This is a genomic window from Microbacterium sp., from assembly GCF_052099035.1.
In the GTDB taxonomy this organism is placed as follows: domain Bacteria; phylum Actinomycetota; class Actinomycetes; order Actinomycetales; family Microbacteriaceae; genus Microbacterium.
Window position 1 is genome coordinate 1 of sequence record NZ_JBQDSX010000011.1, and the last position, 83346, is coordinate 83346.

Genomic DNA, 83346 nt, shown 5'->3' on the forward strand with positions numbered 1-83346 from the left:
CGATAGTTCGACGCTCAGAACCCGGGAAACTACACCAGCCCAGGGGACGTCACCCGCCGAAACCACAACATGGCACGCCCGATGGTGACGCGATCCTGGCGATTCAGAAACTTTGTACTCAAGGGAGGAGCGCAGCTGGCGGCCTTCGCCGCACGCCGTCCTACCAAAGACATCGATCCCCAAGCCGCCGGGCTGTCCAACGATCATTGAGATAGCTTGTCACTATGGTTCGAGAGGAGATGGGAGCAGCGCGAGGCATCACCTTGCAGCAGCTGAGATATTTCGTCGAGGTCGCCGCAGAAGGCTCGATCAGCGCTGCTGCTGACCTGTTGTATGTGTCACAGCCGACGATGTCCGCCGCGTTGAGGGAGATCGAGAACCGCACCGGCTGCACGCTCTTCATCCGCTCCACCCGCGGCGTGATGCTCACCGAGGACGGTACTGAGTTCCTCGGGTATGCGCGCCAAGTGGTTGAGCAGTCAGAGCTCCTGGAACAGCGCTACCTCGGCCGCCCGCCGTCGCGACGGCTTCTTGCCGTGTCCACGCAGCACTACTCATTCGTGGTCGACGCCTTCGTGCGGATGGTGAAGGCGTCCGACGCGGACGAGTATGCCTTCAGCCTTCGTGAGACCCGTACATGGGAGATCATCGAAGACGTCCGCACGCTGCGAAGCGAGCTGGGTGTGCTCTATCGGAACGACTTCAACCGAAATGTCATCGATAAGTTGCTCCGCGACTCCGGGCTCGCGTTCACCCCGTTGTTCCTCGCCACTCCGCACATCTTCATCGCCCGGACGAACCCGCTTGCCGAGCGCGCACGCGTCACTCTCGCCGATCTCGAGGAACTTCCCCGCCTCACGTTCGATCAGGGAGCGAACAACTCGTTCTACTTCGCTGAGGAGATCCTCTCCACCCGCTCGTCGAAGCAGGACATCCGGGTAAGCGACCGGGCGACCATCTTCAACCTCATGATCGGTCTCGGTGGATATACGATTTCCACCGGCATCATCTCCGACGACCTCGATCCGTCGATCATCGCCGTTCCGCTCGACGTCGACGAGCGCATCGAGATCGGCTGGATCGGACAGACCTCCATCTCGTTGACGGCCCAGGCGCAGAGTTTCGTCGCAGAGATGCGCGACGTGGTGGCGGATTTCGGGGTAGAGCTTCTGGCATAGGGAAAAGCTCTGACTACGTATTGTGACAACTGATGGGGCTATGGCCGGTAGGTGTACTTACACTGAGGTCTCGACACGTGAATCCATGATTTTCCGCGGATCCCGAGACCTTGAGGCATCACACCACCATGACGCATCACACCACCGTGACGAACGAATGTGCTTTCCGCATCAGCACAACGCGCTTCGATGAGGACTACGCCCCGTCGTCCAACTCTCGGAGTACCACCAACTTCGCGAATCTGGCTCGGGGTGAGAATCGTCAGCAGAACCTTCGCAATGCTCTGACAATGATTGACAACCGCTTCAACGAGCTGGCGCACTGGGACAACCCGCGCCGCAATCGCTACGCTGTCGAGCTCGACATCGTGTCGGTCGACCTGCAGATCGACGCTGCTGGCGACGACGTCGCATTTCCGCTGATCGAAGTCCTCGACGTGCAGATCCTCGACACGCAGACCGGCACGCGCATCGACGGGATCGTGGGCAACAACTTCTCGTCGTACGTCCGCGACTACGACTTCAGCGTGCGGCTGCCGGCGCACGCGGCGAGCACGTCCGGAGGCGGCATCCCGAGCGACTTCGGAGAACTCCACGGCAAGCTCTTCGAGCGCTTCCTGGAGTCGGATGCCTATCAGGAGCGATTCTCGCAACTGCCGGTCATCTGCATCAGTGTGTCGACGTCGCGCACGTATCGTCAGCTCGCGAACCAGCATCCGATCCTCGGGGTCGAATACCAGCAGGACGAGTACTCCCTGACCGATCAGTACTTCGGGAAGATGGGGCTGAAGGTCCGCTACTTCATGCCTCCCGGCGCCGTCGCGCCGCTGGCGTTCTATCACCGCGGCGACCTGCTCAACGACTACACTCCGCTGGCCCTCGCCGGGACGATCGCCACGATGGAGACGTTCCAAAAGATCTACCGCCCGGAGATCTACAACGCGAACGCCACGGCCGCCGAGGTCTATCAGCCGAGCCTTGAGAACCACGGGCACTCACTGACGCAGGTCTCCTACGATCGTGACGAGCGCAGTCAGCTCGCCGTCACGCAAGGCAGATTCACCGACGTGAGCCTGATGGAACCCTACGGCGACATTCTTGAGCGGTGGGCTGCTCGAGAGCCCGTCTGACTGCACGCTACGCAAGGAATCACCGATGAATGCACTGCTGCCCACCTCGATCGTCGGGAGCCTCCCGAAACCGTCCTGGCTCTCAGAGCCGGAGAAGCTCTGGTCGCCGTGGAGGCTTCACGGCGACGAACTGCGGGAAGGTGCGCTCGACGCGCAGGCGCTGGCGGCAGACGAGCAGCGCCGCGCAGGTCTGGACATCATCAGTGACGGCGAACAGACTCGCCAGCATTTCGTCACCACCTTTATCGAGCACCTCAGCGGGGTCGACTTCGAGCGACGCGAGACGGTCCGCATCCGCAACCGCTACGACGCGAGCGTCCCCACTGTCGTCGATGCAGTACGCCGTGAGAAGTCCGTGTTCGCGGACGATGCGAAGCGTCTCCGCGCCCTGACGGATCAGCCCATCAAGTGGGCGCTGCCCGGCCCGATGACGATGATCGACACGCTGTACGATGCCCACTACAACAGCCGCGAGAAGCTCGCGTGGGAGTTCGCGACCATCCTCAACCAGGAAGCACGAGAGCTCGAGGCCGTAGGCGTCGACATCATCCAGTTCGACGAGCCCGCCTTCAACGTCTTCTTCGACGAGGTGAACGACTGGGGCATAGCCGCGCTCGAGCGAGCCACGGAGGGCTTGCGATGCGAGACAGCCGTGCACATCTGTTACGGGTATGGCATCGAGGCGAACAACGAGTGGAAGGCGACGCTGGGCGAGGAATGGCGCCAGTACGAGCAGTCATTCCCGCTCCTTCAGCAGTCCTCGATCGACATCGTCTCGCTGGAGAGCCACAATTCTCACGTGCCGCTCGAGCTGATGGAGCTCCTTCGCGGCAAGAAGGTGATGATCGGGGCGATCGACGTCGCGAGCAACACCGTCGAGGCGCCGGGAGACGTCGCCGCTACGCTCCGGAGCGCTCTTGCTTTCGTCGATGCTGACAAGCTCTACCCGAGCACCAACTGCGGCATGGCACCGTTGCCGCGACACGTTGCGCGCGACAAGATGATCGCGCTCGTCGCTGGAGCCGAGATCGTCCGCGCCGAACAGGCAGGCTGAGCACGCTCTCGCAGGAGTAGGCGGATCTCGAGAGGATCACCCCCGCGCCCGCGCCACGATGATCCCGCGCTGCGATTCCCAGAACCCGTCGAGCATGCTTCGCAGCTGAGTGGCATCCACGTCGGCACCGAACGCCTCCGCTCCTGGCTCCAGCATGATGCCGTTGGCGAGCGGGCCCGCCGACACGGGGTCGAACCCCAGATCGTTCACGAGCGAGGCGACAGTGGCGACAGCATCCGCATCATCACCGGCAATCGCGATCGCCTTGCGATCGGGGGATGCCGTCGGGCGAGCTTCATCCTCGAGATCTTGATATCCCATGTGACTGAGCGCTTTCACGACGCGCGCGCCCGACAGATGCGCCTGCACGAGTTCGCTGGTGGACGTGCGCGGGTCGGCGAGATCGTCGCGGATGCCGTCGGACGCCCACCAGTAGTTCATCGCATCGATCACGAGCCTTCCGCGCAGTGCTTCTGCCGGTAGCATCCGGTACTCGCCGAGAGGAAGCGCGAGGATGACGGCATCCGATTCGGCGATGACTGTCGCCATTGACGCTGCGGTGGCTCCGATCGCCGCCATCCGCGGTGCGATCAGGGCCGGGTCGCCGGAGCTAGCGACGAGCACGCGCATACCGACCGACGTCGCGAGCCGAGCGAGGACGGTGCCGAGCCTGCCTGCCCCCAGAATGCCGAGGGTCTCTACGCTGCGCGGAGTCACACCGCCATCGTAGAGCCGCACCTTCGACGACCGCCTGCGAGGCAGGGGTGAGATGAGGTGATGACGCGGGGTGATGGGCCTGGTTACACACCGGGTGAAGAATGGCGCCGATCGCGCCGCCGTGCTGATCACGCTCCCTAGTATGTGAGCGTCTGGGACAAGTCGACTCGGGATGGCCGAGAAGGTGAACAAGAGAACGGATGTGTTAACGGATTATGTGCACACGAGTGGTATGGCCTGACGCCAACGGTTCAGTCATCGTCGGTCGCAATATGGATTTCCACATGGACCTCCTGACGAACCTCTGGAAGTTCCCGCGGGGTATCGAGCGCACCGACGGCGTGAACGGCGACCTCACCTGGAAGGCGAAGTACGGCAGCATCGTTGCCACGGCTTTCGACCTGATCGCCACCGATGGCATGAACGAGGAAGGATTCGCCGGTCACATTCTGTGGCTCGCTGAGTCCGAGTACGGCAAGCCGAAGGACAGCGACACGCAGTTGAGCCAGGCGATCTGGCTGCAGTACTACCTCGACAACTTCGCCACGGTCGCGGAAGCAGTGGAGTGGACGAACTCGTCTCAGGTCAAGATCTCACAGCTCTTCGACCCGACCGGCCACCTGGTGCCCACGTTGCACCTGGCGATCAATGACGCCTCGGGCGACTCGGCGATCATCGAGTACACCGATGGCAACGCGAAGGTCTATCACAGCCGTGACTACCAGGTCATGACCAACTCCCCGACGTTCGACAAGCAGCTCGAGCTCGTGAAGCAGATCGATGGTCTCGGCGGCAAGGATCACCTCCCCGGCTCGACGCTCGCGAGCGACCGCTTTGCCCGTGCGTCCTACTACGTGGCTCACCAGGTGCAGCCGAAGACGCAGATCGAAGCGATCGCGGCGATGTTCAGCATCATCCGCAACGCCGCTCAGCCGTTCCGTACACCGGAGCCCGGCAAGCCCGACGCGTCGCAGACGATCTGGCAGGTCGTGCTCGACCTCACCAACAAGCGCTACGTCTTCAGCTCCACCACGCGCCCGAACCTCATCTGGGTCGACCTCGACGAGGTCAGCTTCGCCGAGGGCACCAAGACGCTGAAGCTCGAGCTCGTCACCCGTGACGCGCTCGAAACGGGCTTCGCAGGCAACGTGAGCCACCAGTTCAAAGACCCGGGTGAGCTGGCGCTCGGAGCCGTGGACACGGGAGTCAAGGCACTGGAATTCGTCGCGAAGAAGCAGGATGAGTTCGCTGCCGTCTCGAAGGTCGTCCAGTCGCTGGTCGGCAAGAAGGACAAGAAGAAGTCGTAGTTCTCGTCTCAGAGGAGGAGCCATTCGGTGCACAGGCCGAATGGCTCCTCCTCTTTGCAGTGTCGAGCTCTTTGCGGTGTCGGGCCCGCCCCGGCGCCTCGACATTCCTCGGGGGAGATCGTAGAGTTCAGCCATGGCAGACATCGATGTGGACATGCTGGTCATCGGTTGGGGGAAGGGCGGAAAGACGCTCGCCGGAGCCCTGGGCAGGCAAGGCCGCTCGGTGGCGCTCGTGGAGCAGTCGGCCGCGATGTACGGCGGCAGCTGCATCAACATCGCATGCATCCCCACGAAGGACCTCGTCGACAGCGCCTCGAAGCGGCGTCCGGGTGATGACGCGGGAGCCTGGTTCACGGATGCCGTCGCCGGACGCGATGCGCTCACCGACAAGCTGCGGGCCCGAAACCACGAGATGCTCGCCGAGGTCGATACCGTCACCCTGGTGGACGGTAGCGCCCGGTTCACCGGCACGAACGACGTCGAGGTGACGGCGGGCACCGATGTTCTCCGCATTCACGCCGAGAAGATCGTGATCAATACGGGAACGGAACCTGCAGCACCGAAGTTCTCCGTCGACAGCACGCGGGTGTTCGATTCCACGACGATTCAGCATGTCGATCCGCTCCCGGAGCGGCTCGCCATCGTCGGCGGCGGTTACGTCGGTGTGGAGTTCGCGGGCATGTTCTCGAAGTTCGGTTCGCGCGTGACGCTCATCGACCACGGTCAGACCTTCATGAAGAACGAGGATCGCGACGTGGCGGATGCTGCCCGCAGCCTGCTCAAGGAATCAGGCGTGGAGATTGTCCTCGGTGGGGACGTGCGCGGCATCCGCGATGAGGAAGGCACGGCAGTCATCGACCTCACGATCGGAGGGGAACCCCGAGAACTCGTGGTGGATGCCGTGCTGGTGGCTGTCGGCCGACAGCCGTTGACCGATGATCTCGGGCTCGAGAACGCCGGCGTCTCGGTCGACGAGCGCGGCTACGTCACGGTGGACGAGCACCTGCGCACGTCTGCGTCGCACATCTTCGCCGTCGGCGATGTCAACGGCGGGCCCCAGTTCACCTACATCTCGCTCGATGACAACCGGATCGTCATGGATCAGCTCGGTGGCTCCGGCAAGCGTTCGACCGAAGATCGTGTCGCCGTGCCGTACACGGTCTTCCTCACGCCGCCGCTCGCCCGTGTCGGGATGAACGAGGCGGAGGCGCGGGAGAGCGGTCGGAGCGTGCTGGTCGCATCGAAAGCGATCGCCGACATCGCCGCGATGCCCCGCCCGAAGATCGTCGGCGAGACGCACGGACTGATCACGGTGCTCATCGACGCCGACACCGACCTGGTCCTCGGGGCCACCGTGTTCGGGATCGACGCGCAGGAAGTGATCAATCTGCTCGCGCTCGCGATGCGTCAGGGCGTCACGGCGAGCGAACTGCGCGACAGCATCTGGACGCATCCGTCGAGTACCGAGGCGCTCAACGAGGTGCTCGCCTCGACGAAGCCCCTGCGGGTCTGAGGTCAGTCGGCGGCGACGGATGCTCTGTTTCGGCGCATCTGCCGCACGCGCAGGAAGATCCACACGACGACCGCGACGATCACGAGAGCGATGACGATCTTCTGGAAGACGCCTGCGTACTGCTCAATGATGTGCCAGTTGGCTCCGAGGTAGAAGCCCGCGAGCACGAAGATCGTGTTCCAGATCGCGCTGCCGGCCAGCGTCAGCAGCGTGAAGCGCACCAACGGCATCCGCTCGATGCCCGCAGGGATCGAGATCAGACTGCGGAAGATCGGGATCATCCGGCCGAAGAACACCGCCTTCGAGCCGTGCCTATCGAACCACGCTTCGGTGCGCTCGACATCTTCGGTCTTGATCAGCGGCAGCCGTTCGGCGATCGCATACATGCGGCGCCGCCCGAGCCAGGCGCCGACCCCGTACAGAGCCAGCGCGCCCACGACCGAACCGACAGTCGTCCAGATCAGGACCTCGACGAGGCCGAGCGTCCCCTTTGCCGCGGTGAACCCGGCAAGAGGCAGGATGATCTCACTCGGCAGCGGCGGGAACAGGTTCTCCAGGGCGATGGCGACGCCGGCACCGAATCCACCCAGGGTCTCCATGAGGGAGACAGCCCACGCAGCGATCGCATTGAGGTTCTCGGCTCCGGCATCCATGGACTCCAGCGTAGGGAAGCGTACCTGTGGATCCCCGTAGAGCTCGCCGCCGTCCGCGGCGGAATGGGTACCCGGGTGAGCGCCCGAGTTCGTAGGCTGTAGCCATGGACAGAACGATCATCATCGGGGTTCCGGCAGCGATTGCGCACGGGCATCGCGTCGAGGTGGTCGAACGCGCGGACGAGAACGGCGAGCGCGTGGTCCTCGTGGTCACGGACCTGGAGACCCGCGTCCGGTATCAGCACGGCGCCGCGGTCATGGGAACGGCGACCTGGGTCGGGCGGGTGCTGGAGTGCACGATCAACACCAGCCGGGCGGGGATCAGCACGACCCTGCTGGTGGATCCCGTCGGGCCCGGCGCTGCTGAAGCCGACATCGCGTTGCGCGGAGCGGATGCTGCGGCATCCGCCGTTACGGATGAAGCGCTGCGCTGGGGTGGCAGCGACCGCAAGCCCGAACCAGAACCGCCACGCTTCTGGTGAGCTGCTTTTCTGGCGAGCGCTCATCGTGACTGCAACGCCGCGAGGATGACATCTGAGACCGCCTCTGGGGCATCTAGCGGTGCGATGTGACCGGCGCCCGGGATGACGCTTTCGACGATGCTTTCGGCAGCGGCCCACCGCGGCATGGCGGTCGCGATATTGCCGGTGCGGTCTTCCGCGCCGCGGATGAGCGTCAGCGGAACGGGTGAACGATACGTCGGATCAGGGCCGACCAGCGCGAGCGTGGCGCGCCAGACATCGAGGAACACATGCTTGGGCATGCGCGCGAAGCAGTCCCTCGCATAGTCGATCGCGCCGGGCGTGGTGGCGGATGCTGTCGCCATGAGGTTCGGTAGTCGGGAGGACGGGATCATGGCCAACGAGGGTGCCGCGATTCGGAGTGCGAATCGCTCCGGCCCAGTGAGGGGGCCGGCGTTCCAGGTCGAGTCGACCACCACCAGCCGGCCGGCGCGGTTCGGGTGACGTCTGGCGAGTTCCTGTACGAGATTGCCGCCCAGCGAGTGACCCACGAGTATTGGTGATGGCACTGCCAGATGATCGAGAAGTGCGGAGAGATCGTCGAGGGCATCCTCGCCGCGGAAGCGGATGCCGCTGTCGAGAAGCGAATCGCCGTGACCGCGCAGATCCCAGTTGATGACCCGGAATCCGGCGTTCCTCACAGCGGTGGACTGTGCCTCGAACATCGCGTTGTCGACGCCCGCGCCGTGGGTGAAGACGACAGCGTCACCGGAACCGCCGCTGTCGCTGTAGCGGAGAGCGGCACCGGGGCGCGGCAATATCTCGGTCAACTGCGCCATGCGTCGAGCGTAGCAAGTGGCATCAGCGGAAGTCGCGGGAGCGGTGCTCCATTCCGGTGCGCAGATCCTGGAAGGCATCCGCAAGCACGTTGACCACTCCTTCGGGGGACCGCTCGAGGATGCCCCGCACGATGAGCGCGGGAGAATCTCGAGCGATGCGACGGTAACGGTTCCACACCCCGGTCGAGCAGACCACGTTGACCAGCCCGTGCTCGTCCTCGAGGTTGAGGAAAGTGACCCCGGCGGCCGTCGCCGGACGCTGTCGGTGGGTGACCAGGCCCGCCACCTCGATGCGCCGGCCGACCTCGTGCGCACGCAGCTGATCGGCTGTGAGGACGCCGCGATCGTTCAGCGCCGTGCGGAAGTGCGTCATGGGGTGATCGTCGATGGAGACGCCGGTCGTCGACAGGTCTGAGGCGAGGAGCTCATAGCTGGTCTGATCCGCGAACAGCGGCGGCTGCACGGACACCGTCGTGCCGGGAAGGTAGCGGGCCCGGTCTTCGGCGGCGGCTCCGGCGAGCCACACCGCCTCGCGGCGGCTGAGACCCAGGCAATCGAAGGCCCCCGCTGTCGCCAGCGCCTCCACCTGAGCGGCTGTGGCATCCGTGCGTCGCACCAGATCAGGCAGATCGCGGTAGGGGCCGTTCGCGTCGCGTTCGGCGGCGATGCGCTCTGCCATCGGCACACCGATGCCGCGGACGCTTGCGAGCCCCAGTCGCACGGCGAACGCACCATCGCGGCGATGCGCTGCTGACTGATCGGGTGCATCCCGATCGAACTCGCCCGGTGTCGGCTGCTCGTAGACGGCGCAGGAATCCTGACCGGTCGCACCGGCAGCATCTCCGACGCGCTCGAGCGTCGTCGAGGCGGCCGAAGCCTGCAGATCCGGGCGTCGTACCTGTACGCCGTGCCGCCGGGCATCGGAGGTGAGCGTGGCCGCAGAGTAGAACCCCATCGGCTGCGCGTTCAGAAGACCAGCCAGAAACGCAGCCGGATAGTGCAGTTTCACCCATGAGCTGGCATAGACCAGCAGCGCGAACGATAGCGAGTGCGATTCGGCGAACCCGAAGTTCGAGAACGCCTGAATCTGCTCGTAGATGCGATCGGACTGTTCGGGCGAGAGACCATGGCGCGCCATGCCGGCGTACAGCTTGTCTCGGATGCTGTCGATCCTCTCCAGCCCGCGCTTGGAGCCCATCGCACGCCGGAGGGTATCTGCCTCATCGGCCGTGCAATCGCCGATGGTCGTCGCCATCTGGATGAGCTGCTCCTGGAACACCGGAATCCCCATGGTGCGCTCCAGCACCGGTTTCAGCGCAGGATGCGGGTACGTGACCTTGTCGGTGCCCATCTTGCGGCGCACGAACGGATGCACGGCCCCGCCCTGAATGGGGCCGGGGCGGATGAGCGCGATCTGAATGGCGAGATCGTAGAAGCGTCGCGGCTGCAGCCGGGGGAGCAGACCGATCTGCGCGCGGGACTCCACCTGGAACACGCCGATCGAGTCGGCACGGCACAGCATGTCGTAGACCGCTGCTTCCTCTTTGGGGATCGTCTCCAGCATCCATCTCTCACCGGTAGATGCCGAGATGAGATCGAAGCAGTTCTGCAGAGCTGCGAGCATGCCGAGCCCGAGCAGATCGAACTTCACCAGCCCCATCCACGCCGCGTCGTCCTTGTCCCACTGGATGACGGTGCGATTCTCCATGCGCGCATGCTCGACGGGCACGACCTCGCCGACCGGGCGCGCGGTGAGCACCATCCCGCCGGAATGGATGCCGAGATGCCGCGGAGCCTTCAACACCTCACCGGCATACTCCAGCACCGTCTCGGGGATGTCATGGCCGTCGACGGCTTCGAGACCCGACCCCCAGCCGTCGACCTGGCGGGACCACGCATCCTGCTGGCCGGGGGAATATCCCAGCGCCCTCGCCATATCGCGCACGGCATTCTTCGGACGGTACTGGATGACGTTCGCCACCTGAGCTGCGCACTCGCGCCCGTACTGCTCGTAGACCCACTGGATAATCTCCTCGCGGCGACCCGAGTCGAAATCCACGTCGATGTCGGGCTCCTCCTCACGGGTGCTCGCGAGGAACCGCTCGAACGGCAGCCCGTACAGGATCGGATCGACAGCGGTGATCCCCAGCAGATAGCAGACCGCGCTCGCCGCCGCCGACCCACGCCCCTGGCAGAGGATGCCGCGGCGCTTGGCCTCGGTCACGATGCCGTGCACGATGAGGAAGTATCCGGGAAAGTCCTTCTCAGCGATCACGTTCAACTCGCGTTCGATCCGGGCGCGCCCGGCATCGTCGAGGCGCGGATACCGGGCGGGTACGGCATCCCACACCAGGTGCCGCAGCCAGCTCATCGGCGTGTGTCCGTCCGGCACCTTCTGCTGCGGCAGAGCGGGGCGCGCTCGCCGCAGCTCGAACGCCGACTCCTCAGCGATACGCAGCCCGTGCGAGATCGCACCGGGGTAGCGGCGGAACCGTTCGGTCATCTCCGCACCGCTGCGCAGGTGTGCCGCCCCGTGAGACGGCATCCACCCATCGAGCTCATCCATGCTGCGCACCGCCCGCACCGCCGCGACGGCCTCGGCGAGTCCCGCGCGGTGGGGCGCGGCGTAGTGCACGTTGTTCGTCGCCACCAGGGGGAGCCGATGTGCCCGCGCGAGGTCGGCAAGAGCATCGTTGCGACGCGAGTCCTGCGGGTCGCCATGGTCGAACAGCTCGACGGCCACACTGTCCTGCCCGAACAGGTCGACAAGGCGCCGCAGGGGAGTCTCGGCATCGCCTCGGGCAAGGCCCTGTCGGACACCGCCCTTGCGGCAGCCGGTGAGGATCGTCCACTGCCCCTCCGCGCTCGCCGCGAGGTCGTCGAGATCGTAGACCGGGCGGCCTTTCTCACCACCGCGCAGCTGCGCACGGGTGATCACACCGGAAAGCCGGTGGTACCCCTCCATGCCGCGAGCGAGCACGAGCAGATGCTCGCCGACGGGATCAGGGACACCGCCCTGCGGGGCGGGAAGATCCAGCGACAGCTCAGCGCCGAAGACGGTCTGCAGCGGAGACTTCATAAGGTCTGCCGATTCGGCGAACCGTGCTGCGCCGTAGAACCCGTCGTGGTCGGTGATCGCGAGGGCGGTGAGGCCGAGCCGGGTGGCTTCGGCGAGCAGTTCCTCTGGCGGGGAGGCGCCATCGAGAAACGAGTAGGAGGTATGCGCGTGCAGTTCGGCATAGGGGACGGCGTTCTCAGGAGGCTCGACCGGCGGCGGAGGCGCGGCCTTGCGTCGCCGTCTGACCGGCCCGGGGTCGGCTCTGGTCATCGGCGGTTCTGCAGAGCCGTGACCGCTGAGGGTCTTCTCGAGCTCCTTCCACGACATCGCCGGGTTGTGAAAGCCCATCAGCGATACCGCCCCTCGGCCCACCAGGAGCCGTCCTCCCAGAGCACGAGCCATGCACGCTGGGACTCATCGACGATCTGGAAACGCTGTGCCGTTCGTGCCTGCACGGCATCCCACGCCCGCTCGCGCAAGGGCCAGGGGCCCGCCCAACTGAGCACCGGCACGTCTTCGATCCGGGCAGGAGGGGCCGACAGCGCCCCGCGCTCATCGACGGATGGAGCGCTGCCGTCGGCACTTGTCACACGGGTAGGCACCGGGGGCGTGAAGACTTCAGACGGGAGCGGGGCCGGGAGGCTTCCCGGCCAGGGGAGCGCAGTGCTCCGCTCGTGCGGTGTCTTGTCGCCCCAGGGCTGGAGCAGTTGCCGTTCGGCGAGTCGGCGTCCACCCGTGACCTGCGGTGTGATGACGCCGCGATGCCCGAGCAGGGCCTGAACGCGCGACACGGCGTGGTGCAGGCGCTGCTCAGGGCCCTGCCCGAACAGCCCCGGCTGATGATGCGCGCTGTCGTCGACGCGCGTCGGCGTGATCCGCACCTCGAGGATGCCAGCGCCGACTCGTTCCGTGTCGGCGAGCGCCCCTGCCATCCACTCCAGTTGCCACCGCACGCGGTCGACGAGATCGCTCGCCTCGAACGAGGTCGGATGCATCCAGACCCGAGAAGAAACGCCTCCGTCATCGTCGGTCAGATCGATGCGCACTTCGGTGCACACCTGCGAGAGCTCCGCGAGGCCGGCGGTGACGGCATCCGCTGTCTGGCGCACGGCAAAGGCCACCTGCTCTGCCTGTGCCAGCGGGCCGTCGAACACGATCTCGCGTGCGAGCTGCGGCTCAGGAGCCTGGGGCTGCAGCGGTCGCGAGTCGGATCCCACCGCCAGATCATGCAGGCGCACTCCTCTCTCGCCGAGCCGGTCGCGGACATCGCCGACCTGGAGGGCAGCGAAATCGGCGAGCGTGCGTACGCCGAGTTTCGTCAGCAGCGTCGTGATCTGCTCATCGCCCAGCACCTGGACGGGCAGAGGGGCGAGGAACCCGCGTGCATCCCCCTGTTCGACCACGTGCACCGGCTCTGCCATGCGCGCCGCCTGCTCGGCGGTGAACAGACCGTCCGCGACGCCCGCTCGCGTGCCGGGGTGAGCGTGTGCCTCGAGCGCTTCGATGAGATGCCGAGCTGCCTGCTCCTCACCGCCGTAGAAACGGGCGGCTCCGCGCGCGCGCAACGCGACGAGTCCTGGTCGCAGCGGCTGCACGCCCGGCACCAGCTCTTCGAGCAGCCGCAGCACGGGCAGGAACATCCGCTGCTCCTGCAGGGGATCGGCGGGGAGGATCCGCAGGCCGGGCGAGCGGGTCTGCGCTTGTCTGCGGCGCTGGCCGCGGCGCACTCCCTGCGCACGAGCGGATGCTGAGCAAGCGATGACAGCGTTCGCCTGGATGACGGCGACGGGCTCGTCTCCTGGTGGTGCGCCGAGCGCCGCGCGCACCGGCCAGTCCGGCAGCCACAGCACGAGATGGCGAGGAGGGGCGCTCATCCGGCCACCGCCAGACGGTCAGGAGCGTGCAACGGGGCCACCGGGCGCAGAGGAGCGGGCACGGCGCCCACCCGACCGAGCGAGGTCGGCATCTGCACGCGCACGTGGCGACCGGACTCGAATCGTCGACCCGACGCGTGCAGCGTCACGGTGCGATCGGAGAGCAGACCCCATCCGGTGCCCAGTCCGTGCCATTCGCCCTCCTCCACACGGATCGTCGCTTCGCTCTGCGGCCAGCGCGCAGTGACCAGCAGAGTGCAGCCGCGATCGCGCAGGCGAGCGTTCAGCCGGGCGATGTCGGCATCTGCGACACGACTGCGCGGGTGCACGGCGATGATCGGGATCACTTCGGAGAGAGCAGTGGCGACGGTGAGCCAGCGGGGACCGGGGTCGGGCACGAGGATCAGCCGTTCGAGATCGACACCGAGATCGCCCATCGCCTCGACACCGATCGTGGGCATGCCGATGATCGCGCACCACGATCCCTTCTGCGAGGGGGCGGCGAGGAGAGCACCGAGCAGGCTCGGGGAGGGGGAGATCGAATAGGACGATCCGACGCGCAGCCCGGGATCGGGCAGTAGCCCCTCGAGCGCCGGATCGAGTGGAAGAAAAGGCACGTCGCTGCGACGCCGCTGCATGCGAGAGATCTCGCTGCGCAGTCGATGCACCTCCTGTGCGCGGAGGGCGGTGCTCCCAGTGCCCATATATCCATCCTCGAAGATAAGTACGAATAAAACAAGCTGTTCTCTGATAGTAATTCGCACATCAGACATCGGGGTTATCCACAGGCCCGATCCGCGGCATCCGCATTTCTCGTAACCTTCCGGCATGCCCTTCGTCTTCGTGCACGACGTCTCCGCGTACGACATCGTCGTCATCGCCGTGCACCTGGGGTTGGCGGGAATCGGCATCTGGCTACTGGCGATCGACGCGCGCACGCACCGGCTGCCCAACCGCATCGTGCTGCCGACCCTCGCAGCATCGCTCGTACTGACTGCTGCCGACGCCCTGGTGACGCAGAGCACCGGTGCGCTGATCGGTGCGCTTGCGGGGATGCTGATCCTCGGCGGCTTCTACGCGTTGCTCCGCGGCATCAGCCAGGGAGGCATCGGCGGGGGAGACGTGAAGCTCGCAGCCCTCATCGGCCTGGTGCTGGGCTGGAACGGCTGGCAGGTGCTGGTGATCGGGGCGGCATCCGCATTCGTCCTCGGAGCCTGCTACGCCCTGACGTTGATGGCGCTTCGACGGGCGAACAGATCCACGCGAATCGCATTCGGACCATGGATGATCATCGGCGCCGTTCTGGGCATCGCGATCGGGTGAGGACTATGGTGTGCTCATGGCAATCGCACGGCTTCACGGCGGCCCGCTGGACGGGCAGATCATTCCTCTCAACAACGACGCTGACGACAAGCTGATCGTCCCGTACAGCGAGACACAGGTGGTTTATCACCGCAAGGGCGAAGCGCAGAACACCGGAGCCAGCGACGGAGCCACCGAGATCGACTACTGGTACGACGAGGCCCTTGAGGATCTCACACTCAACGATGACTGAGGCGGCGTCCTCGCACTGGCAGAAAGTCACCGGACGCGACGAGCGCACGGCGCGCATCGCCGCGGCGGCAACCCGAGTGGTAACTCGGCGGGCTGCGGCTGGGGTGCGCTCCGCAGCCCCGTCCCAGACGGATGCCGGTGAGCTCTGGATCTGTGAAGACCCCGCTCTCGCGATTTGGCTGTTCCCCGGGGACCCGCGGATGATTCTTGCCGACGTCGACGACGAAAGCATCGACCCGCAGCGTCTGCTGTCCGCGCTTTCGGATCTGCTGGACCAGAGCGGCTCGCCGCGCGTGATGGACTTCAGCGAATACACCGGTGATGCCGTCGCCGCAGGTCTGGCGGAAGCATCCGGGGCGCGCCGTACGGCCACGAAGATGCAGATCGACGTCGCCCGCGCGCCCGAGGCAGCCGGCATCAGCCTTCGTCCGATGGAAGACGCCGAGTTCACGGCGTACCAGGACACCGCCCGGCACGCGTTCGCCCAGGACTGGCTAGACAGCGGGCTGGCTGCCGACCTCGACGAAGCACTGCGCGTCGCCGACGAGCAGATGGGCGAGCTGCTGCCGGACGGACTGCACACGGCAGGAAACAAGCTGTTCACCGTGAGGGTGGAGCTGGGCGAGCGCGTCGGGGTTCTGTGGTTGCATATCGACGACCACCGCGCCTTCATCTACGACATCGAGATGGAGCCATTCGCACGAGGCCGCGGATACGGCACCCAGACGCTGCGGGCCGCTGCCGCCGAGACACGGGCCGCCGGTGGCGAGGTGCTGGCATTGAACGTGTTCGGCAGCAATGAGGCCGCTCGACGCCTGTACACCCGTGAGGGCTATCGCACTACGGAGATCCTCTGGTCCGCGGAGATCCCGGTCGCACCATCGCAGACGTTCGAGATCGAGCGCAAGTACGACGTCGACGTCGACACCGCCCTGCCGGTGTGGGCGGAGATCCCGGGCGTGACAGCGGTCACCGATGGCGAGCTCCGCGTGCTGGACGCGCGCTACTTCGATACGGCGGATGCTGCGCTGTCGAAAGCGGGCGTTGCGGTGCGCCGCCGTACCGGCGGGCCAGATGCCGGCTGGCATATCAAGGGCCCCCGCGAAGGCGATGGCCGGATCGAGATGGGCTGGCCGCTCGATGCGGACGACACGATTCCGGATGCTGTCACCGAAGCTCTGACGCGGTGGACGACCGCACAGCTCATGCCTCTCGCCCGCATCGAGAATGATCGCACCGCCTACCTGCTCACCGGAGAGGACGGTATCGTCGCGGAGTTCGTCGACGACCACGTGCGCGCCACGGACCTGCGTCAGGGAGCGGAACGGGAATGGCGCGAGTGGGAGGTCGAGCTGGGCCCTGCCGCTCCGGCGGATGAAGCCGGACGAGACGCGTTGTTCACAGCGGTCGAAGTCGTCGTCTTCGCCGCTGGTGCTCGCCCCGCGGCGACGGATTCGAAGCTGGCCCGCGCGCTCGGATACTGACGCCGACGGGTTTCTGACAGAACCCCCTTCTGCGAAGGGGCGCGGCGTGCTTGAGTGACCTCATGAGCCGCCGCGCCGTACTCCGCTCCCTTCAGACGATCGTTCCGAACACGACCCTGCGGCAGGAGGAGGTCCGACGCGCAGACGCAGCAGTTCTTCGATCGTGAGACGGGTACGCTGCTGTCGCCGAGCACGAAGGTGCGCAACCAGATCTACGTGCGCGAAGCGTGGAAGCTCTATGTCGAGGCCGCCCGCCGTGCTCTCGATGCCGACCCTGACATCACCGCAGCCGACATCACCCACGTCATCACGGTCTCGTGCACCGGATACTATGCGCCCGGCCCGGACTATGAGATCGTCCGCTCCCTGGGGCTGCCCGACAGTGTGCAGCGCTATCACTTCGGGTTCATGGGCTGCTACGCGTCGATGCCAGCGCTGAGGGCGGCGAATCAGTTCTGCACGGCGGATCCAGACGCCGTCGTCCTCGTCGTCAGCGTCGAGCTGTGCACACTGCATCTGCGCTCATCGGAGGATCCGGACATGATCGTGGCCACCTCCCTGTTCGCCGATGGTGCCGCAGCCGGGCTCGTCACCGCGCGGGAGTTCGACTCCGCAGTGCCGGGCTTCGTACTGGACCGCTTCCACACCGGGATCATTCCGGAGGGGAAGAAGGACATGGCGTGGATGATCGGCGATGAGGGCTTCGAGATGATCCTGTCCACCGCGGTGCCGAAGCTCATCGGTGAGAACATCTTCGGAACTCTCCGCCCGCTCTACGCGGACGAGCCCGAGATGGCCGCGGGCTTCGACGACGGGACGATCGGTTCGCAGGTGGCGCACTGGGCGATTCATCCCGGTGGGCGCAGCATCCTGGATCAGGTGGAGGAACGGCTGAGCCTCTCCGAACAGCAGCTTCACCCCGCGCGTGAGGTACTGCGGCAGTACGGCAACATGTCCAGCGCCACCGTGCTGTTCGTGCTGCGGCGCATCCTCGAAGAAGAGGGCGCCCGTGATGGCGAGCGGGTCGCGGCAATGGCATTCGGGCCGGGCCTGACGGCCGAGACCGCGCTCATGACCGTCGTCGCGCCGACCTGATGGTCGATCTCTCCTCCCGAGCCGTCGACGCACGGGAGCTGATGGATGCGCCAGATGCCGATATCGGGATGCTGGAGCGCACCTACGAGCGGTTCCCGCTCGTGAACGCTGTCGTGTCACGATGGAAAACCGTGTACCGGCGCGACATCCGACCTCGTGCGCAGAAGAAGTCCATCCGACTGCTCGACGTCGGCTCGGGCGGAGGCGATGTGTCACGAGCGCTCGCCGCGTGGGCACGCCGCGACGGCGTCGATGTCTCGGTGACGGCTCTGGATGCTGATGAACGGGCGATCCGATGGGCGAGCGAGCGCGGCGGGGGTGTGGAGTACCGATGCGCGCACACGAGAGAGCTGGTCGCGGCCGGAGAACGTTTCGACATCGTGGTGTCCAACCACCTGCTGCATCACCTGACGGGTGAAGAACTGCCGGCACTGTTGGCAGATTCGATCGTGCTCTCAGAAGACGATGGACTGGTGCTGCATCGTGACATCGCCCGAAGTCGCTTCGCGTACGGGAGCTTCGCCGCCGCAACCGCACCGTTCCAGCGGAATCTGCTCGCGCACTCGTTTATCCGCGTGGACGGGCTCACCAGCATCCGCCGCGCATACACGCCCCGCGAGATCGCGGAGGTCGTGCCCGACGGGTGGCAGGTGCGACGGGCATTTCCTGCACGACTCGAGCTGCGATGGGAGGCGTGGGATGCCCGACCATGACGTCGCCATCGTGGGGGCTGGACCGGTGGGACTGCTTCTGGCCTGTCTGCTGGCGCAGCGGGGGATCGATGTCGCGGTGTTCGAGGCGCGGGGCGCTGCGGATGATCGATCGCGCGCCATTGGCATCCACCCGCCCGGCAGCGCCACCCTCGATGCGGCCGGGGTCGGCGCGCAGGTGCGGGCCGAGGCGCTCGCGCTCGATGGCGGCGACGTGATCTGCGCCAGCCGCACCCTCGCGTCGCTCACATTCACAGCGGCGCAGCGGGTCCTGATCCTCCCGCAGCACCGGACCGATGCTTTCCTGCGCGCACGGCTGTCGCAGGTGCAGGACGGGGCGCTGCATCTCGGATGCACCGTCACCGGAGTATGGAACGAGGATGCCGTCGCCCGACTGTCCTTCGCCGAACGGCCTGATATCACTGCGTCGTTCGTCGTCGCAGCCGACGGCGTGCGCAGCGGTATCCGGCGTCAGCTCGGCATCGCGTGGCGAGAGCGCCCGGGCAGCGGGTGGTATTCGATGGCCGACATCCCTGATTCGTCCGATGCGTCCCTCGGCACGCGGGCTCAGTTGCACTGCGAACGGGAAGGACTGGTCGAGTCGTTTCCGCTCCCTGGGGCCAGAAGACGATGGGTCGCCGGTGATCCGGATCGTGTTCTCGGTGATGCGGCAGCATTCACACACGCGATCGAGCGGCGCACCGGCATCCGTCTCGAACTTCCCGGCGGACTGAAGCCGACGGTATTCCAGGCCAGGCAGCACCTCGCGGCCCGGCTGGTACACGGGCGGGTCGTGCTTGTCGGCGACGCCGCGCATGAAACGAGCCCGATCGGTGGGCAGGGCATGAATATCGGGTGGATGGCGTCGCAGCATCTCGCTTCGGCGATCGAGCGCTCGCTGCGTGCGGGGCGCGTCGAGGTCGAGGAGTACGAGCGCCGCACGCTGCGGGCTGCCGCACGCGCGCAGCGACGATCGTCTTTCTACATGACGATGGGGCGACCGGCGCGCGGACCCGCTCTTCTCCTGCGCAATACCGCGATCCGGATGCTGGGCACCGTGCCGTTGCGCGGGAGGACGGCAGACATGATCACGATGCAAGGGTGATGAGCGGTCAACCTATACTTAATAGGTGACCGACATCGACGCCGTGCCACGTGCCCGCATGCGTATTGGGCGCCGTATCGGCATCGCCGTTGCCGCGCTCGTCGCCGCCGCTCTCATCTTCGGTGGGGTCTTCATCGCCGCCAAGATGCCGAGGCCATCCACCGCCCTCTCCGACCCGCCTCGCGGTGAGCTGATCGTGGACGATGCGGAAGGCGAGTGGCAGGTCGGCGGGTTTACCGTGCGTCTGGATAACGCCCTGCACGTGACCCACCCGGATGCCGCCGCTGCGGTCTGGGAGACCGTGCCCGGCGAAGCGTTTCTCACCGCCGCGGAGGCGGATGCGCATTTTATCGACGACCTCGGCCTCGTGCGCGTGAGCGATCACCGCGATCACGCATGGGCGACGCAGCACATCGTGTCGGCCCAGCTGGGGGCGGACGGTGCTCTCGTCCTCGCCGGCACGCTCGACGACTCGGACTCCCTCGCGTGGGAGATGCGTCTGAGCGAGGGTGCTGACGGGCTGCTAGATGCTGCGGTCTCCGTCGACCCCGCAGCGAACCGCCTGTATCTCTCCGCCGCATTGGATGCCGACGAAGGCATACACGGTTTCGGTGCGCAGTCAGCCGGATGGGACCTGCGCGGTGATCGCATCCCGCTCATTCCGCGCGAACAGGGCATCGGTCGAGGAGAACAGCCGCTGTCGTTCCTCGTCGACCTGGCAGCATCCTCGGCGGGTGGCCAGGACACCACGTACCTGCCGAGTGCTGTCAACGTCACGGATCTCTCGCGCAGCGTCGTCTACCGGGGAGAGGCGATCTCCTCCGTCGACCTGCGCCCGGACGACCGCATGATCTGGGAAGTCTGGAGCAACCAGGCGGACTTCGCGCTCGCCGCAGCATCGACGCCGACGCAGGCGGTCGCCATCCAATCAGGCTGGACCGGGGTGGCCGCAGCGCCCCCTGCGTGGACTCAGGTCGGAATGATCGTCGGAATCCAAGGTGGCGCCGATGAGGTGCGCGCGAAGATCGCGACGCTGCAGAAGGCCGATGTGCCGCTTGTTGCCGTGTGGTTGCAGGACTGGGTGGGGCGGCGCACCACGGACTTCGGCGAGCGACTGCAGTGGAACTGGAGTCTCGACGAGGATCAATACCCCGGCTGGGATGAGCTGGTCGCCGACCTCGAAGGTCAAGGCATCCGCGTGCTCACCTATGTCAACCCGTCACTCTCCGTCGACAGCGGTGCGGCATCCGCGGCGCGCGGCGATCGTGATCTCTATGCCGAGGCGGCAGCCGCCGGATACCTCGCTCTGGACGCCGATGGCGCTGTGTTCGACGCGGATCAGCACGGGTTCACCGCCGCGACCGTCGACCTGACGAACCCGGATGCGCGGGAGTGGTTCGCGCAGGTCATCGCTGACGAGGTCGCAGGAGCCGGAGCATCCGGATGGATGGCGGACTTCGCGGAGGGGCCGCAGCCGGAGGCCGTGCTCGCGGGCGGCTCGGGCGCGGACTGGCGCGTGCAGTGGCCGGTGCTGTGGCAGCAGGTCAATCAGCGTGCTCTCGAGCTTGCCGGCCTCACCGACGATGGTTTCGTGTGGCACCGCAGCGGCGGCACGGTCTCCTCGGGCGCAGCAGACGCATTGTGGCTGGGGGACCAGGCCCAGGACTGGTCGCAGACCGACGGGCTGGCCTCGACCGTCACGCTCACGCAGTCGTTGTCGGCGAGCGGGATGGCGCAGGTGCACGGAGACATCGGCGGATACACGAGCGTCGACCTGCCGGTGATCCCCGATGTCGTCCGCGATGATGAGCTCGTCGTGCGGTGGGCGGAGGCGTCTCTCCTCCAGCCGGTGTTCCGCACGCACGAGGGCAATCGTCCGGCATTCTCCGCGCAGCCCGCGGAAGAGGCAGACCTTGCCACACAGCTCGGTGCTCTCACCCGCGTGTTCGTCGCGTTGGCACCCGAACGCGAGCGCTTGGCCGCACAGGGCGGGCTTGCGGATGCCGCTCAGCATCCGTGGATGCTGGACCCAACGGCATCCGGCCTGAATGGCGCAGCGAATGAAGAACTCCAGCTCGGGCCAGACGTGCTGCTCGCGCCGGTGCTTTCCGCTGGTGCGACGACGGTCGATGTTGCGTTCCCGCCGGGGCAGTGGCAGAACATCTGGACCGGAGAAGTCTTCGGCGATGCGAAGGCCGTGACCACAGTGACGGTCGATGCCCCACTGGGTCAGCCGGCGCTGTTCGTCCGCGAGGGCTCGGCGGTCGCCGCAGAGCTTGCGCCCTTTGAAGCGGAGTGAGCTCCGCTCACTACGGCAGCAGGACGCTGAGTGCTCCGGGAACGACGCCGATCCGCACGCTGTCGGTGCCGATCCGCTCACCGTCGGCGTAGACGATGAGGCCGGGCGCCGAGACCTCGACCTCTGAGCCGCGCATCGATGTCACCTGGGGCAGCTCGACGTGAGTGCCCTTCAGCAGACGTGGGAACAGCCTGATCAGTCGGAACCGCCCTACCGGCGCGATGTGGACGACATCGAACAGGCCGTCATGCGGGTCGGCATCCGGGCAGATCGGCATCCCTCCGCCGTAGCTGCGCGTGTTGCCGACCGCGACGAGGATGCCGTCCGACACGGGGCTGTCCACGCCGTCGATGCGGAGCCGGAACGGCATCGGGGCGAGGCGCAGCAATTCGATCACCAGCGCCAGGTAGTAACGCGCCCGACCACGTGGCCAACGCAGCGTATTGGTGCGTTCGCTCACCTTCGCATCGAAGCCGATTGCTGCGATCGTGAGGAAGCGTGCTGTCCCATCCGGGCAGGTCGCCTCGCCGACGTCGAGGGATCGAGGAGTCCCGTCGATGGCCGCATCGGCGGCGCTGGCGGCAGCCTGGTCCGATCCGAACGGGATGTCGAGGGAGCGGGCGAGATCGTTGCCGGTCCCGGCGGGCACGAGAACGAGCGGGATGCCGGTGCCCGCCAGCACATCGACCACGGTCGCCAGCGTCCCATCGCCGCCGACGATGACCAGCGCGTCCGGCTTCGCCGCGACTGCTGCGGCGACGAGGCGCCGAGAGTCCGCGGCTGACGATCCGGCGTGGATGGTGGGATCGATTCCGCGTTCGCGCAGCCGGGCGATCGCGGCATCCGCTCTGGATACACCCCGCCCCCGTCCCGCATCCGGGTTGACGAGGACATGGATGTTCGGCACGTCAGTCCGCCTGCGGAGCCGCGATGAGTGCTCCGGGGTTCATGATGCCTGCAGGGTCCAGCTCGGTCTTCAGCGCTCGGAGGATCCGGATGCCGCCCTCGCCGATCTCTTTCGCCAGCCACGGCGCGTGATCGCGGCCGATACCGTGGTGATGGCTGATCGTTCCGCCGTTCTCGAGGATCGCATCGTTCACACGGGACTTGATCGCATCCCACTGCGCCAGAACGTCACCCTTCAGATTTCCGATGATCGTGAAGTACAGCGCAGCGCCGGTCGGATAGATATGCGAGATGTGGCACATGACGAGCGACTTGGAGTCCTGGGCGGTGAATCCCGCGCTCAGCGCCGTGGTGACTGCGGCCTTCAGCGGTGCGACGTCTGCCCAGACGGCGGCGGTCTCGAGCGTTTCGCAGAACACGCCGTGGTCCAGCAGTGCGTCGCGCAGATACGGCGCGCCGAACCGGCCCTTCGCCCAGTCCTCAGCGGGGTCCGCACCGGTCGAGCGCCCGCCGGCTGCGGTGAGCACGCTCTCGGTGAGAGCGTGACGGGCGGCGGCGACCTCCGGCTCGCCCTCGAATACGGTGACCGCGCTGCACCCCTTCGAGAGCGCCTTTCCGATCTTGCCGTGCTGTGCGAGTCCGATCCCGGTCTCGGCCTCGTCGGAGAGACGGATCACCGTCGGGCCTGTGCCGAGCTGCACCACGCGTCGCAGTGCATCGACGCCGGTCGCGAAATCGGGGAAGGTCCAGCCCTGCGAGATGCGCGTCGCGGGCAGACGGTGCACGCGCAGGGTGAGTTCGGTGATGACCCCGAGGATCCCCTCCGCACCGAGGAACACGCGCATGAGGTCGGGGCCGGCCGCCGTGCCGGGCGCACCGCCGAGCGAGACGTCACCGGTCGGGGTGGCGACGCGCACAGCGGTGACCATCGCGTCGAACCGGCCGTTTCCCGCCGAGTTCTGTCCGGAGGAGCGCGCTGACGCAAAGCCGCCGAGAGTGGCGTACAGGAAACTCTGCGGGTAGTGACCGAGCTCGAAGCCCCGTTCGGCGAGCAGGTTCTCGGCCTCGGGTCCGGTGGTACCGGCGAGGAACCGCGCCTCACCGCTGACCTCGTCCAGGTGCAGCAGACCACTCAGCCGACGCAGATCCAGCGCGATCACGGCGCGGTGGGCACCGCGTTCCGGGTCCAGCGCACCGACGACGCTGGTTCCCCCGCCGAACGGGACGACGGCGATCGAGTGATCGGCGGCGCAACGCAGGGCCGCAAGAACCTCATCGTGATCTCCGGGGGAGACGACGGCATCCGGAGCATCCTGATCAGCAGTCCGGCGGTGCACGAGGTCGATCGTCGACCGACCGCCCGCATGGCGGATTCGCGTCTCATCATCCGTGTGGACCTGTGCGTCACCGACGATGGCGGTGAACGCTGCGCGATCGTCTGCCGTCAGCGCAGACGGGGCCACGCGAACATCGTCGAGTGCGACGGCCGGCTCCGGGCGCTGGACCCGACCGATGACCGTGGGCAGGAGAGCTCGTACCGCGAGGGGGAGATCTTTCGCGAGAGCCGGGTCGCCCCATCCGTTCCAGCGCATCGTCGCCGCAGGTGTCGTTTCCGTCGTCATGCGTTACAGTGTGACACATTATGGAAGATCGTCAAGCAATCATGATGTCGTCCGTCGACCCGGAAATGCCGGACTGGGATGATACCGACGCGCAGATCCTCGAACGGGCCGCCGCGCTCGTCGCCGCGCGGGGAACATCGCGGCTCACGATCGCCGAGCTCGCCCGCGAGGCGCAGGTCAGCCGCCCGACGATCTACCGGCGCTGGTCGAGCACCGATGAGGTCGTGCGAGCGGCGCTCCTTCGTCAGACGGTTCTCATCCTGCGCAGGCTCGAGCCCGAGGTGCACACTCGCGAGGAGCTCGTGGCCGAAGCGCTGCGTTTCGCAGATCTGTTTCGCGAAGACCCCGTGTTCGGGCGCCTGCTCTCCACGGAACCCGACGCTTTCACCCAGTACAGTCTGGAGCGGGTTGGATCGAGCCAGCGCGTCATGCTGCGGTGGCTGGCCGATGCCATCGCTCATGCCCAGAACGGTGGGACCGTGCGCGCGGGCGATCCGGGGGACATGTCGGTGATGCTGCTGCTCATCGTGCAGTCCGCCGTACTCTCCCACAACGCCGTCGCCTCGCTCATCGGGGCCGCCGAGTGGCATGCCGAACTCACCCGCGCGGTGGACGGATACCTGCGGCCATGACGGGGGACACAGGCGTTCGTGCGTCCGCGATGCTGAATGCGGCGCGACGCTCTCGCGAGCTCGATGCGCTCGCGGGCGCAGATGAGGTCGACCTCCTGGTGATCGGCGGAGGCGTCACCGGGGCAGGCGTCGCACTGGATGCTGCGAGCCGAGGACTCTCCGTCGTGCTCGTCGAAGCGCACGACCTCGCCTTCGGCACGAGCAGGTGGAGTTCGAAGCTCGTCCATGGCGGCCTGCGGTATCTTGCCTCCGGTGATGTGGCCGTGGCGCGCGAGAGCGCGGTCGAGCGGCATTTGCTCATGACGCGCATCGCTCCGCACCTCACCCGACCTCTGCCGCAGCTGCTGCCATTCGTCGATGGCGTATCGATGACCCAGCGCACCGTTGGCAGCATCGGCTTCTGGCTGGGCGATGGACTGCGCCGCATCGCCGGAACGCCCGGAAGCATCCTGCCCCGCCCACGCCGTGCGTCCGTCGGGCAGACGGTTGCGATGTTCCCTGCGGTGAGCAGACGCGGCCTCCGCGGGGGAATGGTGGGCACCGATGGCCAGCTCATCGACGACGCGCGGCTCGTGACGGCGATTGCACGGACCGCCGCCGCACACGGGGCGAAGATCCTCACCCGGATGCGCGTGACGGACGTTTCCGGAGCGGGCGCGACCGTGGAGGATCAGCTCGGTGGGGGCTCGGTGCGCGTGCGCGCTCGTGCTGTCGTCAACGCCGCGGGAGTATGGGCAGGCGGGCTCGATCGCGATATCCGCCTGCGCCCGAGTCGCGGAACGCACATCGTTCTGGATGCCGTAGCCCTCGGCAATCCGACCGCAGCACTCACCGTGCCGCAGCCGGGTTCGATCAGCCGCTTCGTGTTCGCCCTGCCCACTCAGCTCGGACGCGTCATCGTCGGTCTCACCGATGTTGATGCGCCCGGCCCCATCCCCGACGAACCGTCGCCGACCGAGGACGAGATCGAGTTTCTCCTCACCGTCCTCTCCAGCGCCATGAACCGGACGCTGACCCGGGACGACGTCCGCGGATCGTTCGCAGGGCTCCGCCCGCTCATCGAGTCCGGCACGGGGGAGTCCACGGCAGACATCTCCCGCCGGCACCACGTCGAGGTATCATCGAACGGCTCGATCGGCATCCTGGGCGGAAAACTCACGACGTACCGGGCGATGGCGAAGGATGCCGTCGACCTCGCAGCCCGGCATGCCGGGCTGCCCGATCCGGGATGCCGGACGGACCGTCTCCCGCTCGTCGGAGCGCCCTGGTCACCGGTTCCGGTCACCGGCACGGATGCTGCGCGTCCGTCTTCGGCCACGCTGCGCGCACGCTACGGATCGGAGGCGGCGTCCGTCCTCGCATCCGGAGGGTCCCGCGGCGCCGAGCGCGTGGCCGAGGGGATCGACGTCATCCGTGCCGAGGTGGCATTCGCGGTGCGCGCGGAAGGTGCGCTCGACGCCGATGACGTGCTCGATCGGCGCACCCGCATCGGACTCGTCCCCGACGACAGGGCACTGGCGGCTCCTGTTGTCTCGGAAGTGGTGTCGGAGACGCTCGCGGAGTTCGGCTCCTGAGCCAGGAAAGAAGAAAAACCCGGCCGAGGTGGAACTCGAAGCCGGGTTTTTCTTCTTCGCTGAGGGTTGTGACCTCGCGTCAGAAGTTGATCATGTGGCCCGCGAGGCCGTGGAAGCCCTCCTGCAGAGCCTCCGACAGCGTCGGGTGCGTGTGCACATTGCGCGCGAGCTCGAGAGCGGTGAGGTCCCACTTCTGCGCGAGCGTGAGCTCGGGGAGCAGCTCGGAGACATCCGGACCGATCATGTGGGCGCCGAGAAGCTCGAGGTGCTCGGTGTCCGCGATCATCTTGACGAAGCCGACGGGCTCGCCGAGGCCATGAGCCTTGCCGTTGGCCATGAACGGGAATGTGACGACCTTGATGTCGTGACCCTCGTCCTTGGCCTGCTGCTCGGTCAGGCCGAACGACGCGACCTGCGGTGAGCAGAACGTGGCACGCGGCATCATGCGGTAGTCGCCCAGCGTCTGCGTCTCGGCTCCGCCGATGGTCTCGGCGGCCACGACGCCCTGCGCCTCTGCGACGTGCGCGAGCTGCAGCTTGGCGGTGACGTCGCCGATCGCGTAGATGCCGTCGACGTTCGTCTTCATGTGATCGTCGATGTCGATCGCGCCGCGCTCGGTGAGCTTCACGCCCGTCTTGTCGAGACCGTAGCCCTCGACGTTTGGTGCGAAGCCGACCGACATGAGCACCTTGCCGGCCTCGATGGACGCCTGGTTGCCGTCCTTGCCGGTGTAGGTGACCGTGACGGACGAGCCGTTGTCGACGATCGTCTCGACCTTGGTCGAGGTGAGGATGTCGACACCGAGGTTCTTGTACTGCTTGGCGATCTCCTTGGAGACATCGGCATCCTCATTGGGAAGCGCACGATCGAGGAACTCGATAATCGTGACCTTCACGCCGTAGTTCGTCAGGACGTACGCGAACTCCATGCCGATGGCTCCGGCGCCGACGATGACGATCGACTCCGGCAGATCACGGGTCATGATCTGCTCTTCGAAGGTGACGACGTTCTCGCTGAGCTCGACACCGGGAAGCAGGCGAACCTTCGAGCCGGTCGCGATGATCACGTTGTCGAAGGTGACTTCTTCGGTGGAGCCGTCGGTCTTCGCGACCGAGATCGCCTTCGGACCGGTGAAGGTGCCGCGACCGTTGTACTCGGTCACCTTGTTCTTCTTCATCAGGAAGTGGATGCCCTTGACGCGGCCATCAGCGACCTCGCGAGAGCGGTCGAATGCCTTGCCGAAGTCGATCGTGAAGTCACCCGAGATGCCGAAGAAATCTGCTTTGTGGTTCAGGGTGTGAGCGAGTTCGGCGTTCTTGAGCAGCGCCTTGGAGGGGATGCAGCCGACGTTGAGGCACACACCGCCCCAGTACTTCTCTTCGATGATCGCGACGGAAAGACCGAGCTGTGCACTGCGGACCGCGGCGACGTACCCGCCGGGGCCCGCGCCGAGGATGACGACGTCGTAGTGGGGCATGCCTCAAGCTTATCGCTCTGCGGGAGTGTCCGATCCGGGTTCTGCGGGCTTGCGTCGACGCAGCAGGACGATCAGCAGGAACACGACGATCAGGAGTACGACAGCCCCGGCGATGAGCCACCCTGGCGAGAAGGACGCACCCGACTCCATGTTCGGATCCTCAGCGGGGACAGCCGTCGCCGTCTCAGCCGGTGCGGGGGCCGTGGTCTCGTCCGCCGTTGGGCTGGCCTGGGGTTCGGGGGAGGACAGCGTGCTCGTCGTCACGGTGAAGCCGAACTCGCCGGACGTCGGATGCCCGTCGCTGGAGACGACCTTCCACAGCACGTGATACTCGCCGGCGTCAGCTTCAGACGCGAGCGGCTGCGTTACCGTGGCCCCATCGACGACGGCGGGGCCGTCGGTGACGGAGGCTCCTGCGGCATCGGTCACCGCGATCTCGGTCGAACCGTCCCCGTCGATCAGCGCTGCGCTGAATGTGAGCGTGAGCTCGGTGGGCAGGGTCTGGACGCTCGAGTCGGCAGCAGGATTGGATTCGACGAGCGAATCATGTGCGGATGCCGGCTGCGGCCAGGCGAAGAGGAAAATGAAGGCCGCCAGCAGCGTCACGGCCAGGGCGAGCGGGGCTGTCGGGCGTCGAGATGAGAGTGTGCGCACAGCTCTACCTTAGGAAACGAGGATGTGTGCCGTCTGACTCGCACAGGCCCTCGCTCGGGGGGCGCTCGATCAGTTAGTCTGGATCGGAAGGAGGGCCACCGTGACAGATTTTGAAAGCCAGTCGTCTCGCGACGCCGCTATCCACCGCGGCGGAGAGCAGCGGCGCGATGCCACACAGACGTTCGGACACGATTCTGATCTGTCTTTCGTCCCCTTCGGCGCCGAACTCACAGAGGTCGAGCAGACCGCGATCGCAGCGCTTCCCTCGGGGGCAGCGCTGCTGCTCGTTCGCTCCGGTGCGCTGGCAGGAGCACGATATCTGCTCGACACCGGCGTCACCACGATCGGCCGTCACCCGGAGGCCGACATCTTCTTCGACGATGTCACCGTCTCCCGCAGGCATGCCGAGATCACGCGTTCGGACAAGAACGAATTCGAGATCATCGATCAGCGCTCCCTCAATGGCACCTACGTCAATGGCGAGCGTGTCGATCGCAGCGTCCTGGCCAATGGTTTCGAGCTGCGCGTCGGTAAATTCCGGCTGAACTTCTTTCTCTCGCCAGCAGATCTCACCGCGGCGACTGAGTAATGGCGGCACTTCACGCCCGCGATCGCTCTGCGTCCGCGGGGCTTTTGAGTATCGGTCAGGTGCTCGCGCGACTCACGCCCGAATTCCCGGATCTCACCTCCAGCAAGTTGCGTTTCCTCGAGGTCCAGGGCATCGTCAGCCCGTCACGCACGGACTCCGGCTACCGCAAGTTCTCGCAGTCCGACATCGACCGCCTTCGGCTGGGACTCACCCTGCAGCGTGATCATTACCTTCCGCTGAGCGTGATTCGCGAGCAGCTGGATGAGGCAGAGAGCAATGGCGAGGCGGGTTCGGTGCTTGCTCCACCGCCGTCGATCGCACCCGCTCCACGCAGGTACCGCCGCGATGAGCTTCTCTCCGCAGCCGGGGCTGGGCCTCAGATCCTCAACGACGCCATCAGCACCGGGATCATCGCGGCCGCTGAAACCTATCCTGAGTCGACCGTCACGCTGCTGCGGGGACTGGTTGCCCTTGACCGTCACGGCATCGAGCCGCGACATCTGCGTACGCTTCGACAGAGCGCAGAGCGCGAGGTCTCGCTCATCGAATCGGCGATGTCGGCGCTCTTGCGCAGAACGGATGCTGCATCCCGAGGCAAGGCTCGCGAGATGGCGCCGGAACTGGCAACGAAAATCGGCGATGTACGCGCCGCGTTCGTCAAAGAAGCGCTTTCGCGGGTGCTTTCGTAACGAACGGGTTGCGACACACCTTCGTCCCCACGCGGATGTCGTTGCCCGGGGTCGGGCACTGCTCTAGCGTGGAGGTAGTCCACGAGAGAGGAAGTCATATGAGTGCGGATGAGCGTGCATGCGACCCGCAGTTCGTGACCGAGCTCCTCTTCACGGACGGTCTTCCGGCCATGGATGACGAGGTCGGCTATCGCGGTGCAGTCGCTGCGCGAGCTGCTGGCATCACCTATCGTCAGCTCGACTACTGGGCACGCACCGAGCTGGTCGTGCCGACTGTTCGTGGCGCGAGCGGGTCCGGTTCGCAGCGCATGTACGGCTTCCGAGACATTCTCGTCCTCAAGCTCGTCAAGCGACTCCTGGACACCGGCATCTCCCTGCAGCAGATCCGGGTGGCCGTCGATCAGCTGCGTGCCGCCGGTATTCGTGATCTTGCCGGAACCACACTCATGAGCGATGGCGCATCGGTTTATCTGTGCACGTCGAACGATGAGGTCATCGACCTCGTCAGCCGCGGCCAGGGTGTCTTCGGTATCGCGGTCGGCAAGGTTCTGCGCGAGGTCGAATCGACGCTCGTCGAGTTCGACCCGACTGTGCCCGATCCGGTCGATGAGCTCAGCGCGCGTCGCGCCAAGCGCACCGCCTGAGTCCAGGCTTCGACTCGCTGGCGCTCGCTCAGCCCGTTTCGTCTCGCTTCGCTCGCTCAACGACCCGCGGGTGAGCGATGCTCAGGACTGGGCGCCGGTCTCCGGTACGGGGACCCGGCCTGCGCGGACGATGCGGTCCAGCAGCGAGTCGAAATCGGCGGCGAGCTCCTGCGCGGAGTCTCCCGGCCAGATGTGCAGCGGCTTCGCGGCGCCCTGCGCCTGCTGCAGCGACGTGCGCTCGGGCAGCTGCGGTGACAGCACCAGCGGGCCGAACATGTCGCGCAGCTCCTTGATGCGGAACTGGTGCTCGATCGACTGGGGCCGCACGCGGTTGACCACGATGCCGAGCGGCTGAAGACGAGGGGACAACCCACGACGGATCTCTTCGATCGCACGCAGCGCACGGTCGGCGGCGGCCACGGAGAACAGCCCGGGCTCGGTGACGACCATCACACGGTCGCTCGCAGCCCACGCCGTTCGCGTGAGGGCGTTCAGCGACGGTGCGCAATCGATGAGCACGAGGTCGTAGTCGCTTTCGACCGCGGCCAATGCTTCTTCGAGCTTCCACACATCGCGGACGCTCGGGTGCGGGCCGTCGAAGTTGATCGCAGATGGGCTGCCGATGAGGACATCGATAGTGCCCGGGTGCACCTTGGCCCAGCCGCTGGACGTGATCGCCTGACGGACGACCTTCTCCTTCGGATTCGCCAGAACATCGGCGATGTTGAGGCGTCCGGCGACCTGGATATCCATTCCCGTGGACACATCGGACTGCGGATCGAGGTCGACGACGAGAGTACGGACACCACGGGCGAAGGCCGCCGAGGCCAGGCCGAGGGTCACGGTCGTCTTTCCGACACCGCCTTTGAGAGAGCTGACGCTGAGTACGTGCACGGAGACCACGTTACCTTCCCCTAGGCTTGGAAAACACTCAGCCCCCGCCCCGTGTGCGTCGAAATCGCCGCATGACGAGCTACCAGAGGTGTGCATGTTCCAGAAGATTCTTGTGGCCAATCGTGGCGAAATCGCGATCCGTGCGTTTCGAGCAGCGTTCGAAGTGGGGGCGCGCACCGTCGCGGTATTCCCCTACGAGGACCGTGGTTCGCAGCACAGGCTGAAAGCTGACGAAGCATACGAGATCGGTGAGCTCGGGCACCCGGTGCGCGCGTATCTGGACGTCGATGAGATCGTCCGCGTTGCCCTGGAATCGGGTGCTGACGCCATCTACCCTGGCTACGGATTCCTTTCGGAGAACCCGGAACTCGCCGAGAAGGCCGCAGCCAACGGCATCGTCTTCATCGGTCCGCCGTCGAAGGTGCTCGAGATGGCGGGCAACAAGGTCGAGGCCAAGCGGCATGCGGTCGAGGCTGGCGTTCCGGTGCTGCGCTCGACCGAAGCATCCTCCGACGTCGATGAGCTGGTCGCTCAGGCGGACGAGATCGGGTTCCCCGTGTTTGCCAAGGCAGTAGCCGGCGGCGGTGGGCGCGGCATGCGCCGCGTCGAGACGAAGGCTGAGCTCGCTCCTGCCCTGGCTGAGGCCATGCGCGAGGCCGAGAGCGCATTCGGCGACCCTCGCATGTTCCTCGAGCAGGCTGTCGTGCGCCCCCGGCACATCGAAGTGCAGATCCTCGCCGACAAGACGGGCGAGACGGTGCACCTGTTCGAGCGCGACTGCTCGGTGCAGCGGCGCCACCAGAAGGTCGTGGAGATCGCTCCGGCGCCGAACCTCGACGACAGCATCCGCACCGCCCTGCACGGCTACGCGATCGCCTTCGCCCGATCCATCGGATATGAGAACGCCGGTACCGTCGAATTCCTTCTCGAGACAGCGGGCGAGCGCACCGGCGAGGTCGTCTTCATCGAGATGAACCCGCGTATCCAGGTCGAGCACACCGTGACCGAAGAGGTCACCGATGTCGATCTCGTGCAGGCCCAGATGCGCATCGCCGCGGGGGAGACTCTCGCCGATCTCGGGCTGCAGCAGGGCGACATCCACCTGCGCGGCGCTGCGCTTCAGTGCCGCATCACCACAGAGGACCCCACGCAGGGCTTCCGCCCGGACACCGGGAAGATCACGACCTACCGCTCCCCGGGCGGGGCCGGCATCCGACTCGATGGCGGCACGGTGCACCAGGGTGCGCAGATCAGCCCGCACTTCGACTCGATGCTCTCCAAGCTCACCTGTCGCGGCCGCGACTTCAAGACAGCTGTCGGACGCGCGCGGCGCGCTCTGGCGGAGTTCCGCATCCGTGGCGTCTCGACCAACATCCCGTTCCTGCAGGCACTGCTCGAGGACGAGGACTTCGTCGCGGGCGACATCAGTACCTCGTTCATCGACGAGCGTCCCGATCTGCTGCAGGGGCGCGTCTCCAAGGACCGCGGCACGAAGCTGCTGAACTGGCTCGTCGATGTCACCGTCAACAAGCCCAATGGCACTCACCCCGGCACCCTCGACCCTGTCGCCAAGCTGCCGACCGTCGATCTCACCACCGAGCCTGCACCGGGCTCTCGCCAGCGATTGCTCGAACTGGGACCCGAGGGCTTCGCGAAGAGCCTGCGCGAGCAGTCTGCTCTGGCGATCACCGACACGACCTTCCGTGATGCGCACCAGTCGCTGCTGGCCACACGCGTCCGAACGCGGGACCTCGTCGCAGCGGCGCCGTACCTGGCACGGCTCACCCCCGGGCTGCTCTCCGTCGAAGCTTGGGGAGGTGCGACCTACGACGTCGCACTGCGTTTTCTCGGCGAGGACCCGTGGGAGCGGCTCGACAAGCTGCGCACGGCGTTGCCGAACATCAACATCCAGATGCTGCTGCGCGGGCGCAACACGGTCGGCTACACGCCGTATCCGGCTGCGGTGACCGAGGCCTTCGTCGCCGAGGCCGCGGCCAGCGGCGTCGACATCTTCCGCATCTTCGACGCCCTCAACGATGTCGAGCAGATGCGTCCTGCGATCGATGCGGTGCGCGCTACGGGAACCTCCGTCGCCGAGGTCGCCCTCTGCTACACGGGCGACCTGCTGAACCCGGCAGAAGACCTCTACACGCTCGACTACTACCTGCGCCTGGCCGAGCAGATCGTGGATGCCGGTGCGCACATCCTCGCGATCAAGGACATGGCGGGACTCCTGCGGCCTGCCGCCGCGGCGAAACTCGTCACGGCCCTGCGTGAGCGCTTCGATCTGTCGGTGCATCTGCACACCCATGACACCCCCGGTGGCCAGCTCGCAACGCTCCTGGCAGCCAGTGCTGCCGGTGTGGACGCAGTGGATGCTGCATCCGCCCCGCTGTCCGGCACCACCAGCCAGCCATCGCTCTCGTCGCTGGTCGCGGCCCTCGCGCACACCGACCGCGACAGCGGTATCGACTTGGACGGCGTCTCGGATCTCGAGCCGTACTGGGAAGCCGTGCGCAACCAGTACGCGCCCTTCGAGTCGGGGCTCCCCGGGCCCACGGGGCGCGTCTACCACCACGAGATCCCGGGCGGGCAGCTGTCGAACCTGCGGCAGCAGGCCAAGGCCCTGGGGCTCGCAGACGACTTCGAGCTCATCGAGGACATGTACGCCGCAGCCGACCGCATCCTCGGGCGCGTGCCGAAGGTGACCCCGTCGTCGAAGGTGGTCGGAGACCTCGCACTGCATCTGGCCGCTGTGAAGGCGGACCCTGCCGATTTCGAGGCCAACCCCGAGAAGTATGACGTCCCTGACTCGGTCGTCGGCTTCATGGCTGGCGAGCTCGGCGATCTGCCCGGCGGATGGCCGGAACCCTTCCGCACCAAGGTGCTGGCCGGACGCGAAGTGCGCACCGGTATCACCGAGATCTCGAACGATGACGAGAAGGCACTTGCCGGTACCAGCGAGGAGCGGCGCGCGCGCCTGAACACTCTGCTGTTCCCGGCCCCGACCCGCGAATTCGCTCAGCAGCGCGAGTTGTTCGGCGATCTGTCGGTGCTCGACACCGCCGACTACCTGTACGGACTCGTCCAGGGGCAGGAGCATCTGGTCGAGATCGACCGCGGCGTGCAGCTCTACGTCGGACTCGAGGCGATCGGCGAAGCCGATGACCGCGGCATGCGCACCGTGATGACCACGCTGAACGGACAGTTGCGTCCGGTCTTCGTGCGCGACCGGTCGATCGCTGTCGACGCCCACGAGGTGGAGAAGGCAGATACGTCCAAGCCCGGTCAGGTGGCGGCGCCCTTCTCGGGTGTCGTGTCGCTCAAGGTCGAGGTCGGTACGGAAGTCCATGCTGGTGAGCCGGTCGCATCCATCGAGGCGATGAAGATGGAAGCGGCTATCACCGCGCCCGTCGACGGAGTCATCGAACGACTCGCGATCGGCGAGACTCAGCAGGTGGATGCCGGGGACCTTTTGGTCGTCATCACTCCAGCCAAGTAACCTTGTGCGGGCGATACGCTCGCACAAGCTTGGAGTGACACAGTGACATCGAAGAATAATCCCGACGCGCACGAGGACGATTCCCTCGGAGTGCTTGACGAGGCCGCCTCGTTGGACACCACAGCGCTCGGCGTCCTCGGACAGACCGCGCAGGTCAGCGTCTCATTGCCGAACAGTGAAGACGACGATGATTTCGTGGACGACTCCGTCGTGGACGGAGAGATTCCGTCCGACCTCACCAGCATCGTGATCGAACTGCCTGCTGACCAGGTCGACGAGCAGATCGACGAGAAGACGCAGGATGAGGATGACACCGAGATCGATGACCCGTCCGTGGCGGCCGCCGCTGATGAGGTCGTTGTCGGCGTGATCGATGTCGCCCCGGAGGAAGAGCCCGTCGACACCGTGGATCCCGTCGACTCCGTCGACGAAGTCGACGCAGATGACGCGGACGAGGTCGTGGACGAACCCGCCATTGTCGAACCCACCATCGCCGAGCAGGCTGTCGCCGCGCCAGCCGTGGCAGCGCCCGCGCCTGCGCCGCAGACCCTGACCTCCAAGCGCTTCGGAGAGCAGATGGGGCAGGCCTCTCGAGAGACGGCCGACCTGCTCACGTCCGATCGTCTGCTCAACCCCAGCCAGCTGAGCAAGCCCGAGCCGGAAGGCACCTGGAGTCACCTGCTCTACGCGCTTTCAGGTCGTCGCATCAACATCGGCGATGGCAAGCGCGCGCGCGAGCGCAAGGAACTCACCGCACGGATTGCAGGACAGCTCTCCGGAGGGGCACGATTCGTTCCGGTGCTCTCACGCAAGGGCGGCGTCGGCAAGACGACGATCACCGCTCTGCTCGGGATGGCGCTCGCGGACGCCCGCGACGATCGGGTGATCGCGGTCGACGCGAACCCGGATCGCGGCACCCTGGCTGATCGCATCGTGCGGACGAACGACAAGTCCGTCCGCGACCTCGTCCGCATTCGCGACGAGGTGAAGGGGTACCACGACGTCTCCGCGATCGTCGCACGCGACTCCACCCGGCTCGACGTGCTCGCGTCGGACTCCGATCCGCGCATCGCGGAGGCATTCAGTGATGCGGACTATCGCGATGTCGCCGGGGTCGCCGCGCACTACTACTCCCTGGTGCTCACCGATACCGGAACAGGCATCGTGCACTCGGTCATGGGCGCGACTCTCGACCTCGCCGATCAGATCGTCATCGTGTCGGGTCTGAGTGTTGATGAGGCACGCTTGGCCTCTGAGACGCTCACCTGGCTGGAGACGAACGGCTACGAGGCGCAGGCGCGTGGCGCCATCATCGTCCTGAACCAGTCGACGCCCGGCAGCCCCCTGGTGCGGCTGAACGAGCTCGAGGCGCACTTCCGCACCCGTGCGAAGAACGTCATTCGGATGCCGTACGACACGCAGATCGCCGGCGGCGGGGCGATCGTCTTCGCGAACCTGCAGCCGGAGACCCGTCAGGCCGCACGCGAACTGGCTGCGCTCCTCGTTGAGGGCATGCGGGCGAAGGCCGCCTGATGACTGCGCGTGAGATCAGGGTCTTCGGCGACCCGGTGCTACGAGCCGTGTGTGCACCCGTCGATGAGATCGACGACGGTATGCGATCGTTGGTCGCAGACCTCGTCGACAGCGTCGAGCTGCCGGGACGCGCGGGCGTCGCCGCCCCGCAGATCGGCGTGGCCGTGCGCGCATTCAGCTACAACATCGATGGCGACATCGGCTATGTGCTCAATCCGGTGCTCACAGAAGTACGCGGCGAGCCCGTGCCGACGGGGGAGGGCTGCTTGTCCGTTCCTGGTCTCTGGCACGATGCGCTGCGTCACCCGTGGGCGCGCGTGGAGGGCATCGACCTCGACGGCAACCCCGTCGTCCTCGAGGGTGAAGGGCTGCTCGCCCAGGCGCTGCAGCACGAGACCGATCACCTGGATGGAATGCTCTATCTCTCGCGCCTCACGCCGGCTGATCGCAAGATCGCCATGCGTGAGGTGCGAGAGAGCGACTGGTTCTAGCCTCCGAGAGCCACGTTGGTCGTCTGGACCGGCTCGTCGTAGATCGCGGTGACTTCACCGGCGAAGTCCTTCATGATCACGTTGCGCTTGATGGACATCTTGGGGGTGAGGTGTCCGCTCTCCTCGGTCCACTCGGTCTCCAGGATTCGGAACTTCCGGATGGACTCCGCGCGTGAGACGTTCTTGTTCGCGATGTCGACGGCGCGCTGAACCTCGGCGTTCACAGCTTCGTTCTGCGCCGCATCGGCGATGGACATATCTGTTGGAAGGCCATTGTTGCCGAGCCACGTGGGCAGCATCTCGCTGTCGAGCGTGATCAGCGCCGAGATGAACGGCTTCTGGTCACCGACGACGACCACCTGGCTGATGATCGGGTTCGCCCGGATCGGGTCCTCGAGGGCGGCAGGAGCGACGTTCTTGCCACCCGCGGTGACGATGATCTCCTTCTTGCGGCCGGTGACGGTCAGGAAGCCTTCGGAGTCGAAGTTGCCGATGTCACCGGTGCGGAACCAGCCGTCGTCGAATGCTTCGGCGGTGGCCTCGGGGTTGTTCCAGTACTCCTTGAACACGTTGATGCCCTTGACCTCGATCTCGCCGTCCTCGGCGAGACGCACCCCGACACCGGGGAGGGCCGGCCCGACGGTGCCGATCTTCGACTTGTCGGCGAGGTTCACCGTCGCCGGCGCCGTGGTCTCGGTGAGGCCGTAGCCCTCGAGGATCACCACGCCGAGGCTGTGGAAGAAGTGACCGAGCCGTGGGCCCAGGGGAGCGGAGCCGGATACCGCGTACTCGATGTTGCCGCCCATCGCCTCGCGCAGCTTGCTGAAGACCAGCTTGTCGAACAGCGCGAACTTGATCTTCAACCCGAACGGAACCTTCTTGCCGTCCTCGACGAGCTTGGAGTGCTCGATCGCGGCGGCAGCGGCCGCACGGAAGATCTTGCCCTTTCCGCCGCCCTCGGCTTTCTGCTCGGCGGAGTTGTAGACCTTCTCGAAGACGCGCGGCACGGCGAGGAGGAATGTCGGCTTGAACGAGCCCAGAGCCGGCAGCAGCTGCTTCGTGTCCGGCTGGTGGCCCGTGCGGACGCCTGCATGGATGTTCAGAATCGAGATGAACCGTGCGAAGACGTGCGCTGTAGTGATGAAGAGCAGGGTCGATGCGCCCGGAGTCTGCACGACCTTGTCGAGCGACTTGGCCGAGTTGCGTGCCAGCTCGACGAAGTTGCTGTGGGTGAGCACGCATCCCTTGGGGCGTCCTGTCGATCCTGAGGTGTAGATCAGGGTGGAGATGTCGGAACCGACAGCGAGGTTGCGACGGCGTTCGATCTCCGCATCCTCGACGCCGGTGCCTGCGGCCGTGAGGGTGTCGATAGCGCCGAGATGCAGCTGCCAGACCTCACGCACCAGCGGCAGATCACCGCGGACCTCATCGGCCTTCGAGAAGTGATCAGCCGACTCCACGAGAAGCGCGATAGCACCCGAATCCTCCAGGATCCACTGAATCTGTGCTGGCGAGCTGGTCTCGTAGATGGGAACCATCACGGCACCTGCGTAGAAGAGTGCGAAATCGACCAGTGTCCACTCATACGTGGTGCTGGCGAGGAAGCCGACCTTTTCGCCCGGCTGGACGCCGGCGGCGACGAAGCCCTTGGCGAGGGCGATGACGGCCGTCTGGAAGTCGGCTGCGGTGATATCGCGCCATCCTCCACCGTCTGGGACGGAGAACAGCGCCAACTGCGGGGTGGCCTCGACACGCTTCACCAGGAGATCTGTGATGTTCGCATCGGGGTCAGCGGGGACGATCGCGGGAACTTCGAATTGGACCACGGCAACTCCTTCGGTACCGGTCGGGCACGGCTTTCCCTGAGTCTAGGGCACAACGACGCGCGAGCTCGGTGAATTTTGACATTCAGTAGCGTATCAAGTGGGACTGGGTCGCATCCGATTCCACGGTTGCCGTTTCGTCGTGATCGATCGCCGCCAGGGCCGAGATAGACTTCGTGACGATGTTCTACTGGCTGATGAAGTATGTGGTGGTCGGCCCCATCGTCAAGGCGGTTTTCCGTCCGTGGATCGTGGGGCGCGGCAACGTGCCGCGCAACGGTGCCGCCATTCTTGCGAGCAATCATCTTTCTGTCTCGGACTCGGTCTTTCTGCCGTTGCTGATCGATCGGTCGATGAGCTTCCTCGCGAAGAGCGATTACTTCACCGGTCGCGGCATCAAAGGCTGGGCGACGAAGACGTTCATGAAGGCCACGGGCCAGATTCCGATCGATCGATCCGGCGGGAAGGCTTCCGAGGCCTCGCTGAACACGGGGCTGCAGGTGCTGGGCCGCGGAGACGTCCTGGGGATCTACCCCGAGGGCACGCGCAGCCCGGACGGCAAGCTCTATCGCGGTCGCACCGGTCTCGCGCGCATGGCCCTCGAGGCGAAGGTTCCCGTCATCCCGGTGGTCATGGTCGACACCGATACGGCGATGCCGATCGGTCGCAGCATCCCGCGGATCGTGCGCGTGGGCATCGTGATCGGCGAGCCGCTGGATTTCTCGCGCTACGCCGGAATGGAGAATGACCGGTTCATTCTGCGCTCCGTCACCGACGAGATCATGGTCGCCCTCCAGCGGCTGGGACAGCAGCACTACGACGACGTGTACGCGTCATCGGTGAAAGACCGGATGCCGCGGACGTCTTGACGACGCGAGCGACCTCTCCGCGCCGCTAGGCTGGGGAGATGCCTCAGCAGCACGATGCCGACTTCGACACCTGGCGTGACCTTCCCATCAAGCAGCAGCCGAAGTGGTCGAATCTCGACCACGTGGCCGATGTCTCGAAACAGATCGCGACGCTTCCTCCACTGGTATTCGCCGGCGAGGTCGATAATCTCCGCGACCGCTTAGCGCGCGCAGCATCCGGTGGCGCATTCCTCTTGCAGGGCGGTGACTGCGCCGAGACCTTCGCGGGTGCGACCGCCGAGCAGATCCGCAATCGCATCAAGACCGTGCTGCAGATGGCCGTTGTGCTGACCTATGGCGCTTCGATGCCCATCGTGAAGATGGGGCGCATGGCGGGACAGTTCGCCAAGCCGCGCTCGAGCGACACCGAGACCCGCGGCGACGTCACCTTGCCGGCCTACCGTGGCGACATCGTCAACGGATACGACTTCACCGAAGGATCCCGCAAGGCGGACCCGGACCGTCTGCTGCAGGGCTACCACACCGCCGCTTCGACCTTGAACCTCATCCGTGCGTTCACGCAGGGTGGTTTCGCCGATCTTCGCGAGGTGCACTCCTGGAACAAGGGGTTCGCGCAGAACCCGGCCAATCAGCGCTATGAGCGCATGGCCGCCGAGATCGACCGCGCGATCAAGTTCATGGAGGCGGCGGGTGCCGACTTCGATGAGCTCAAGCGCGTGGAGTTCTTCACCGGCCACGAGGGTCTGCTGATGGATTACGAGAGCCCGATGACGCGCATCGACTCCCGCACGTCGACGCCGTACAACACCTCAGCGCACTTCCTCTGGATCGGGGAGCGCACGCGCGATCTCGATGGCGCGCACGTCGACTACTTCTCGAAGATCCGCAACCCCATCGGGGTCAAGCTCGGACCGACGACGACTCCCGAGACGGCGCTGGCGCTGATCGACAAGCTCGATCCGAACCGCGAGCCAGGACGACTCACCTTCATCACGCGCATGGGGGCGGGCAAGATCCGCGATGCGCTGCCGCCGCTGCTCGAAGCAGTGAAGGACTCTGGCGCACAGCCGCTCTGGGTCACCGACCCCATGCACGGAAACGGCATCACGACTCCGACGGGGTACAAGACGCGTCGCTTCGATGACGTCGTCGACGAGGTGCGCGGCTTCTTCGAAGCGCACCGCGGGGTGGGAACGTTCCCGGGTGGCATCCATGTCGAGCTCACCGGTGACGATGTCACCGAATGCCTCGGCGGCTCCGAGCGCATCGACGAGGCCGCTCTCGCAACGCGCTACGAGAGCCTGTGCGACCCGCGCCTGAACCACATGCAGAGCCTCGAACTCGCGTTCCTCGTGGCCGAGGAGCTCGAGAAGCGCTGAGGATCCCGCGTCGCGCCGGACCGCGTCGTCTCGTCGCGCCTCGCGCCTCGCGACACGCCGGACGATGGCGGATGCCGGGGCTACAGGCCACTGCTGGCCAGTTGGAGGATGATCTCGGCGCCAGCTCGCTTCATCGAGCCGGCGGCGGGATCGGTGCCCCTCGCCTCGGTGAGACCGTTCGGGAAAGGCGTCCACAGCGGATTCCAGGTCGGCTCGAATCCGGCATCGCGCAGTGTCTGAGCGGCATCGTCACGCGTCATGCCCGTGACGTCGGGAACCTCGAACAGCTGCGGACCCTGCGACACCACGAGAGTCATGGTGTCTCCGGGACGCCAGTTTCCGCCGCCGTCGCGGTCGGGTGCGCGAATCACCACGCCCTCTTCGACATCGTCGCTGTATTCCTCGGTCGTGGTGGTCGCGATGTCGTAGTCCGACAGGGCCGACGAGGCTTCAGATGCCGTCATCCCCACGACATCCGGCAGGCCGCCCAGGGACACGATGAGATTCACCGTGTCTGCCTCGAACGCGTCGCATCCTTCACCGCACTCGATGTCGTCTCCGCCCGCGCGGGGAGAGACGCTGGCATTGATCACGATGCCGTCATCGGCGCGTGAGTAGAGCAGAAGATCGTCGTCGGACACCGTGAGGCCGAGATCTGCGAGGTAGGTTCGCGCTTCGTCCGCGGTCATGCCGTTGAGGGCATCGATGGTCCGCGGGGCGGGCCCTGTGGAGATGAAGACGCTCACCTCTGTTCCGCCGTCCAGACGCTCCCCTTCCTCAGGATCCGTATGGATCGCGAGACCCGGCTCGATCTCGACGGAGCTCTCCTCCGCCGGCACAGGGACAAACCCCTCCGACGTCAGGGTGGCGGCAGCATCGTCATAGTTCAGCCCGGCGACGGACGGAACGGCGACGAGGGATCCGGGACCGGAGCCGAACCACCAGCCAGCGCCCCCGGCGATGACGGCGAGAAGTAAGACGAACGCGAGCAGGAATGCCCCTCGAGCGCGTCGCTTCGACGTCCTGCGGCGAAGCAGCGTCGCGTTATCGATCGGCTGCTCGGGAGCGGCCGCGACCGAACCGGTCGCGTTGTCGATCACCATGGTCGCCGGCATGACCTTGGTCAGGTCTCCGGAATCGCTCTGCGTGCGCATCGGCATCGTCGCGGTCGCCGTGGGCGTGGGGGAGATGCCGAGCTGGCGTTCGATTTCGCGGAGCCGATCGAGCATCTCTTTCGCATCGTCGGGTCTGTCGTCCGGAGATTTCTCGGTCGACCACAGCACGAGCTCGTCGAGCTGCTCGGGAACGCCGGGGTTGCGCACACTCGGACGAGGGACTGATTCGGTTGCGTGCTGGAACGCGATCTGCATCGGCTGCTCGCCTTTGTAAGGCTGCTCGCCGACGAGCATCTCGTAGAGCATGATGCCCAGAGCGTAGATATCACTGCGGGCGTCGGCAGTGCCGCGCGTGACCAGTTCGGGCGCCAGATAGGCGATCGTGCCGAGCAGCTGCGCACCGGTAGCGGTGTTGGCCGTGGTTGCGCGGGCGAGGCCGAAGTCGCCGATCTTGATGCGCCCATCCTCGGCCAGCAGTACGTTCTCGGGCTTGACGTCGCGGTGCACGATGTCTGCCTTGTGAGCGGCAGCGAGACCGGAGAGGATCGCATCCATGATCGTGATGGTCTGCGTGATCGTCAGACGCTTCTGCTCGCGCATCAGCTCGCGCAGGGTGATGCCGGGAAGGTACTCCATGACCAGGTAGGCGAGTTCGCCATCCTGTCCCTGATCGAAGACGTTCACGACGTGCGGATCGGCGAGCCGGGCTGCCGCGCGCGCTTCCTGAATGAAGCGGCTCTGGAACACCGTGTCATCGCTCAGATGGCCATGCATGACTTTCAGGGCGATGCGTCGTTCGAGGCGCAGGTCGGTCGCGACGTATACCGTGGCCATGCCGCCGCGCGCGATTCGGGCTCGCACGCGGTATCGACCGTCGACAAGCCGCCCGATGAGGGGGTCGGCCTGCTGATTGGTCGTCACGTACAGATTCTATGGAGAACTGGCTGAAAGGCCGGGGAGCGGCTCACCCTTTCCGGGGTGACGCCTTCGGAATCAGCCGTACAGCGCCAGCCATTCGTATGCCGCGGCCTCCCACGGCGCATAGCGCTCGGGATAGGCCGATATCTGGACGGCCTGAGCGGCCTCCGCGAAGGACATGCTCTCCCAGCCGGAGATGTCGAGCAGACCGCGCGTGATCGTGCCGTCGGCGTTGGATGCTCCGGTGAAGAACGCACGGATGGCGTGATCACGATCCATGATCTGCTCGTGCGTTCCCCATCCTGTGCTCGTGCGCTGTTGGAACAGCCCCACGGAGTCGCGGTCGCCCCAGTCGAGGTTGCGCATCCAGGACTCGACCATCGAGGTGCCCAGAGCGATCGCGATACCGCGATCGGAGACGCCGAGTTCACGGCCGATGCGAATGATGAGGGCGGCGTTCTCGGCCTGCGGGGCACTGAGCGCGGCCGATGGGGTCGAGGCGTCAGAGGTCGAAGCATCCGGAGTCGGAGCGGCCGGGGCCGCCGACGCTGCGGGAGCTGCGGCCGTGATGATGAGTGACTGCCCCGGGTAGATGATGGCGCCCTGGCCGAGGCCGTTCGCGGCGAGGATCGCGTCGACCGTCGTCCCGTTGCGCTGTGCGATGGCAAAGACCGTGTCCCCGGCGACCACCGTATGCGTCGTGGCCGGGGCTGGTGCGGCAGCGGGCGCCGGTGCGGGCGCCGTGAGAATGAGTGTCTGCCCCGGGTAGATCACCGAACGCCAGCCGAGCCCGTTCCAGGTGAGGACATCCACTGCTGCGAGACCGAAACTATCGGCGATGCCGTACACGGTGTCCCCGGGCTGCACGGTGTACGTGTTCGGCGCCGCTGTCGTCGGCACTGCTCGGGCGGTGACGCTCGGGAGGGGAATCGTGCCGGTGCGAGCGGGGATCGGAGGCGCCTCGGTGGCCACCGCAGCATTCGCTGGAGCAGCGGTGAGGCTGCTGGCAAGCACTCCCACGACGGCGGCTGGTACGCCGATCCGGGTGTATTTCGTTCGCGTCGTTACGTCGCTGAGTCTCAAAGTTTCCCCCCTTTTCGAACCCTTGAAACGCTGACACGTGACGGGGCGCATGTCAACCAGAGTGAAAATTGTGATGAAAGTGAACCGCGCTCGGGTGTGCGATATCGCATGCGAGGTGACATAGTCGAAACGTGTCTGATGAAGTAGCTGAAATCTCCGCGGTCGAGTGGCTCACAACGCCTGAACTCGCCGAAGTCCTCGACGAACCGCTCGGTCGTGTGCGCCGTCTCATCGCTGAGCAGTACCTGGTCGGCTCGACACGTAACGGCGCATATGCCGTACCCGCCGTATTCATCGTCGACGGCCGCCCGCTGGCGTCGCTGCGCGGCACGATCATCGTCCTCGCGGATGCCGGATTCAGCGATGACGAGATCATCGACTGGCTGTTCGCAGACGAGCCCGAACTCGGCCGCACGCCGATTGCCGCGCTGCTCGACGGACATAAGAGCGCGGTACGCCGCGTGGCCCGCACCCTGGCGTGAGTTCAGGCGGTTCTGACGGTCGCTGCTCGCGCGAGATCCCGAAGTTCGCTGACGGCGGCGTTATCGAGTCGAGCGCCGGCAAGAGCACGGTCGGCCTCGGCGGCGTAGGTCCGAATCATCTCTTCGGTCCGCTCCAGGGCGCCCGTCGCCGAGATCGTCGCCTGCAGAGCGCCGACCTGCTGCGCGTCCAGATCCGGGTCCCCGAGCAGATCATCCAGAACGCGCCGCGCTGACGCATCCAGACGCTCGCGGGTGAGGGCGATGAGCACCGTTCGCTTCCCTTCGCGAAGGTCATCTCCCGCAGGCTTTCCGGTGACAGCCTCGTCGCCGAAGACGCCGAGGACATCGTCGCGGAGTTGGAACGCCATCCCGACCGGATGCCCGAATGCACGCAACGCATCCAGCTGGCCGACATCGGCGCCCGCCAGTGCGGCGCCCAGGGCGAGGGGCTGCTCGATGCTGTATCTGGCCGACTTCAGCGAGACCACGCGCAGAGCGCGCTCGGCATGGGAGGAGTCCGGGTTCACGCGCCACGCCGACTCCTCGGCGATGTCGAGGAACTGGCCAGTCGTCACATCCCGCCGCATGCGTGCGTAAATCTGCCGTACGGATGCGGCGTGCGGATGCTCTGCCACGGCCCGCTCCAGCAGGTCATCGCTCCAGGCGATGAGCAGGTCGCCGAGCAGGATCGCCGCCGAGCGTCCGAAAGCATCCGCATCGCCGGACCAGTCGTGGCCGGCGTGCTGCCGCTCGAGCGAGCGGTGCGCCGCAGGGCGTCCGCGCCGAGTGTCCGAGTTGTCGATCAGGTCGTCGTGGACGAGCGCCGCGGATTGGAAGATCTCCAGCGCGGCGCAAAGGTCCCACACCGCATCCGTCGTCGGCGCGTCGCGGTCGGCGAAACGTGCCACAGCGCTCCATCCCGCATGGCAGAAACGGGCTCTCAGCCGCTTGCCGCCCTGTAGCGTCTCGACTGCCGAATCGAGGAACATGACAGCATCCGCTCCGTATTCTGCAGACTCGGATCGCATATCGGAGATGAAGCGATCCAGGCGCGTGGCGACGGCCTGCTGGACTTGGCTGGAGAGGGGCACGATAATCAGCTTAGGTTCTCAGCCGAAACCTAGCCTCTGCGTTCCGGTGAGCGTAGAATGAAAGATATCGATCCCGAGGGGGGCGTCATGCCACTGTCTGAACAGGAGCAGCGTCTGCTCGACGAGATGGAACGTCATCTCCTACACAACGACGCTGACATCGTAAGCGCGCCGTCCGGAGATCGTACGCTGAGCTATCGCAACCTCGTCTACGGCGCAGTGCTGCTGCTCGTGGGTGTCGGAGCTCTTGTGGCCGGAGTCGCACTCGGCAGCCAGCTCGGCCCGGTCGTCAGCATCATCATCGGCGTGATCGGATTCGCGGCGATGCTCGTCGGCGTCATCCTCGCAGTCACCCCCGTGCGCCGGACCGGTGGCGCCGTCCCGTCAGACGCGAAGGTGCCGTCTCAGAGTCCGCAGAACTCCGCATCGTTCATGGATCGCATGAACGATCGATGGGATCGTCGCCAAGACGGTCACTGACCTCTCCACTTCACAGACCCGGATGCTTCCCGCATCCGGGTCTTTTTTGTGATTCCTGGCGATCTCCTCCCGCGAGTCTCCACGATCCTCCACGCGTACTCCACCGCATTCACTCCCGGAATTCCGGGGGAGAGGCTGCGGATCCTCGTGGGGCATGGCATTCTTTCCGTGCGCGGTCATATGAATGTGGAGGAAAGTGGAGTAAAGTGGGGCCAACCTCGATTTGGCCGGATACAGAGGGGGTGATGGCCGATGTTGCTGGGAACGCATTCACCGAAGCTCGACGACAAAGGCCGGGTCATCCTGCCCGCGAAATTTCGCGAGGACCTCGGCGGCGGCATCGTCGTCACACGTGGCCAGGAGCGGTGCCTCTACGTCTTCAGCACCGCGGAATTCGAGGCGATGCACGAGCGGATCAGGCAAGCGCCGCTCAGCAACAAGCAAGCCCGTGACTTTCTGCGCATGTTCCTCTCGGGAGCGAGCGCAGAGATGCCGGACAGCCAGAACCGCATCACCGTCCCCGCGCACCTGCGTCAGTACGCGGGGCTCGAGAAAGAGCTCATCGTCACAGGCGTCGGCGCACATGCCGAGATCTGGGATGCCGCGGCCTGGAACGACTACCTCGCTGCTGGCGAGGACAACTACTCAGAACTGGAGCAGGAGGTGATTCCCGGACTCTTCTGACCTCGGCTGTGATGCCCCGCCGCTCCCGCCCCGACACACTTCCCCGGTGCCGGGTCGAGAAGCGGAGGGGGATCAGAGTCCAGGTCTCCGGAAACGATTATGAATCTCCGCGACATCCACACCCCCGTACTCCTCGATCGCTGCATCGAGCTGATGGCTCCGGCCCTCCAGCACGATGGCGCCATCGTCGTCGATGCCACGCTCGGCATGGGCGGGCACTCCGAGGCGCTTCTGGAGCGCTTCGACAACATCCGCCTGATCGGCCTGGATCGCGACACCGATGCACTGCGCATCGCGGGGGAGCGCCTCGAGCGCTTTTCCGACCGCGTCACCCTCGTGCACACGGTGTACGACGAGATCGGCCTGCACGCTCAGGGAGCGTCCGCGATCCTCATGGATCTCGGCGTTTCATCGCTGCAGCTCGACGAGGCAGATCGCGGATTCGCATACTCGAAGGATGCCCCGCTGGATATGCGGATGGACCAGACCAAGGGCGTCACCGCCGCTGAAGTCCTGGCCACCTACAGCGAGGGCAACCTGCGGCGCATCTTCGAGCGCTACGGCGAGGAGAAGCTGGCTGCCCGCTACGCACGCTTCATCGTGCAGGCGCGCGCTGAAGCGCCCCTCATCCGTTCGCAGGATCTCGTCGATCTGCTCCAGAAGGCGACGCCGGCAGCCGTGCAGCGCGCGGGCCACCCGGCCAAGCGCGTATTCCAGGCGCTGCGCATCGAGGTGAACTCCGAGCTCAGCGTGCTCGCCGACGCGATTCCCGCGGCCATGGACGCCCTGACAGTCGGCGGACGCATCGTCGTCATGAGCTATCAGTCGCTCGAAGACCGTCTGGTCAAGCAGGCATTCGCCGCAGCATCCGCATCTACGGCCCCCGCAGGGCTTCCCGTCGAACTCCCGCAGCACGCACCGCGCTTCCGCACTCTCACCAAAGGCGCTGAATTCGCCAGCGATGACGAGAAGGCGCGCAACCCTCGTGCGATTCCGGTGCGCCTGCGTGCCGCAGAACGAGTGAGGGAAGCCGCATGAGCCGTGCCACCGCCGCAGCGGAGCTGCTGCAGACCGCGGCGTCGACCGCCCCGCGGCCGTCGACCAGGCGGCAGCTGAGGCCCGTCACCGCGCCAGCACCTCGTCGTCGCCCCAAGCTGGTGTACGCGCTCGTCGCTCTGGGTGGTGCTGCGCTGATCGGCGCCGCGCAGATCGGGCTGTCGCTCGCGATCACCAACGACTCGTTCGTTCTCGCCGATCTCACCTCCCAGCAGCGCGAATTGAATCTGCAGACCAGTGCACTGCAGGACGATCTCGCGGGGATCTCCTCGCCGCAGCTGGTCGCCACCAAAGCATCCGAGCTGGGCATGGTCGTGGCGGGTTCCGCGTCGTACCTCCGACTGAGCGACTCTGCAGTGATCGGTGCGAACACCGGTGCTGCCTGGAAGTCCACGGTCGACCCGAAGGGCAGCGGCGCCGTGCACAACGCACTGCTCGATCGGGCTGCGAGCGAAAAGGCAGCCGCTGACGACGGCGCGGCAGCCCCCGGCACGCAGGCCCCGAATCTTCCGCCACCGATCACCGACGGCATCCCGAGCCCGACCACCCGCTGAAACCGACTGGGGAGAGAGCAGTATGACGACTCGAGCAACGCGCGGCCCGCGCCGCCGGACCGTCGTCGCCCTCGCGGTGATTCTCGCAGTTCTGTCGGCTTTCGTCGTCCGGCTGGTCGATATCCAGGTCGTGAGCGCGAACGAGCACGTCGAGGACTCGCTCACCGTCGGCCAGCTCGGAAGCACATCGACCCTGTACGGCGACCGTGGCTCGATCATCGACCAGAACGGCATCACGCTCGCATCGAGTGTGAAGGTCTACGACGCGCAGCTGAGTCCGAGTCTGATCATGCAGCTCGAGTCGGACCCCGAGAACCCCCCGAAGGTCTCGTGGGATGAAGCATCCGCGCAGATTGCCGAGATCCTCGGAACGGATGTCGACGAGGTGCGTGCGGGAGTCGCCGCGAAGCTCGAGGATGACCCGCACTCGCAGTACTACGAGCTCGCGAAAGGCCTGAGCACCGAGAAGTACCTCGAGCTTCGTGATCTCGGCCTGGTGTATCTGCACGCTGATCCCCGTGAGACCAGGGTCTACCCGAACGGCGCCGTTGCCGGAAACATCGTCGGCTACGTCGACGCCGCAGGGCAGGGGCAGGCAGGCATCGAGCAGCTGGAGAGCCAGTGCCTCGCACCGACCGACGGCGAGCGCACCTACCTTCGCGGCAAGGACGGCAACATCATTCCCGGCAGCGAGCGCATCGTGGATGCCGAGAACGGCGGCGCCGTGCAGCTGACGATCAACAGCGACCTGCAGTGGTACCTGCAGCAGATGATCTCCGAGGAGACGCAGCGGATGGCGGCCACGTCCGGGACGGTGACCGTCGTCGAAGTCAAGACAGGCAAGATCCGCGCGGCGGCGGAATGGCCGTCGCTCGACCCCAACGATCTCAATGCGTCATCACCCGAAGATTGGGGTACCAGAGTCTTCGGCGCATGGTTCGAGCCCGGATCGACGTTCAAAGCCATCACTGCGGCAGCCGTGCTCGATGCGGGAGCGGCGGACATGAACACGACGGTGTCGGCGAACGATCACGAGGAATTCTCCAACGGTGCGGTGGTCAATGACCCGTTCCGCCACGACACGTACCAGTACAAGCTGGCCGGAGCACTGATCGATTCATCGAACGTTGCGCTGTCGAAGTTCGGTACCTTGATCGACGCTCAGACACGATACGAATACATCAAGAAGTTCGGGTTCGGGTCTGAGACGATCGGCTTCCCTCGCGAGAACCCTGGTCTGGTGCACCCGGCGGACCAGTGGGACGGCCAGACCCTCTACACGACGACTTTCGGCCAGGCGCTTACGGTCACCGCCCCGCAGGTCGCGGGTGCATACCAGGCGATCGCCAACGGCGGCGAGAAGATCGACCTCTCGCTGATCGAGTCGTGCACCCGGGGTGATGGAACAGTCGTCACCCCTGACGCCCCGGAACACGAGCAGGTCATTTCGGAGCAGGCTGCCTCTGAGGTGACGCGCATTCTCGAGAACGTCACCGTGCAGGGCGGGCTCAGCGAGCAGATCGAAGTACCCGGATATCGCGTGGCGACCAAGACCGGTACCGCGCAGAAAGCTGACGCCGGTGGCTACATCGCAGGTCTGTACTCCACCAGCATGGTCGGATTCGCGCCGGTGGATGATCCGCAGTACGTCGTGCTGGTCACCCTCGACGAGCCGACTAAGGTTGTATCGTCCGCTGCGACCGCATCCGCCTTCCAGAAGGCGATGACGCAGGTCTTGAAGACGTACCGAGTCTCGCCGTCCACCGTGCCGATGGACGAGCTGCTCCCCAAGTTCAATTAGCCGGCACATCGCCGCGCATGGAGATGTCATGATCGCTCTGCCGCTTGCTGAGATCGCTGCCATCACCGGCGGTGATCTCCACGTCGCCGGCTCCGATACCGGCGACACCGTGGTGAGCGGGGTGGTCGACACGGACTCGCGGAACATGGTGCCCGGCGGGATCTTCATCGCCAAGCCCGGAGCGGAGACCGACGGGCACCGTTATGTCGGAGCCGCCGTCGACAACGGCGCCGTGCTCGCGCTCGTCGAGCACATCGTGGATGCTCCGGTGTCGCAGATCGTCGTAGCGGATGCTGTCGCAGCCCTTGCCGCGCTGGCACGTGCTGTCGTTGCGCGCGTGCGCGCCGGGGGACAGCTGAAGATCGTCGGTATCACCGGCTCGAACGGCAAGACCACGACGAAGAATCTCCTCGCCCGCATCCTAGAGGACGAGGGTGCGACGATCGCACCGATCAATTCGTACAACAACGAGGTCGGAGCTCCGCTCACGATGCTCCGCGTGAGCGATGACACCCGATTCCTCGTGAGCGAATTCGGCGCTGCCGCCCCCGGTGCCATCGCGCACCTGGCGGGTCTTGTCGAACCCGACATCGCCGTGATCCTCATGGTCGGCATGGCGCACGCAGGCGGGTTCGGCGGCATCGAAGCCACGACCGCGGCGAAGGCTGAACTGATCACAGCATCCCGCAGCGGCGGCACCGCCGTGCTCAACGTCGATGACCCGCGCGTGTGGGGCATGAGAGAGGCGGCTGAGCAGCGGGGGATGGCTGTCGTCGGGTTCGGACAGGGCGATGCCGCCCAGGTGCGTGCATCCGATCTGCAGGTCGCTGCCGACGGCACGCGGGCAATGATCACGGCGGGTGACGAGACGATCGGCCTGCACCTGAAGGTGCTCGGCGCGCACCACGTCTCCAACGCCCTCGCAGCTATCACCGCGGCTCGCCTGCTCGGCGTGACCACCGCTGATGCGATCGCCCGGATCGAGACGGTCGAGGTCGCCGAACGGTGGCGGATGCAGCCGATGGGCAGTGACCGAGTGCGCATCATCAACGATGCCTACAACGCCAGCCCCGATTCGATGGCTGCGGCCCTGCGGACTCTCGCGCAGATCACCGGACCCGACGAGCGCACCGTTGCCGTCCTCGGTGCGATGAGCGAGCTCGGCGAGAGCGCGGGAGAGGAGCATGACCGGATCGGTCTGCTCGCCGTGCGTCTCAATATCCGTCGCATCGTCGTCGTCGGACCCGAGGCTCGTCGCCTGTACCTCTCCGTCGTAGGTGAGGGCTCATGGGACAGTGAAGCCATCCACCTTCCCGACCAGGACTCCGCATTCGAGTACCTGCGCACCGAGCTGCGCGACGGTGATCGCGTGCTCGTGAAATCATCCAATTCCGTGGGGCTCCGGCACCTCGGCGATCGTCTGGGAGAATTGTTCTCGTGAGATCACTCCTCATGGCAGCTGCCATATCGCTCGCCTTCACGCTCTTTCTGACTCCGGTCTTCCTGCGACTGTTCCGTCGGTGGGGCTGGGGGCAGGTCATCCGCACCCCCGAAGACATCGCGAACCCGAGCCACGAGGCCAAGCGCGGCACGCCCACGATGGGCGGTGTCATCTTCATCGTCGGCACGATCGTCGGCTACTTCACCGGTGTCTACGCCGGCGGCAGCACGCCGGCGCTGTCGGCGATCCTCGTGCTCTGGCTCATGGTCGGCTTCGGTGCGGTCGGATTCATCGACGATTACATGAAGGTGCGTTCGCAGCGCAGTCTCGGCCTGTCCGGATGGCGCAAAGTCATCGGGCAGTTAATCGTGATGATCCCGTTCGGAATCGTCGCCCTGAACTTCCCCAATCAGTTCGGTCAGACTCCGGCCAGCGGATACGTTTCGCTCTTCCGCGACATCTCCTGGCTCAACCTGTTCGCCTTCGGCGTCGTCATCGGCTGGATCGTCTACCTCATCTGGATCGCGGTGATCGGAATCGCGACCTCGAACAGCGTGAACCTCACCGACGGCCTCGACGGTCTCGCCGCCGGTGCGGGAGTGTTCGTCGTGAGCGCGTACAGTCTCATCGCGTTCTGGCAGTTCAAGCAGTCCTGCGCGGGCACGGGAGTGGACCCTGGCGCACTGGATGCCTGCTACGAAGTCCGCGACCCGTTCAACCTCGCGATCGTGGGGGCCTCGTTCGCCGCCGGCCTCATCGGATTCCTATGGTGGAACGCGCCCAAGGCCAAGGTCTTCATGGGCGACGTCGGATCGATGGCCATCGGCGGCGTCATCACCGCGATGGCGATCCTCACCCGCACCGAGCTGCTCCTGCTCGTGATCGCCGGAGTGTTCGTCCTCTCCTCGGGTTCGGTGATCCTGCAGCGTCTCTACTTCAAGATCACCCGCGGAAAGCGGCTCTTCCTGATGAGCCCGTTCCACCATCACCTCGAGATGCGGGGCTGGCCGGAGGTGACGATCGTCGTACGACTCTGGATCATCGCCGGTCTTCTCGCCATCGTGGCCGTCGGCCTCTTCTACGTCGAATGGCTCACGCTGATATGACCTCCCGACTGGATGGCCTCACCAGCTGGCACGCCGACTGGACGGGGCTGCGTGTCGCGGTTCTGGGCCTGTCCGTGACCGGTTTCGCCGCGGCGGACACGCTGACCGAGCTCGGCGCGGACGTTCTCGTCCTCTCGGAGGCCGCGTCCGAGGAATACGCGCGCCTCGTCCCCGTCATCGGCGCGAAGCTCGTACTGGGGACGCTCGACGATGCACCGGACGAGCTCGTGGATTTCGCGCCGGACGTCGTCATCGCCTCCCCGGGGTTCTCGCCGTCGCATCCGCTCATCCGCTGGACACAGGATGCCGGCATCGCCCTGTGGGGCGACGTCGAACTGGCCTGGCGCGTGCGCGACAAAGTCGTCCGTGCAGATGGAACTCCGGCCGACTGGGTGCTGATCACCGGCACCAACGGCAAGACCACGACGACTCAGATCACGGCCACGCTGCTCGTCGAAGGCGGACTGCGCGCCGCGCCGTGCGGGAACATCGGGATTCCCGTGCTCGATGCCGTCAGAGATCCCGCTGGCTTCGACGTTCTCGTCGTCGAGCTCTCCAGTCACCAGCTCTGGTACATCGGTCAGAGCGAGCCCGCAGGTCAGCTCGTGCCGCACTCTGCAGTGTGCCTGAACCTCGCCGATGATCATCTCGTCTGGCACGGCGGCGCCGAGGCCTACCGCGCGGCGAAATCCTTCGTCTACCGGAACACGCGCGTCGCCTGCGTGTACAACAAGGCCGATGAGGCCACTCGGATCATGGTCGAGGATGCCGAGGTCACCGAGGGCGCCCGTGCCATCGGCTTCGACCTGGGCATTCCCGGTCCCAGCGATTTCGGAGTCGTCGACGGCATCCTCGCCGACCGTGCGTTCGTGGACGACCGTCGCAACTCTGCGCTCGAGCTGACCACGCTCGCCGATCTCGATCGGGCAGGTCTTGCCGCCCCGCACATCGTGCAGAACATCCTCGCGGCCTCCGCCCTCGCACGTGCCCTCGGAACAGCACCGGAGGCGATCCGTCACGCTCTGGAAGACTTCCGCCTCGACGAGCATCGGGTCCAGGTCGTGGCACGGCACGCGGGTATCACGTGGGTCGATGACTCCAAGGCCACCAACCCCCATGCGGCTGCATCGTCGCTGCGCGCGTATCCGGGTGCGGTGTGGATCGTGGGCGGAGATCTCAAAGGCGTCGACGTCTCCGACCTCGTGGCGGATGCCGGTCGCACAGCGAGCGCCGCACTGATCATCGGCGCCGAGCGCGGCGAGGTCCTGGCGGCATTCGAGCGACACGCGCCCGACGTGCGGGTGTATGAGGTCACCACTGGTGAGACTGATGATGTGATGACCCGCGTGGTGGAACTGGCCGCAGGGATCGCCACCGACGGGAGCACGGTTCTGCTGGCCCCTGCAGCGGCATCCTTCGATCAGTTCGCAAGTTACGCGGATCGTGGCCACCGCTTCGCCGATGCGGTGCGCAGGTGGATCGACCGGGGGAGTGCCGATGACACAGGTAGCCCGCCCACCGCGCACTGACACCCGCGGCACCGATTCCCGGGGGCTTGCGGCCCGCGTCTCGCTGGGGCGGATCTTCACTCCGCCGTCGAGCGAGTTCCTGCTGATCGCATCCACGGCACTTCTGCTGACCGTGTTCGGCATCATCATGGTGATCTCGGCGACGAGCGCGACCGAGACCGGTGTCATGGACACGGCGCTGAAGCAGTCGATGTTCGCCGCTATCGGCATCCCGCTGATGTTCCTCGTCAGCCGACTGCCGATCCGGTTCCTGAAGAAGATGGCGTGGCCGCTGCTCATCGCGGCAACCCTCATGCAGCTTCTCGTGTTCACCCCGCTGGGGGTCGAGGATGCCGGAAACAGAAACTGGATCCGCATCGCGGGATTCTCGATGCAGCCGTCGGAGTTCCTGAAGCTCGCCCTCGCCCTCTGGGTGGCATATGTGCTGCTGCGCAAGCGCGCGCTTCTGGGCATCTGGCGACACGTGTTCATCCCGGTGATCCCGGTCGGGCTGCTCGTGTTCGCCACGGTGATGGCCGGGCGCGACCTCGGTACGGCGATGGTGCTCGTGCTGATCCTGCTCGGGTGCCTGTTCTTCGCGGGAGTCAAGCTCCGGTTGTTCATCCTCCCCGTGCTGCTCGGGGTCGTGGGTGTCATCGCCCTTGCGATCGCCAGCCCCGACCGCATGCGACGCATCACGGCAGTCTGCTCCGATATGAGCAACTACGAGCACGACTGCTACCAGTCGATCCACGCGGTCTGGGGCATGGCCAACGGCGGAATCTTCGGACTCGGGCTCGGCAACTCGCAGGAGAAGTACGGCTGGCTGCCTGCGGCGGCGAACGACTTCATCTTCGCCATCGTCGGTGAGGAGCTGGGGCTCATCGGATGCCTCGTCGTCCTGGCGCTGTTCACGTTCTTCGCGGTCGGTGCCTTCCACATCATGCGCAAGACCGACGACCCGTTCATCCGTGTCGCAGCCGGCGGCATCACCGTCTGGATCCTGGGCCAGGCGCTCATCAACATCGGTGTCGTGATCGGCGTGCTCCCCGTCATGGGCGTGCCGCTGCCGTTCATGTCGCAGGGCGGCACCGCGCTCCTGTCTGTGCTGCTCGCGTGCGGGGTGCTCCTGGCCTTCGCTCGCACGATTCCCGCAACGGATCGGGGTAAGGTCACGAGGTGACCTCGTACCTCCTCGCCGGCGGCGGCACCGCCGGCCATGTCAATCCTCTGCTCGCCGTCGCCGATTCTCTGCGTGAGCGCAACGCTGACGACACGGTGCTCGTCCTCGGCACGAAGGAAGGGCTCGAGGCCCGGCTGGTCCCCGCTCGCGGCTATGAGCTGCTCATCGTCGACAAGGTGCCGTTCCCGCGTCGACCGAATCGGCAGGCCCTCGGCTTCCCCGGGCGCTTCCGCCGCGCGATCGCCCAGGTGCGTGCGCACATCCGCGAGCACGGCGTCGACGTCGTGGTCGGATTCGGCGGCTATGCATCCGCTCCGGCGTACATTGCCGCGCGTCGTGAGAACGTGCCGTTCGTCGTGCATGAGGCCAATGCCCGTCCTGGGCTTGCGAACAAGCTCGGCGCGGGGCGCGCAGCCGCCGTCGGCGTGGCGTTCGCCGGCACGCCGCTGAAGCACAGCGAGGTCGTCGGGATGCCGCTGCGACGCGAGATCGTCGATCTCGACCGCGCTGCGCGCCGTGCCGAGGCCGCCGAGGCTTTCGGGCTGGATGCCGGACGACCCGTGCTTCTCGTCTTCGGCGGGTCGCTGGGGGCGCAGCGACTGAACGAGGCGCTGGCTGATTCCTGGGGCGACGTGCTCGCGGCAGGGTGGCAGCTGCTCCACGTCACGGGGGAGCGCAGTGAGCTTGCCGATCCGGATGTGCCGGGGTACGCGATGCGCCGGTACGTCGATCGCATGGACCTCGCTTTCGCGTTGGCCGACCTGATCGTCTCGCGCGCCGGGTCTGCGACCGTCAGCGAGATCAGCGCACTCGGCATCCCCGCCGTCTACGTGCCCTATGCGGTCGGCAACGGCGAGCAGCGCCTGAACGCGGCATCCGCGGTCTCGGCCGGAGCAGCGCTGCTGCTCGATGACGGCGCATTCACCGGCGACGCGGTGCGCGAGCAAATTATCCCCCTGCTCGGGGATCGTGAGCGCATCGGCCGGATGGCCGCTGCGGCCGAGAACGTCGGCACGCGCACCGGCACGGAGAACGTCGTCGCCATGATCGATCGCGCGCTCACGAATTAGGATGGAGGGGACATGATCAGACCTGACCTCTCCCTCCCGATCCCGGAGTCCATCGCCGCCGCCCACTTCATCGGGATCGGCGGTTCGGGCATGAGCGGCCTGGCCAAGATGTTCCTCGACGCCGGCATCCGGGTCTCCGGATCCGATCGCGCCGACAGCGACAACCTGCAGGCTCTGGCCGCCGCCGGTGCGACTGTGCACATCGGCCACGACGCCGCACACCTCGGCGATGCCGACACGGTCGTGCACACCGGAGCGATCTGGCCCGAGAACCCCGAGTTCGTCACTGCCAAAGAGCGCGGCCTGCACGTGATCCATCGTTCGCAGGCCCTGCACTGGCTGATCCGCGGACACCGATTGGTTTCGGTCGCCGGGGCCCACGGCAAGACGACGACCACCGGGATGATCGTCACGGCGCTGCAGGCGCTCGGCGCCGACCCGAACTTCGTGAACGGCGGAGTGATCGAGCAGCTCGGGACATCCAGTTCATCGGGCGCAGATGACCTCTTCGTGATCGAGGCCGACGAGTCGGACGGAACGTTCCTGCTCTATGACACATCCATCGCACTGATCACCAACGTCGACCCCGACCACCTCGATCACTTCGGCTCGGAGGAGGCGTTCCACGATGCGTTCATCAGCTTCGCCGACGCAGCGAGCGAGGCCGTCGTGATCTCCAGCGATGATCCCGGCGCTCTTCGGGTGAAGGCGGGACTGTCGCATTCGAACGTGATCACATTCGGCGAGGCTGCTGACGCCGACGTCCGACTGACGGAGATCTCCACAGTCGGCCTCGTGGCAGCGACGATCACCCACGGCGGACAGAGCGAACGCATGCAGCTGGCCATCCCGGGTGTGCACAACGCCGTCAATGCTGCGGGAGCGGTCGCCGTACTGCTTGCCCTGGGGCACCCGCTCGCAGAGTCGGTGCACGCCGTCGAGAGCTTCGCGGGCACGGTGCGGCGCTTCGAGCTGCACGGCGTCGAGCGCGGCGTCAGCGTGTTCGACGATTACGCGCACCATCCCACCGAGGTGAGAGCGGCGCTCGAGGCCGCGCGCGGCGTTGTCGGCGAGGGACGGCTCATCGCAATTCAGCAGCCGCACACCTATTCACGCACGCAGCACATGTATCGCGAGTTCGCCGAGGTGCTCGAGACCTACGCCGACCACACCGTCATGCTCGATGTGTACGGTGCACGCGAAGATCCCGTGCCCGGTGTCACCGGCGAGCTGGTCAGCGGAGCGTTCGCGGACCCGAGCCACGTGCACTACGTCCCCGACTGGCAGGAGGCCGCCGACTACACGGCATCGGTCGTCCGCGAGGGCGACTACGTGATCACGCTCGGCTGCGGCAACGTCTATCTGATCATCCCGCAGGTCCTGGAATCGCTGCGCGAGCACCCGACGACGAGCACCGAGGGCTGACCGATGCGCCGCCCGGCACCGCTTCCGACTCCGCCGGAGGAGGCACAGGCCGCACCACCCCGAGCCGCTGGGCGCGAGACGGCGGACGCGCCGTACGAGCCGCGAGAGCCGGTCGATCTGCATCCTGGTGAATTCGATGTAGACGAAGCACCCGCCGAACCGGAATCTCTGGAGGGTCTCACCGCGCGAGACGTCTGGCGCGCCGCTCGAGCACGCCGCAAGCGCCTGCGCGCGGAGATTCGCCGGTTCACGCAGCGCTCCCGTCGTCGCCGATTCATCTGGCTGGGGGCGCTCGGCGCGCTGGTCCTGCTCATCGGCGGGAGTGCGATCGCGGCATACAGCCCGTTGTTCGCCGTGGAGAAGATCAGCGTCGTCGGCGCCTCGACGCTGGACGCGAGCACCGTCGAGGCGGCGTTGGCCGATCAGATCGGCACGCCGTTGGCTCTCATCGACGACAGTGAGGTCAAAGCGTCGCTGATGGCGTTCCCGCTGATCGAGTCCTATGCGCTGGAGGCCAAGCCGCCGCACGATCTCACGCTGCGCATCGTCGAGCGCACGCCGATCGGCGTGATCGAATCGGATGCCGGATACACCCTCGTCGACGCCGCGGGAGTCGCTCTGTCGACCACTGCGCAACCGCCGGAGGGACAGCCTGTGCTGCGGGTGGACGGCGGCGTGGACTCCGATGCGTTCGAGTCGGTCGGACTCGTCGTCCGGTCGCTGCCGGCTGATGTGCGCAGCGTCCTCACCGAGGTCTCGGCGAGCACTCTGGACGATGTCACTCTGAAGCTCTCCAGTGGGCTGAGTGTTGTGTGGGGAAGCGCGGAGAAGTCGGTCGCGAAGGCGCGAACGCTGACGACCGCGATGGCGGCGAACCCTGCCGCCCGGATGATCGACGTGTCCTCTCCGGACGTCGTCGTCGCCGGTTGAGCGGTATTGCGCACCGAAACACACGACACGCCCGTGTCCTTGCGCGCACACGGCGATACGCCGCATACCTTCGATCTTGAGAACGCAATACCGGGAAATACTTTACACCTCTAGTTGAGGTTTAAGGTTCACATTCTTTCCAGGCTCAAAACTATCGGAGGCCGGCCATGAGCCAGAACCAGAACTACCTCGCCGTGATCAAGGTCGTCGGCGTCGGCGGTGGCGGCGTCAACGCCGTGAACCGCATGATCGATCTCGGCCTTCGAGGTGTCGAGTTCATCGCCGTGAACACCGACGCGCAGGCGTTGCTCATGAGCGATGCCGACGTCAAGCTCGACGTGGGCCGAGAGCTGACCCGAGGACTCGGCGCCGGCGCCGACCCCGAGGTCGGTCGCCGCGCTGCGGAGGATCACGCAGAAGAGATCGAGCAGGCACTCGCTGGTGCAGACATGGTCTTCGTGACCGCCGGTGAAGGCGGCGGCACCGGCACCGGCGGCGCGCCCGTCGTGGCACGCATCGCCAAGTCGATCGGCGCGCTGACCATCGGTGTGGTCACCAAGCCGTTCTCCTTCGAGGGCCGACGCCGCCAGAGCCAGGCAGAGGAAGGCGTGGCGAAGCTGAAGGAAGAAGTCGACACGCTCATCGTCGTGCCCAACGACCGGCTGCTGGAGATCAGCGACCGCGGCATCTCGATGATCGAGGCATTCGCCACTGCAGACCAGGTGCTCCTCGCCGGTGTTCAGGGCATCACCGACCTCATCACCACCCCCGGTCTCATCAACCTCGACTTCGCCGACGTGAAGTCGGTGATGCAGGGAGCCGGCTCCGCCCTGATGGGCATCGGCTCGGCGCGCGGCGCAGACCGCGCGATCAAGGCTGCAGAGCTGGCGGTCGAGTCGCCTCTGCTCGAAGCATCCATCGAAGGCGCGCACGGCGTGCTGCTGTCGGTTCAGGGCGGATCGAACCTCGGCATCTTCGAGATCCACGATGCCGCAGACCTCGTCAAGGAGGCTGCGCACCCTGAAGCGAACATCATCTTCGGTACCGTCATCGATGACACCCTGGGCGACGAGGTTCGCGTCACCGTCATCGCGGCCGGTTTCGATGGTGGGGAGCCCTCGCTGCGTCTGGACCCCATGGTGGTATCGCGCCCCGAGCCCGCCGCACCGCTGCCGGAGGTGACGCTGTCCGATGACGAGGCAGAGGCACCGAAGGCGGCAGAGCCGGAGCAGCAGTCCGCTCCGCGCGGTGCTGCGACCAGCCTGGAGCCCGCTTTCACCGACGATGACATCGACATCCCCGAGTTCCTGAAGTAGCACGTGGAAGGTCTGTCAGAGCGGCTGTCCGCGATCGATGCACAGATCGCGGATGCTGCCCGTTCAGCGGGCAGGGATGCCGGGGAGATCACGCGCATCGTCGTGACGAAGTTCCACCCGGCATCTCTCGTCAGCGATCTGCACGCACTCGGAGTGCGCGATGTCGGTGAGAACCGTCAGCAGGAGCTCACGAGCAAACACGACCAGCTCGACCTCGACGGTCTGCGCTGGCATTTCATCGGACAGGCCCAGACGAACAAGGCCGGCGCGATCAGGCGGAGCGCGGATGCCGTGCACTCGGTCGACCGGATCAAACTCGCTGACGCGCTGGACAGGGTGGCAGAAGACGACGATGTGCTCGACGTTCTCGTGCAGGTCAATCTCACCGATGATTCCGGACGAGGGGGAGTCGCCCCGGCCGAGGCCGAGCGTCTCGCCGAGCACATCCTCACGCTGCCGTCGCTGCGCCTGCGCGGAGTGATGGGTGTAGCGCCCTTGGATGAGCAGCCGGCATCCGCCTTCGAGCGGCTGCGTGGCATCGCCGACGGCATCCGCGGGGTCGAGCCGAACGCCACCTGGATCTCTGCCGGCATGACCGGCGACTTCGCCGAGGCGATATCTGCGGGTGCGACACACCTTCGGATCGGTTCGGCAATCACCGGACCCCGGCTTGACCGGGGTTAACCTCGAAACAGATCAGCCCATGTCGAACACGGAGGACACGATGGGAAACCCGCTGAAGAAGACCATGGTGTACCTGGGACTCGCCGATGAGGAAGAGGCCTATGAGGAGCAGCTTGCTCCGGCACCCGCCCGCGCACAGCGTGAGCGTGACCGTGAGCGCGCCCGTGAGACGGACGAAGCCGCACCGGCTCCTGTGACGCCGCTGCGTCGTCCTGTGGCTGTTCGCCAGCCTTCGGCGGGGACGGTCAACGAGATCCTCACTGTGCACCCCAAGCAGTACCGTGACGCACAGCTGATCGCCGAGAGCTTCCGCGAGGGCGTTCCGGTCATCATCAACCTGTCGCAGATGTCGGATGCTGATGCGCGTCGGCTGATCGACTTCGCGAGCGGTCTGTCCCTCGGACTCTACGGTCGCATCGAGCGCGTCACCAGCAAGGTGTTCCTGCTGTCGCCCGAGAACATCGCCATTTCCGGGCAGGGGAGCATTACGAGCGCTGATCCGGAGTCCGCGGGCTTCGATCAGTCCTGATCCGTGGCAACAGTGGTCTCCTGGATCGCATCGATCGTTCACCTGATCCTGCTGATCTACATCTTCGTGTTGTTCGCGCGGCTCATTCTCGATTACATCCCGCTGTTCAACCGAGGATGGCGCCCCACAGGCGCGGGGCTTATCGCCGCGGAAGTCGTTTATACCGTCACAGACCCTCCGATCAAGCTGTTCCGACGCTTCATTCCTCCGCTGCGCATCGGAACGCTGTCGCTTGACTTCGGGTTCACGTTCACCATGCTTGCGGTGCTGATCCTGATGTCGATCGTGCGGCAGTTCTTCTGATCGGGACTATGCTGGCACGAGGCGCGCGCCCCGGGTACGCGCCTGGATCATTAACAAGCCATGCTTCAGACACTGGCAACAGAACTCATCGAAAGAGGAGCCGAGATTATGGCACTGACCCCGGATGACGTCGTCACCAAGTCGTTCCAGCACGTCCGTTTCAAGGACGGCTTCGACCCGGACGAGGTCGATGACTTCCTTGACGAGATCGTCGTCGAGTGGCGCAAGGCTCTCGAAGAGAACGCCGAGCTGAAGACGAAGCTCGCAGCCTACGAGTCCGGTGAGAAGCCCGCTGAGGCATCGACGGCCGAAAAGGCTCCGGAGTCGGCCCCCGTGGCTGCAGCCCCGGCAGTACCCGTCGAGGCGGCTGCAGGTCCTGGTTCGACCACGGCGACCGCCGGCATCATCGAGCTCGCGCAGCGTCTGCACGACGAGCATGTTGCGGAGGGCGAGGCGAAGAAGAGCCAGCTCATCTCCGAGGCGCAGACCGAGGTCGACCGCATCAACTCCGAGGCCCAGGCCAAGCAGCGTGAGGAGTCGGCTCGTCTTGAGCGCGAGCGCAATACGCTCGAGGCTCGCATCACCGAGCTCCGCAACTTCGAGCGCGACTACCGTACGCAGCTTCGCGGTTACATCGAGGGTCAGCTCCGCGACCTCGATGAGAAGTCGACGTCGACGGACTCGACGCCGGTCTCCGCGATCGGCCTGTAGGTCGTCCCTTTGCCCGGACGTCCTCTGATTCGTCGGTCGGCGGCCGGCATCATCGTCGCGATTCTCGCGGTGCTGGTGCTGGCCGCCGATCAGTTTGTGAAGTACCTCACGATCGAGAACCTGCCGCTCCACGAGGTGGTTCCGGTTCTGGGTGAGTTCCTGCAGCTTTACTACATCCGCAACTCCGGAGCAGCCTTCTCCCTCGGCAGTGAGGTGACGTGGATCTTCACGATCGCGCTCACCGTCGTCGCAGCACTCATCATCTGGAAAGCATTCGGTCTGCGCTCCCGGCTCTGGGCCATTGTGCTCGGATGCCTCCTCGGCGGCGTGCTCGGCAACCTCACCGACCGACTCTTCCGTGAACCCGGGTTCGGCGTCGGCCATGTCGTCGACATGATCTCGATGCCGTGGATGATGCCCGCGATCTTCAACGTCGCGGACATCTTCATCGTCTGCGGCATGATCACCGTCGCGCTGCTGATCATTCTCGGTATCCGATTCGACGGAACGCGCGATAAGAATCATCTCGAGCCTGCCGAGTCCGACTCGGCAGCCGACGTCGAGGCCGTCGAGAGAGACCACTGATCGTGGAGTCACGATCGATGCCCGTACCAGACGGGCTGGATGGCGCACGGGTGGATGCTGCGCTGGCCAAGATGCTCGGCTTTTCGCGCACGTTCGCCGCTGACGTCATCGCGGCCGGTGGCGTTCGCGTCGACGGTGCCGTTCTCGACAAATCCGATCGGTTGCGCGCCGGCGGCTGGCTCGACGTCGAGTGGCAGCCCAAACAGGGGCCGGCGATCGTGCCGATCGACGTGCCCGATCTTGGAATCGTCTATGACGACGACGACATCGTGGTCATAGACAAGCCGACCGGTGTCGCCGCACATCCGTCAGTGGGGTGGGAAGGGCCAACCGTCCTCGGTGCCCTTGCCGGTGCGGGCTTCCGCATTGCCACCAGCGGTGCCGCCGAGCGCGCGGGAATCGTGCACAGGCTCGACGTCGGCACCAGCGGTCTCATGGTGGTGGCCAAGAGCGAGTCCGCCTACACGGCACTCAAGCGCGCCTTCAAGGAGCGCACGGTCGAGAAGATCTACCACGCCGTCGTGCAAGGGCATCCTGATCCGCTGGCAGGGACCATCGAGGGCCCGATCGGGCGGCATCCGAACCACTCATGGAAGTTCGCCGTCGTCCCCGATGGCAAGCCCTCTGTCACCCATTACAAGACGCTCGAGGCGTTCCCCGGTGCTTCGTTGCTCGAGATCCACCTCGAGACCGGTCGTACACATCAGATTCGCGTTCATATGGCCGCGCACAGGCATCCGTGTGTCGGCGATCCGCTGTACGGTGCGGATCCGACGCTCTCTGCACGGCTGGGACTCACTCGGCAATGGCTGCACGCCCATAAGCTCGCGTTCACCCACCCGGCGACGGGGGAGTGGGTGCAGTTCGAATCGGACTATCCTGCCGACTTCGTTCATGCTCTCGGCGTCCTGCGCGGCGACTGACGCCGATTACAGATCGCTGTCGCGCGCTGCTGTCACCGCCGCGTCCAGCGTGCGCACGAGGAAAGCGACGAGCTCGTCATCGTCGGTCAGCTGATCTGCTGCCAGGCTGACGAATACCTCCTCGGCGAAAGAGACCCACGCGCGCAGGGCCACGCGCACCGCGCGGGTGTCGCGGACCCCGAGCTCACCGAATGCCTCGCGCAGCAGCTCGGCATTGAACTCTCGTGACTCGTCGACCAGCGCGCGCACGGTCGGGTCGCCGCTGGCGACGCCGCGGACGAGGGAGAGGAAAGTGCCTCGGTGCTCGCGTACGAAGATCGCGAAGCGGCGGAGTGTGTCGTCGATGCGCTCGCGCGGCTCCAACTCGGGGTCGGGAGCGGTCGCCTGCAGCAGGGAGTCGCGCGCGGTGGTGACCACGGCGCGGTGCATGCCTTGTTTGGACTCGAAGTAGTGGAACAGCAGTGCCCGGGAGACGCCTGCGCGCCGGGCTAGCTCGTCCATCGACAGCTCATCGAGGGGGTGATCCGCGAGGAAGTTCACACCCACCACGATCAGCTGCGTGCGACGGTCCTCCGGTGTCAGGCGGCTGCGGCGCTCGGACGACATGAAGCCAGCTTAGTGATCTGCCCGACATGCCGAACTCGTATTGACTCTGAGTCAATGAGGATTATGCTCGAACACGCGCCGTCGAAGACGATGGCTTGAGATCAGGAGGATCGATGAAGTTCCCGTCACTCACGAAGTCCCACGCCGGTCGCATCACCCTCGCTGCGGTGCCCGTCGGCATCGTTGCCGGACTCCTACTCGGTGGAGTCGCCCAGGGATCCGTCCCGGTGTCGTTCGCCGTATCGGGCAGCCAGTTCCAGATCTCCGCCAGTCAGCTCGAGGGAACCGGCTTCTCGCAGTACGCCGGCGTTGCGACCGATTCCGAGGGCGGTGAGCACACCGTCGCGATCGCGAACATCAAGAGCGCGACTCTGAGTGACCTCTGCCAGTCCGTGGTCACCGAGACGCCACTGGGGACGGTCGGCGTGCTCATCAAAGCCGGTGGCGATGGAAATCCCGCCAGCGCCACTGATCTGCAGATCGGAATGACAGGACTCGCCGGTGACGCGTCGTTCGGCAACATCCGCATCGGAGTGGATGCCTCGACCGTGCAGACCGAAGCCAAGGGCAGCGCCGGCGATTTCGCACAGGATGCTGACACGGTCTCGATTGCGAATCTTCAGCAGACCGCCTGGAGCACGCAGGCATCGGTGTTCACGCTCACCGGCATGACTCTCGAACTGACCGACGGATCGACTCCGTGCTTCTGAGCGAAGCGAACACGGTGACCGCCTCACGTCGCTCGAAGCGACACTCGACACGCAGGTTCTCGGCGTGGCGGCGCGAGCGGCCGTTCATCGGCGGACTGCTGGTCGCCGTCTCCGGTGTGGAGATGTTCTTCTCCGGGCAGCTCGACATCGGGCATCTGCACGTGCAGCTGGGGATCGAGGGGCTCCAGGCCACGGTCATCCCGATCGTGATGCTGCTGCTGGGAATCCTCGCGATCACGATGCCGGCGCACCACGTCTTCTACGGCGTGATCTCGCTCGCAGTCGGCCTGTATGCGCTCATCGGGGTGAACCTCGGCGGGTTCCTTCTGGGCACCATTCTCGCCTGTGTCGGCGGGGTTCTCGTCGTCGCCTGGATGACCCCCGAGGCGAAGGCTGCGGCACGTGCCCGCGCCGCGTCGCGACAGGAGGAGCAGACGGAGGAGAACGCATGAGGCCCCGTCCGCTGCGCGTCGCTGCCGTCATCGCCGGTCTGGCCTTGGCAGCCCCTCTGATGATCGGCGCCGCACCGGCCCCGCGTCACACGGGCTTCTGCGACTCCTTCCTGTCATTCATGTGTCCCAAGCAGGATCCGGAACCGGTCCAGACGACCACGCCGATACCGGATGCCGAGGAGCCCGACGCTCCGAAGACCGATGATTCGGATTCCACGGTTCCCGCAGACACCGCGTCACCGCAGCCCGATCCGGAGGAGACTCCGGTACCGGCTCCAGTCGATGAGGGTGCGCCGGTGTTCACCGGCACGCCGGCTGCGATGGGTGCTGGCGGATTGTCGTTCACGGGACTGCGGGGCATCAGCATCGTCAGCGTTCCCACGGTCGACGGGAGCACGGTGCGCGCGTTGAAGATCGACGCGGACTCCATCACGATCAGCGGGTTCTCGCTGACCGTGCGTCCACCGGATGGTCCGGGACTGGTGACGACGGCCGACACGATGTCACTGGAGGGAAATGTGTCGGTGTACCTCGGTTCTGTATCGGCGACCTCTCTGGGTGGGGAAGGCATCACGCTGGGTCTTGCCACGCCACCGGCGCTGACGGATGTCGAGCCGGGGCTGCTGGAGGTCTCGATGGGGCTCGTCGGTTCGATCGCCGATTCGATCCACTACACGAACACCGATCAGCGCATCGTCGAGCTTGAAGAGGGCTGATCTCGGGGCCTCGTGTCTGTGCCTCGACGTAGACTCGAACCCGTGGCATCCGACTCTTTCGTACACCTGCACGTTCACAGCGAATACTCGATGCTCGATGGTGCCGCGAAGATCCAAGCGATGACGCAGGCGGCCGCCGATTACGGCATGCCGGCCATCGCTGTCACCGATCATGGCAACACATTCGCGGCCTTCGAGTTCTACAACGCTGCCAAGAATGCCGGCGTGAAGCCGATCATCGGTCTCGAGGCGTATGTGACTCCCGGCACCCATCGCAGCGACAAGTCGCGGGTCGCCTGGGGATCACCCGATCAGAAGAGCGACGATGTCTCAGGCTCGGGTGCGTACACGCACACCACGATGTGGAGCCAGAGCACCGAGGGCATGCACAACCTCTTCCGGCTGAGCTCGCTCTCCAGCCTCGAGGGGTACTACTTCAAGCCCCGCATGGACCGTGAACTGCTCCAGAAGTACAGCAAGGGGCTGATCGCGACGACCGGCTGCCCGTCCGGCGAGATCCAGACCCGACTGCGACTCGGACAGTACGATGCCGCACGCGCAGCGGCGGCCGAATTCCAGGACATCTTCGGCAAGGAGAATTACTTCACCGAGATCATGGACCACGGCCTCTCGATCGAGCGCCGCGTGATCGGCGACCTGCTGAAGATCTCGAAAGACCTGAACATTCCTCTGGTCGCCACGAACGACTCGCACTACACCCACCAGCACGAAGCCGACGCACACGAGGCGCTGCTGTGCGTGCAGTCCGGTTCGACGATGGATGACCCGAATCGATTCAAGTTCAGCGGCGACGGGTATTACATCAAGACCGCGCAAGAGATGCGCCAGATGTTCCGCGATCACCCCGAGGCGTGCGACAACACGCTCCTGATCGCAGAGCGGTGCGAGGTCGAGTTCGACACCGCCGCGAACTACATGCCGCGCTTCCCTGTGCCGGACGGCGAGACCGAAGACAGCTGGCTCGTTAAAGAGGTCGAGGTCGGCCTGCACTACCGGTACCCGAACGGCATCCCCGACAAAGTGCGCAAGCAAGCCGAGTACGAGACCGGAATCATCCTGCAGATGGGCTTTCCTGGGTACTTCCTCGTGGTCGCCAACTTCATCAACTGGGCCAAGGACAACGGCATCCGCGTTGGTCCCGGGCGCGGTTCCGGCGCCGGCTCCATGGTCGCCTACGCCATGAAGATCACCGATCTCGATCCGCTCGAGCACGGACTGATCTTCGAGCGCTTCCTGAACCCCGATCGCGTCTCGATGCCTGACTTCGACGTCGACTTCGATGACCGGCGCCGTGGCGAAGTGATCGACTACGTCACCGAGAAGTACGGCTCGGAGCGCGTCGCGCAGATCGTCACGTACGGCACGATCAAGTCCAAGCAGGCGCTGAAGGATGCCGGGCGCGTGCTCGGGTTCCCGTTCAGCATGGGGGAGCGCCTGACGAAGGCCATGCCGCCACCCGTGATGGGCAAGGACATGCCGCTGGACGGCATGTTCGACAGTGCGCATCCGCGCTACAAAGAAGCCAGCGAGTTCCGGGCGCTGATCGAGACCGATCCCGAGGCGAAGACCGTATTCGATCGGGCCATCGGGCTCGAAGGCCTCAAGCGGCAGTGGGGCGTGCACGCGGCTGGCGTCATCATGTCGAGTGAACCGCTGCTCGACATCATCCCAATCATGAAGCGCGAGCAGGACGGCCAGATCGTCACGCAGTTCGACTATCCGTCGTGCGAGTCCCTCGGCCTGATCAAGATGGACTTCCTGGGGCTGCGGAACCTCACGATCATCTCCGATGCTCTCGATAACATCCGCACGAACCGTGGTGAAGATGTCGACCTCGAGCACCTCGAACTCGACGATCGTCCATCTTATGACCTTCTGACTCGCGGCGACTCGCTGGGCGTGTTCCAGCTCGATGGCGGCCCCATGCGCTCGCTGATGCGCCTCATGAAGCCGGACAACTTCGGTGACATCTCGGCTCTGATCGCCCTGTACCGCCCCGGCCCCATGGGGGCGAACTCGCACACGAACTACGCGTTGCGCAAGAACGGGCTGCAGCCGATCACGCCGATCCATCCCGAGCTCGAAGACGCGCTGAAAGACGTCCTCGACGAGTCCTACGGTCTAATCATCTACCAGGAGCAGGTGATGGCCATCGCGCAGAAGGTCGCCGGCTTCACACTCGGCCAGGCAGACATTCTGCGGCGCGCGATGGGTAAGAAGAAGAAGTCCGAGCTCGACAAGCAGTATGCGGGCTTCCAGGCCGGCATGCACGCGAATGGCTACGGCGACGGTGCGGTCAAGGCGCTGTGGGACATCCTGCTGCCGTTCTCGGACTATGCGTTCAACAAGGCGCACTCGGCCGCATACGGCATGGTCTCCTACTGGACCGCGTACCTGAAGGCGCATTACCCGGCCGAGTACATGGCAGCCCTCCTGACGAGTGTCGGCGACTCCAAGGACAAGATGGCGATCTACCTCAACGAGTGCCGCCGGATGGGCATCAAGGTCCTCCCTCCCGACGTCGGTGAATCGATCAACTTCTTCGCCGCTGTCGGGGAAGACATCCGCTTCGGACTCGGTGCTGTGCGCAACGTCGGCAGCAACGTCGTCGACGGCATCATCACGGCACGTGAGAAGGAGGGCTTCGGTTCTTTTCACGACTTCCTCAAGAAAGTCCCGCTGCACGTCTCGAACAAGCGCACAGTCGAATCGCTGATCAAGGCCGGCGCTTTCGACTCGATGGGCGACACTCGCAGAGCGCTCATGGAGATCCATGAAGACGCCACCGAGGCCGCCGTCGATCAGAAGCGCAACGAGGCTCAGGGAGCGATCGGATTCGACTTCGACAGCCTCTACGACGCCCATGAAGAAGCCCCGCCGGCGAAAGTCCCTGATCGCCCGGAATGGGTGAAGAAGGACAAGCTCGCGTTCGAGCGCGAGATGCTCGGACTGTACGTCTCCGACCACCCGCTCGCCGGCCTCGAGGTGCCGCTCGCGAAGCATGCGTCGATCTCGATCCACAACCTTCTCGCGTCCGAAGATCTTCAGGATGGGGATCAGGTCACCGTCGCCGGCCTCGTCACGAGCGTGCAGCACCGCGTGGCCAAGGCCAGCGGCAACCCGTACGGCATGATCACCGTCGAAGATTTCAATGGTGAGGTCACCGTAATGTTCATGGGTAAGACCTACACGGAGTTCCAGCACACTCTGCAGCAGGATGCGATCCTCGCCGTTCGCGGCCGCGTCTCGCGCCGTGACGACGGCTTGAACCTGCACGCCCAATCGGCGTTCTCGCCGGATGTCGGCTCATTCGATACTGCCGGACCTCTCTCGCTGATGCTGGCAGAGCAGCGGGCGACGGAGCACGTGATGAACGAACTCGCTGAAGTGCTCAGGCGGCACAGCGGCGAGACGGAGGTGGTGCTGCGCGTGCACCGCGGTCAGACAGCCAAGGTATTCGATGTACCGATGCCGGTGAAGGTGTCCGCCGATCTGTTCGGCGACCTCAAGTCGCTGCTCGGCCCGACATGCCTCGGGTAGGATCGGTACCCATGAGTACGGACACACCGGAAGAACTTTTCTCCGACGAGGATGGCGTGCTCTACGCCGAACACGTCACCCCGCAGCCCGGCATCTGGGGATTCACACTTCGCGAACTCCTCATCGTCGGCGCCTGGCTGGTGCTGTTCGTCACCTCGTTCTTCCCCGTGGGGTGGGGTCCGGCGTTGTGGGCCCAGGGGATCGCGTGGTTGCTGCCGCTCGGCCTGCCCACCGTCGCTGTCTTCCTCATCGTCCTCCGCCGATTCTCGCCCGACGGGATCCGTCGCGTCGGTTCGCTGGGCATCGATCAGTTCGCATCCGTGGCGTTCTCCGTCGCGGTGCTGTGGTGGGTGCAGGTGCTCTGGGAGTTCATCGCCGCATCCGTGCTGAACGGCTCCTATGGCATCATCTGGGTGCCGTGGGTGCAGCTGGCAGCACTGCTCATGCTGGTCGTCGTCACCGTCTTCGCGCCGATCATTCCTGGACTCCGTGAGGACTTCCACGGTCGCCTCGTGACGCTGGCGCATCGCAATGCGAACCCGGTGCGTCCGGTGATCGCCCGTCCGCGCAAGGAGCGCCCCGCGCGCCCGACCCCCGCTGCCGCCCCGGTCGCCGACGAACTCGAGGCCGACGCTCAGATCGCCGACTCCTTCGATGGCGAGTCCGTGGACGATGTCGAGCAGGAGTCTGCAGCTGAGCTGGGACTGGGCGAGAGCGTTCCGCTCACCGAACATGCATCCGGCGGCGAGCTCGGCGCGGACATGGAGATCGGCGATGACTATGTCCCCGGATACGTCCGTTCCCCCAACGAACCCGTCGACATCGCGCCCGAGGGACAGTCTCAGCCGTTCTGGGCGCTTGCGCCGACCGAGCGCGACGTCGTCGATGAGCAGGGCGAGTCGCTTTTTCTGGTCGGACCGGACGCCTGGGCGCTGGTGATCGAGGACCGCGGTGGTGCCTATGTCGTGCGGCACGACGACGGCCGTATCGGCTACCTGCACGACATCGCAGACATCACGAGAGGCTGACGTGCGCACGATTGATCTGCGAGGGCGGGAGCTCTCGCCGGCAGAGATGCTCGCCGCCGTCCCACGTGCCACACAGGCGCGTGCGGAGGCACTGGAGACCGCAGCGCGGATCGTCGAAGACGTCAGGCGTGACGGAGAAACGGCGCTGCGGACGCAGGCGGAGAAGTTCGACCGGGTCACCGGTCACGCGATCCGTGTTCCGGCCGAGCACATTCAGGATGCTGTCGCCACTCTCAGCCCCGATGTCAGAGCCGCTCTCGAAGAAGCGATTCGTCGTGTGCGACAGGGATCGGCAGCGCAGGTTCCGGATCCTCGCGTCACAGAAATCGGTGCTGGTGCGCGCGTGGCGCAGCGCTGGCAGCCGGTCAACCGCGTCGGCGTGTACATCCCGGGCGGCAAAGCTCCACTCGCCTCGAGCGTCGTCATGAACGTGGTCCCGGCACAGGTCGCCGGTGTGCAGCAGATCGCGCTCGCTTCGCCCCCGCAGCACAGTGAGGACGGCCGAATCCACCCGACGATTCTCGGTGCGGCCGGTCTCCTCGGCGTGACCGAGATCTACGCGATCGGCGGTGCCGGTGCAATCGGCGCGTTCGCCTACGGCGTGCCCGCACTCGATCTGGATCCGGTCGATGTCGTCTCCGGCCCGGGCAACAACTACGTCGCGTCCGCAAAGCGGGCGGTCGCCGGTGCCGTGGGCACCGACTCCGAAGCCGGTGCGACCGAGATCCTCATCGTCGCGGATGCTGCCGCCGATGCTCGTCTGATCGCGTCAGACCTCGTGAGCCAGGCCGAGCACGATGAACAGGCATCTGCCGTGTTGGTCACCGATGATGAGTCGCTCGCCGAGCGCGTGGCTGCCTGCGTCGCCGAATGTGCAGCGGCGACGAGGCACTCCGAACGCGTCGGTATCTCGCTCGCAGGTCCGCAGTCGGCGATCGTCCTCGTCGACGATCGTGCGATGGCGGTGGCATTCAGTAATGCCTATGCGCCCGAGCACCTTGAACTCCACCTCGAAGATGCAGAGGCCGCGGCATCCGCATTCACTAGTGCGGGAGCAGTTTTCGTCGGCGATCAGACTCCGGTGAGCCTGGGCGACTACATGGCCGGAAGCAACCACGTGCTGCCCACAGGAGGACAGGCGCGCTACGCGCCAGGGCTCGGCGCGTACACGTTCCTGCGGCCGCAGCAGGTCATCTCCTACGATCACGCCGCGCTCGCTGCGGTGCGTGCGGGAGTAGTCGCTCTGGCGAACAGCGAAGTGCTTCCTGCGCACGGTGAGGCCATCGAAGCGCGCTTCCAGGCAGCAGACGACGCAGCGGCTACGCTGTAACACCATGCACTGCCCCTTCTGCCGCCATCCCGATTCTCGCGTGATCGACTCCCGCACCAGCGATGACGGGCTCTCGATCCGCAGACGTCGGCAGTGCCCGGAGTGCGGCGGCCGGTTCACCACGACCGAGACGGCAAGCCTCAACGTCATCAAGCGCTCCGGAGTGATGGAGCCCTTCAGCCGCGAAAAGGTCATCGCCGGAGTCCGCAAGGCGTGTCAGGGCCGTCCGGTCACCGAAGCAGATCTCGCGATCCTCGCGCAGCGCGTTGAGGAGGCTGTTCGTCAGACCGGCGTCTCGCAGCTCGATGCGAACGAGATCGGGCTGGCGATTCTCGGACCTCTCCGCGATCTCGATGAAGTCGCCTATCTGCGATTCGCGAGTGTCTATCAGGCATTCGAGTCCCTGGACGATTTCGAGACCGCGATCACGGATCTGCGCACGGACCACGGTGCGTCCGAGTCCGGCGCCGCCGACCGGTAATCTGGCAGGGATGTATCCCCTCCTCTTTCGCACCGTCCTGTCGCGCTTCGATCCCGAGCTCGCGCACCATGCCGGGATGGCTGTCATCCGGGTACTGGGGATACCGCCGTTTTCGTGGGTGACACGGAGCCTGTGTGCGCCGTCTGCAGGACAGCAGGTGCGCACGCTCGGTCTCACGTTCGACTCGCCGTTCGGCGTGGCGGCCGGATTCGACAAGAATGCTGTCGGCGTTCGTGGCCTGGCGGCTCTTGGTTTCGGCCATGTCGAAGTCGGCACCGTCACCGCGATCGCACAGGATGGTAATCCGAAACCGCGTTTGTTCCGCCTCGTGCCGGACCGCGCCGTGATCAATCGGATGGGGTTCAACAACGCGGGAGCGGATGCTGCGGCCAAGCGCCTCGCGAAGCTGCGTCGCCGCCGCCCGAAGACCGTGATCGGCGTGAACATCGGCAAGAGCCGTGTCATCGACGTCGACAAGGCGACTGCCGACTACGTGCAGAGCGCGACGACGCTGGCGCCGCTCGCCGACTACCTGGCAGTCAACGTGTCGTCTCCGAACACACCGGGCCTGCGCGGACTGCAAGCAGTCGAGACGCTCGCGCCACTGCTGCGCGCGGTCAAAGACGCCGCGGGATCGACGCCGCTGCTGGTGAAGATCGCTCCCGACCTGCCTGACGACGAGATCACCGCGATCGCCCGTCTCGCCGTGGATGAGGGCTTGGACGGCATCATCGCGCACAACACCACGATCAGTCGCGAAGGGCTGACCACGGATGCTGCGATCGTCGAGTCCGCCGGTGCCGGCGGTCTGTCCGGGGCGCCGCTGCGCGAGCGCTCAATGCAGGTGCTGCACATCGTCCGCGCCGCCGTGCCGAGCGACTTCTGCGTGATCTCCGTCGGGGGAGTGGAGACGGCATCCGATGTTCAGGATCGACTGGATGCCGGCGCCACTCTGGTGCAGGGATACACCGCATTCCTCTACCGTGGCCCCCTGTGGGCACGGCAGATCAACAAGGGACTGCGGGCTATGCGGGGTACTGGCCGCGCTTGACCTGCGGCTTGGGCAGGCGCATGAAACGCATCTGCAGTGATCGCATCGCCGCGTACCAGCCGAGGCCCTTCTCGAGGCGGTCCTTGCCGAATTTCTCGGCCACCTTCTTCTTGACGCGTCCGCTGAGAATGACCATGTCGAGCACCGCGAGGATGATGAAGCCCCACAGGCCTACGAAGGCATAGAACGAGAAGGTCGGGTCTGGCACGAGCGAGACGAGGATGACGACGACCATCAGCGCCATCACCCACTCGGACAGGTGCCATCCGGCATCCACGTAGTCGCGCACCCAACGGCGCTGCGGCCCCTTGTCGCGCGGCGGAAGGTACTTGTCCTCACCCGCGGCCATGCCGGCCTGCGCACGCTCGCGCTGCTCGCGCATCTGCACCTTCGCTGCGGCTCGTGCTTCCTTGGTGTTGGCGACGAGCGGACGGCGACGGGCGGCTTCCTGTTCTGCGCGACTGGGCGTTGCGCGTCCCTTGCCGACGACTGGCGTCTCCGGGGACTCGTCGTTCGTCGATGGGGTGGGGGTGGCCACGGAACTCCTCGAATCTGAATACGGTGAAGCCTTAAGATTACTCGCATGACTTCCATGCCGCCCACAGCTGATCCCGTTGTCGAATCCGCCGTCACCGAGGCGGTGAACCTCGGCATCCCGAGTGCACTGTCCGATCTGGGGGGCCTGGTGCGCATTCCGGGGATCGCCTGGCCATCGTTCGATCAGACTCAGCTCGAGCGCAGCGCCGCGCGCGTGGCAGAGCTTGCCGAGAGCACCGGTGTCTTCGACGAGGTGCGTGTGCTGCGCGCGGCCGTGCCGGGGACGGACGAGGTCGGCCAGCCTGCAGTGCTCGCAACTCGTGCCGCCCGCGGCGGCAAGCCGACGATCCTGCTGTACGCACACCATGACGTGCAGCCTCCCGGAGATGACGCCCTGTGGGAGACGCCTCCCTTCGAGCCCACCGTGCGCGATGGTCGGCTGTACGGGCGCGGTGCCGCCGATGACAAGGCCGGAATCATGTCGCACATCGCCTCGCTGCGTGCCGTGCACGAAGTCCTCGGCGACGACCTCGAGCTCGGCGTCTCGCTGTTCATCGAGGGCGAGGAGGAGTACGGCTCCCGTTCCTTCGGCCAGTTCCTCAGCGACAACTCCGATGCGCTGCGGGCCGATGCCATCGTTGTCGCGGACTCGGGGAACTGGGACTCGAAGACGCCCGGTCTGACCGTCTCGCTGCGTGGCAATGCCCGCTTCACCCTCACCGTGCGCACTCTTGAGCATGCATCCCACTCCGGGATGTTCGGCGGGGCGGTGCCGGACGCCATGATGGCGACCGTGCGGCTGCTCTCGACGCTGTGGGATGCCGATGGTGCTGTCGCCGTCGACGGGATGACCGATCGCGACGCACCGACCCCCGACTACGACGAAGCAACTCTGAGGGATGAGACCGGCCTCCTCGCCGGCACGTCGCCGATCGGACGTGGCAGCATCCTCGGCCGAATCTGGAACAAGCCTGCCGTGACCGTCATCGGCATCGATGCGACAAGCGTGGAATCGGCTTCCAACACGCTCCTGCCAGAAGTGTCCGTCGTCGTCAGCGCTCGTGTTGCGCCCGGTCAGAGCGGTGAAGATGCCTATGCGGCTCTGGAATCGCACCTGCGTGCGCACGCGCCCTTCGGTGCTGAGTTGACCTTCTCCGACGTCGATCTCGGCAACGGGTTCCTCGTCGATACGAGTGGGTGGGCTGTGGCGATGGCGCGCCAGGCCATGGCCGACGGCTATGGCGCAGATCCGGTGGACCTCGGTGTGGGCGGCTCGATTCCCTTCATCGCAGACCTCGTGCGGGAGTTCCCCGAGGCCCAGATCCTCGTCACCGGAGTGGAGGATCCGCACTCGCGCGCGCACAGCCCGAACGAGTCCCTGCACCTGGATACCTTCCGCCACGCTGTCGCCACCGAGGCGCTCATGCTGGCCCGCATGAATGAAGTCACGGCCTGACGAGCCTTCTTCCGCCTCCGGCGGTAGAATCGCAGGTACCAGCTGTGCGCATGCACGGCCTGTCACAAGGAGCGACATGAGCGACACGACTATCACTTCCGAGACCACGACCGCCCACGGCATCACTCTGACCGATGCTGCTGCATCGAAGGTGAAGAACCTTCTCCAGCAGGAGGGCCGCGAAGACCTGCGTCTGCGTGTCGCCGTCCAGCCGGGTGGATGCTCTGGTCTGATCTACCAGCTCTACTTCGACGAGCGCTACCTCGATGGTGACGAAACCGTCGACTTCGATGGCGTCGAGGTCATCGTCGACAACATGAGCGTGCCGTACCTCGATGGTGCAGCGATCGATTTCAAGGACACGATCTCGGAGCAGGGCTTCACGATCGACAACCCCAACGCTGCGGGCAGTTGCGCCTGCGGCGACAGCTTCAACTGAACAACAGCCGTATCCAGCCTGCGTGGTTGGCATGAATCAGGTGTGAGCTTGCCCTAGACTGGGGGAGCCCTGTCCGCGATCTTGAAAGGTGCATCGTGCCCTCGAAACGCCGCCTTCGTTGGGCCGCTATTCCCCTGGGAATTGCGGCAGCCGTGGCCCTGGCGGGATGTTCTCCCACCGAGCTGCACGGATTCCTCCCAGGCTTTGTGGAAGACGGCACCGCCGCCACGAACCAGACCGACCGTGTCGGGTCGCTCTGGGTCAACTCGTGGATCGTCCTGCTCCTCGTCGGCATCATCACGTGGGGCCTGATGGGATGGGCCGCGATCGCCTATCGCCGTCGCAAGGGCCAGACCGGCCTTCCCGTGCAGATGCGCTACAACATGCCGATCGAGATCTTCTACACGGTCATTCCGTTGATTCTCGTCATGGCGATGTTCTTCTTCACGGCACGCGATCAGGCCGAGATCGAAACGCAGTGGGGCGATGACGCCGATGTGGAGATCACCGCGATCGGCAAGCAGTGGGCGTTCGACTTCATGTACGGCGGCGAAGACGACGATCTGTCCGATGCCGTCTGGACCATGGGCATCCAGGCTCAGCCCGACGCCAACGGCAACATCGACACGGAGGAGCTGCCGACGCTCGTGCTCCCGGTTGACCAGAAGGTGCACATCAGCCTTCAGTCGCGCGATGTCGTGCACTCGTTCTGGATCGTCGACTTCCTCTACAAGAAGGACATGTACATCGGGAAGGACAACTCCTGGTCCTTCATCCCGACGCGTGTCGGCGAGTACGACGGCAAGTGCGCTGAGCTCTGCGGCGAGTACCACTCCATGATGCTGTTCAATGTCAAGGTCGTCGAACAGGACGAGTACGACGCGTATCTCGAGACTCTCCGCGACAAGGGCAACACTGGCGACATCAACAATGCCTACGACCGACTCGGCAACTTGCCGGGGACGGGCGCTCCGGGGACGGACTCCGAGGAAGAGGGAGAGTAAATCCTCATGACTACCACCACTGAGGCCCCAAGCCAGCATTCTGGCGCTCGCCCCACCACGATTCCGGCCCGCCAGGCCGCTCTGCTGAGCACTTCGCGCACGGAGCAGAAGGGCAACATCGTCGTCAAGTGGATGACGTCCACTGACCACAAGACGATCGGGTACATGTACCTGATCAGCTCGGTGCTGTTCTTCCTTCTCGGCGGTGTGATGGCGCTTGTCATTCGCGCCGAGCTCTTCGCTCCCGGAATGCAGATCGTTCCGACCAAGGAGCAGTACAACCAGCTCTTCACGATGCACGGCACGATCATGCTGCTGATGTTCGCGACCCCGCTGTTCGCCGGATTCGCCAACGCGATCCTCCCGCTCCAGCTCGGCGCTCCGGATGTGGCGTTCCCCCGACTGAACGCGTTCGCCTTCTGGCTGTTCGCCTTCGGCTCGATCATCGCCGTTGCCGGATTCCTCACCCCGCAGGGTGCAGCATCCTTCGGCTGGTTCGCCTATCAGCCTCTTGCGAATGCTTCGTTCTCGCCCGGCGCCGGTGGAAACCTGTGGATGGTCGGGTTGGGCATGTCCGGATTCGGAACGATTCTCGGTGCGGTGAACTTCATCACCACGGTCATCACGATGCGCGCACCGGGAATGACGATGTGGCGCATGTCGATCTTCTCGTGGAACACGCTGATCACCAGCCTCCTGATCCTGATGGCGTTCCCCGTGCTCGCAGCGGCGATCTTCGCCGCAGCTGCCGACCGCATCCTGGGCGCCCACGTCTATGACCCGGCCAACGGCGGTGTGCTGCTCTGGCAGCACCTGTTCTGGTTCTTCGGACACCCCGAGGTCTATATCATCGCGCTGCCGTTCTTCGGCATCGTTTCGGAGATCTTCCCGGTGTTCAGCCGCAAGCCGATCTTCGGTTACAAGACGCTGATCTACGCAACCATTTCGATCGCTGCGCTTTCGGTCTCCGTCTGGGCGCACCACATGTACGTCACCGGTGGCGTACTGCTGCCCTTCTTCGCACTGATGACGATGCTCATCGCTGTGCCGACGGGTGTGAAGATCTTCAACTGGATCGGAACTCTCTGGCGAGGCTCGGTCACGTTCGAGACACCCATGGTGTTCTCACTGGGCTTCCTCGTCTCATTCGTGTTCGGAGGTCTGACCGGCGTCATCCTCGCGTCGCCGCCGCTGGACTTCCACATCAGCGATACCTACTTCGTGGTCGCTCACTTCCACTACGTCGTCTTCGGAACCGTCGTGTTCGCGATGTTCGCCGGGTTCTACTTCTGGTGGCCGAAGTGGACAGGACGAATGCTCAACGAGCGTCTCGGCTACGTGCACTTCTGGATGCTGTTCGTCGGTTTCCACATGACCTTCCTCATCCAGCACTGGCTCGGTGTCGACGGCATGGTGCGACGCTACGCGGACTACTCGGCGGCCGACGGCTGGACCTGGGGCAACCAGGTCTCCACGATCGGTGCGATCATTCTCGGTGCCTCGATGCTGCCGTTCTTCCTGAACGTCTGGATCACGGCGCGCAAGGCACCCAAGGTCACGGTCAACGACCCGTGGGGGTACGGTGGATCGCTCGAATGGGCGACGAGCTGCCCGCCGCCGCGACACAACTTCACGTCAATCCCGCGCATCCGCAGCGAGCGTCCTGCGTTCGACCTGAACCACCCCGAGGCCGCAGAGCATCCTGTCGGCGCTCCTGAGCCCGCTGCTGCTGGTGCGAGCGGAGAGGTGAAGTAAGCCATGCGTTCAAACGTTGTTCTTTGGTGGATTCTCGCCGTCTTCTTCGTCGTGATCTCCGGTGTGTACACCTTGTGGCACATCCTGGAGTATCCCGAGCTTGTCGGAGCTGCGAAGGTCGAGTGGGTCGGCACGATCGCCCTCTTGTTCGTCGCCTTCATGTCTGCCATGGTCGCGGTCTACCTCGACCGCACCTACAAGGCACAGGGCGGCGAGCTGCCCGAGGACGTCCTGACCGCTGACATCGATGACGGTGACCCGGAACTCGGTGAGTTCAGCCCGTGGTCCTGGTGGCCGATGGTGCTGGCAGCATCCGCCGGTGTCTTCCTCGTCGGAATGGCCGTCGGACACTTCCTGCTTCCGATCGGTGTGGCGATCTTCGCCGTCGCGATCGTCGGGTGGGTCTACGAGTACTACCGCGGGAACTTCGCCCGCTGAGTCTCGCACAGAGCCTCATAAACGAGGAGGGCTCCTGGACTTCGGTCCAGGAGCCCTCCTCGTTTTGGGGTGCGAGTACTGATCAGGCGCGAGTGCGGATGCGGGGGACACCCGCGAGCGGGTCGATGGGGCGGCGGTGGACGCCGTCGTGATCTTCGATGGGGTAGCCCCCGCGCGCCCAGTATTCGAAGCCGCCGATCATCTCGCGGACCGGGTATCCGAGCCTTGCGAACTCGAGCGCTCCCTTCGCGCCAGCGTTGCAGCCGTGGCTCCAGCAGTAGACGACGACCGCAGTTCCCGGCGCGATCTCGGCGGAAGCACGTGCTGCGATCTCGCTGTAGTGCATGTGTACGGCGCCAGGGATGCGTCCCTGCGCCCACGCCTCATCGGAGCGCACATCGATGACCGTGAGCTCCTCTCCGGCCTTCTGAGCAACGTAGACATCGCTCGCATCTGTCTCGTAGGCGAGCTTGGCGGCGAAGTAGTCAGCGCGTTCGATCATGGCACCAGCATATTCTCCCTCACACGACGCAGAAGGCCCCGTCCGAGCGGACGAGGCCTTCTACCAGGGGAGTGGACGACTACTTGTCGCCTTCGTCCTTCTTGGGCTTCTTCACCGGCTCCGAGGCGACAACCGAGCTCGGGGTGTTCGGCGTCTCACCGATGTGCGTCTCGACCTCGGGGTGGACAGGAGCATCCGGTGCACCCGCGCGGTCGTGAGCGCCCTGGATCTCGGCCGTCTCGGCCTCATCCATGTGCGTCGTGACGTGATGCTGGTGAGCGTCAGCTGCCGCGACCTCCGCCTGCGTGAGCGGGGAGAGACGGTCTTCGTAGAACCAGCGCGACATCGATGAACGCAGGTTCTGCGTCCACGGGATGCGACCCTTCTCGTTGGGGCGCACGACGAGCGGTTCGTAGACGTCGACATCGATGAGCTTCCAGCGGTCGTACGCGTCGACCGGCTGGTGAACCTCGATGTACTCGCCACCGGGAAGGCGCACGATACGACCGGACTCGTAGCCGTGCAGCACGATCTCGCGGTCCTTCTTCTGCAGCGCGAGGCAGATGCGCTTGGTGATGAAGTAGCCGAGAATCGGTCCGATGAACAGCAGCGCCTGCAGGGTATGGATGACGCCTTCCATCGTGAGGTGGAAGTGCGTGGCCATCAGGTCAGACGATGCTGCTGCCCACATCACCGCGTAGAAGATCACGCCGGCGGCACCGATCGCGGTGCGTGTCGCGGCGTTGCGCGGACGCTGGGCGATGTGGTGCTCGCGCTTGTCGCCCGTCACCCATGCCTCGATGAAGGGATAGATCGCGACGAGCACGATGAACAGACCGAGAACGGCGACCGGGACGAGGATGCCGAACGACCAGGTGTGGTCGAGGAAGACGATATCCCAGTTCGGTGGGGCCAGACGCAAGGCGCCATCGGCGAATCCGATGTACCAGTCCGGTTGTGTACCGGCCGAGACAGGAGAGGGATCGTATGGTCCGTAGTTCCACACCGGGTTGATCTGGAAGAAGGTCGCTATCAGGACGATTGCGCCGAAGACGACGAACAGGTAGCCGCCCATCTTCGACATGTACACCGGCATCATCGGGTAACCGACGACGTTGTCGTTCGTGCGGCCGGGGCCGGCGAACTGGGTGTGCTTGTTGATGATCATGAGCATGAGGTGCACGACGATCAGGCCGATCACGAGCAGCGGCAGCAGCAGAATGTGCAGTGAGTACAGACGCCCGACGATGTCGGTTCCGGGGAACTCTCCACCGAACAGCAGGAACGAGATCCAGGTGCCGACCAGCGGGATGCCCTTGACCATTCCGTCGATGATGCGCAGGCCGTTGCCCGAGAGCAGGTCATCCGGCAGGGAGTAGCCGGTGAAGCCCTCGGCCAGCGCGAGGATGAACAGGACGAAACCGATCACCCAGTTGAGCTCGCGCGGCTTGCGGAACGCGCCGGTGAAGAAGACGCGCAGCATGTGGATGCCGATACCGGCGACGAACACCAGAGCAGCCCAGTGGTGGATCTGGCGCACCAGCAGGCCACCGCGCAGGTCGAAGGAGATACGCAGCGTCGACTCGAGCGCGGCCGACATCTCAATGCCGCGCATCGGAGCGTATGCGCCCGTGTAGTGCGTCTCGACCATGGTCGCCTGGAAGAAGAACGTCAGGAACGAGCCGGAGATGAAGACGACGACGAAGCTCCACAGCGCGATCTCGCCGAGCATGAAGGACCAGTGGTCGGGGAAGATCTTGCGGCCCAGCTCCTTGACGAAGCCGGAGAGGCTGGTGCGCTCATCGATGTAGTTCGCGGTTGCACCGACGAATCGGCCACCGAGAGGAGCCTTGTTGTCTTTGTCCTCTTTAGACAGCGTTGCGGTGCTCAATGGCGCTCCCAGAAGCTCGGGCCAACAGGTTCAGTGAAGTCGCTGCGTGCGACGAGGTAACCGTCGTCATCGACCGTGATCGGCAGCTGTGGCAGTGGACGCGCGGCCGGGCCGAAGATGACCTTGGCATGGTCGGTGACGTCGAACTGCGACTGGTGGCAGGGGCACAGCAGGTGGTGCGTCTGCTGCTCGTAGAGAGCGACAGGGCAACCGACGTGCGTGCACACCTTGGAATAGGCGACGATGCCGTCGTAGGACCAGTCCTTGCGGTCCTCCGCTTCGTGGAGCTGCTCGGGCCGCAGGCGCATCATCAGGACGATGGCCTTGGCCTTCTCCTCGAGGTAGCCGTCGTGGTGGGAGAGGCTCGCGAGGTCTTCGGGAATCACGTGGAACGCCGAGCCGAGAGTGACATCCGCTGCGCGGATCGGGGTGCCATCGGGGTCACGGACCAGACGCTGTCCCTTGTCCCACATCGTCTGCTTCAGCAGTGCGACTGGGTCACCTGCGATCGGGCTGTCCGGCGTGCTGTGCGGGGCCAGGCCGCGGAACAGTGCGACACCGGGGACGATGGATGCGACGACGGCGGCGATCAGCGAGTTGCGGATCATCGTGCGGCGTCCGAATCCGGACTCCTCGTTCGCCTGGGCGAAAGCATCGATGGCGGCCTCACGCGTCGCGTCCTTGCCGCGGGTCGGATGCCGGTACTCGATGTGCTCCTTGTCGCTCATGAGCGCCTTGGACCAGTGGATCGCGCCGATGCCGATGCACAGCAGTGCGAGGGCGATGCCGATGCCGATGAAGAGGTTGTTGTTGCGGATCGAGGCCAGCGAACCGTCCTCGATCGGGAACAGCATGTAGGCGGCGACCGCCCAGATGCTGCCGGCCAAAGATAGGTAGAACAGCGTGTAAACGGTGCGTGCCGCGCGCTTCTCAGCCTTCGGGTCCTTGTCTGTCATCCGCTCACGATGCTGCGGCAGACCAGGATTCTGCACGGGATCGCTGACTGCGACACCCAGCCCGGGAGAGGGCTGGTAGGCCCTGTCAAGGGCCTGCGAGTCGTCGTCGTGTGCCATGGTGCTCCTCGTACGTTCCTCTTCGATGA

At 65.5% G+C, this 83346-nt stretch carries 76 protein-coding genes; 56 read left to right on the forward strand and 20 right to left on the reverse strand.

Annotated elements, in window-relative coordinates; genetic code table 11:
- Positions 1–224: 224 nt before the first annotated feature.
- The 3 genes from ACTIAO_RS05260 to ACTIAO_RS05270 all read left to right on the forward strand — a co-directional run bounded on the left by ACTIAO_RS05260 (position 225) and on the right by ACTIAO_RS05270 (position 3362).
- Positions 225–1178 carry a LysR family transcriptional regulator gene (locus tag ACTIAO_RS05260; protein WP_441905219.1) on the forward strand — a complete coding sequence of 318 codons (954 nt, stop codon included), beginning with the start codon at positions 225–227 and terminating at the stop codon, positions 1176–1178.
- Between the two features lie 146 nt (positions 1179–1324).
- Positions 1325–2308 (forward strand): putative oxygenase MesX, encoded by a 984-nt coding sequence (locus ACTIAO_RS05265; RefSeq protein ID WP_441905289.1) that lies wholly within the window; start codon positions 1325–1327, stop codon positions 2306–2308.
- 25 nt (positions 2309–2333) lie between these two features.
- Positions 2334–3362: a methionine synthase gene (locus tag ACTIAO_RS05270; RefSeq protein WP_441905220.1), complete on the forward strand. Its 1029-nt coding sequence runs from the start codon at positions 2334–2336 to the stop codon at positions 3360–3362.
- 36 nt (positions 3363–3398) lie between these two features.
- On the opposite strand, the gene ACTIAO_RS05275 is transcribed toward ACTIAO_RS05270, so the two are convergent.
- Complete coding sequence (locus tag ACTIAO_RS05275; RefSeq protein ID WP_441905221.1) at positions 3399–4079, reverse strand: NADPH-dependent F420 reductase; 681 nt, start codon at positions 4077–4079, stop codon at positions 3399–3401.
- A 215-nt stretch (positions 4080–4294) separates the two neighbouring features.
- Between ACTIAO_RS05275 and ACTIAO_RS05280 the strand changes: the two genes are divergently transcribed.
- Positions 4295–5386: a linear amide C-N hydrolase gene (locus tag ACTIAO_RS05280; RefSeq protein WP_441905222.1), complete on the forward strand. Its 1092-nt coding sequence runs from the start codon at positions 4295–4297 to the stop codon at positions 5384–5386.
- Positions 5387–5519: 133 nt separating this feature from the next.
- Positions 5520–6899 (forward strand): FAD-dependent oxidoreductase, encoded by a 1380-nt coding sequence (locus tag ACTIAO_RS05285; RefSeq protein WP_441905223.1) that lies wholly within the window; start codon positions 5520–5522, stop codon positions 6897–6899.
- Positions 6900–6901: 2 nt separating this feature from the next.
- On the opposite strand, the gene ACTIAO_RS05290 is transcribed toward ACTIAO_RS05285, so the two are convergent.
- The gene (locus tag ACTIAO_RS05290; protein WP_441905224.1) at positions 6902–7552 is read right to left on the reverse strand and encodes a DedA family protein; all 651 of its coding nucleotides are present in this window, start codon (positions 7550–7552) and stop codon (positions 6902–6904) included.
- A 104-nt stretch (positions 7553–7656) separates the two neighbouring features.
- Between ACTIAO_RS05290 and ACTIAO_RS05295 the strand changes: the two genes are divergently transcribed.
- Entirely contained in the window at positions 7657–8034 is a 378-nt protein-coding gene (locus ACTIAO_RS05295; protein WP_441905225.1) for a hypothetical protein, read from the forward strand.
- A 20-nt stretch (positions 8035–8054) separates the two neighbouring features.
- Here the strand turns inward: ACTIAO_RS05295 and ACTIAO_RS05300 are convergent, their stop codons facing one another.
- The 4 genes from ACTIAO_RS05300 to ACTIAO_RS05315 are packed head-to-tail and all read right to left on the reverse strand — an operon-like array spanning position 8055 to position 14488.
- Positions 8055–8852: an alpha/beta fold hydrolase gene (locus tag ACTIAO_RS05300; protein ID WP_441905226.1), complete on the reverse strand. Its 798-nt coding sequence runs from the start codon at positions 8850–8852 to the stop codon at positions 8055–8057.
- Positions 8853–8874: 22 nt separating this feature from the next.
- Entirely contained in the window at positions 8875–12258 is a 3384-nt protein-coding gene (locus ACTIAO_RS05305; RefSeq protein ID WP_441905290.1) for an error-prone DNA polymerase, read from the reverse strand.
- Entirely contained in the window at positions 12258–13784 is a 1527-nt protein-coding gene (locus tag ACTIAO_RS05310; protein ID WP_441905227.1) for a DNA polymerase Y family protein, read from the reverse strand. The genes ACTIAO_RS05305 and ACTIAO_RS05310 overlap by 1 nt, the downstream gene beginning before the upstream one ends.
- Complete coding sequence (locus ACTIAO_RS05315; RefSeq protein ID WP_441905228.1) at positions 13781–14488, reverse strand: hypothetical protein; 708 nt, start codon at positions 14486–14488, stop codon at positions 13781–13783. The genes ACTIAO_RS05310 and ACTIAO_RS05315 overlap by 4 nt, the downstream gene beginning before the upstream one ends.
- A gap of 124 nt (positions 14489–14612) precedes the next feature.
- On the opposite strand from ACTIAO_RS05315, the gene ACTIAO_RS05320 reads away from it, so the two are divergent.
- From ACTIAO_RS05320 to ACTIAO_RS05350, 7 genes are all read left to right on the forward strand, one after another.
- Positions 14613–15107 (forward strand): prepilin peptidase, encoded by a 495-nt coding sequence (locus ACTIAO_RS05320; protein WP_441905229.1) that lies wholly within the window; start codon positions 14613–14615, stop codon positions 15105–15107.
- A 16-nt stretch (positions 15108–15123) separates the two neighbouring features.
- A complete protein-coding gene (locus ACTIAO_RS05325; RefSeq protein WP_441905230.1) occupies positions 15124–15339 on the forward strand; it encodes a response regulator in 216 nt (71 codons plus the stop codon).
- Positions 15332–16822 carry a GNAT family N-acetyltransferase gene (locus ACTIAO_RS05330; RefSeq protein ID WP_441905231.1) on the forward strand — a complete coding sequence of 497 codons (1491 nt, stop codon included), beginning with the start codon at positions 15332–15334 and terminating at the stop codon, positions 16820–16822. Before ACTIAO_RS05325 ends, ACTIAO_RS05330 begins: the two co-directional genes overlap by 8 nt.
- Positions 16823–17020: 198 nt before the next feature.
- Positions 17021–17917 (forward strand): type III polyketide synthase, encoded by an 897-nt coding sequence (locus tag ACTIAO_RS05335; protein ID WP_441905232.1) that lies wholly within the window; start codon positions 17021–17023, stop codon positions 17915–17917.
- Entirely contained in the window at positions 17917–18630 is a 714-nt protein-coding gene (locus ACTIAO_RS05340) for a methyltransferase domain-containing protein (protein WP_441905233.1), read from the forward strand. Before ACTIAO_RS05335 ends, ACTIAO_RS05340 begins: the two co-directional genes overlap by 1 nt.
- Positions 18617–19732, forward strand: coding sequence for an FAD-dependent oxidoreductase (locus ACTIAO_RS05345; RefSeq protein ID WP_441905234.1), 1116 nt, complete (start codon positions 18617–18619; stop codon positions 19730–19732). Before ACTIAO_RS05340 ends, ACTIAO_RS05345 begins: the two co-directional genes overlap by 14 nt.
- Positions 19733–19757: 25 nt before the next feature.
- Complete coding sequence (locus ACTIAO_RS05350) at positions 19758–22031, forward strand: TIM-barrel domain-containing protein (protein WP_441905235.1); 2274 nt, start codon at positions 19758–19760, stop codon at positions 22029–22031.
- A 10-nt stretch (positions 22032–22041) separates the two neighbouring features.
- Here the strand turns inward: ACTIAO_RS05350 and ACTIAO_RS05355 are convergent, their stop codons facing one another.
- Together ACTIAO_RS05355 and ACTIAO_RS05360 are read right to left on the reverse strand one after the other, a co-directional pair.
- Positions 22042–22938 (reverse strand): diacylglycerol kinase, encoded by an 897-nt coding sequence (locus tag ACTIAO_RS05355; protein ID WP_441905236.1) that lies wholly within the window; start codon positions 22936–22938, stop codon positions 22042–22044.
- A 1-nt stretch (position 22939) separates the two neighbouring features.
- Positions 22940–24559: an FAD-binding oxidoreductase gene (locus ACTIAO_RS05360; protein ID WP_441905237.1), complete on the reverse strand. Its 1620-nt coding sequence runs from the start codon at positions 24557–24559 to the stop codon at positions 22940–22942.
- A 41-nt stretch (positions 24560–24600) separates the two neighbouring features.
- On the opposite strand from ACTIAO_RS05360, the gene ACTIAO_RS05365 reads away from it, so the two are divergent.
- Both ACTIAO_RS05365 and ACTIAO_RS05370 read left to right on the forward strand, forming a co-directional pair.
- On the forward strand, positions 24601–25191 hold the full coding sequence (locus tag ACTIAO_RS05365; RefSeq protein WP_441905238.1) for a TetR/AcrR family transcriptional regulator: 591 nt from the start codon (positions 24601–24603) through the stop codon (positions 25189–25191).
- Positions 25188–26765, forward strand: coding sequence for a glycerol-3-phosphate dehydrogenase/oxidase (locus tag ACTIAO_RS05370; RefSeq protein WP_441905239.1), 1578 nt, complete (start codon positions 25188–25190; stop codon positions 26763–26765). The genes ACTIAO_RS05365 and ACTIAO_RS05370 overlap by 4 nt, the downstream gene beginning before the upstream one ends.
- 79 nt (positions 26766–26844) lie before the next feature.
- On the opposite strand, the gene lpdA is transcribed toward ACTIAO_RS05370, so the two are convergent.
- Together lpdA and ACTIAO_RS05380 are read right to left on the reverse strand one after the other, a co-directional pair.
- Entirely contained in the window at positions 26845–28242 is a 1398-nt protein-coding gene (gene lpdA / locus ACTIAO_RS05375) for a dihydrolipoyl dehydrogenase (protein ID WP_441905240.1), read from the reverse strand.
- Positions 28243–28251: 9 nt separating this feature from the next.
- Positions 28252–28896, reverse strand: a complete 645-nt coding sequence (locus ACTIAO_RS05380) for a copper resistance CopC family protein (protein ID WP_441905241.1) — start codon at positions 28894–28896, stop codon at positions 28252–28254.
- 139 nt (positions 28897–29035) lie between these two features.
- Here ACTIAO_RS05380 and ACTIAO_RS05385 point away from each other — a divergent pair, with 139 nt between their 5' ends.
- From ACTIAO_RS05385 to ACTIAO_RS05395, 3 genes are all read left to right on the forward strand, one after another.
- Positions 29036–29485: an FHA domain-containing protein gene (locus ACTIAO_RS05385; RefSeq protein WP_441905291.1), complete on the forward strand. Its 450-nt coding sequence runs from the start codon at positions 29036–29038 to the stop codon at positions 29483–29485.
- Complete coding sequence (gene ftsR / locus ACTIAO_RS05390; RefSeq protein ID WP_441905242.1) at positions 29485–30174, forward strand: transcriptional regulator FtsR; 690 nt, start codon at positions 29485–29487, stop codon at positions 30172–30174. Before ACTIAO_RS05385 ends, ftsR begins: the two co-directional genes overlap by 1 nt.
- A gap of 98 nt (positions 30175–30272) precedes the next feature.
- Positions 30273–30818, forward strand: a complete 546-nt coding sequence (locus ACTIAO_RS05395) for a MerR family transcriptional regulator (protein ID WP_441905243.1) — start codon at positions 30273–30275, stop codon at positions 30816–30818.
- 81 nt (positions 30819–30899) lie between these two features.
- Here ACTIAO_RS05395 and ACTIAO_RS05400 read toward each other — a convergent pair whose 3' ends face one another.
- Positions 30900–31712, reverse strand: coding sequence for a ParA family protein (locus ACTIAO_RS05400; RefSeq protein ID WP_441905292.1), 813 nt, complete (start codon positions 31710–31712; stop codon positions 30900–30902).
- Positions 31713–31806: 94 nt separating this feature from the next.
- Between ACTIAO_RS05400 and ACTIAO_RS05405 the strand changes: the two genes are divergently transcribed.
- Genes ACTIAO_RS05405 through ACTIAO_RS05415 form a run of 3 tightly spaced genes read left to right on the forward strand, consistent with a single transcriptional unit; the run spans position 31807 to position 37238 of the window.
- Entirely contained in the window at positions 31807–35214 is a 3408-nt protein-coding gene (locus ACTIAO_RS05405) for a pyruvate carboxylase (RefSeq protein WP_441905244.1), read from the forward strand.
- A gap of 42 nt (positions 35215–35256) precedes the next feature.
- Entirely contained in the window at positions 35257–36747 is a 1491-nt protein-coding gene (locus ACTIAO_RS05410) for a MinD/ParA family ATP-binding protein (RefSeq protein ID WP_441905245.1), read from the forward strand.
- Positions 36747–37238 (forward strand): peptide deformylase, encoded by a 492-nt coding sequence (locus tag ACTIAO_RS05415; RefSeq protein WP_441905246.1) that lies wholly within the window; start codon positions 36747–36749, stop codon positions 37236–37238. Before ACTIAO_RS05410 ends, ACTIAO_RS05415 begins: the two co-directional genes overlap by 1 nt.
- Here ACTIAO_RS05415 and ACTIAO_RS05420 read toward each other — a convergent pair.
- On the reverse strand, positions 37235–39064 hold the full coding sequence (locus tag ACTIAO_RS05420; RefSeq protein ID WP_441905247.1) for an AMP-dependent synthetase/ligase: 1830 nt from the start codon (positions 39062–39064) through the stop codon (positions 37235–37237). The genes ACTIAO_RS05415 and ACTIAO_RS05420 overlap by 4 nt on opposite strands.
- Before the next feature lie 179 nt (positions 39065–39243).
- Here ACTIAO_RS05420 and ACTIAO_RS05425 point away from each other — a divergent pair, with 179 nt between their 5' ends.
- Both ACTIAO_RS05425 and ACTIAO_RS05430 read left to right on the forward strand, forming a co-directional pair.
- Complete coding sequence (locus tag ACTIAO_RS05425; RefSeq protein WP_441905248.1) at positions 39244–39930, forward strand: lysophospholipid acyltransferase family protein; 687 nt, start codon at positions 39244–39246, stop codon at positions 39928–39930.
- 38 nt (positions 39931–39968) lie between these two features.
- Positions 39969–41309 (forward strand): class II 3-deoxy-7-phosphoheptulonate synthase, encoded by a 1341-nt coding sequence (locus ACTIAO_RS05430; RefSeq protein ID WP_441905249.1) that lies wholly within the window; start codon positions 39969–39971, stop codon positions 41307–41309.
- An 80-nt stretch (positions 41310–41389) separates the two neighbouring features.
- Here the strand turns inward: ACTIAO_RS05430 and pknB are convergent, their stop codons facing one another.
- Both pknB and ACTIAO_RS05440 read right to left on the reverse strand, forming a co-directional pair.
- The gene (gene pknB, locus ACTIAO_RS05435; protein ID WP_441905250.1) at positions 41390–43345 is read right to left on the reverse strand and encodes a Stk1 family PASTA domain-containing Ser/Thr kinase; all 1956 of its coding nucleotides are present in this window, start codon (positions 43343–43345) and stop codon (positions 41390–41392) included.
- Between the two features lie 72 nt (positions 43346–43417).
- A complete protein-coding gene (locus ACTIAO_RS05440) occupies positions 43418–44425 on the reverse strand; it encodes a LysM peptidoglycan-binding domain-containing protein (protein ID WP_441905251.1) in 1008 nt (335 codons plus the stop codon).
- Positions 44426–44556: 131 nt separating this feature from the next.
- Here ACTIAO_RS05440 and ACTIAO_RS05445 point away from each other — a divergent pair, with 131 nt between their 5' ends.
- Entirely contained in the window at positions 44557–44907 is a 351-nt protein-coding gene (locus ACTIAO_RS05445; RefSeq protein WP_441905252.1) for an Rv2175c family DNA-binding protein, read from the forward strand.
- A gap of 2 nt (positions 44908–44909) precedes the next feature.
- Here ACTIAO_RS05445 and ACTIAO_RS05450 read toward each other — a convergent pair whose 3' ends face one another.
- The gene (locus ACTIAO_RS05450) at positions 44910–45998 is read right to left on the reverse strand and encodes a polyprenyl synthetase family protein (protein ID WP_441905253.1); all 1089 of its coding nucleotides are present in this window, start codon (positions 45996–45998) and stop codon (positions 44910–44912) included.
- Between the two features lie 87 nt (positions 45999–46085).
- On the opposite strand from ACTIAO_RS05450, the gene ACTIAO_RS05455 reads away from it, so the two are divergent.
- From ACTIAO_RS05455 to ACTIAO_RS05545, 19 genes are all read left to right on the forward strand, one after another.
- A complete protein-coding gene (locus tag ACTIAO_RS05455) occupies positions 46086–46478 on the forward strand; it encodes a DUF3040 domain-containing protein (RefSeq protein WP_441905254.1) in 393 nt (130 codons plus the stop codon).
- Between the two features lie 252 nt (positions 46479–46730).
- Positions 46731–47162 (forward strand): division/cell wall cluster transcriptional repressor MraZ, encoded by a 432-nt coding sequence (gene mraZ, locus ACTIAO_RS05460; RefSeq protein ID WP_441905255.1) that lies wholly within the window; start codon positions 46731–46733, stop codon positions 47160–47162.
- A gap of 99 nt (positions 47163–47261) precedes the next feature.
- Positions 47262–48200: a 16S rRNA (cytosine(1402)-N(4))-methyltransferase RsmH gene (rsmH, locus tag ACTIAO_RS05465; protein ID WP_441905256.1), complete on the forward strand. Its 939-nt coding sequence runs from the start codon at positions 47262–47264 to the stop codon at positions 48198–48200.
- Positions 48197–48772 (forward strand): hypothetical protein, encoded by a 576-nt coding sequence (locus ACTIAO_RS05470; protein WP_441905257.1) that lies wholly within the window; start codon positions 48197–48199, stop codon positions 48770–48772. The genes rsmH and ACTIAO_RS05470 overlap by 4 nt, the downstream gene beginning before the upstream one ends.
- A 22-nt stretch (positions 48773–48794) precedes the next feature.
- Positions 48795–50573, forward strand: a complete 1779-nt coding sequence (locus ACTIAO_RS05475) for a peptidoglycan D,D-transpeptidase FtsI family protein (RefSeq protein WP_441905258.1) — start codon at positions 48795–48797, stop codon at positions 50571–50573.
- A 28-nt stretch (positions 50574–50601) separates the two neighbouring features.
- Complete coding sequence (locus ACTIAO_RS05480) at positions 50602–52014, forward strand: UDP-N-acetylmuramoyl-tripeptide--D-alanyl-D-alanine ligase (RefSeq protein WP_441905259.1); 1413 nt, start codon at positions 50602–50604, stop codon at positions 52012–52014.
- Complete coding sequence (gene mraY / locus ACTIAO_RS05485) at positions 52011–53120, forward strand: phospho-N-acetylmuramoyl-pentapeptide-transferase (RefSeq protein ID WP_441905260.1); 1110 nt, start codon at positions 52011–52013, stop codon at positions 53118–53120. The genes ACTIAO_RS05480 and mraY overlap by 4 nt, the downstream gene beginning before the upstream one ends.
- The gene (murD, locus tag ACTIAO_RS05490; protein WP_441905261.1) at positions 53117–54649 is read left to right on the forward strand and encodes a UDP-N-acetylmuramoyl-L-alanine--D-glutamate ligase; all 1533 of its coding nucleotides are present in this window, start codon (positions 53117–53119) and stop codon (positions 54647–54649) included. Before mraY ends, murD begins: the two co-directional genes overlap by 4 nt.
- Entirely contained in the window at positions 54618–55811 is a 1194-nt protein-coding gene (gene ftsW, locus ACTIAO_RS05495; protein WP_441905262.1) for a putative lipid II flippase FtsW, read from the forward strand. The genes murD and ftsW overlap by 32 nt, the downstream gene beginning before the upstream one ends.
- The gene (locus ACTIAO_RS05500; protein WP_441905263.1) at positions 55808–56881 is read left to right on the forward strand and encodes a UDP-N-acetylglucosamine--N-acetylmuramyl-(pentapeptide) pyrophosphoryl-undecaprenol N-acetylglucosamine transferase; all 1074 of its coding nucleotides are present in this window, start codon (positions 55808–55810) and stop codon (positions 56879–56881) included. The genes ftsW and ACTIAO_RS05500 overlap by 4 nt, the downstream gene beginning before the upstream one ends.
- 12 nt (positions 56882–56893) lie before the next feature.
- The gene (gene murC / locus ACTIAO_RS05505) at positions 56894–58306 is read left to right on the forward strand and encodes a UDP-N-acetylmuramate--L-alanine ligase (protein WP_441905264.1); all 1413 of its coding nucleotides are present in this window, start codon (positions 56894–56896) and stop codon (positions 58304–58306) included.
- 3 nt (positions 58307–58309) lie between these two features.
- Positions 58310–59236: an FtsQ-type POTRA domain-containing protein gene (locus ACTIAO_RS05510; RefSeq protein WP_441905265.1), complete on the forward strand. Its 927-nt coding sequence runs from the start codon at positions 58310–58312 to the stop codon at positions 59234–59236.
- Positions 59237–59403: 167 nt separating this feature from the next.
- Positions 59404–60552 carry a cell division protein FtsZ gene (gene ftsZ, locus ACTIAO_RS05515; RefSeq protein WP_441905266.1) on the forward strand — a complete coding sequence of 383 codons (1149 nt, stop codon included), beginning with the start codon at positions 59404–59406 and terminating at the stop codon, positions 60550–60552.
- A 3-nt stretch (positions 60553–60555) separates the two neighbouring features.
- Positions 60556–61236: a YggS family pyridoxal phosphate-dependent enzyme gene (locus tag ACTIAO_RS05520; RefSeq protein WP_441905267.1), complete on the forward strand. Its 681-nt coding sequence runs from the start codon at positions 60556–60558 to the stop codon at positions 61234–61236.
- 40 nt (positions 61237–61276) lie between these two features.
- Positions 61277–61765, forward strand: coding sequence for a cell division protein SepF (locus tag ACTIAO_RS05525; RefSeq protein WP_441905293.1), 489 nt, complete (start codon positions 61277–61279; stop codon positions 61763–61765).
- Between the two features lie 3 nt (positions 61766–61768).
- A complete protein-coding gene (locus ACTIAO_RS05530) occupies positions 61769–62068 on the forward strand; it encodes a YggT family protein (RefSeq protein ID WP_441905268.1) in 300 nt (99 codons plus the stop codon).
- A 108-nt stretch (positions 62069–62176) separates the two neighbouring features.
- Positions 62177–62779 (forward strand): DivIVA domain-containing protein, encoded by a 603-nt coding sequence (locus ACTIAO_RS05535; protein ID WP_441905269.1) that lies wholly within the window; start codon positions 62177–62179, stop codon positions 62777–62779.
- 9 nt (positions 62780–62788) lie between these two features.
- Positions 62789–63364 carry a signal peptidase II gene (gene lspA, locus ACTIAO_RS05540; RefSeq protein ID WP_441905270.1) on the forward strand — a complete coding sequence of 192 codons (576 nt, stop codon included), beginning with the start codon at positions 62789–62791 and terminating at the stop codon, positions 63362–63364.
- Between the two features lie 2 nt (positions 63365–63366).
- Positions 63367–64287: an RluA family pseudouridine synthase gene (locus ACTIAO_RS05545; RefSeq protein ID WP_441905271.1), complete on the forward strand. Its 921-nt coding sequence runs from the start codon at positions 63367–63369 to the stop codon at positions 64285–64287.
- Between the two features lie 6 nt (positions 64288–64293).
- Here the strand turns inward: ACTIAO_RS05545 and ACTIAO_RS05550 are convergent, their stop codons facing one another.
- A complete protein-coding gene (locus ACTIAO_RS05550) occupies positions 64294–64893 on the reverse strand; it encodes a TetR/AcrR family transcriptional regulator (RefSeq protein ID WP_441905272.1) in 600 nt (199 codons plus the stop codon).
- Positions 64894–65006: 113 nt separating this feature from the next.
- Here ACTIAO_RS05550 and ACTIAO_RS05555 point away from each other — a divergent pair, with 113 nt between their 5' ends.
- From ACTIAO_RS05555 to ACTIAO_RS05590, 8 genes are read left to right on the forward strand one after another with little or no spacing between them, the layout of a single operon-like run.
- On the forward strand, positions 65007–65603 hold the full coding sequence (locus ACTIAO_RS05555) for a DUF6230 family protein (RefSeq protein WP_441905273.1): 597 nt from the start codon (positions 65007–65009) through the stop codon (positions 65601–65603).
- A 14-nt stretch (positions 65604–65617) separates the two neighbouring features.
- Positions 65618–66055: a DUF6114 domain-containing protein gene (locus tag ACTIAO_RS05560; protein ID WP_441905274.1), complete on the forward strand. Its 438-nt coding sequence runs from the start codon at positions 65618–65620 to the stop codon at positions 66053–66055.
- Complete coding sequence (locus tag ACTIAO_RS05565; protein WP_441905275.1) at positions 66052–66771, forward strand: hypothetical protein; 720 nt, start codon at positions 66052–66054, stop codon at positions 66769–66771. The genes ACTIAO_RS05560 and ACTIAO_RS05565 overlap by 4 nt, the downstream gene beginning before the upstream one ends.
- 42 nt (positions 66772–66813) lie before the next feature.
- Positions 66814–70332, forward strand: a complete 3519-nt coding sequence (gene dnaE, locus ACTIAO_RS05570; protein ID WP_441905276.1) for a DNA polymerase III subunit alpha — start codon at positions 66814–66816, stop codon at positions 70330–70332.
- A gap of 11 nt (positions 70333–70343) precedes the next feature.
- On the forward strand, positions 70344–71360 hold the full coding sequence (locus ACTIAO_RS05575; RefSeq protein WP_441905277.1) for a hypothetical protein: 1017 nt from the start codon (positions 70344–70346) through the stop codon (positions 71358–71360).
- Between the two features lies 1 nt (position 71361).
- Positions 71362–72690, forward strand: coding sequence for a histidinol dehydrogenase (hisD, locus tag ACTIAO_RS05580; protein WP_441905278.1), 1329 nt, complete (start codon positions 71362–71364; stop codon positions 72688–72690).
- Between the two features lie 4 nt (positions 72691–72694).
- Positions 72695–73171: a transcriptional regulator NrdR gene (gene nrdR / locus ACTIAO_RS05585; protein WP_441905279.1), complete on the forward strand. Its 477-nt coding sequence runs from the start codon at positions 72695–72697 to the stop codon at positions 73169–73171.
- A 10-nt stretch (positions 73172–73181) separates the two neighbouring features.
- Positions 73182–74222, forward strand: a complete 1041-nt coding sequence (locus ACTIAO_RS05590; protein ID WP_441905280.1) for a quinone-dependent dihydroorotate dehydrogenase — start codon at positions 73182–73184, stop codon at positions 74220–74222.
- Here the strand turns inward: ACTIAO_RS05590 and ACTIAO_RS05595 are convergent.
- Entirely contained in the window at positions 74197–74760 is a 564-nt protein-coding gene (locus ACTIAO_RS05595; protein WP_441905281.1) for a DUF3043 domain-containing protein, read from the reverse strand. The genes ACTIAO_RS05590 and ACTIAO_RS05595 overlap by 26 nt on opposite strands.
- 45 nt (positions 74761–74805) lie before the next feature.
- Here ACTIAO_RS05595 and ACTIAO_RS05600 point away from each other — a divergent pair, with 45 nt between their 5' ends.
- From ACTIAO_RS05600 to ACTIAO_RS05620, 5 genes are all read left to right on the forward strand, one after another.
- Complete coding sequence (locus ACTIAO_RS05600; protein WP_441905282.1) at positions 74806–76215, forward strand: dipeptidase; 1410 nt, start codon at positions 74806–74808, stop codon at positions 76213–76215.
- 76 nt (positions 76216–76291) lie between these two features.
- Positions 76292–76654: an iron-sulfur cluster insertion protein ErpA gene (gene erpA, locus ACTIAO_RS05605; RefSeq protein ID WP_441905283.1), complete on the forward strand. Its 363-nt coding sequence runs from the start codon at positions 76292–76294 to the stop codon at positions 76652–76654.
- Positions 76655–76749: 95 nt separating this feature from the next.
- The gene (gene ctaC / locus ACTIAO_RS05610; protein WP_441905284.1) at positions 76750–77658 is read left to right on the forward strand and encodes an aa3-type cytochrome oxidase subunit II; all 909 of its coding nucleotides are present in this window, start codon (positions 76750–76752) and stop codon (positions 77656–77658) included.
- Positions 77659–77664: 6 nt separating this feature from the next.
- Positions 77665–79413 (forward strand): aa3-type cytochrome oxidase subunit I, encoded by a 1749-nt coding sequence (ctaD, locus tag ACTIAO_RS05615; protein WP_441905285.1) that lies wholly within the window; start codon positions 77665–77667, stop codon positions 79411–79413.
- 3 nt (positions 79414–79416) lie between these two features.
- Entirely contained in the window at positions 79417–79851 is a 435-nt protein-coding gene (locus ACTIAO_RS05620) for a cytochrome c oxidase subunit 4 (RefSeq protein ID WP_441905286.1), read from the forward strand.
- Between the two features lie 82 nt (positions 79852–79933).
- On the opposite strand, the gene ACTIAO_RS05625 is transcribed toward ACTIAO_RS05620, so the two are convergent.
- The 3 genes from ACTIAO_RS05625 to qcrA all read right to left on the reverse strand — a co-directional run bounded on the left by ACTIAO_RS05625 (position 79934) and on the right by qcrA (position 83317).
- Positions 79934–80353, reverse strand: a complete 420-nt coding sequence (locus tag ACTIAO_RS05625) for a rhodanese-like domain-containing protein (protein ID WP_441905287.1) — start codon at positions 80351–80353, stop codon at positions 79934–79936.
- A 79-nt stretch (positions 80354–80432) separates the two neighbouring features.
- Positions 80433–82244 (reverse strand): cytochrome bc1 complex cytochrome b subunit, encoded by a 1812-nt coding sequence (gene qcrB / locus ACTIAO_RS05630; protein ID WP_441905288.1) that lies wholly within the window; start codon positions 82242–82244, stop codon positions 80433–80435.
- Complete coding sequence (gene qcrA / locus ACTIAO_RS05635; RefSeq protein ID WP_441905294.1) at positions 82241–83317, reverse strand: cytochrome bc1 complex Rieske iron-sulfur subunit; 1077 nt, start codon at positions 83315–83317, stop codon at positions 82241–82243. The genes qcrB and qcrA overlap by 4 nt, the downstream gene beginning before the upstream one ends.
- Positions 83318–83346 lie beyond the last annotated feature (29 nt).

Excerpts from the sequence above, each read along its gene's own strand:
- ACTIAO_RS05260 (WP_441905219.1), top strand. The coding sequence starts at position 225 with ATGGTTCGAGAGGAGATGGGAGCAGCGCGAGGCATCACCTTGCAGCAG.
- ACTIAO_RS05270 (WP_441905220.1), top strand. The coding sequence starts at position 2,334 with ATGAATGCACTGCTGCCCACCTCGATCGTCGGGAGCCTCCCGAAACCG.
- ACTIAO_RS05280 (WP_441905222.1), top strand. The coding sequence starts at position 4,295 with ATGTGCACACGAGTGGTATGGCCTGACGCCAACGGTTCAGTCATCGTC.
- ACTIAO_RS05285 (WP_441905223.1), top strand. The coding sequence starts at position 5,520 with ATGGCAGACATCGATGTGGACATGCTGGTCATCGGTTGGGGGAAGGGC.
- ACTIAO_RS05290 (WP_441905224.1), bottom strand. The coding sequence starts at position 7,552 with ATGGATGCCGGAGCCGAGAACCTCAATGCGATCGCTGCGTGGGCTGTC.
- ACTIAO_RS05295 (WP_441905225.1), top strand. The coding sequence starts at position 7,657 with ATGGACAGAACGATCATCATCGGGGTTCCGGCAGCGATTGCGCACGGG.
- ACTIAO_RS05300 (WP_441905226.1), bottom strand. The coding sequence starts at position 8,852 with ATGGCGCAGTTGACCGAGATATTGCCGCGCCCCGGTGCCGCTCTCCGC.
- ACTIAO_RS05305 (WP_441905290.1), bottom strand. The coding sequence starts at position 12,258 with ATGGGCTTTCACAACCCGGCGATGTCGTGGAAGGAGCTCGAGAAGACC.
- ACTIAO_RS05310 (WP_441905227.1), bottom strand. The coding sequence starts at position 13,784 with ATGAGCGCCCCTCCTCGCCATCTCGTGCTGTGGCTGCCGGACTGGCCG.
- ACTIAO_RS05315 (WP_441905228.1), bottom strand. The coding sequence starts at position 14,488 with ATGGGCACTGGGAGCACCGCCCTCCGCGCACAGGAGGTGCATCGACTG.
- ACTIAO_RS05320 (WP_441905229.1), top strand. The coding sequence starts at position 14,613 with ATGCCCTTCGTCTTCGTGCACGACGTCTCCGCGTACGACATCGTCGTC.
- ACTIAO_RS05325 (WP_441905230.1), top strand. The coding sequence starts at position 15,124 with ATGGCAATCGCACGGCTTCACGGCGGCCCGCTGGACGGGCAGATCATT.
- ACTIAO_RS05330 (WP_441905231.1), top strand. The coding sequence starts at position 15,332 with ATGACTGAGGCGGCGTCCTCGCACTGGCAGAAAGTCACCGGACGCGAC.
- ACTIAO_RS05340 (WP_441905233.1), top strand. The coding sequence starts at position 17,917 with ATGGTCGATCTCTCCTCCCGAGCCGTCGACGCACGGGAGCTGATGGAT.
- ACTIAO_RS05345 (WP_441905234.1), top strand. The coding sequence starts at position 18,617 with ATGCCCGACCATGACGTCGCCATCGTGGGGGCTGGACCGGTGGGACTG.
- ACTIAO_RS05360 (WP_441905237.1), bottom strand. The coding sequence starts at position 24,559 with ATGACGACGGAAACGACACCTGCGGCGACGATGCGCTGGAACGGATGG.
- ACTIAO_RS05365 (WP_441905238.1), top strand. The coding sequence starts at position 24,601 with ATGATGTCGTCCGTCGACCCGGAAATGCCGGACTGGGATGATACCGAC.
- ACTIAO_RS05370 (WP_441905239.1), top strand. The coding sequence starts at position 25,188 with ATGACGGGGGACACAGGCGTTCGTGCGTCCGCGATGCTGAATGCGGCG.
- lpdA (WP_441905240.1), bottom strand. The coding sequence starts at position 28,242 with ATGCCCCACTACGACGTCGTCATCCTCGGCGCGGGCCCCGGCGGGTAC.
- ftsR (WP_441905242.1), top strand. The coding sequence starts at position 29,485 with ATGGCGGCACTTCACGCCCGCGATCGCTCTGCGTCCGCGGGGCTTTTG.
- ACTIAO_RS05395 (WP_441905243.1), top strand. The coding sequence starts at position 30,273 with ATGAGTGCGGATGAGCGTGCATGCGACCCGCAGTTCGTGACCGAGCTC.
- ACTIAO_RS05405 (WP_441905244.1), top strand. The coding sequence starts at position 31,807 with ATGTTCCAGAAGATTCTTGTGGCCAATCGTGGCGAAATCGCGATCCGT.
- ACTIAO_RS05415 (WP_441905246.1), top strand. The coding sequence starts at position 36,747 with ATGACTGCGCGTGAGATCAGGGTCTTCGGCGACCCGGTGCTACGAGCC.
- ACTIAO_RS05425 (WP_441905248.1), top strand. The coding sequence starts at position 39,244 with ATGTTCTACTGGCTGATGAAGTATGTGGTGGTCGGCCCCATCGTCAAG.
- ACTIAO_RS05430 (WP_441905249.1), top strand. The coding sequence starts at position 39,969 with ATGCCTCAGCAGCACGATGCCGACTTCGACACCTGGCGTGACCTTCCC.
- ACTIAO_RS05455 (WP_441905254.1), top strand. The coding sequence starts at position 46,086 with ATGCCACTGTCTGAACAGGAGCAGCGTCTGCTCGACGAGATGGAACGT.
- mraZ (WP_441905255.1), top strand. The coding sequence starts at position 46,731 with ATGTTGCTGGGAACGCATTCACCGAAGCTCGACGACAAAGGCCGGGTC.
- rsmH (WP_441905256.1), top strand. The coding sequence starts at position 47,262 with ATGAATCTCCGCGACATCCACACCCCCGTACTCCTCGATCGCTGCATC.
- ACTIAO_RS05470 (WP_441905257.1), top strand. The coding sequence starts at position 48,197 with ATGAGCCGTGCCACCGCCGCAGCGGAGCTGCTGCAGACCGCGGCGTCG.
- ACTIAO_RS05475 (WP_441905258.1), top strand. The coding sequence starts at position 48,795 with ATGACGACTCGAGCAACGCGCGGCCCGCGCCGCCGGACCGTCGTCGCC.
- ACTIAO_RS05480 (WP_441905259.1), top strand. The coding sequence starts at position 50,602 with ATGATCGCTCTGCCGCTTGCTGAGATCGCTGCCATCACCGGCGGTGAT.
- murD (WP_441905261.1), top strand. The coding sequence starts at position 53,117 with ATGACCTCCCGACTGGATGGCCTCACCAGCTGGCACGCCGACTGGACG.
- ftsW (WP_441905262.1), top strand. The coding sequence starts at position 54,618 with ATGACACAGGTAGCCCGCCCACCGCGCACTGACACCCGCGGCACCGAT.
- murC (WP_441905264.1), top strand. The coding sequence starts at position 56,894 with ATGATCAGACCTGACCTCTCCCTCCCGATCCCGGAGTCCATCGCCGCC.
- ACTIAO_RS05510 (WP_441905265.1), top strand. The coding sequence starts at position 58,310 with ATGCGCCGCCCGGCACCGCTTCCGACTCCGCCGGAGGAGGCACAGGCC.
- ftsZ (WP_441905266.1), top strand. The coding sequence starts at position 59,404 with ATGAGCCAGAACCAGAACTACCTCGCCGTGATCAAGGTCGTCGGCGTC.
- ACTIAO_RS05525 (WP_441905293.1), top strand. The coding sequence starts at position 61,277 with ATGGGAAACCCGCTGAAGAAGACCATGGTGTACCTGGGACTCGCCGAT.
- ACTIAO_RS05535 (WP_441905269.1), top strand. The coding sequence starts at position 62,177 with ATGGCACTGACCCCGGATGACGTCGTCACCAAGTCGTTCCAGCACGTC.
- ACTIAO_RS05550 (WP_441905272.1), bottom strand. The coding sequence starts at position 64,893 with ATGTCGTCCGAGCGCCGCAGCCGCCTGACACCGGAGGACCGTCGCACG.
- ACTIAO_RS05555 (WP_441905273.1), top strand. The coding sequence starts at position 65,007 with ATGAAGTTCCCGTCACTCACGAAGTCCCACGCCGGTCGCATCACCCTC.
- ACTIAO_RS05565 (WP_441905275.1), top strand. The coding sequence starts at position 66,052 with ATGAGGCCCCGTCCGCTGCGCGTCGCTGCCGTCATCGCCGGTCTGGCC.
- ACTIAO_RS05575 (WP_441905277.1), top strand. The coding sequence starts at position 70,344 with ATGAGTACGGACACACCGGAAGAACTTTTCTCCGACGAGGATGGCGTG.
- nrdR (WP_441905279.1), top strand. The coding sequence starts at position 72,695 with ATGCACTGCCCCTTCTGCCGCCATCCCGATTCTCGCGTGATCGACTCC.
- ACTIAO_RS05590 (WP_441905280.1), top strand. The coding sequence starts at position 73,182 with ATGTATCCCCTCCTCTTTCGCACCGTCCTGTCGCGCTTCGATCCCGAG.
- ACTIAO_RS05600 (WP_441905282.1), top strand. The coding sequence starts at position 74,806 with ATGACTTCCATGCCGCCCACAGCTGATCCCGTTGTCGAATCCGCCGTC.
- erpA (WP_441905283.1), top strand. The coding sequence starts at position 76,292 with ATGAGCGACACGACTATCACTTCCGAGACCACGACCGCCCACGGCATC.
- ctaD (WP_441905285.1), top strand. The coding sequence starts at position 77,665 with ATGACTACCACCACTGAGGCCCCAAGCCAGCATTCTGGCGCTCGCCCC.
- ACTIAO_RS05620 (WP_441905286.1), top strand. The coding sequence starts at position 79,417 with ATGCGTTCAAACGTTGTTCTTTGGTGGATTCTCGCCGTCTTCTTCGTC.
- ACTIAO_RS05625 (WP_441905287.1), bottom strand. The coding sequence starts at position 80,353 with ATGATCGAACGCGCTGACTACTTCGCCGCCAAGCTCGCCTACGAGACA.
- qcrA (WP_441905294.1), bottom strand. The coding sequence starts at position 83,317 with ATGGCACACGACGACGACTCGCAGGCCCTTGACAGGGCCTACCAGCCC.